Origin of the sequence: Amycolatopsis sp. cmx-11-51 (genome assembly GCF_047608665.1) — a bacterium.
In the GTDB taxonomy this organism is placed as follows: Bacteria; Actinomycetota; Actinomycetes; order Mycobacteriales; family Pseudonocardiaceae; genus Amycolatopsis.
Window position 1 is genome coordinate 169,152 of sequence record NZ_JADNQO010000005.1, and the last position, 112,546, is coordinate 281,697.

Annotated in this window: 113 protein-coding genes and 1 tRNA gene (2 of these 114 only partly in view); 37 read left to right on the plus strand and 77 right to left on the minus strand. The window is 67.8% G+C overall.

The genetic code is table 11. The features are described 5' to 3' along the window. Positions 1–474 carry the start of a trans-sulfuration enzyme family protein gene (locus ACM6LU_RS20360; RefSeq protein ID WP_414939297.1) on the minus strand. The gene continues 645 nt to the left of window position 1, outside the view, so the window shows 474 of its 1,119 coding nt (coding positions 1–474); the start codon lies at positions 472–474; its stop codon lies beyond the left edge, outside the window. Positions 475–532: 58 nt separating this feature from the next. Between ACM6LU_RS20360 and ACM6LU_RS20365 the strand changes: the two genes are divergently transcribed. Then, on the plus strand, positions 533–1,006 hold the full coding sequence (locus tag ACM6LU_RS20365) for an Lrp/AsnC family transcriptional regulator (RefSeq protein ID WP_414939298.1): 474 nt from the start codon (positions 533–535) through the stop codon (positions 1,004–1,006). 197 nt (positions 1,007–1,203) lie between these two features. Here the strand turns inward: ACM6LU_RS20365 and ACM6LU_RS20370 are convergent, their stop codons facing one another. The 11 genes from ACM6LU_RS20370 to nucS form a co-directional block, all read right to left on the minus strand. Further along, positions 1,204–2,037 carry a hypothetical protein gene (locus ACM6LU_RS20370; RefSeq protein WP_414939299.1) on the minus strand — a complete coding sequence of 278 codons (834 nt, stop codon included), beginning with the start codon at positions 2,035–2,037 and terminating at the stop codon, positions 1,204–1,206. A 290-nt stretch (positions 2,038–2,327) separates the two neighbouring features. Continuing rightward, a complete protein-coding gene (locus tag ACM6LU_RS20375; protein WP_414939300.1) occupies positions 2,328–4,103 on the minus strand; it encodes a 3-hydroxyacyl-CoA dehydrogenase family protein in 1,776 nt (591 codons plus the stop codon). Positions 4,104–4,290: 187 nt separating this feature from the next. Next, a complete protein-coding gene (gene dhaM, locus ACM6LU_RS20380; RefSeq protein WP_414939301.1) occupies positions 4,291–4,968 on the minus strand; it encodes a dihydroxyacetone kinase phosphoryl donor subunit DhaM in 678 nt (225 codons plus the stop codon). Continuing rightward, complete coding sequence (gene dhaL / locus ACM6LU_RS20385) at positions 4,965–5,588, minus strand: dihydroxyacetone kinase subunit DhaL (protein ID WP_414939302.1); 624 nt, start codon at positions 5,586–5,588, stop codon at positions 4,965–4,967. Before dhaL ends, dhaM begins: the two co-directional genes overlap by 4 nt. Continuing rightward, positions 5,588–6,589 (minus strand): dihydroxyacetone kinase subunit DhaK, encoded by a 1,002-nt coding sequence (gene dhaK / locus ACM6LU_RS20390; RefSeq protein ID WP_414939303.1) that lies wholly within the window; start codon positions 6,587–6,589, stop codon positions 5,588–5,590. Before dhaK ends, dhaL begins: the two co-directional genes overlap by 1 nt. Positions 6,590–6,657: 68 nt before the next feature. Then, positions 6,658–7,659, minus strand: coding sequence for a DUF3558 domain-containing protein (locus ACM6LU_RS20395; RefSeq protein ID WP_414939304.1), 1,002 nt, complete (start codon positions 7,657–7,659; stop codon positions 6,658–6,660). Positions 7,660–7,706: 47 nt separating this feature from the next. Continuing rightward, positions 7,707–7,973, minus strand: coding sequence for a hypothetical protein (locus tag ACM6LU_RS20400; protein WP_414939305.1), 267 nt, complete (start codon positions 7,971–7,973; stop codon positions 7,707–7,709). Between the two features lie 10 nt (positions 7,974–7,983). Continuing rightward, on the minus strand, positions 7,984–9,681 hold the full coding sequence (locus ACM6LU_RS20405) for a sodium:solute symporter family protein (protein WP_414939552.1): 1,698 nt from the start codon (positions 9,679–9,681) through the stop codon (positions 7,984–7,986). Between the two features lie 399 nt (positions 9,682–10,080). Beyond that, positions 10,081–10,857 carry a hypothetical protein gene (locus ACM6LU_RS20410; protein ID WP_414939306.1) on the minus strand — a complete coding sequence of 259 codons (777 nt, stop codon included), beginning with the start codon at positions 10,855–10,857 and terminating at the stop codon, positions 10,081–10,083. 44 nt (positions 10,858–10,901) lie between these two features. Further along, positions 10,902–11,864, minus strand: a complete 963-nt coding sequence (locus ACM6LU_RS20415) for a patatin-like phospholipase family protein (RefSeq protein ID WP_414939307.1) — start codon at positions 11,862–11,864, stop codon at positions 10,902–10,904. A gap of 327 nt (positions 11,865–12,191) precedes the next feature. Beyond that, positions 12,192–12,851, minus strand: coding sequence for an endonuclease NucS (gene nucS / locus ACM6LU_RS20420; RefSeq protein WP_414939308.1), 660 nt, complete (start codon positions 12,849–12,851; stop codon positions 12,192–12,194). A gap of 37 nt (positions 12,852–12,888) precedes the next feature. Between nucS and ACM6LU_RS20425 the strand changes: the two genes are divergently transcribed. Continuing rightward, positions 12,889–13,428: an NUDIX domain-containing protein gene (locus ACM6LU_RS20425; protein ID WP_414939309.1), complete on the plus strand. Its 540-nt coding sequence runs from the start codon at positions 12,889–12,891 to the stop codon at positions 13,426–13,428. Between the two features lie 97 nt (positions 13,429–13,525). Here the strand turns inward: ACM6LU_RS20425 and ACM6LU_RS20430 are convergent, their stop codons facing one another. Both ACM6LU_RS20430 and ACM6LU_RS20435 read right to left on the minus strand, forming a co-directional pair. Next, positions 13,526–14,299: an enoyl-CoA hydratase-related protein gene (locus ACM6LU_RS20430; RefSeq protein WP_414939310.1), complete on the minus strand. Its 774-nt coding sequence runs from the start codon at positions 14,297–14,299 to the stop codon at positions 13,526–13,528. Further along, positions 14,272–15,258 carry a GlxA family transcriptional regulator gene (locus ACM6LU_RS20435; RefSeq protein WP_414939311.1) on the minus strand — a complete coding sequence of 329 codons (987 nt, stop codon included), beginning with the start codon at positions 15,256–15,258 and terminating at the stop codon, positions 14,272–14,274. The genes ACM6LU_RS20430 and ACM6LU_RS20435 overlap by 28 nt, the downstream gene beginning before the upstream one ends. Positions 15,259–15,329: 71 nt before the next feature. Between ACM6LU_RS20435 and ACM6LU_RS20440 the strand changes: the two genes are divergently transcribed. Next, entirely contained in the window at positions 15,330–15,890 is a 561-nt protein-coding gene (locus ACM6LU_RS20440) for a cysteine hydrolase family protein (RefSeq protein WP_414939312.1), read from the plus strand. Positions 15,891–15,971: 81 nt separating this feature from the next. On the opposite strand, the gene ehuA is transcribed toward ACM6LU_RS20440, so the two are convergent. The 7 genes from ehuA to ACM6LU_RS20475 form a co-directional block, all read right to left on the minus strand. Further along, a complete protein-coding gene (gene ehuA, locus ACM6LU_RS20445; RefSeq protein ID WP_414939553.1) occupies positions 15,972–16,736 on the minus strand; it encodes an ectoine/hydroxyectoine ABC transporter ATP-binding protein EhuA in 765 nt (254 codons plus the stop codon). 7 nt (positions 16,737–16,743) lie between these two features. Next, positions 16,744–17,400 (minus strand): ectoine/hydroxyectoine ABC transporter permease subunit EhuD, encoded by a 657-nt coding sequence (gene ehuD / locus ACM6LU_RS20450; RefSeq protein WP_414939313.1) that lies wholly within the window; start codon positions 17,398–17,400, stop codon positions 16,744–16,746. Beyond that, positions 17,400–18,095 (minus strand): ectoine/hydroxyectoine ABC transporter permease subunit EhuC, encoded by a 696-nt coding sequence (gene ehuC / locus ACM6LU_RS20455; protein WP_414939314.1) that lies wholly within the window; start codon positions 18,093–18,095, stop codon positions 17,400–17,402. Before ehuC ends, ehuD begins: the two co-directional genes overlap by 1 nt. Positions 18,096–18,108: 13 nt before the next feature. Continuing rightward, complete coding sequence (gene ehuB / locus ACM6LU_RS20460; RefSeq protein WP_414939315.1) at positions 18,109–19,002, minus strand: ectoine/hydroxyectoine ABC transporter substrate-binding protein EhuB; 894 nt, start codon at positions 19,000–19,002, stop codon at positions 18,109–18,111. A 117-nt stretch (positions 19,003–19,119) separates the two neighbouring features. Beyond that, entirely contained in the window at positions 19,120–21,141 is a 2,022-nt protein-coding gene (locus ACM6LU_RS20465; RefSeq protein ID WP_414939316.1) for a protein meaA, read from the minus strand. Between the two features lie 81 nt (positions 21,142–21,222). After that, the gene (locus ACM6LU_RS20470) at positions 21,223–21,789 is read right to left on the minus strand and encodes a hypothetical protein (RefSeq protein ID WP_414939317.1); all 567 of its coding nucleotides are present in this window, start codon (positions 21,787–21,789) and stop codon (positions 21,223–21,225) included. A 55-nt stretch (positions 21,790–21,844) separates the two neighbouring features. Further along, complete coding sequence (locus tag ACM6LU_RS20475) at positions 21,845–21,979, minus strand: hypothetical protein (protein ID WP_414939318.1); 135 nt, start codon at positions 21,977–21,979, stop codon at positions 21,845–21,847. Positions 21,980–22,094: 115 nt separating this feature from the next. Here ACM6LU_RS20475 and ACM6LU_RS20480 point away from each other — a divergent pair, with 115 nt between their 5' ends. Continuing rightward, positions 22,095–22,721: a LysE family translocator gene (locus tag ACM6LU_RS20480; protein WP_414939319.1), complete on the plus strand. Its 627-nt coding sequence runs from the start codon at positions 22,095–22,097 to the stop codon at positions 22,719–22,721. Here ACM6LU_RS20480 and murA read toward each other — a convergent pair. After that, positions 22,718–23,992, minus strand: coding sequence for a UDP-N-acetylglucosamine 1-carboxyvinyltransferase (gene murA, locus ACM6LU_RS20485; protein WP_414939320.1), 1,275 nt, complete (start codon positions 23,990–23,992; stop codon positions 22,718–22,720). The genes ACM6LU_RS20480 and murA overlap by 4 nt on opposite strands. A 61-nt stretch (positions 23,993–24,053) precedes the next feature. Between murA and ACM6LU_RS20490 the strand changes: the two genes are divergently transcribed. Beyond that, entirely contained in the window at positions 24,054–24,626 is a 573-nt protein-coding gene (locus ACM6LU_RS20490; protein WP_414939321.1) for a cob(I)yrinic acid a,c-diamide adenosyltransferase, read from the plus strand. 79 nt (positions 24,627–24,705) lie between these two features. Here the strand turns inward: ACM6LU_RS20490 and ACM6LU_RS20495 are convergent, their stop codons facing one another. The 18 genes from ACM6LU_RS20495 to ACM6LU_RS20580 form a co-directional block, all read right to left on the minus strand. Further along, on the minus strand, positions 24,706–24,858 hold the full coding sequence (locus ACM6LU_RS20495; RefSeq protein ID WP_414939322.1) for a hypothetical protein: 153 nt from the start codon (positions 24,856–24,858) through the stop codon (positions 24,706–24,708). A gap of 119 nt (positions 24,859–24,977) precedes the next feature. Further along, positions 24,978–26,213: a 3-phosphoshikimate 1-carboxyvinyltransferase gene (gene aroA / locus ACM6LU_RS20500; protein WP_414939323.1), complete on the minus strand. Its 1,236-nt coding sequence runs from the start codon at positions 26,211–26,213 to the stop codon at positions 24,978–24,980. 83 nt (positions 26,214–26,296) lie between these two features. Continuing rightward, positions 26,297–26,731 carry a DUF2550 domain-containing protein gene (locus tag ACM6LU_RS20505; RefSeq protein WP_414939324.1) on the minus strand — a complete coding sequence of 145 codons (435 nt, stop codon included), beginning with the start codon at positions 26,729–26,731 and terminating at the stop codon, positions 26,297–26,299. A gap of 25 nt (positions 26,732–26,756) precedes the next feature. After that, complete coding sequence (locus ACM6LU_RS20510; protein WP_007028324.1) at positions 26,757–27,122, minus strand: F0F1 ATP synthase subunit epsilon; 366 nt, start codon at positions 27,120–27,122, stop codon at positions 26,757–26,759. A 114-nt stretch (positions 27,123–27,236) separates the two neighbouring features. After that, positions 27,237–28,664: a F0F1 ATP synthase subunit beta gene (atpD, locus tag ACM6LU_RS20515; protein WP_414939325.1), complete on the minus strand. Its 1,428-nt coding sequence runs from the start codon at positions 28,662–28,664 to the stop codon at positions 27,237–27,239. Further along, on the minus strand, positions 28,664–29,602 hold the full coding sequence (locus ACM6LU_RS20520) for a F0F1 ATP synthase subunit gamma (RefSeq protein WP_414939326.1): 939 nt from the start codon (positions 29,600–29,602) through the stop codon (positions 28,664–28,666). The genes atpD and ACM6LU_RS20520 overlap by 1 nt, the downstream gene beginning before the upstream one ends. A gap of 11 nt (positions 29,603–29,613) precedes the next feature. Next, positions 29,614–31,251, minus strand: a complete 1,638-nt coding sequence (gene atpA / locus ACM6LU_RS20525) for a F0F1 ATP synthase subunit alpha (protein ID WP_414939327.1) — start codon at positions 31,249–31,251, stop codon at positions 29,614–29,616. A gap of 53 nt (positions 31,252–31,304) precedes the next feature. Next, entirely contained in the window at positions 31,305–32,126 is an 822-nt protein-coding gene (locus ACM6LU_RS20530; protein WP_414939328.1) for a F0F1 ATP synthase subunit delta, read from the minus strand. A 6-nt stretch (positions 32,127–32,132) separates the two neighbouring features. Beyond that, the gene (locus ACM6LU_RS20535) at positions 32,133–32,690 is read right to left on the minus strand and encodes a F0F1 ATP synthase subunit B (RefSeq protein WP_414939329.1); all 558 of its coding nucleotides are present in this window, start codon (positions 32,688–32,690) and stop codon (positions 32,133–32,135) included. A 33-nt stretch (positions 32,691–32,723) separates the two neighbouring features. Then, positions 32,724–32,978: an ATP F0F1 synthase subunit C gene (locus tag ACM6LU_RS20540; protein WP_414939330.1), complete on the minus strand. Its 255-nt coding sequence runs from the start codon at positions 32,976–32,978 to the stop codon at positions 32,724–32,726. 60 nt (positions 32,979–33,038) lie between these two features. Beyond that, positions 33,039–33,836, minus strand: coding sequence for a F0F1 ATP synthase subunit A (atpB, locus tag ACM6LU_RS20545; protein ID WP_414939331.1), 798 nt, complete (start codon positions 33,834–33,836; stop codon positions 33,039–33,041). A gap of 379 nt (positions 33,837–34,215) precedes the next feature. Then, on the minus strand, positions 34,216–34,671 hold the full coding sequence (locus ACM6LU_RS20550) for a hypothetical protein (protein WP_414939332.1): 456 nt from the start codon (positions 34,669–34,671) through the stop codon (positions 34,216–34,218). Between the two features lie 79 nt (positions 34,672–34,750). After that, positions 34,751–35,902, minus strand: a complete 1,152-nt coding sequence (locus ACM6LU_RS20555; RefSeq protein ID WP_414939333.1) for a glycosyltransferase family 4 protein — start codon at positions 35,900–35,902, stop codon at positions 34,751–34,753. 99 nt (positions 35,903–36,001) lie between these two features. Further along, entirely contained in the window at positions 36,002–36,652 is a 651-nt protein-coding gene (locus ACM6LU_RS20560; protein WP_414939334.1) for an L-threonylcarbamoyladenylate synthase, read from the minus strand. Between the two features lie 187 nt (positions 36,653–36,839). After that, positions 36,840–38,825: a M6 family metalloprotease domain-containing protein gene (locus tag ACM6LU_RS20565; protein ID WP_414939335.1), complete on the minus strand. Its 1,986-nt coding sequence runs from the start codon at positions 38,823–38,825 to the stop codon at positions 36,840–36,842. Positions 38,826–39,021: 196 nt separating this feature from the next. Beyond that, positions 39,022–39,888: a peptide chain release factor N(5)-glutamine methyltransferase gene (prmC, locus tag ACM6LU_RS20570; protein ID WP_076162398.1), complete on the minus strand. Its 867-nt coding sequence runs from the start codon at positions 39,886–39,888 to the stop codon at positions 39,022–39,024. Positions 39,889–39,972: 84 nt separating this feature from the next. Further along, positions 39,973–40,521: an HD domain-containing protein gene (locus ACM6LU_RS20575; RefSeq protein ID WP_414939336.1), complete on the minus strand. Its 549-nt coding sequence runs from the start codon at positions 40,519–40,521 to the stop codon at positions 39,973–39,975. A 9-nt stretch (positions 40,522–40,530) separates the two neighbouring features. Then, positions 40,531–40,674 (minus strand): hypothetical protein, encoded by a 144-nt coding sequence (locus ACM6LU_RS20580; protein ID WP_414939337.1) that lies wholly within the window; start codon positions 40,672–40,674, stop codon positions 40,531–40,533. 385 nt (positions 40,675–41,059) lie between these two features. On the opposite strand from ACM6LU_RS20580, the gene ACM6LU_RS20585 reads away from it, so the two are divergent. The 3 genes from ACM6LU_RS20585 to ACM6LU_RS20595 all read left to right on the plus strand — a co-directional run bounded on the left by ACM6LU_RS20585 (position 41,060) and on the right by ACM6LU_RS20595 (position 44,737). Next, positions 41,060–42,493 carry a hypothetical protein gene (locus tag ACM6LU_RS20585; RefSeq protein WP_414939338.1) on the plus strand — a complete coding sequence of 478 codons (1,434 nt, stop codon included), beginning with the start codon at positions 41,060–41,062 and terminating at the stop codon, positions 42,491–42,493. A 311-nt stretch (positions 42,494–42,804) separates the two neighbouring features. After that, complete coding sequence (locus ACM6LU_RS20590; protein WP_414939339.1) at positions 42,805–43,434, plus strand: hypothetical protein; 630 nt, start codon at positions 42,805–42,807, stop codon at positions 43,432–43,434. Positions 43,435–43,999: 565 nt separating this feature from the next. Continuing rightward, positions 44,000–44,737 (plus strand): hypothetical protein, encoded by a 738-nt coding sequence (locus ACM6LU_RS20595; RefSeq protein WP_414939340.1) that lies wholly within the window; start codon positions 44,000–44,002, stop codon positions 44,735–44,737. 74 nt (positions 44,738–44,811) lie between these two features. Here ACM6LU_RS20595 and ACM6LU_RS20600 read toward each other — a convergent pair whose 3' ends face one another. From ACM6LU_RS20600 to rpmE, 3 genes are all read right to left on the minus strand, one after another. After that, positions 44,812–45,189, minus strand: coding sequence for an SCO4402 family protein (locus ACM6LU_RS20600; protein ID WP_414939341.1), 378 nt, complete (start codon positions 45,187–45,189; stop codon positions 44,812–44,814). A gap of 6 nt (positions 45,190–45,195) precedes the next feature. Beyond that, positions 45,196–46,266, minus strand: a complete 1,071-nt coding sequence (gene prfA, locus ACM6LU_RS20605) for a peptide chain release factor 1 (RefSeq protein WP_414939342.1) — start codon at positions 46,264–46,266, stop codon at positions 45,196–45,198. Between the two features lie 92 nt (positions 46,267–46,358). Beyond that, a complete protein-coding gene (rpmE, locus tag ACM6LU_RS20610) occupies positions 46,359–46,586 on the minus strand; it encodes a 50S ribosomal protein L31 (RefSeq protein ID WP_414939343.1) in 228 nt (75 codons plus the stop codon). 222 nt (positions 46,587–46,808) lie between these two features. Here rpmE and ACM6LU_RS20615 point away from each other — a divergent pair, with 222 nt between their 5' ends. Continuing rightward, positions 46,809–47,354, plus strand: a complete 546-nt coding sequence (locus tag ACM6LU_RS20615; RefSeq protein ID WP_414939344.1) for a CHAP domain-containing protein — start codon at positions 46,809–46,811, stop codon at positions 47,352–47,354. A gap of 81 nt (positions 47,355–47,435) precedes the next feature. Here ACM6LU_RS20615 and ACM6LU_RS20620 read toward each other — a convergent pair whose 3' ends face one another. From ACM6LU_RS20620 to argS, 7 genes are all read right to left on the minus strand, one after another. Next, positions 47,436–47,984 (minus strand): AAA family ATPase, encoded by a 549-nt coding sequence (locus ACM6LU_RS20620; RefSeq protein WP_414939345.1) that lies wholly within the window; start codon positions 47,982–47,984, stop codon positions 47,436–47,438. Between the two features lie 107 nt (positions 47,985–48,091). Then, on the minus strand, positions 48,092–50,122 hold the full coding sequence (gene rho / locus ACM6LU_RS20625; protein WP_414939346.1) for a transcription termination factor Rho: 2,031 nt from the start codon (positions 50,120–50,122) through the stop codon (positions 48,092–48,094). Positions 50,123–50,563: 441 nt separating this feature from the next. Further along, positions 50,564–51,445, minus strand: coding sequence for a homoserine kinase (thrB, locus tag ACM6LU_RS20630; protein ID WP_414939347.1), 882 nt, complete (start codon positions 51,443–51,445; stop codon positions 50,564–50,566). Then, complete coding sequence (gene thrC, locus ACM6LU_RS20635) at positions 51,442–52,503, minus strand: threonine synthase (protein WP_414939348.1); 1,062 nt, start codon at positions 52,501–52,503, stop codon at positions 51,442–51,444. Before thrC ends, thrB begins: the two co-directional genes overlap by 4 nt. After that, positions 52,500–53,810, minus strand: a complete 1,311-nt coding sequence (locus ACM6LU_RS20640) for a homoserine dehydrogenase (RefSeq protein ID WP_414939349.1) — start codon at positions 53,808–53,810, stop codon at positions 52,500–52,502. Before ACM6LU_RS20640 ends, thrC begins: the two co-directional genes overlap by 4 nt. Positions 53,811–53,813: 3 nt before the next feature. Further along, positions 53,814–55,247 carry a diaminopimelate decarboxylase gene (gene lysA / locus ACM6LU_RS20645; RefSeq protein ID WP_414939350.1) on the minus strand — a complete coding sequence of 478 codons (1,434 nt, stop codon included), beginning with the start codon at positions 55,245–55,247 and terminating at the stop codon, positions 53,814–53,816. Between the two features lie 152 nt (positions 55,248–55,399). Then, entirely contained in the window at positions 55,400–57,094 is a 1,695-nt protein-coding gene (gene argS, locus ACM6LU_RS20650) for an arginine--tRNA ligase (RefSeq protein ID WP_414939351.1), read from the minus strand. 203 nt (positions 57,095–57,297) lie between these two features. On the opposite strand from argS, the gene ACM6LU_RS20655 reads away from it, so the two are divergent. Both ACM6LU_RS20655 and ACM6LU_RS20660 read left to right on the plus strand, forming a co-directional pair. Further along, positions 57,298–58,095, plus strand: a complete 798-nt coding sequence (locus tag ACM6LU_RS20655) for a DUF3105 domain-containing protein (RefSeq protein WP_414939554.1) — start codon at positions 57,298–57,300, stop codon at positions 58,093–58,095. Between the two features lie 8 nt (positions 58,096–58,103). Beyond that, on the plus strand, positions 58,104–58,817 hold the full coding sequence (locus tag ACM6LU_RS20660; RefSeq protein ID WP_414939352.1) for a DUF305 domain-containing protein: 714 nt from the start codon (positions 58,104–58,106) through the stop codon (positions 58,815–58,817). Between the two features lie 94 nt (positions 58,818–58,911). Here the strand turns inward: ACM6LU_RS20660 and ACM6LU_RS20665 are convergent, their stop codons facing one another. Together ACM6LU_RS20665 and ACM6LU_RS20670 are read right to left on the minus strand one after the other, a co-directional pair. Then, positions 58,912–59,829, minus strand: coding sequence for a cation diffusion facilitator family transporter (locus ACM6LU_RS20665; protein ID WP_414939353.1), 918 nt, complete (start codon positions 59,827–59,829; stop codon positions 58,912–58,914). 151 nt (positions 59,830–59,980) lie between these two features. Then, on the minus strand, positions 59,981–61,108 hold the full coding sequence (locus ACM6LU_RS20670) for an epoxide hydrolase family protein (protein WP_414939555.1): 1,128 nt from the start codon (positions 61,106–61,108) through the stop codon (positions 59,981–59,983). A gap of 42 nt (positions 61,109–61,150) precedes the next feature. Between ACM6LU_RS20670 and ACM6LU_RS20675 the strand changes: the two genes are divergently transcribed. From ACM6LU_RS20675 to ACM6LU_RS20695, 5 genes are all read left to right on the plus strand, one after another. Next, the gene (locus tag ACM6LU_RS20675; protein WP_414939354.1) at positions 61,151–61,588 is read left to right on the plus strand and encodes a MarR family winged helix-turn-helix transcriptional regulator; all 438 of its coding nucleotides are present in this window, start codon (positions 61,151–61,153) and stop codon (positions 61,586–61,588) included. 66 nt (positions 61,589–61,654) lie between these two features. Further along, a tRNA-Arg gene (locus ACM6LU_RS20680) sits at positions 61,655–61,727 on the plus strand. A 540-nt stretch (positions 61,728–62,267) separates the two neighbouring features. Then, on the plus strand, positions 62,268–62,471 hold the full coding sequence (locus ACM6LU_RS20685; protein ID WP_414939556.1) for a hypothetical protein: 204 nt from the start codon (positions 62,268–62,270) through the stop codon (positions 62,469–62,471). Positions 62,472–62,538: 67 nt separating this feature from the next. Next, positions 62,539–62,973 carry a maleylpyruvate isomerase N-terminal domain-containing protein gene (locus ACM6LU_RS20690; RefSeq protein ID WP_414939355.1) on the plus strand — a complete coding sequence of 145 codons (435 nt, stop codon included), beginning with the start codon at positions 62,539–62,541 and terminating at the stop codon, positions 62,971–62,973. A 112-nt stretch (positions 62,974–63,085) separates the two neighbouring features. Further along, positions 63,086–63,667 carry an adenylate kinase gene (locus ACM6LU_RS20695; protein ID WP_414939356.1) on the plus strand — a complete coding sequence of 194 codons (582 nt, stop codon included), beginning with the start codon at positions 63,086–63,088 and terminating at the stop codon, positions 63,665–63,667. Here ACM6LU_RS20695 and ACM6LU_RS20700 read toward each other — a convergent pair. The 4 genes from ACM6LU_RS20700 to ACM6LU_RS20715 are packed head-to-tail and all read right to left on the minus strand — an operon-like array spanning position 63,664 to position 66,376. Then, the gene (locus tag ACM6LU_RS20700) at positions 63,664–64,155 is read right to left on the minus strand and encodes a GNAT family N-acetyltransferase (RefSeq protein WP_414939357.1); all 492 of its coding nucleotides are present in this window, start codon (positions 64,153–64,155) and stop codon (positions 63,664–63,666) included. The genes ACM6LU_RS20695 and ACM6LU_RS20700 overlap by 4 nt on opposite strands. A 57-nt stretch (positions 64,156–64,212) precedes the next feature. Further along, positions 64,213–65,448 carry a WXG100 family type VII secretion target gene (locus ACM6LU_RS20705; protein ID WP_414939358.1) on the minus strand — a complete coding sequence of 412 codons (1,236 nt, stop codon included), beginning with the start codon at positions 65,446–65,448 and terminating at the stop codon, positions 64,213–64,215. Next, positions 65,445–65,780, minus strand: a complete 336-nt coding sequence (locus ACM6LU_RS20710; protein WP_414939359.1) for a type VII secretion target — start codon at positions 65,778–65,780, stop codon at positions 65,445–65,447. Before ACM6LU_RS20710 ends, ACM6LU_RS20705 begins: the two co-directional genes overlap by 4 nt. After that, positions 65,777–66,376 (minus strand): YbaB/EbfC family nucleoid-associated protein, encoded by a 600-nt coding sequence (locus ACM6LU_RS20715; protein WP_414939360.1) that lies wholly within the window; start codon positions 66,374–66,376, stop codon positions 65,777–65,779. The genes ACM6LU_RS20710 and ACM6LU_RS20715 overlap by 4 nt, the downstream gene beginning before the upstream one ends. Positions 66,377–66,994: 618 nt before the next feature. On the opposite strand from ACM6LU_RS20715, the gene ACM6LU_RS20720 reads away from it, so the two are divergent. Then, entirely contained in the window at positions 66,995–67,372 is a 378-nt protein-coding gene (locus ACM6LU_RS20720; protein WP_414939361.1) for a RidA family protein, read from the plus strand. 344 nt (positions 67,373–67,716) lie between these two features. On the opposite strand, the gene ACM6LU_RS20725 is transcribed toward ACM6LU_RS20720, so the two are convergent. Further along, a complete protein-coding gene (locus ACM6LU_RS20725) occupies positions 67,717–68,421 on the minus strand; it encodes an SDR family NAD(P)-dependent oxidoreductase (RefSeq protein WP_414939362.1) in 705 nt (234 codons plus the stop codon). A 93-nt stretch (positions 68,422–68,514) separates the two neighbouring features. Here ACM6LU_RS20725 and ACM6LU_RS20730 point away from each other — a divergent pair, with 93 nt between their 5' ends. Beyond that, positions 68,515–69,132 carry a TetR/AcrR family transcriptional regulator gene (locus ACM6LU_RS20730; protein WP_414939363.1) on the plus strand — a complete coding sequence of 206 codons (618 nt, stop codon included), beginning with the start codon at positions 68,515–68,517 and terminating at the stop codon, positions 69,130–69,132. A gap of 194 nt (positions 69,133–69,326) precedes the next feature. On the opposite strand, the gene ACM6LU_RS20735 is transcribed toward ACM6LU_RS20730, so the two are convergent. From ACM6LU_RS20735 to ACM6LU_RS20765, 7 genes are all read right to left on the minus strand, one after another. Beyond that, positions 69,327–70,517 (minus strand): ATP-grasp domain-containing protein, encoded by a 1,191-nt coding sequence (locus ACM6LU_RS20735; RefSeq protein WP_414939364.1) that lies wholly within the window; start codon positions 70,515–70,517, stop codon positions 69,327–69,329. Continuing rightward, entirely contained in the window at positions 70,514–71,581 is a 1,068-nt protein-coding gene (locus ACM6LU_RS20740; protein ID WP_414939365.1) for a cysteine synthase family protein, read from the minus strand. Before ACM6LU_RS20740 ends, ACM6LU_RS20735 begins: the two co-directional genes overlap by 4 nt. A gap of 5 nt (positions 71,582–71,586) precedes the next feature. Further along, on the minus strand, positions 71,587–72,570 hold the full coding sequence (locus tag ACM6LU_RS20745; RefSeq protein WP_414939366.1) for an ABC transporter substrate-binding protein: 984 nt from the start codon (positions 72,568–72,570) through the stop codon (positions 71,587–71,589). Beyond that, positions 72,567–73,355: an ABC transporter ATP-binding protein gene (locus ACM6LU_RS20750; protein WP_414939367.1), complete on the minus strand. Its 789-nt coding sequence runs from the start codon at positions 73,353–73,355 to the stop codon at positions 72,567–72,569. The genes ACM6LU_RS20745 and ACM6LU_RS20750 overlap by 4 nt, the downstream gene beginning before the upstream one ends. Further along, positions 73,355–74,449 carry a FecCD family ABC transporter permease gene (locus ACM6LU_RS20755; RefSeq protein ID WP_414939368.1) on the minus strand — a complete coding sequence of 365 codons (1,095 nt, stop codon included), beginning with the start codon at positions 74,447–74,449 and terminating at the stop codon, positions 73,355–73,357. Before ACM6LU_RS20755 ends, ACM6LU_RS20750 begins: the two co-directional genes overlap by 1 nt. After that, complete coding sequence (locus ACM6LU_RS20760) at positions 74,430–75,170, minus strand: class I SAM-dependent methyltransferase (RefSeq protein WP_414939369.1); 741 nt, start codon at positions 75,168–75,170, stop codon at positions 74,430–74,432. Before ACM6LU_RS20760 ends, ACM6LU_RS20755 begins: the two co-directional genes overlap by 20 nt. A 160-nt stretch (positions 75,171–75,330) precedes the next feature. Beyond that, positions 75,331–76,455 carry a helix-turn-helix domain-containing protein gene (locus ACM6LU_RS20765; RefSeq protein ID WP_414939370.1) on the minus strand — a complete coding sequence of 375 codons (1,125 nt, stop codon included), beginning with the start codon at positions 76,453–76,455 and terminating at the stop codon, positions 75,331–75,333. Positions 76,456–76,969: 514 nt separating this feature from the next. Here ACM6LU_RS20765 and ACM6LU_RS20770 point away from each other — a divergent pair. The 6 genes from ACM6LU_RS20770 (at position 76,970) to ACM6LU_RS20795 (ending at position 84,474) form a co-directional block, all read left to right on the plus strand. Next, a complete protein-coding gene (locus ACM6LU_RS20770) occupies positions 76,970–78,409 on the plus strand; it encodes an FAD-binding protein (protein WP_414939371.1) in 1,440 nt (479 codons plus the stop codon). Beyond that, positions 78,387–79,529 (plus strand): hypothetical protein, encoded by a 1,143-nt coding sequence (locus tag ACM6LU_RS20775; RefSeq protein WP_414939372.1) that lies wholly within the window; start codon positions 78,387–78,389, stop codon positions 79,527–79,529. The genes ACM6LU_RS20770 and ACM6LU_RS20775 overlap by 23 nt, the downstream gene beginning before the upstream one ends. Next, positions 79,526–80,716, plus strand: coding sequence for a hypothetical protein (locus ACM6LU_RS20780; protein ID WP_414939373.1), 1,191 nt, complete (start codon positions 79,526–79,528; stop codon positions 80,714–80,716). Before ACM6LU_RS20775 ends, ACM6LU_RS20780 begins: the two co-directional genes overlap by 4 nt. Positions 80,717–80,818: 102 nt before the next feature. Beyond that, positions 80,819–82,165, plus strand: a complete 1,347-nt coding sequence (locus ACM6LU_RS20785; protein WP_414939374.1) for a UDP-glucose dehydrogenase family protein — start codon at positions 80,819–80,821, stop codon at positions 82,163–82,165. A gap of 70 nt (positions 82,166–82,235) precedes the next feature. Next, positions 82,236–83,858 (plus strand): DHA2 family efflux MFS transporter permease subunit, encoded by a 1,623-nt coding sequence (locus tag ACM6LU_RS20790; RefSeq protein ID WP_414939375.1) that lies wholly within the window; start codon positions 82,236–82,238, stop codon positions 83,856–83,858. Beyond that, the gene (locus ACM6LU_RS20795; protein WP_414939376.1) at positions 83,848–84,474 is read left to right on the plus strand and encodes a DinB family protein; all 627 of its coding nucleotides are present in this window, start codon (positions 83,848–83,850) and stop codon (positions 84,472–84,474) included. Before ACM6LU_RS20790 ends, ACM6LU_RS20795 begins: the two co-directional genes overlap by 11 nt. Before the next feature lie 200 nt (positions 84,475–84,674). Here the strand turns inward: ACM6LU_RS20795 and ACM6LU_RS20800 are convergent, their stop codons facing one another. Beyond that, complete coding sequence (locus tag ACM6LU_RS20800) at positions 84,675–85,532, minus strand: DUF11 domain-containing protein (RefSeq protein ID WP_414939377.1); 858 nt, start codon at positions 85,530–85,532, stop codon at positions 84,675–84,677. Positions 85,533–86,401: 869 nt separating this feature from the next. Between ACM6LU_RS20800 and ACM6LU_RS20805 the strand changes: the two genes are divergently transcribed. Both ACM6LU_RS20805 and ACM6LU_RS20810 read left to right on the plus strand, forming a co-directional pair. Beyond that, the gene (locus tag ACM6LU_RS20805; RefSeq protein WP_414939378.1) at positions 86,402–87,055 is read left to right on the plus strand and encodes an NAD(P)-dependent oxidoreductase; all 654 of its coding nucleotides are present in this window, start codon (positions 86,402–86,404) and stop codon (positions 87,053–87,055) included. 73 nt (positions 87,056–87,128) lie between these two features. Further along, complete coding sequence (locus ACM6LU_RS20810; RefSeq protein ID WP_414939379.1) at positions 87,129–88,352, plus strand: hypothetical protein; 1,224 nt, start codon at positions 87,129–87,131, stop codon at positions 88,350–88,352. A gap of 480 nt (positions 88,353–88,832) precedes the next feature. Here the strand turns inward: ACM6LU_RS20810 and ACM6LU_RS20815 are convergent, their stop codons facing one another. Next, complete coding sequence (locus ACM6LU_RS20815) at positions 88,833–89,756, minus strand: proteasome assembly chaperone family protein (RefSeq protein ID WP_414939380.1); 924 nt, start codon at positions 89,754–89,756, stop codon at positions 88,833–88,835. Positions 89,757–89,912: 156 nt separating this feature from the next. Here ACM6LU_RS20815 and ACM6LU_RS20820 point away from each other — a divergent pair, with 156 nt between their 5' ends. Beyond that, positions 89,913–90,425 (plus strand): PH domain-containing protein, encoded by a 513-nt coding sequence (locus ACM6LU_RS20820; RefSeq protein WP_414939381.1) that lies wholly within the window; start codon positions 89,913–89,915, stop codon positions 90,423–90,425. Beyond that, complete coding sequence (locus ACM6LU_RS20825) at positions 90,422–91,945, plus strand: PH domain-containing protein (RefSeq protein ID WP_414939382.1); 1,524 nt, start codon at positions 90,422–90,424, stop codon at positions 91,943–91,945. The genes ACM6LU_RS20820 and ACM6LU_RS20825 overlap by 4 nt, the downstream gene beginning before the upstream one ends. A gap of 200 nt (positions 91,946–92,145) precedes the next feature. Here ACM6LU_RS20825 and ACM6LU_RS20830 read toward each other — a convergent pair whose 3' ends face one another. Then, the gene (locus ACM6LU_RS20830) at positions 92,146–92,376 is read right to left on the minus strand and encodes a hypothetical protein (RefSeq protein WP_414939383.1); all 231 of its coding nucleotides are present in this window, start codon (positions 92,374–92,376) and stop codon (positions 92,146–92,148) included. A gap of 226 nt (positions 92,377–92,602) precedes the next feature. Between ACM6LU_RS20830 and ACM6LU_RS20835 the strand changes: the two genes are divergently transcribed. From ACM6LU_RS20835 to ACM6LU_RS20845, 3 genes are all read left to right on the plus strand, one after another. Then, the gene (locus ACM6LU_RS20835; protein WP_414939557.1) at positions 92,603–93,382 is read left to right on the plus strand and encodes an IclR family transcriptional regulator; all 780 of its coding nucleotides are present in this window, start codon (positions 92,603–92,605) and stop codon (positions 93,380–93,382) included. Between the two features lie 52 nt (positions 93,383–93,434). Next, positions 93,435–93,929: a GNAT family N-acetyltransferase gene (locus tag ACM6LU_RS20840; protein ID WP_414939384.1), complete on the plus strand. Its 495-nt coding sequence runs from the start codon at positions 93,435–93,437 to the stop codon at positions 93,927–93,929. A 110-nt stretch (positions 93,930–94,039) separates the two neighbouring features. Continuing rightward, positions 94,040–94,234 (plus strand): hypothetical protein, encoded by a 195-nt coding sequence (locus tag ACM6LU_RS20845; RefSeq protein ID WP_414939385.1) that lies wholly within the window; start codon positions 94,040–94,042, stop codon positions 94,232–94,234. An 822-nt stretch (positions 94,235–95,056) separates the two neighbouring features. On the opposite strand, the gene ACM6LU_RS20850 is transcribed toward ACM6LU_RS20845, so the two are convergent. The 9 genes from ACM6LU_RS20850 to ACM6LU_RS20890 form a co-directional block, all read right to left on the minus strand. Next, positions 95,057–96,328, minus strand: a complete 1,272-nt coding sequence (locus ACM6LU_RS20850; protein WP_414939386.1) for an aspartate aminotransferase family protein — start codon at positions 96,326–96,328, stop codon at positions 95,057–95,059. 715 nt (positions 96,329–97,043) lie between these two features. Then, on the minus strand, positions 97,044–97,736 hold the full coding sequence (locus ACM6LU_RS20855) for a GntR family transcriptional regulator (protein WP_414939387.1): 693 nt from the start codon (positions 97,734–97,736) through the stop codon (positions 97,044–97,046). Between the two features lie 4 nt (positions 97,737–97,740). Beyond that, positions 97,741–98,526 (minus strand): SDR family NAD(P)-dependent oxidoreductase, encoded by a 786-nt coding sequence (locus ACM6LU_RS20860; RefSeq protein ID WP_414939388.1) that lies wholly within the window; start codon positions 98,524–98,526, stop codon positions 97,741–97,743. Between the two features lie 2 nt (positions 98,527–98,528). Continuing rightward, the gene (locus ACM6LU_RS20865; RefSeq protein ID WP_414939389.1) at positions 98,529–100,226 is read right to left on the minus strand and encodes a hydantoinase B/oxoprolinase family protein; all 1,698 of its coding nucleotides are present in this window, start codon (positions 100,224–100,226) and stop codon (positions 98,529–98,531) included. Then, a complete protein-coding gene (locus ACM6LU_RS20870; protein WP_414939391.1) occupies positions 100,223–102,283 on the minus strand; it encodes a hydantoinase/oxoprolinase family protein in 2,061 nt (686 codons plus the stop codon). The genes ACM6LU_RS20865 and ACM6LU_RS20870 overlap by 4 nt, the downstream gene beginning before the upstream one ends. Then, positions 102,280–103,911: a thiamine pyrophosphate-binding protein gene (locus ACM6LU_RS20875; protein WP_414939392.1), complete on the minus strand. Its 1,632-nt coding sequence runs from the start codon at positions 103,909–103,911 to the stop codon at positions 102,280–102,282. The genes ACM6LU_RS20870 and ACM6LU_RS20875 overlap by 4 nt, the downstream gene beginning before the upstream one ends. A 98-nt stretch (positions 103,912–104,009) precedes the next feature. Then, positions 104,010–104,636 (minus strand): pyridoxamine 5'-phosphate oxidase family protein, encoded by a 627-nt coding sequence (locus ACM6LU_RS20880; protein ID WP_414939393.1) that lies wholly within the window; start codon positions 104,634–104,636, stop codon positions 104,010–104,012. Next, a complete protein-coding gene (locus ACM6LU_RS20885; RefSeq protein WP_414939394.1) occupies positions 104,629–105,786 on the minus strand; it encodes an NAD(P)/FAD-dependent oxidoreductase in 1,158 nt (385 codons plus the stop codon). The genes ACM6LU_RS20880 and ACM6LU_RS20885 overlap by 8 nt, the downstream gene beginning before the upstream one ends. Next, complete coding sequence (locus ACM6LU_RS20890; RefSeq protein ID WP_414939395.1) at positions 105,770–106,822, minus strand: glutathione S-transferase family protein; 1,053 nt, start codon at positions 106,820–106,822, stop codon at positions 105,770–105,772. Before ACM6LU_RS20890 ends, ACM6LU_RS20885 begins: the two co-directional genes overlap by 17 nt. A gap of 95 nt (positions 106,823–106,917) precedes the next feature. Here ACM6LU_RS20890 and ACM6LU_RS20895 point away from each other — a divergent pair, with 95 nt between their 5' ends. Continuing rightward, positions 106,918–108,297, plus strand: a complete 1,380-nt coding sequence (locus tag ACM6LU_RS20895; RefSeq protein WP_414939396.1) for a WS/DGAT/MGAT family O-acyltransferase — start codon at positions 106,918–106,920, stop codon at positions 108,295–108,297. Between the two features lie 92 nt (positions 108,298–108,389). Here the strand turns inward: ACM6LU_RS20895 and ACM6LU_RS20900 are convergent, their stop codons facing one another. Continuing rightward, on the minus strand, positions 108,390–109,376 hold the full coding sequence (locus ACM6LU_RS20900) for a PQQ-dependent sugar dehydrogenase (protein ID WP_414939397.1): 987 nt from the start codon (positions 109,374–109,376) through the stop codon (positions 108,390–108,392). Positions 109,377–109,716: 340 nt separating this feature from the next. Between ACM6LU_RS20900 and pqqA the strand changes: the two genes are divergently transcribed. The 5 genes from pqqA to pqqB form a co-directional block, all read left to right on the plus strand. Further along, complete coding sequence (gene pqqA, locus ACM6LU_RS20905) at positions 109,717–109,812, plus strand: pyrroloquinoline quinone precursor peptide PqqA (RefSeq protein ID WP_076160001.1); 96 nt, start codon at positions 109,717–109,719, stop codon at positions 109,810–109,812. Between the two features lie 104 nt (positions 109,813–109,916). After that, complete coding sequence (gene pqqC, locus ACM6LU_RS20910; protein ID WP_414939558.1) at positions 109,917–110,597, plus strand: pyrroloquinoline-quinone synthase PqqC; 681 nt, start codon at positions 109,917–109,919, stop codon at positions 110,595–110,597. Positions 110,598–110,599: 2 nt separating this feature from the next. Continuing rightward, entirely contained in the window at positions 110,600–110,869 is a 270-nt protein-coding gene (pqqD, locus tag ACM6LU_RS20915; RefSeq protein ID WP_414939398.1) for a pyrroloquinoline quinone biosynthesis peptide chaperone PqqD, read from the plus strand. Then, positions 110,860–111,948 carry a pyrroloquinoline quinone biosynthesis protein PqqE gene (gene pqqE, locus ACM6LU_RS20920; protein WP_414939399.1) on the plus strand — a complete coding sequence of 363 codons (1,089 nt, stop codon included), beginning with the start codon at positions 110,860–110,862 and terminating at the stop codon, positions 111,946–111,948. The genes pqqD and pqqE overlap by 10 nt, the downstream gene beginning before the upstream one ends. Next, positions 111,945–112,546: the 5' portion of a pyrroloquinoline quinone biosynthesis protein PqqB gene (pqqB, locus tag ACM6LU_RS20925; protein WP_414939400.1), read on the plus strand. Its footprint extends 262 nt past the window's final position; 602 of the gene's 864 nt are visible here — the first part of the coding sequence; the start codon lies at positions 111,945–111,947; its stop codon lies beyond the right edge, outside the window. The genes pqqE and pqqB overlap by 4 nt, the downstream gene beginning before the upstream one ends.

Consider the following 112,546-nt stretch of genomic DNA (forward strand, 5'->3'; position numbering starts at 1 on the left):
GTTCGCGGGCGTTTCGAGCAGCACCAGCCCGGTGTCGGGACGCAGCGCCGAGGCGAGCCCTTCCGGATCGGTCCAGGTCACCTCGGTGCCGAGCAGACCGGACGTGAGCATGTGGTCGGTGCAGCCGTAGACCGGCCGGACGGCGACGATGTGCCGCTTGCCCTGTGCGACGGTGGCGAGCAGCGAGGCCGACACCGCGGCCATGCCGGTGGCGAAGGCGACGGCGTCTTCGAAACCTTCGAGTTCGGCCAGGGCCTTCTCGAACCGTTCGACGGTCGGGTTGCTCAGCCGCCCGTAGACCGGGAGTCCGGACAGCGAGCCCGTGGTGGCGAACTCGTCGATGCGACTCGCCTCCTCGACGCTGTCCCGCGACGGGTAGGTCGTGGACAAGTCGAGCGGAGCGGCGTGGACGCCGAGGTCCGTGAGGTCGTCACGGCCGGCGTGGACGGCTCGGGTGCGCAGCGTTGCGGTCATACCGAGATGGTGCGGTTTTCTCCGGATCGGAGGCAATATCCTCGGATATCATTCGCCGATGACGGGTACTGTCGAATTGAGTACGGTAGACCTACGGATTCTACGGCTGCTACAGAACGACGCCCGGATCTCGAACAAGGATCTGGCGGCCGAGGTCGGCATCGCGCCCTCGACCTGCCTCGACCGCGTCAACCGGCTTCGTGCGCTCGGAGTGATCACCGGACAGCGCGCGGACGTGGACGCCGCCAAACTCGGCCGCCCGCTCGAAGCGCTCCTGTTCGTCCAAGTCCGCCCGCACCGGCGGGCACTGGTGGACTCGTTCGTCGAGCACCTGCTGACCCTGTCCGAGGTCCGCTCCGTCTACCACCTGACCGGACCGGACGACTTCCTCGCGCACGTCGCCACCGCTTCGGCGACCGAACTGCAACGCCTGGTGCTCGACGAACTGACCGCCCGCGACGAGGTCGCCCGGGTGCACACGAACCTCGTCTTCCAGCACTGGAGCGGGGGACCTTTGCTACCGCCCGCCTAGTGTCCCGAGTCCGAGCACGCGAATGCGGTACCTGATCACGCCCGGGACGCTAGTGTCGCGTGATCCTGCAGGTCTTACGCGTGATTGGGCGGCGATTTCGGAGATCGCCGTCCAATCACGCGTAACCGCCGTCTGATCACGCGAGATCGCCGTCCGACGAACGAAACCCAACGTCAAGCAAGCAGGATCACGCGACACTAGTCAATCCGGACTTTGAACGGATGCGTGACGTCGGTGGGGCACGTGAAGACGTTCAGCACCCCCTTTCGGGCGAACGACCAGCCGACCGGTTCCGCTTCGGCGACCTCGCACCCGCAGTCGACCTCGTGCTCCTCCGTGGCCAACGCGATCGTCTGCCGCAGCTCGACGCCGCATTCCCGGCAGCCCAGCTCGTGACGATCGGTCTCGTACCAGGCGGTCCAGCCGCCGATCTTCGAGTACTGGTCCAGCTCCGGCCAGCCCTCCGGGTCGTCATGCGCGCCCTCGGGGATGCCGATCGCGGCGCGGGTCTCCGGCGGGAAGTCGCAGAGACGGGGCAGTTCGTCGATCGAGCACGGCTCGAACACGCAGGGCACCGGGAGGAGGGCGGCTTCGGCGTCCTCGGGCGCGGGCGGCGGGTCCGCGATGTCCTCGACTTCGCCGGAAGCGCGCCACACCAGCCGGACCGCGGGCCCTTGGTGATGCAAGCTGTTGTGCTGCATCGGGCAGAACAGGAGCTGCAGGACGTCGGTGCCCTCCGGGAAGGGCAACTCGGGGAAGTCGCCGCGGAAGAACTGCGCGGCACTGATCATCGCCGGAACCGGTTCGTCGAGCGGATGCCCGCCCGCCCACGCGTCGTCGGACGCGTCCGGGTCCGGCGGCCAGGTCACCGGGCATTCCGGCCACGGCTCGTCCGACGGCCAAAGCAACGGGCCGCCCAGATGGCTTTCGTCCGGACGGGGGTCGCCTTGCGCGGGATGCAGGCGGATGGCCGTCCGGACCAGGTCGTTCAAGCCGGGGATCGGCACCCCGTCGTATGTCAGCTGGCGCACCCGGCGAGCTTAGAGGTCCGGCAGCGGATCTTCCGGCTTTACCGCGTCACGCGTTGACGACGGAGACGTACTCGTCGTCGATCTCGCTGAACTCGAACCACGGAGTGGTCGCCGTCTCCACCGGCCCGATCCGCTGGACGCGCACCGCGATGAACACGCTGGGATTGGTGCTGCCGTCGATATCGGCTGGGAACCCGTACTGGATCTCGTCGTCCGGATCGAGGAAACCGGCACGCCGTCCAGACTACTGACCGTTGGCGCAAGTAGTCGCCTACTTGCGCCAACGAGGCCTACCTGGCCGAGTAGTCCTTGAAGCCCTTCCCTGTCTTCCGGCCCAGCCGGCCGGCGGTCACGAGGTGCTCCAGCAGCGGCGCGGGCGCGAAGCCCTCTTCGCGGAACTCGTTGAACAGCGTCCGCTGGATCGCCAGCGAAACGTCCAGCCCGACGACGTCGAGCAGTTCGAACGGGCCCATGGGCAGCCCGCAGCCCACCTTCATCGCGGTGTCGATGTCGTCGGCCTGCGCGTAGTGCGCTTCGAGCATCTTCACCGCGTCGTTGAGGTACGGGAACAGCAAGGCGTTGACGATGAACCCGGCCCGGTCGCCGCAGTGCACCGGGTGTTTGCCCACCGCCGCGCAGAGGGCGTCCACGGTCGCGACCACGTCGGGCCCGGTCGCGATGGTCGAGACGACCTCGACCAGTTTCATCACCGGCGCCGGGTTGAAGAAGTGCACGCCGACCACGTCCGACGGCCGCGAGGTGGCGGCCGCGCATTCGATGACCGGCAGCGAGGACGTGGTCGTCGCCAGCACCGCGCCAGGCTTCACGACGTCGTCGAGGGCGGCGAAAACGGCCTGCTTGACGGCGAGATCCTCGGCCACGGCCTCGATGACGAGGTCGACGTCGGCCAGTTCCTCGAACTCCACCGCGGGTGAGATCCGGCCGAGCGCGGCCGCGGCGTCCTCCTCGGAGAGTTTGCCCTTGACGACGGCTTTGTCCAGGGATTTCTTCACCCGCGCGACCGACGCCGCGGCCTTTTCCGTGCTGCGTGCCCGGAGGATGACCTCGTAACCCCGTTTCGCGAAAACCTCGGCGATGCCGGTCGCCATGGTCCCGGTTCCGACGACACCGACCTTGCGCACCTCGCGCGGCGCCACCGTGTCCACTGTGGACGCCGTGACCGCGTCGGTCACCGTCGGCGAATCGGGCTCGTCGTAGGCGTAGAACCCCTGTCCGGTCTTCCGGCCGAGCAGTCCCGCGGTGATCATCTGCTTCAGCAGCGGCGCCGGCGCGTGGAGCCGGTTGCGCGACTGGTGGTACATCGTGTCGAGGATCTCGTACGCCGTGTCGAGCCCGATGAGGTCGAGCAAAGCCAAGGGCCCCATGGGATATCCGCAGCCGAACCGCATCGCCGCGTCGAGATCCTCACGCGTGGCGTAGCGCTGCTCGTACATCCGCACGGCGTGGTTGAGATAGCCGAACAGCAACGCGTTCGCGATGAACCCGGCGCGGTCGCCGATCACCACCGGGGTCTTGCCGAGGCGTTCGGCGAACGCGACGACGTCGGTGATGACGTCGGGCTCGGTGACGACGGTGCGGACGATCTCGACCAGTTTGAGGATCGGCGCCGGGTTGAAGAAGTGCATCCCGACGACCTTGCCCGGCCGCGCGGTGCGCACGCCGATCTCGGTGATCGACAGCGAGGAGGTGTTGGACACGAAAATCGTGTCCGCGCCGGTGATCTTGTCCAGCGCCGCGAACACGTCGGATTTGGCTTCGAGGTTCTCCGGGATCGCCTCGATCACCAGGTCCACATCGGACAGTTCGGTCAGCGACGTGGTGTACCGGATCCGATCCAGGAGAGCGCTCCGGCCGTCGGCGTCGAGTTTGCCGCCGGACACCGCCCGTTCGGTCGAATGCTCCAGATGACCCCGGCCCCGGCTGACGCCGTCGTCGTCGATCTCCACCGCGACCACGGAGACGCCGCTCCGCGCGAGCACCTCGGCGATCCCGGCACCCATGGTGCCGAGACCGATGACTCCCACACTCGAGATTTCCCGCGCCACAACCGGCCTCCGGAGGTTACTCGCTGGTAGTTTTCTCCGATCGTGCCATGCCGGGGCGCGGAAAGCAGCGGCTGTCACCCTCCGGATCGAGTAAGTGTCACTCGCGGACGAGAGCTGAAGGGGACTTTCCCCGCATGCGATGCAGGAAAAGCGTCCTTCACCGCGTGAGACGAGGGGAAAGTCCCCTTCAGCTCTCGCCGAAGTTCTGCTCGACCAGGTCCTTGACCTTGGCGAGCGCTTCGTCGGCCTGCGTACCTCGCGCGCGGACCTCGATCCGGTCACCCTGACGTGCGCCGAGAGCCATCAGTGCGAGCACGCTGTTGGCGTCCGCGGTCTCCTCGCCGAGCCGCACGGTGACCTCCGCGTCCAGCCCCGCGACGCTCCGGACCAGGACGGCGGCGGGCCGCGCGTGCAGCCCGACGTCGTTCCGCAACGTGAGTTCGACGCTGCTCTCGCCGTCTTGCGCACCGCTGTCGAACGTCAGGTCCGGCGGGGCACCGGCCGAGGCGGCGGCTCCGGCGACGGCCTGGCGGTCCGCCCCGCCCTGCGCAGCGACGGCGGCGGCGATCGCGCCCTCGACGAGCGGCGCGTCCGCGACGACCGCGGCCGACGGGTCGGAGAGCGATTCGACGGCGAGGTCCGCGGTCATCTGCGCGCTGCCGAGGTCGTACAGCAGGACGACGCCCGCCCCCGAATCGGCGCGCTGGGTCGCGGCGACGACCTCGTCGTAGTCCGTTCCGATCCCGCCTTCGGCCAGGCCTCCGGCCGCCAAGATGGTGACGTCCGGCGCCATCTGCGCGGCGAGTTCAGCGAGCCCTTCGGCGAGTTTGGCGCTGTGGGAGACGAGCACGATTCCGACGCTCACCGCGCCGCCTCCGCGAACGCGCGCAGCAGCAGCGCCGTCGAGCGGGCACCGGGATCGACATGCCCCTTCGCGCGCTCACCGAGATAGGACGCCCGGCCCTTGCGCGGTACGAGGTCCACAGTGGACGCGGCGCCCTTGTCCGCAGCATCCGCCGCCGCGGACAGGATCTCCGCGATGTCCGAACCGGCCGCCTCTTCGGCGGCGGAGACCGCGGGGATCAGCGCGTCGACCATGGTCGAGTCTCCGCCGACGGCCTTGCCGCGCGCCTGCACTCCTTCGAGTGCCGCGCGCAGGGCTTCGACGAGCAACGGGCCGTCCACCTCCGCCGCGTCGCCCAGCTTGACCGACGCGCGCAGGAAAGCCGTGCCGTACAACGGGCCAGCCGCACCGCCGACCTTCGAGATCAACGTCGTGGCGGCGAGTTTCGCCACCGCGGCGGGGGTTTCCGGCGTCGAGGTGTCCAAAGCGGACACGATGGCGGCGAACCCCCTGTCCATGTTCTCGCCGTGGTCGGCGTCGCCGATCGCGCGGTCGAGGTCGATCAGCTCGGCGCGATGTTCGGCGATCACCGCGGCCGCCGCCCGCAAGGCGGCGGCGAGCGTCTCGGCGGTGCAGGCCATCAGACTCCCCACCTCAGGGCCGGGGTGTTCACCGGCGCGTCCCACAACTCGGTCAGCTCGTCGTCCAGTTTCAGCAACGTCAGGCTCATCCCCTGCATCTCGAGGCTGGTGATGTACGGCCCCACGAGGCGCCGCTCGACCACGATCCCACGCTCGGCCAGCAGCCGCTCGGCGATGCCGTGTGCCAGGTACAGCTCGACCAGCGGGGTACCGCCCATCGAGTTCGTGAACAGCAGGACCTTGTCGCCGTCGGCGAAGGGCAGGTCCGTGACCACCGCTTCGACCATCCGCGCGACGAGGTCGTCGGCGGACAAGGCCGGTGTCCTTTCGATTCCGGGTTCGCCGTGGATCCCGATGCCGAACTCGATCTCGTCGTCGGCGAGGTCGAAACTCGGCTCGCCCGCGTGCGGCACGGTCGGCGCGCTGAGCGCGACGCCGATCGAGCGGACCTGGCCGATCACCTTGCGCGCCAAGGTCTCCACCGCGTCGAGGGTGTCTCCGCGTTCGGCGGCGGCGCCGGTGATCTTCTCCAGCAACACCGTGCCGCCGACCCCGCGACGACCGGCGGTGTAGGTGGAGTCCTTGACCGCGACGTCGTCGTCGATGACGACGCTGCGCACGTCCAGCCCCTCGGCGGCGGCGAGTTCCGCGGCGGTTTCGAAGTTGAGCACGTCGCCGGTGTAGTTCTTCACGATCAGCAGCGCACCCGCGTCGCCGGTGGTGGCCTTGACCGCGGCCTCGACGGCGTCCGGCGTCGGCGAGGTGAACACCGCGCCCGGGACGGCGGCCGCCAGCATGCCCTGCCCGACGAAGCCGCCGTGCAGTGGTTCGTGGCCGGAGCCGCCGCCGGAGATCACAGCGACCTTGCCAGCCACGGGCGCGTCCACGCGCACCACGACCGCCGGGTCGTCTTCCACGCGCAGGACGTCCGCGTGCGCGACGGCGAGCCCGTGCAGGGATTCCGCGACCACCGTCTTCGGGTCGTTGATGATCTTCTTCATGGCGGTCTCCGACACGTCGGCGGGTGGGATGTCCCCTTCCTACCTCGCCCGGCCGGATGCCGCCAGCGTCAGGGCTTCGGGAGCTTCGAGATCACCGATTTGGCGATCTTGGCCGCCTTCTCGCAGGACGCGGTATCGCCGGACTTCTCGTCGTAGTTCTTGTAGATCACGCTGACGATCTCGACGTCTTCGTCGATCCACGGTTTGTGCTGCCACTCGATCTTGCACTCGGCGTCGCTGCCACTGCCGACCTTCTGGTAGGCGGTGACGCCGCCGATCTCGACCTTCTTGGTCCCGTCGCGTTCCGCCGGCGGCAGGCCGGGGCGGAAGCCGATGGAGATCCGCGGGTTGGAACCCGGCGTCCAGTCACACGAGTGGAAACTCGACAGCGAGGTCGCGCCGTGCGGCACCACCTCGCCGAGGACGGCGGCGTCGGCGGCGGTGCACGGGTCGACAGCGGTAAGCGTACCCGCGCTGGAAGGGAACTTCGCCGGGGACGAGTGCAGGCTCTTCACGCCCTTCGCCGCCACCGCACGGGCCGCCGCGCAGGGGTCACCGCCGTCGTAGGTGACCGAGAAGCTCACCCCGCGCTCAGGCTGGCGCAGCGTCAGGACGCCGACCTCGCAGCTCTTGCCGTCCTTGGCCTTCCGCTCCACCTGCGGCAGGCCCTCCACCGCCGTGACGACGGCACCACCGGTGTTGGACAAGTAGGTCGACGCGCCGATGTCGACGCTGACGGAAAGTTTCTTGCCGCCGGCGTCGAGAACCTTCGCCCGGCAGGCGCCGAACGAGGTCGACCCCGGCACCGGGTCCTCGGGGGTGCCGAGAGCGCTCAGCGCGTCCTTGTTCACCAGCGGACACGGGTCGATCGTGCGCAACACCGCGGGGGTGACGGCCGGGTCGTTGATGTTCCCGCTCGGCACCTCTCCACCGCTGCCCGCTTCGGCGGCGACGGTGGTACGGGCGAAGTTGGACTTGCCGAGGTTCTGACCGCAGGCGGAAAGCACGCCGAGCGCGGCCACCAGGGCCAGCGCGGACGCGATCCGGCGACGTCGAGCGTTGAGCAGCACGAAGTGCACGGTAGCCGCAGCGCCGCGCCGCTGTCCGGACAACCCGGCTATTCGCCGTCCTCGCCGGTTTCGGACGTGGGCGGCACCACGATGGGCCGCAGCTTCGCCCACACCAGGAACAACGCCGCGAACACCAGCATGCCGACGCCCGCCCACAGGTTGATCCGGACGCCGGCGGCCTTGGCCAGCTCCGCCTCGGTGGTGAAGCCGATGCCCATGATCGTGAGCACCAGCCCGTAGACGCCGATGAGCAGGGCGATGATCAGCCGGATGTCGAAAACGCCGGCCTTCTTGGGAGCTTGGGACGCAGCCATCTCCGGCCTCCTAGAAGATGATGTTGAGCACGATGGTCAGGATCAGCACGATGCCCGCGAGCAGGCCCGGCTTGCGGTACCAGCCCGCGTCGTCGCCGGTTTCGTCGTGCTTCAGCGACTCCTTCGGGGTGAGGGAGTAGACGAGTCCGACCAACTGGGCTTCCGGCTTCGGCGCGGTGGCGAGCGAAACCGCGACGCTGACCACGATGTCGACGGCGAACGCCGTACCGGCGGCCACGAAGCTGACGCCCTGCCCGGTGAGGCCGAGAATCCCGGCCTGCGACAGGAGCCACACGGTGATCGCGGACGCGGTACCGGAGACCAGTCCGACCCAGCCCGCCGTCGCCGTCATCCGCTTCCAGAACATGCCGAGGATGAAGGTGGCGAACAGCGGCGCGTTGAAGAAGGAGAACAGGTCCTGCAGATAGGTCAGGATGTTCCCGGAGTTCGACGCGATGAACGCGGTGCCGATCGCCAGCACCGTGCCCGCCGCGGTGACCAGGCGGCCGAGACGGAGGTAGTAGCCGTCGGACTCGTTCTTCTTCACGTACGACTGCCAGATGTCGTAGGTGAAGACGGTGTTGAACGAACTCAGGTTCGCCGCCATACCGGCCATGAAGGACGCGAGGAGACCGGCGATCGCGACGCCGAGCATGCCGTTGGGCAGCAGGTCGCGCATCAGCAGCAGGATCGCGTTGTTCGCGGTGACCCCGCTGGGCGCTTCGCCGCCTTCGAGCAGGATCTGCTTGTCCTGGACGTACTCGGACACGGTGACCGCCGCGATCATGCCGGGAATGATCACGATGAACGGGATGAACATCTTCGGGAACGCGCCGATGATCGGTGTCCGCCGCGCGGCGGACATGCTCTTCGACGCCATGGCACGCTGGACCTCGACGAAGTTCGTGGTCCAGTACCCGAAGGACAGCACGAAACCGAGACCGAAGACGAGACCGAGGATCGAGAGGAAGCTGTTACCGAAGCCGGTGAGGTTGTCACCCGGCCAGGAGGACAGCTGCGCGTCGCCACCGGGGCTGGCGGTGACCTTGTCGACGAGGCCCTGCCAGCCGCCGACCTTCACCAGGCCGACGATGGTCAGCGGCAGCAGCGCCGCGACGATCACGAAGAACTGCAGGACCTCGTTGTAGATCGCGGCGGAGAGGCCGCCGAGCGCGGTGTAGGAGAGCACGACCGCGGCCGCGACGATGATCGACACCCACAGCGGCCAGCCGAGCAGGAGGTTCACGACACTGGCGAGCAGGAACAGGTTCGCGCCGGCGATGAGGATCTGCGCACTCGCGAAGCTGATGCCGTTGACGAGGTGGGCGGGTTTGCCGAACCGGCGGAGCATGAACTCCGGGACACTGCGGACCTTCGAGCCGTAGTAGAACGGCATCATCACGATGCCGAGGAACAGCATCGCCGGGATCGCGCCGATCCAGAAGTAGTGGAAGGTCGGCAGGCCGTAGAGCACGCCGTTGGCCGACATGCCCATGATCTCGACCGCGCCGAGGTTCGCCGAGATGAAGGCGAGGCCGGTGACCCAGGCGGGCAGCGAACGGCCGGAGAGGAAGAAGTCCAGGCTGCTCGAAACCGACCTTCGCGCCATGTACCCGATGCCGAGCACCAGCGCGAAATAGAAGGCGAGCAGGACGTAGTCGACAGGACTCGCGTCGAGCCGCAGGTTCGCATCGGCCAGCACGTGCAACCGACCCACCTCCATACTGAAAATGTCCACGAGAAACGCCGGTAACGCGTCAATCGCGGACCATACTGCATGGATTCAGGAACGGCAGCATGGGCGGCGGGCGACCGCCCTGTAGTGTCTGTTTTGGGGCTGTTCTTGACAATTCCTGTCCGGTGATCGGCAGAACCGCCGTGGTCGATTCCCGTTCCGCGCTTGGCCGACGCGGCCATCGGCGGCGCGTTCAGCTTCCTGTTCACGGTGACTCCGGACCACGTGGACACCGGAGCCGTTGGCGGTGACGCTCCGCGGACCGGGCAGGAATGCGCCGCCGGTTCGGACCGGGATCGCCTCCGACCGGGAGTGCCACCAGAAAAGGGCCGCTCCGGTCAGGAACGACCCTTTCCCGCTACCGGCGGGGGTTTACCGGTCCGTGGGCAGGCCGACTTCGCCGTCCTCCTTGATCAACCGGGCGAGGACGTCATCCGGCATGAACGTGCGGTGCGGGTAGCCGGAACCCCACGAGTTGAGGAACGGCACCGCGCCGAGTTCGTCGGCACGCGGGTTGCCGAGTACCTCGTGCACCTCTTCGACGGTCTTCGCCCAACGGTAGGCCTGGATGCCGTTCTTGACGTCCGGCGTGTAGGCGGCCCGCTTGACGTGGTCGTCGTCGGCATAGCCTTCCGACCACAGGACGTGTCCCAGTTCGAGCAACACCTCGGCCGCCGCGCGGACGGACGTGCCGTTGTTGTCACCGGGATTGGTCTCGCCCCATTCGTCACGCAACTTCGACTGGTCCCACAGCCACCGCGCGCCGTAGAGATCGCCGTTGAACAACGTCATGCAGCGCGACCAGCCGAACCCGACGCAGGCGCCTTCCTTGCCTTGGTCGTAAAAGGCGTACTGGGTGTCGCCGTCGGTCGGTTCGCCGGGTTCGAGGCAGACGCAGTGCCCACCGCGGATACGGGTGAGCGTTTTGGCGCCGCCCTTCGCGACGAAGAACTCACCGGACTTCTCGTCCTTTTCCGGGACGTCGAACTCCTTGTACCAGTTGACACCGATGACGACCGGCGACCTCGTGGGCCGGTCCTCGGTGGCCAGCGCGGTCAGCGGATAGCGCTCGACGTGGCGCCAGTCGTCCGGGACGAACCGGCCGAGGCGGCCGTCCGCGGGTTCACTGCCGATCGGGCGATAACGCATGGGATCCTCCTATCCCTCATCCCACCGGAATACCGCCGGCGAGTTCACTGCGGCACAATCTTTTCCAGAAACCGCCGCGCGGCCTCCCGCCCGTTTTCGAAGAGGTGCTTCTTCTCCTCTTCACCGAGCCCGAAGTCGACGGCGGAGACCCCGGTCGTGTCGACGTACACCGTCCGCCGGTTCACACCTTCCTCGTGCAACCGGTAACGATTCCAGTCCGACATCAGGGTTTCGAGTGAACCGATGGCGATCCGCAACGCGCTCTTCACCGGTTCGTCCCTGCCGCCCACGGGTTCCCCGGAAAGCTTCACGCCCCAGGTCGGCCAGCGCGCGGGTTTCGCATCGGTCCGGTCGAACACGGTGATCGGGAAATTCGACAGCAGACCGCCGTCGACCCAGGTGACGGTGCCCGCCGGGCGGACACCGAACTGCACCGGCCGGAAGTAGAGCGGAATGGACATCGACGCGCGGACGGCGTCGACGATCTTTTCCGCGCCGGGATCGCGGCCGTACTGGGAATAATCCCAGGGCAAGCGGACGAGCGCACGACGGGTCAGGTCGCTGACGTGAACGACCAGGGAATACTGTTGACAAGGAAGCAAAGTACCTTCGGGATCGTTGATGGCGAGATCGGCGAAAGTACGCACACCGACCTCGTCCAGCAACGGCGAGAGCCATTCGGCGAGATAGTCACCGGAGTGCATCCCGTCGTGCAGGATCAAGTCGACGCCGTCGCCGATCACGCCGGTGACCTTGTCGAGCGGGGACTGATCCTGGAACCGGCGGCAGTCCAAGTCGTTCATCACCGCTTCCAGGCCACCGAGATCCTTCCCGGCCTTCTGATAAGCGGCGACCAGCGTCGCGACGATCGCCCCCGCGCTCGTCCCGGCGATCCGCGGGAACGAGTACCCGGCTTCGTGCAACTCCAGCACCGCGCCGAGCAACCCGATACCTTTGACGCCGCCGCCTTCAAGCACCAGATCGACACGCTTTTCGGAATCAGCCATGACCCATCACCCCTGCACCCACGACCACCGGATGTCGGTGGTACCCCTCGCGGAAATCGAGTGTGACACAGCGCGAGACCGAGGAATCCGGCGTTCACCCGAATGACCCATAAATAGCTGGTTCTTTTGCAGGAGGAGCCGAGTTCGTTAATTTCCCGCCGCCCCTTAGGGCATTCTGTGGCGCGGGAAAGAATGCAGATACAAAGCGCGGGACTCGATTGGATATCGGCTGTTCAGTGCGCCCCCACCGCAAGTAGTCCTCTAGTTGCGGTGGTTGCACGCGCAACTACCGCAACTAGAGGACGAATCGCGTGGGAAGGGGGAGGGTCAGAAGAGGCGGAATTCGTCCGACTCGATACCGCGCAGCGCGTCGTAGTCCAGCGTGAGGCACCGGATCCCCCGGTCCTCGGCCAGCACTCGCGCCTGGGGCTTGATGATCTGCGCCGCGAAGACACCCTGCACCGGCGCCAGCAGCGGGTCGCGGTTGAGCAGTTCGAGGTACCGCGTCAACTGCTCGACGCCGTCGATCTCACCGCGCCGTTTGATCTCGACGGCGACACTGCCACCCGAGGAGTCACGCGCCATGATGTCGACCGGCCCGATCGCGGTCGGGAACTCCCGCCGCACCAGGGTGTAGCCCTCACCGAGGGTCTTGATGTGCTCGGCGAGCAGTTCCTGCAGGTGCGCCTCGACGCCGTCCTTCTGCAGGCCCGGTTCCGCGCCGAGTTCCTGAGCGTGGTCGTGGAAGATCTCGTCGATCGTGATGACGAGCTTCTCCCCCTGCTTGTTCTCGACGATCCACAGCTTGCCGTCCTCGATCAGCCAGCACGGCGGGCTCATCCAGTTCAGCGGCTTGTAGGCGCGGTCGTCCGAGTGCACGGACACCGAGCCGTCGGCCTTCACCAGCAACAGGCGGGTGGCCATCGGCAGATGGGCGGTCAGACGGCCGGCGTAGTCGACCTGGCAGCGAGCGATCACTAAGCGCACCCCGCGAGGGTAGGACAAGCATCGCGATACTGGTCGCATGGACCCCATTCAGCGTGTCAGCTCGCGCGAGGTGTACCGGAACAACTGGATGACCGTGCGCGAGGACACCGTGCGGCGGCCCGATGGTTCCGAAGGGATCTACGCCGTCGTCGACAAGCCCACCTGCGCCGTGGTGATCCCCTTCGACGGGGCCAGGTTTCACCTGGTCGAGCAGTTCCGCTATCCGCTCGGCCTCCGGCGCTGGGAGTTCCCGATGGGTACCGCCCCCGACCGCGCCAACGTCCCGCCGCCCGAGCTCGCCGCCCGCGAACTACGCGAGGAGACCGGGCTGGTCGCGGGGTCGATGACCGACCTCGGCCCCACCGACATCGCCGCCGGCATGTCGAGCCAGCGCGGGCGCGTGTTCCTCGCCACGGATCTCACGCAGGGTGAAGCTCAGCGTGAGATCGAAGAGCAGGACATGCGGACGGCGTGGTTCGAGCGGGGCGAGTTCGAGAAGATGATCACTTCGGGTGACATCACCGACGCGCAGACGTTGGCCGCTTACACGCTCCTGCTGCTGCGCGAACGCCACTGAACTCTCTCACCGCCCCTGGGGATCGGGTTTCTGCGGCTGAGCGTCCGTGAAGGGGTCCTTCACGGACTTGCGGACGGCCTTCACTGCACTTCGGCCCTCAGTCGGGCCAGACCGGGGAACGCTTCTCCAGGAAGGCCGCCATTCCCTCGCGCGCCCCGGGCAGCTGCGACGCCGAGGCCATGACCTCCAGCGCCAGCGCGTAGGCGTCGGCCTCGGGCCGGTCCAGCTGCGCGTAGAGGGTCTGCTTCCCCAACGCCTTGCTCGCCCGGCTCCCCCGCGTCGCGCGCGCCAGGAGCGAGGCGACGGCGTCGTCCAGCGAGTCGTCCGGGACCACGCGGTTCACCAGGCCCCAGTCCAGCGCGGTCGCCGCGTCGACGACGTCGCCGGTGAGCGCCAGTTCCATCAGCCGTTTCCGCCCGATCGACCGGGCCACCGGCACCGCGGGGGTGTGACAGAACCAGCCGCCCTTGCCGCCGGGCAGGGCGAATCCGGCGGATTCGGCGGCGACGGCGAGGTCGCAGGTGGCCACCAGCTGACAGCCCGCCGCGGTCGCGAGCCCGTGCACCCGCGCGACGACGACCTGCGGCACTGACTGCATCGTGCCCATCAGGTCCGTGCACACCCGCAGCAGCTCACGCACGCCCGTCAGGTCGCGTGCGGAGACGTCGCCGAAGTCGTGTCCCGCCGAGAACACCGGTCCGGCGCCGGCCAGGACGATCCCGGTGGCGTCGGTCTCCCCTGCCGCGCGGAACGCCGCGAGCAGTTCGGCGAGGTGGTCCGCCGACAGCGAGTTCCGCCGCGCAGCGCGGTTCATGGTGATGGTGACGGTGTCGCCGTCACGTTTCACGAGGATGTGCTCGTACTCGGCCATGCTTCGACGGTAACCGACCGGAACGTCCGGCGATACGAATCGGGCCCGACGCCGACGTCGGCCCGCAGCCGTCGCCGCAGGTTGGCTGCGGTGCCGAGTCCGGAGCGCTGCGCGACCCGCTCGACCGGCAGCTCGGTCGTCTCCAGCAGTCGCCGCGCGAGCCGGACCCGCTGCGCGCGCAGCCACCGCCCCGGCGTCACCCCGGTGGCCGCCGCGAATTCGCGGTGGAAGGTCCGCTCGCTCAGCCCGGCGTGGCCGACGAGGTCGTCGACGCCGATGTCGTCGGCGATCCGCGCCAGCGCCCAGTCCATTGTGGACGAAACACTCGGCCGTGACGGCTTGGGCGGCAACGGGTTGTCGACGTACTGACGTTGTCCACCTTCCCGCGCGGGCGGCATCACGAGACGGCGGGCGAGCGCGGCCGCGACCTCCGCGCCATGATCGCGCCGCACCAGGTGCAGGCACAGGTCGAGGCCGCCGACCACCCCGGCGGACGTCAGCACGTCACCCTCGTCGGTGAACAGGACGTCCCGCTGGACGACGGCGTCGCGAGCGGCGGTTTCGAGATCATCCAGCAGCCGCCAATGCGTGGTGACCGAACGGCCGTCGAGCAGCCCGGCCGCGGCCAGGGTGAAGGCCCCGGAACACAGCGACGCCACGGTGACCCCGGCCCGGTGCGCCTTGCGCAGCGCGGCGACGGCGGCCGCGGGCACCTCGGCATGCGGATCGACCCTGCCGGGCACGAGGACGAGATCGCAGCCTTCGAGGCCGCCGAGCCCGTGAGTCGCCCCGAGCGACCCGAACGGATGACTGGCGACCGGCGTCCGGCCCGGCGAGCACAGGCGGACCTCGAACGGGCCGATGCCGCTGTCGGTCCGGTCCACGCCCCAGACCTCGCCGATCACGCCCAGGTCGAACGCCCGGCTACCCGGCAGAAGGAGAACGCCCACGATGCGCATGGCAGAAAAGTACCGCATCGCGCTTCTTCTGCCACTCCCGTCCGGCCGCGGAACGCAGGAAAATCGAAGCCATGACCACTGAGAACACCAAGGCCCTACTCGTGATCGACGTCCAGCGCGGCTTCGACAAGCCGGTCTGGGGACCGCGCAACAATCCCGGCGCGGAAGCCAACATCAAAGCGCTCGTCGACGCCTACCAGGAGCGCGGGCTGCCGATCGTGCTGGTGCACCACGACTCGGTCAAACCCGGCTCGTCGCTGCAGCCGGGCCAGGAGGGCAACCACTTCAAGCCCGAACTCGACGGCGTGCGCGCGGATCTGGTGTTCGGCAAGAAGGTCAACTCGGCCTTCCACGGCGACATCGACCTCGACGGCTGGCTGAAGACGCGCGGCATCACGTCGTTCGTGCTCGCCGGCATCCAGACGAACTTCTGCTGCGAGACCACCGCGCGTGTCGGCGGGAACCTGGGCTACGACGTCACTTTCGCGCTCGACGCCACGTTCACCTTCGACCTCGCCGGGCCGGACGGGAGCGTCCTCACCGCCGACGAGCTGTCCAGGGCGACCGCGACGAACCTGCACGGCGGCGGGTTCGCCACGGTCACCTCGACCAAGGAGATCCTCGGGAGCTGAAGGGGACTTTCCCCTCGTCCCACGCGGCGAAGGGCGCTTTCCCCGCATGACATGCGGGAAAAGTCCCCTTCAGCTCCCACCTCAAGCGCGGTCGATCACCGCCTTGAGAAATCGCCGGGTCCGGTCGTGATCGGGATCGTTGAACAACTTGTCCGGCGCGGCGTCCTCCAGCACCTGCCCCTGGTCGAACATCATCACCCGATCCGAAACATCGCGCGCGAACTGCATCTCGTGCGTGACGCACAGGATCGTGATGTCGGTCGACGCGGCGATCTCGCGCAGTACCCGCAGGACGTCCGCGACCAGTTCAGGGTCCAGCGCCGAAGTCACCTCGTCCAGCAGCAGCACGTCCGGCCGCATCGCGAGCGCCCGCGCGATCGCGACGCGCTGCTGCTGGCCGCCGGAAAGCCGCGTGGGATGCGCGTCCTTCTTGTCCGAAAGCCCGACCATCTCCAACAGTTCGAGGGCTCGTGCCTCGGCCTCGTCGCGGGCGACGCCGAGTGAATGGATCGGCGCCTCGGTGATGTTGCGCAGCACGTTCATGTTCGGGAACAGGTTGAACTGCTGGAACACCATACCGATCCGCTTGCGCACGGCCCGCAGGTACTTTTCGTCGGCGGGCACCAGCTTCTCGCCGCGCTTCATATGGCTGAGGTAGTCACCGCAGACCTCGATGGTGCCGCCGTCGACCCGCTCCAGGGTCATCAGCAACCGCAGGATCGTCGTCTTCCCGGACCCGCTCGGCCCGATCAGCGAGACGAACTCCCCCGGCGCGACGGTGAAATCGAGGTCCCGCAGCACGACGTGGTCACCGTAGGACTTGACCACCTGCGAGAACCGGATCATCGGGGAATCAACTGAGGGCGGCACGACGCTCCAACCTTCTCACCAGAATCGACGCCGGCAGGCTCACCAGCAGGAACAGCACCCCGGCCAGGGTGTACGGCTCGATGACGCGGAATGTCTCGGCGCCGACCTCTTTCGCCCGGTTGAGCACGTCGAGAACACCGATCCCCAGTAGCAGCGGGGTCTCCTTGAACAGCGAGATCGTGTAATTGCCCAACGCGGGCAGCACCCGAGGGACCGCTTGCGGCAGGACGACCGCCGTCCACACCCGTCGCCGGGGCAGATTCAGCGCGGTCGCGGCCTCCCACTGTCCTTTCGGGACAGCCTCGATCCCGGCGCGGTAGACCTCGGCCGAGTAGGTCGCGTAATGCACGCCGAGTGCCACGACACCGGTGACGAACGGCGACATCGTGAACCCCGTCAGCGGCGGCACCAGGTAGAAGATCGCGAACACCTGGATCAGCAACGGCGTACTGCGGACGAACTCGATGAACATCCACACCGCACGAGACAGCACCGGGATCTCCGCGCGCCGGACCAGGGCGAACACCAGCCCGAGCGCGTACGCGACCACCGAGGCGAGCAGGGTGATCTCGACGGTGACAAGCAAACCCTTCAACAGCAGGGGAATCGAGTCGAACGCCGCTTCCCAGCTCCAGTCCATCAGACACCCCCCGCCGCGGCCGTCATCTTCGACGGCGTCCTGCCGAGACGCCGCGCCGCGACCCGCTCCAGCGCCCGCATCCCACTGGTGATCAGCAGGGCGATCAGGAGGTAGAGCACGAGTTCGGTGCCGTAGATCCAGCCGATCTCGGAACCGAACACCGGTCGCAGCAGTTCACCTTGCCGTGCCATCTCCGGAACCGCGATGAACGAGAGCAGAGCGGTGCTCTTCAGCAACTGGATGAACAGGTTGTTGAACGGCGGCAGCATTTCCGCGAACGCCTGCGGCAGGATCACCCGGCGCATCCGCTGGGCGGGCGACAGGTTGAGTGCGACGGCACCTTCGAACTGCGCCCGCGGGACGGAGTTCACCGCGCCGCGGACGATCTCGGCACCGTAAGCACCGTGGTTCAGGCCGAGCACCAGGATCCCGGCGAACATCGGGACCAGCTGGAAGCCCACCAGCACCGGCAGGACGAAATACAACCAGAACAGTTGGACGACCTCCGAGGTGCCGCGAAAGATCTCCACGTAGACCCGGGAAATCCCCCGCACGACCCTGGACGGCGATCGGAGCGCGAGGCCCGCGATCAACGAGAGCACGACGGTGACCGCGATCCCGCCGAGCGCGGCGGTGACGGTCGCGGTCAGTCCACTGAGGACGGACGTGATGATATGCGATACCGACGACGACATGACGTCAGCCCCGTTACACCGCGCAGAGTTTCTCTGTGGTGACATCGGCCTTCGGCAGGTTGTCCGCCGAGAACCCGAACGGCGTCACGATCCTGGTCCACTCGCCGCTGTCGTGCAGTTTCTTGAGTTCGGCGTTGAACGCCTCGCGCAGCGGGTTGTCGTCCTTGCGGAAGACGAAGGCGCCCGCGGAAACGACCGGCTGCCCGTCCTTGATCGGATCGAAACCGGGCGTGACTTCGGCTGCCGCGCCAGGACTCTTGCTCAGGACGTCCTTGAGGGAGATGTCGGTCAGCGCGGCACAGTAGACGCGACCGTCGGTGACCGCGCGGAGCATGTTGTCCTGCGAATCGAGGGTGACAATCTGGTCTTCCGCGACGCCGGAATCGGTGGCGTAGCCCTTCTCGACGGCGGCCGAGAGCACGGCGACCTTGACCTTCTTCGCGGCGATGTCCTCGAACTTGCGGACCTGCTGCGGATTTCCCTTCGGCACCAGCAAAGCGGTCAGCGCCGAGTAGTCGGGGATCGAGAACGCGGCGGCGTCGCACCGTTCCTTCTTGATGTTCATCCCGGCCGCCACGAGGTCGTACTTCCTGGCGTTGAGGGCGGGAATCAACTGGTCGAAGGAGACCGCTTCGGCTTCCACGTTGTCGATGCCCATGGCCTTGAAGACGGCGCGCGCGACTTCCGGCGCCTCACCGGTGACCTTGCCGGTTTGATCCGTGAAACCGTACGGAGCTTCGTTCGCGATACCGATCTTGATCTTCTTGGAGCTCTTCGCCGCCTCCAGCGCGTTCCCGGAGGACGTCGACGTGCACGCGGACAACAGCACCGGGCCGCCGATCGTCACCGCCCCCAGAACGGCCGACCGCCGGAAGAATTCCCGCCTTGACCACTCGCCGTGCGCCACAGCAGCACCCCTTTTCGATTAATCGGTTCAATCGAAACGTAGGGGGGTACCTTTGCCCAGGCAATGTGAGTGACTCCCTCGCCAGCCGCCGTTACGGTACCGAGATTTACGGTGACTTTACGTGCTCAGGCCGTGGCGCTCCCGCACCAATCCCACGATTCCGTCCATGATGTCGGTGAGTTCGTAGTCCTTCGGCGTGAACACTTTCGCGATCCCGCGCTCCAGCAGGAGTTTCTCGTCGTCGGGCGGGATTATGCCACCGACGATGACCGGGATTTCGCCCGCGCCCGCGGCCCGCATCCCGTCCACGACCTGCGGCACGACCTCGAGATGCGAACCCGAGAGCACCGAAAGCCCGACCACGTGCACGCCCTCCTGGACGGCCGCCGCGACGATCTGTTCCGGCGTGAGCCGGATGCCCTGGTACACCACCTCGAAACCGACGTCGCGCGCTCGCACGGCCACCTGCTCGGCGCCGTTGGAATGCCCGTCGAGACCGGGTTTGCCGACCAGGATCCGCAGCCGCTCGCCGATCTCGGCGCTCGTCGTCTTGACCCGGTCACGCACGCGGCGGATCTCCGCGTTGCCCTCGCCCGCGGCCGCCGACGCGGAAACCCCGGTGGGAGCGCGGTATTCGCCGAACACCTCGCGCAGAGCCCCCGACCATTCGCCGGTGGTGACGCCGGCGCGGGCGCAGTCGATAGTGGCCTCGAACAGGTTCTCCGAGGTCTTCGCGATGGCCTTCAACGTCTTCAGCGACGACTCGGCGGCCGCGTTGTCGCGCTGCGCCCGCCATTCTTCGATCGCCGCGACAGCCTGCTTCTCGACGGCCGGGTCGATCGTTTCGATCGCCTTGGCGCCTTCGGCTTGCAACGGCGAAGGCTCAGTGGTCTCGAACTTGTTGACACCGACCAGGATCCGCTTGCCGTCCTCCATGCCACGCCGCAACTCGGCGAGCGAGGCGACGAGCTGGGACTTCATGTATCCACTCTCGACGGCCGCGACCGCGCCGCCCAGATCCTGCACCCGCGCGATCTCCTCGCGCGCGCCCGCCATGATTTCTTCGACCTTGGCCTGGATGACGTGCGAGCCGTCGAAGATGTCCTCGTACTCCAGCAGATCGGTCTCGAACGCGAGCACCTGCTGCATCCGCAGCGCCCACTGCTGATCCCACGGCCGGGGCAGGCCGAGCGCCTCGTTCCAGGCGGGCAACTGGATCGCGCGGGCCCTGGCGCCACGGGAAAGCGAGACCGCGAGCATCTCCAGCACGATGCGCTGGACGTTGTTCTCCGGCTGCGCCTCGGTCAGCCCCAGCGAGTTGACCTGCACGCCGTAGCGCAGTCGCCGCGCCTTCGGATCCGTTACGCCGTAACGGTCCCGCGTGATCTCGTCCCAGAGCGTGGTGAACGCGCGCATCTTGGACATCTCTTCGACGAAACGCACCCCGGCGTTGACGAAGAAGGAGATCCGCGCGACCACCTTGGCCATGTCGGCCCGCTCGACCTGCCCGGAATCCCGGACGGCGTCGAGGACGGCGATGGCGGTGCACAACGCGTACGCGACCTCTTGCGTCGGCGTCGCACCGGCTTCCTGCAGGTGATAGCTGCAGATGTTGATCGGGTTCCACTTCGGCACGTGGTGCACGGTCCACGCGATCATGTCGGTGATCAGGCGGAGACTGGGGCCCGGCGGGAAGATGTAGGTGCCGCGGGAGAGGTATTCCTTGATGATGTCGTTCTGCGTGGTGCCGGTGAGTTTGGCCAGCACCTCGTCCACGTCTCGCCCTTCGGCTTCGGCCTGCTCGCGCGCCACGGAGACGTAGAGCGCCAGCAGCCACATGGCGGGCGCGTTGATCGTCATCGACGTGTTGGCTTCGGCGAGCGGGATGCCGTCGAAGAGCCGCCGCATGTCGCCGAGATGGGAAACCGGGACGCCGACCTTGCCGACCTCGCCCTTGGACAGTTGGTGGTCCGGGTCGTAGCCGGTCTGCGTCGGCAGGTCGAAGGCGACGGAAAGGCCCGTCTGCCCCTTGGCGAGGTTGCGCCGGTAGAGCTCGTTGGACGCGGCCGCGGACGAGTGGCCCGCGTAGGTCCGCATCACCCAGGGGCGGTCCCGTTCACGGTCCGTGGGATAGGGCACGGTACACCTCCGGCGCTGGACGACCGCTTGAGTGTACCGGCCGGTAACATCACCCGCGTAGTTGAATCGGACACAGTCGGGTCATTCTCCGACGGCCGGTTCCTGGCGCTGTCGTGCCTCGTCAACGGCTTTCGCGAGCTTTTCCCGCACTTTCGCCGCCTCGCTGACACCCACCAGGATGACTGGCGGCTTGCGGTCCTTCCCGGAACCCGCGCCGAAGTTCGCCGACGCCCACACCAGCACGCCGAGCCTGCCGAACGTGATCGTCCCGGTCTTGCCGGGCCCGGGGGTGACGACGGGATCCGCCAGTTCGGCCAGTGCCGCGGACTCCTCCTTGCGGCGCACCAGCGAACTGGTCGCGATGACCCGGCCGTCCGTCACGGCGTAGGTGGTCGAGGCGAGCCTGAGGTACCTGATGAGCGGCCTGCCGACGAGATGGAACACGCCGGCAACGGTGAGCACGACCCACGCGACGGTGAGGAAGGCCGTTTCGTGGTTGTAGAAGAAGAACAAAGTGACGGCGGCCAGCCAGAGCAGGCCGAAAGGGACATTGAAGCAGTCACCGGGGTTGAAGAGGGGCCTGCGCACCGGAGTCCCGGCCCAGATGACCCGTTCGCCCGGCAGGAGGTCGATCTGCCCCTCATGCATGGCACCGCACACTACCCGTCCGGGAGGCGGGCGGCAGTGTCCGTTCGTCGGTTACCTACGGGCCTCGGCGCACCTCTCGCTGCGCCGAGGCGATCAGGTCACGAGCCACGGCCGGATGCTCCATGTCGAGCAGTTCCGGGCACTTCGGATCCAGTTTCACCGGGCACCAGCCCCGTATCCCCAGATACATGAGCGGACGACAAGCCCGCTTCATCCCGCTGACCAGGGTTCGCCGGAATCGTGGCGGGCGACTGTGACCGAAATTCGCGAGACTCGTCCGCGCCCGGCGTCTAGCGTCGGCAACCGTGACGTGGAGTTCGTACAGCAGCTATCTGCTCATCGTCGTCTTGATCGTCCTCGCGCCGGGACCGGACACGATGGTGATGCTCAAGAACTCGCTGTCCGGCGGCACCCGCGGTGGGTTGCTGGCGACGGCCGGGATCTTCGTGGCCAACTCCGTCCAGGGCACCGCCGCCGCGCTCGGCCTCGGCGTCGTCATCGCGCAGTCGCAGCCGGTGTTCGTGACGCTGAAGTGGGTCGGTGCCGCCTACCTGGTCTTCCTCGGTTTCCAGGCGCTGCGCGGCGCGTGGCGGGGCGACTACGCCGGTGTCGCGGCGGCGAAGCACCAACGGGCGAGCGGATTCCGTCGCTTCCGCGAAGGCTTCCTTTCCAACATCACCAATCCGAAGGTCCTCGTGCTGTACCTGTCGGTGCTGCCGCAGTTCCTCGACCCCGTGACGACCTCGGCGTGGGACGCCCTGCTGCTCGCCTACACCGTCGCGGTGCTGGGCGCGATCTGGCTGATGGCGCTGCTGTTGTTCGTGCACCGCGTGCGGACCTGGCTGGAACGACGCGAGGTCCGGCGCGCACTCGACGGCGTCACCGGAACCGCGCTGGTCGGTTTCGGCGCCGCACTCGTGCTCGAAGGCTAGGCCCGGTCGGGTTCGCCCGAGACGCGCTCGATCCGCGCGCCGAGACGGTTCAGGTTCTCCACGAAATGCGGGTAGCCGCGGTCGATGTGGAAGACGTCCCAGACCTCGGTGACGCCGTCCGCGCACAGCCCGGCCAGCACCAGCCCGGCGCCCGCGCGGATGTCCGCTGCCCACACCGGCGCGCTGGAGAGATTCTCCACGCCACGGACGACGGCGTGGTGCCCGTCGGTGCGCGCGTCGCCGGAGAGCCGCATCATCTCTTCGATGAACCGGAATCGGGCCTCGTAGATGTTCTCCGTGATCATCGAGGTGCCTTCGGACACCGCCGACAGCGCCACCGCGAACGGCTGCAGGTCGGTCGCGAAGCCGGGATACGGCAACGTCACCCAGTCGACCGCCTTCGGGCGCTCGGTCTGGACGATGCGGAAACCCTTGTCGCCGAACGTCTCGACCTCGGCACCCGCCAGGCGGAGCTTGTCGAGGACCAGGTCGAGGTAATGCGGGTTGACGCCGCGGACGGTCAGGTCGCCCCGGGTCATCGCGGCGGCGAACGCCCAGGTCGCGCCCACGATCCGGTCACCGATCACGCGGTGCTCGGTCGGGTGCAGCTTCTCGACGCCCTCGACGGTGAGGGTCGAGGTGCCGGCACCTTCGACCTTCGCGCCCATCTCGATCAGCATCGTGCAGATGTCGACGATCTCGGGCTCGCGTGCGGCGTTGTCGATGACCGTGGTGCCCTCGGCGAGCACGGCGGCCATCAGGATGTTCTCGGTGGCGCCGACGCTCGGGAAGTCCAGCCAGATCTGCGCGCCGCGCAGACCGTCGGCCTTCGCCACGACGCAGCCGTGCTCGATGGTGCTGGTGGCGCCCAGCTTGCGCAGGCCGTTCTGGTGCATGTCCAGCGGGCGGGAGCCGATGGCGTCGCCGCCCGGCAGCGCCACGACGGCTCGCTTGAGCCGCCCGACCAGCGGACCCAGCACGCACACCGACGCGCGCAGCTTGCCCATCGCGGCCGAATCGGCCCGGTGCGACAGTTCGGCCGGAGTGGTGATCTTGGCGGTGTCGCCGTCGATGACGACGTCGCAGCCGACACTGCGCAGGACGTCTCCCATCAGCGGGACGTCCAGGATCTGGGGGCAGTTCGTGATGGTCGTCGTACCCTCGGCCAGCAAGGCCGCGGCCATCAGTTTCAGGACGCTGTTCTTCGCCCCGACCACGTCGACCTCGCCGACCAGCCGTGCTCCGCCGTGCACGTCGAAGTGCTCGCTCATGGGCGCCAATCATGCCCTCTCGCCCGGATTTGCCTTACGCCGGGCCGGTAGAGTCGGCTCCATGGTCGTTCGCATCAACCGCGTTTACACGAAGGTCGGCGACAACGGCACCACGGCACTCGGCGACGGCTCCCGCGTGCCGAAGACGTCACCGCGGCTGTCCGCGTACGCCGACGTCGACGAAGCCAACTCCGTCATCGGGCTCGCGCTCGCGATGGGCGGTCTCTCCGGGGAGATCGCCGACGTACTGCGAGGGATACAGAACGATCTCTTCGACGTCGGCGCGGATCTGTGCGCGCCGATCGTGGAGAACCCGCCGTACGAGCCGCTGCGCATCACCGAGCGGTACATCGAGCGGCTGGAAGGCTGGTGCGACGAGTTCAACGAGCGCGTGCCGAAGCTGACGTCGTTCATCTTGCCGGGTGGTACCCCGGGGGCGGCGTTCCTGCACCAGGCCCGCACTGTCGCGCGCCGGGCCGAGCGTTCCGGCTGGGCGCTGTACGAGGCCGAGCGGGCCGCGACCAATCAGCTGGCGATCAAGTACCTGAACCGGCTTTCGGATCTGCTGTTCATCTTGTCGCGGCTGGCGAATCCGGACGGCGACATCCTGTGGCAGCCCGGCGGCGCGAGCTGAAGGACGCTTTCCCCACATAAGACGCAGCGAAGGACGCTTTCCCCACGTAAGACGCGGGGAAGGCGTCCTTCAGCTTCGGTCAGCCCTGTTCCTGTGCCGCCCAATAGCGCTCGAGGTCGACGTCGGGCGTGCCGTCTTTGCCCGGGTCGATCGCCTTCATCGTGATCGTGTCCTCCAGGGACACGGAATCGGGAAGGTGGCTCCAGCGGTTCGCGTCCTCGCTCTGAGTCATACGCCGAGAATAGACGGGGATCACGTTCGCAGCCCGGTAGAAATGCCGGTCGGTGAAGATCTCATGTGCGCGTCGCTTCCGAAGCCGCCCACGTGACCGCAACATTGCGGCAGAGAGGTTCACAGGCCCCAGGAGGCGCGAAGGGAGACGAGAGCGTCGTGGAAGGCCGGGAAGGTCTTCTTAACGCACCCCGGGTCGTCCAGTGTGATCCCCGGCGTACGCAACCCCGTGACACTGAACGCCATCGCGATCCGGTGATCCCGACGGCACTTCACGAGCGCCCCCGCGGGCGACGCAGGCCGAATCTCGATCCAGTCCCGCCCGGTCTCCACCGGAACACCCATCGCGCGCAGGTTCTCCTCGCACGCCGCGAGCCGGTCGCATTCCTTGATCCGCGTGTTGTAGACGTCCTCGATCCGCACCGGCCCGTCCGCGAACGGCGCGATGGCCGCGAGCGTCGGCACGGTGTCGGAGATGTCGCGCATGTTCACCGTGACGCCGCGCAGCCCGCCCGTTCCGGTCACGGTGACGGCGTCCGGGCCGACCTCGACGTCCGCGCCCATCTGCCGCAGGACCTCGACGAAGGCCAGATCCCCTTGCAGCGCGCCGTCGCCAAGGCCCGGCACCGTCACCGACTGCCCGGTCAAGGCCGCCGCCGCGAAGAAGTAGCTCGACGTCGAAGCGTCGGGCTCGATCTCGTAGTGACAGGCCCGGTACGGCGTGGGCGGCACGATGAACGTGTCGCCCTCCCGGATGACCTCGACGCCGAAGCGCCGCATCATCGCGAGGGTGATCTCCACGTAAGGCACCGAAACGAGGTCGGTGACGGTGATCCGCAGCCCCTCCGTGGTCAGCGGGCCGACCAGCAGCAACGCGGTCAGGAACTGCGACGACAGGCCGGCGTCCAGCGTCAGGTCCCCGCCCTTGATCCCGGCGGCCCGCACCATCAGCGGATGGTGGCCCGGCGCGGCTTCGAAGGTGAGGTCGACGCCCAGTTCCATCAGCGCATCGGTGAGCGGTCCCAGCGGACGGGCGCGCATCTGCTCGGAAGCGTCGAACCGGAAGGTGCCGTGACCGGCGGCGGCCAGAGCCGGGAGAAAACGGGCGGTGGTGGCGCCGTCGCGGCAGAAGACGTCGGCGCTGTCGACGGCGGGACCCGCAGGCCTGCCGTCGATCGTCCACTCGTCGGAGGAACGGGAAACCTCATAGCCAAGCTTGAGAAGGCCCTCGGCGAAGCTCTCGGAGTCATCCGAACGCAGCGGCCTGCTCAACACGGTCGTTCCGTGGGCGGCGGCCGCGAGGAACAGGCCTCGGGCGGTGATCGACTTCGAACCGGGGATGTCGACGATGGTCACGGCGCGAGCATACGGCGTGCTCGAAGGGCGAACTCGCGTGATCAGATGGACAAGATCCGTGATCAGACGGAGAACACGCGTGATCAGGAAGCGCGCGGGAGGCGGCGGCCGGGTGGGGCTGACTCGAGCCAGGAGAGGAAGCCGGTGAGGGCGCCGGGGCCCATCGCGATCTCGATCGCCTCCTGCGTGGCGGACTCACACCGCAGGACGATCGAGCCGTCGGGGACGGCGTACGCCTCCGTGCCGGAGGGATCGCGCCGGTCCGCGATCTCCATACTCGCCCGTTGGAACACCCGGTCCGGGCCGTTCCGCATGCTCCACACCCGGAACCAGACGAACTCGTCGCCCTCGTAGCGGCCCAGCCCCAGATGCCAGCTGGACCGCGCCTCGTCCGGACGCCACCGCAGCGCGACGCTCACGCCACCACCGCGGCGCATCCGGACCCACCGCAGCGAATACCAGGCCACGACGACGGCCAGGATGGTCAGGGCCCCGAGAACACCCACGGCGATTTCCACGGCCCGGCCCCTGCCCGTCGCCCGGTCAGACCGACTGACCGGCCGCGCGAAGCTGGGCGGTCGCCCTAGCCCGCTCTTGCTCGTCTTCGCCGCTCAGCGCCTTCTTGGCCGCATCGACGTCGATCTCGTGCGAAAGCTCCGCGCTCTCGGCGAGGATGCTCACGCCGGTCGCGGTGACCGACAGGAACCCGCCGTGCACCGCGGCGGTCACGGTCTCGCCGTCCGTGGTCGTCACCTTCACGACGCCACCCTCGACGAGCTGGCCCAAAACCGGCTCGTGACCGGCCATGATGCCGATCTCGCCCTCGGTGGTCTGGGCCACCACGAACGTGGCGGTACCGGACCAGAGACGGCGCTCGACGGCTACCAGCTCGACAGAAATCTCAGCCACGTAGCTTCCCTTCACCTCAGGTGCTGGCACCGAGTGTAATGGTCGAAGTTCCCTGTATGCGAACGACGGGACCAGCGTCCACAGTAGACACCGATCCCGCCGCTCATCGGAACATCACTTCTTGGTGATTTCCTTGTACTTCTTTTCGAGGTCTTCGAGGCCACCGATACCCAGGAACGCCTGCTCCGGGTAGTGGTCGAAGTCGCCCTTGGTGATGCGGTCGAAGGACTCGATGGTCTCCGACAGCGGCACGGTCGAGCCCGGGATCTGCGTGAACGCCTCGGCGACCAGCATGTTCTGCGACAGGAACCGCTCGATGCGGCGTGCGCGCTGAACGGTGAGCTTGTCCTCTTCCGAGAGCTCGTCCATCCCGAGGATCGCGATGATGTCCTGCAGTTCCTTGTACTTCTGCAGGATCCGGATGACCTCGGAGGCCACGCGGTAGTGGTCCTCACCGACGATGGCCGGGTCGAGGATCGTCGACGTCGACGCCAGCGGGTCCACCGCCGGGAAGATGCCCTTCTGGAACACACCACGCGAAAGCTCGGTGGTGGCGTCCAGGTGGGCGAACGTCGTCGCCGGCGCCGGGTCGGTGTAGTCGTCCGCGGGGACGTAGATCGCCTGCATCGAGGTGATCGAACGACCACGGGTCGAGGTGATCCGCTCCTGGAGCTGACCCATCTCGTCGGCCAGCGTCGGCTGGTAACCCACGGCCGAAGGCATCCGGCCCAGCAGGGTCGACACCTCGGAACCAGCCTGGGTGAACCGGAAGATGTTGTCGATGAAGAGCAGCACGTCCTGGTTCTGCACATCGCGGAAGTACTCCGCCATGGTCAGCGCGGACAGCGCGACGCGCATACGCGTGCCGGGCGGCTCGTCCATCTGGCCGAAGACGAGGGCGGTGTCGTTGATGACGCCGTCCTCGGACATCTCCAGGAAGAGGTCGTTGCCCTCACGGGTGCGCTCGCCGACACCGGCGAACACCGAGGTACCACCGAAGTTCCGGGCGACACGGGTGATCATCTCCTTGATGAGCACCGTCTTGCCGACGCCGGCACCGCCGAACAGGCCGATCTTGCCACCCTCGACGTACGGGGTCAGCAGGTCGACGACCTTGAGGCCGGTCTCCAGCATCGTCGTCTTGCCCTCGAGCTGGTCGAAGGAAGGCGGGTTGCGGTGGATGCCCCAGCGCTCCAGGTCGTCGCCGTAGCCGGGCTCGTCGAGGCACTCGCCGAGCGCGTTGTAGACGTGGCCCTTGACCTTGTCGCCGACCGGCACCGTGATGGGGCCGCCGGTGTTGGTCACCTCGGCACCACGCACCAGGCCGTCCTGCGGCTGGAGCGAAATGGTGCGGACGAGGTTGTCACCGAGGTGGCTGGCGACCTCGAGGGTCACCGTCTTGCGCAGCTGCTCGAACTCGATTTCGACCTTGAGCGCGCTGAACTGGTCGGGAACGGAACCGCGCGGGAATTCGACGTCGACGACCGGGCCGGTCACCGAGACGATGCGCCCCTTGGCACGCGGGGTTTCAGTACTGGTCATCAGTCATCACTTCCTGCTGCGGTCAGCGCGTTCGCGCCACCGACGATTTCGGAGATCTCCTGGGTGATCTGCGCCTGGCGGGCCTGGTTCGCCTCCCGCGTCAGCGAGTTCACCAGATCGTTCGCGTTGTCCGACGCCGCCTTCATCGCGGTACGGCGAGCGGCGAGTTCCGACGCCGCCGACTCGAGCATCGCCGCGAAGATCCGCGTGTTGATGTACTTCGGCAGCAACGCGGAGAGCAGCTTCTCGGCGTTCGGCTCGAACTCGTAGCTCGGGAGCAGACCGGCGGGCTTCTCCTCTTCGTCTTCGGTGTACTCGACCTCGAGCGGCGCGACGCGCTTGGCGACCGGACGCTGGGTGAGCATCGAGACGAACTCGGTGTAGACGACGTGGATCTCGTCGACACCCAGGATGCCGTCGGCGTTGCCTTCCTCGTCGTCGGCGCCGTTGAGGAACGACTCGACGATGAGCTCACCGGCGGTCGAGGCGTTGACATAACCGGGCTGGTCGGAGAACCCCGTCCAGCCTTCGGTCACCTCGCGGCCGCGGAACCGGTAGTAGCTCAGGCCCTTGTTGCCGGTCACGTACAGCACCGGCTCCTTGCCCTGCTTACGAAGCAGCGTGAGGAGTTCCTCGGTCGCCTTCAGCACGTTGGAGTTGTATCCACCGCACTGACCCTTGTCGCTGGTGATCACGAGGACCGCGACGCGCGTGGCGTTCGGCCGCTCGACGAGCAACGGGTGGTCGAGGTTGGACGAAGCGCCGGCCAACGCGGAGAGCACGTTCGTGATCTCGTCCGAGTAGGGCCGCGACGCCGCGACCTTCGCCCGCGCCTTGGTGATGCGCGCGGTGGCGATGAGCTCCATCGCCTTGGTGATCTTGCCGATGGACTTGGTCGCCTTGATACGCGACCTGAGTTCCCGGAGTTGTGCGGCCATGAGCTACCAGCTCACTTCTTCGGTGCGGGCTTGTTGACCTTGACGGTCTCCTGCCCGACCTTCTCGGCGTCCATCGCGTCGGAGACCTCGGTCAGGCTCTTGCCCTCGGCGGTGGTGAATTCCTTCTTGAACTCGTTCACCGCGTCGACCAACCCGGAAGCGGTCTCGTCGGAGAACTTGCCCGACTCGCGGATGTCCTTGAGGAGCTCTCCGTGCTTACGACGCGCGGAGTCGACGAACTCGTCACGGAAGCGGCGTACGTCCTCGGTCGGGACCGAGTCGAAGTGCCCGTTGGTACCGAGGTACACCGTGACGACCTGCTCCTCGACCGGGATCGGCGAGTACTGCGGCTGCTTGAGCACCTCGTACAGGCGGACGCCACGCTCGAGCTGCGCCTTCGACGCGTCGTCGAGGTCCGAAGCGAAGGCCGCGAAGGCCTCCAGCTCGCGGTACTGCGACAGGTCGATCCGGAGCGAACCCGAAACCTGCTTCATCGCCTTGACCTGCGCGGCACCACCCACGCGGGAAACCGAGATACCCACGTCGATGGCCGGGCGCTGACCGGCGTTGAACAGGTCCGACTGGAAGAAGCACTGACCGTCGGTGATCGAGATGACGTTGGTCGGGATGTAGGCCGACACGTCGTTCGCCTTGGTCTCGATGATCGGGAGACCGGTCAGCGAGCCCGCGCCCAGCTCGTCCGAGAGCTTCGCGCAACGCTCGAGGAGACGGGAGTGCAAGTAGAAGACGTCGCCGGGGAAGGCTTCGCGGCCCGGCGGGCGACGCAGCAGCAGCGAGATCGCGCGGTACGCGTCGGCCTGCTTGGTCAGGTCGTCGAACACGATGAGGACGTGCTTGCCCTCGTACATCCAGTGCTGGCCGATGGCCGAGCCGGTGTACGGCGCGATCCACTTGAAGCCGGCGGAGTCCGACGCGGGGGCCGCGACGATGGTGGTGTACTCCATCGCGCCGGCGTCCTCGAGGGACTTCTTCACGGCGGCGATCGTGGAGCCCTTCTGGCCGACCGCGACGTAGATGCAGCGAACCTGCTTCTTCGGGTCGCCGGTCTCCCAGTTGGCCTTCTGGTTGATGATCGTGTCCACCGCGACGGCCGTCTTACCGGTCTTGCGGTCACCGATGATCAGCTGGCGCTGTCCACGGCCGATCGGGGTCATCGCGTCGATCGCGGTGATACCGGTCTGCAGCGGCTCGGCCACCGGCTGGCGCTCGACCACCGAAGCGGCCTTGACCTCCAGCGGGCGACGCTCGCTGGTCTCGATCTCGCCGAGCCCGTCGATCGGGGCGCCCAGCGGGTTCACCACGCGGCCGAGGTAGCCCTCGCCGACCGGGACCGAGAGGACCTGGCCGGTGCGCTTGACCTGCTGGCCTTCGACGACGGTCTCGAAGTCACCGAGGATCGCGGCACCGATGGAGCGCGCGTCCAGGTTCAGCGCGACGCCGAGGACCCCGCCGGGGAACTCGAGCAGCTCGTTGGCCATGGCCGAGGGAAGGCCCTCTACGTGGGCGATACCGTCACCGGCGTCGATGACGACGCCAACCTCTTCCCGGCTCACGTCCGGGGCGTAACTCGAGACGTAGTTCTCGATCGCGCTACGGATCTCATCCGAGGAGATCGTCAGCTCCGCCATTTCAATCCCGCTCTCGCTTCGTTCGTGCCAGTGTGCAAAGTCGTTGATGTGGGTCAGCCAGCCAACCGGCGACGCAGGGCGTCGATGCGCCCCGCGGTGCTGCCGTCGATGACCTCGTCGCCGACGCGGACGACGAGTCCGCCGCCCAGTGACGGGTCGACCTCGACGTGCAGCGCGAGCTGCCGCCCGTAAAGGGCGTTGAGCTTCTCGCTCAGCCGAGCCTGCTGCTCGTCGGACAGCGCGCTCGCGCTGGTCACCTGGGCGACCGAGCGTTCACGGCGTTCCGCGGCCAGCTGGACCAGCCGCTCGAGGGCGTTGGCGACCCCGCGGCCCTTGGCGCGCAGGACGACCTGCTCGACGAGGGTCTCGGTGACCACGTCCACCTTGTCGGCGAACAGGTTGCGGACGAGGGTCCGCTTCGCCTCGGCGGGGGCGGCCAGGTCGGACAGTGCCCGTTCGAGCTCCGGGGCGCCCGCAACGATACGGGTGACCCGGAACAGCTGGTCTTCGACAGTGTCGATGTTCCCGGACTTCTCCGCACTGGTGAGCAGCGCCGAGCGGCCGAGGGCCTCGAGCCCGTCGGTCAGTTCGCGCGGGCTCGACCAGCGGCTGCCCGCCACGGAGTCGAGCACCTGCAGGGCCGGTTCGGAAACCTTGCCCGCGAGAATCCCGCGGGCGAGGCCGATCCGGGCTTCGGGCGAAGCCGAACCGTCGGCGACGGCCCGGCGCAGGCCGATCTCCCGGCCCAGCAGGGTGACGACCGAAAGCAACTCGTCGCCGACCGTCGCCGGGTCCGTACCCGCGGCGGCCAGAACCTCGCCGAGACGATTCTCGGCGAGGTCGAGCGCTTCACGGCTCGCAGCATGCAGCGTCATTCTGGTCTACTTCCCCGCTCCGCCTGCGGCACTCGCGGTCTCCAGCTCGGCAAGGAACCGGTCCACGGTGCCGTGACGGCGCGCGTCGTCCGCGAGCGACTCGCCGACGATGCGGCTGGCCAGCTCGATGGAGTTACGGCCGAGTTCGGCGCGCAGCTCGGCGATGATCTGCGCCTTCTGGGCCTGCAGCTGAGCCTGGCCCTGTGCGACGATGCGCTGGGACTCGGACTCCGCCTCGGCCCGCAGCTCCGCCTTGATCTGCTCGGCTTCGAGCCGGGCGTCATCGCGGATCTTCGCGGCCTCGGAACGGGCTTCCGCCAGCTGCGCCTTGTACTGCGCAAGGTTTTCTTCGGCTTCGGCCTGCGCCTTCTCGGCCCGCTCGATGCCACCCTCGATCAGCTTGGTCCGCTCCTCGTATGCCGTCTCGAAACGCGGGACGACGTACTTCTTCAGAACGAACAGCAGCAGAAGGAAGGCGATGAAACCGAGGATGAGCTCGGGAATGTGCGGCACGATCGGGTTGGGCGCCTCTTCGGCGGCCAACACCAACTCGGTCTTCAGCACAACGTCTCCTTAAGCGATGAGCGGAACTCAGCCCTAGGCGGAGGCGAGGAAGTAGATAACAATACCGATCAGCGCGAGCACCTCGGTCAGCACGAAGGTCGAGAAGGCGATGCTCTGCAGCTTGCCCTGGGCCTCCGGCTGACGAGCGGTGCCGTTGATGACGGCGGCGAAGATCAGACCCACACCGATACCGGGGCCGATCGCGCCGAGGCCGTAACCGATGGCCGCGAGACCCTTGTTGAGGTTGATAGCCTCGGTGGCGGCCTGCGCAAGAACGATGTTGCTCACGTGCGTTTCCCTTCAAACTCGGTCCGCGCGACTCACGCGGATCGGGGGCTTTGGTGTTTCTCAGTGCTCCGACGCCAGCGCGGCGCCGATGTACCCTGCGGACAGCAGTGCGAAAATGAATGCCTGCAGGACCTGGATGAATGCCTCCAGGAAGGTCATCGCGATGGCGAAGAGGAACGCCACCGGCGACGCGACCTTCACGATGCCTTCGCCCTCGGTCAGCAGGAAGCTCCCGCCGAGCGTGAAGACCATGATGATCAGGTGCCCGGCGAACATCGCGGCGAAGACTCGGATGGCCAGCGTGGCCGGGGCGATGAAGAACTTCTGCGCGAACTCGATGGTGGAGTACAGCGGCAGAACGAACCCGGGAATGCCCGCCGGTGCCAGTTCTTTCTTCAGGTAACCCTTGAAGCCGTGCCGTTTGAAACCGACGTAGTGGTACACCGGGTAAACGACAAGGAACGCCAGTGCGACCGGGAAGCCGATACGCGCCATCGTCGGGAACTGGAAGAACGGGATGATCCCGAAGAGGTTGTTCACCAGAATGAAGCTGAACAGCCCCAGGATCAGCGGGATGAACGGCTTGAAGTCGGCAGAGCCGATCTGTTCCCGCGCGATGTTGTTGCGGCCGAAGTTGTAAATCGACTCGGCGATGAACTGTCCCTTACCGGGGACGACCTTCAACCGGCGCGACGACACCATGAAGTAGGTGATGAGGATGATCAGGGAGATGACCACCAGCAGCATCGGCTTGGTGAAGCTCAACCAATAGCCGGAGCCGAACAACGGCGGTAGGTTGAAGTCTTTGACGCCTGGCGGCGTGAACTCCGCACCCTCGGCTAGTACCAGCGCGCCCACTGGGCTCCTTCCGGTTCTCCCGGCCGGCGTTCACTCCGCCGGGGGAATCGTCACGATCTGGACTTAACGTACCCGACACGTATCGGGCCGTCGGAGGCGGCCACCCCACGATGTGCTGAACATGGTTTCACGTTCCGCACACGAGGATTCTCGATGCTGCGCCCCGGGAGACAGACGCCTGCCAGCGGGTACGAGGGGACGATTCGACACCGTCGCCACACTGCTGTTCGGGGTTCGTCATCGGGGAGCCGGCAGCCGAGGCCGCCGCCCATACGCGGACCATATCAGCAGGTCCGGACGGGCCGTACAGGCGTACTACATTGCCCCCGATCGGCCGAGGACCTAGGTCCCGTCCCAGGTCAGGACCTAGGTCCCCCGATCAGCGGGAAGCGGGGATGATCGTCGGGATCTTGGTCTTGCGGAACGCCGCGAACTCCACGGCGGCGGCCACGAGGATCGCGACGATCATGGTGACGCCGAGCGCCATCGGGTAAATCGCGGTCACGCCGCGAAGCAGGCTCAGCGCCGCGAAAAGGAGGATGAGCTTGAGCACGTAACCACCGAGAGCGATCACCATCACGAACATCGGGTCCATACCCGCGCTGAAGCGCATGAGGCCCAGCGTCGCGATAGCGGACCCGAGGGCGAGCACACCGCCGATGACCGAGCCGAGCAGGCCAGGGAGTCCATTGAGGATGGTGAACACCACGACGCAGATCAGCACCGCGGGCGGAACCAGCTTCAGGGAAGCCTTCATCATCGCGTTGGCCGCCTGCAGAACCACCTTGGCGTGGGGGTTCTCCTCCGCCTCGACGGTCTTCTCGGTCTCGCTCACAGAAAGCTCCCTGGTCGTCTCAGCCGAGAAGTGTAGGCCCGCGCCGATCCCGTCTTTCAGGCAGTCTGCTTTCCGCCGTTCAGGCGGTCCGGTTCCGCGACCGCAGCCTGGGGACGACCGACACCAGGGTCGCCAGCAGGAAACCGAATCCGACGATCCAGAAAACCGCGGCGTCGTCGAACAACGTCACCGAGACGGCGCCGAACGCGAGCAGACCCGCCCACAAGTAGATGAGCAGCACCGCGCGGCGCTGCGAGTGGCCGATCTCCAGCAGGCGGTGGTGCAGGTGCATCTTGTCCGCGGCGAACGGGCTTTCGCCGCGGCGGGTGCGGCGGATGACCGCCATGATCAAGTCGAGCAGCGGCACGAACAGCACCGCGGCGACCACCACGAGCGGGGACAGCAGCGCGAGCGCGTCCTTACCACTGAACTGCGGGTACGGCACCCGGCCCGACGCGGACGTCGTCGCACCGGCCAGCATGAGGCCGATCATCATCGAGCCCGAGTCGCCCATGAAGATCTTCGCGGGCTGGAAGTTGTACGGCAGGAAGCCAAGACAGGCCCCGGCGAGCGTGGCCGCGATGAGGGCGGGCGGGTACGCGCCGACGTCGCCACCCGAGGAGTCGAGCAGGCCGAGGGAGAACGAGCAGGTCGCCGCGGCGGCGATGAAGCCGAGGCCGCCGGCGAGCCCGTCGAGGCCGTCGACGAAGTTCATCGCGTTGACCATCACGACCACCAGGACGACGGTCAGCAGCGCGCCCTGGTTCTTGTCCAGCACCAGGACCTGGCCGAAGGAATCGCTCCCGCCGCCCCACGGCACCCAGAACGACACCCATTGCACGCCGAAGATCACCAGGATCCCGGCGCACATGACCTGACCGGCCAGCTTCGTCCAGGCGTCCAGTTCGAACCGGTCGTCGAGCGCGCCGATCAGGGAGATCACGCCCGCGGCGAGCAGGACGCCCAGCGAGTCGAAGGAGAAGTCGAAGCCGCGGCTCAGCGCGGGCAGCTGGTGCGCGAGCCCCATCGCCGCTGCGACGCCCAGGAAGATGCCGATGCCGCCCATGCGCGGGATCGGCGTGACGTGGACGTCGCGGGCCCGCGGGTTCGCGATCGCGCCGATCCGGATGGCGAACCGCCGCACGACTCCGGTGAGCAGGAAGGTAACGGCCGCCGCGGTGAGGGCGACGAGGATGTACTCCCGGATCGGGAGGCCTTGCGTAGGAGGCATGGTGCGTTACGCCGCCGAGGTCCAAGTCACTCGAACACGCTACCGCGCCAGGGGGATACGGCGGCGGACGGTACTAGGACTCGGGGATCAGGCCGTGTCCTAAGCGAGTGACTCCGCGGGCACTCCCAGTACTTCCGCGATCGCGGCGCGGCTGACCGCGCCCTCCCGCAGGATGACCGGGTCGTCGCCGGTGAGATCGACCATCGAGGACGGAACGGGGTCGCCTGTGGACCCGCCGTCGAGGTAGACCGCGACGCTGTCGCCCAATTGGTCGACGGCTTCCTGTGCGTTCGACGCCGGTGGCTGACCGGAGACGTTGGCACTGGAGACGGCCATCGGGCCGACGTCACGCAGCAGTTCCAGCGCGACCGGGTGCAGCGGCATGCGCAGCATCACCGTTCCGCGTGACTGGCCCAGGTCCCACTGCAGGCTCGGCGCGTGCGGCAGGACGATGGAGAGATCGCCGGGCCAGAAGGCCTCGATGAGCGCGCGAGCCGCCGGCGGCGTGCCGAGCACCAGCCCGTCCACAGTGGACCAGGAGCCGACGAGGACACCGACCGGCATGTCCGGGCCGCGGTTCTTGGCCCGCAGGAGTGACTGGACGGCGCCGCTGTCGAAGGCGTCCGCGCCGATGCCGTAGACCGTGTCGGTCGGCAGGACGACGAGACGGCTGGAGCGGACCGCGCTCGCCGCCGCGGCGAGCCCGTCGGCCCGTGATTCACGCTTGCTGCAGTCGTACACCGCGCTCATGGCAGATGAGCGTAGTCCTGCGCTATTCGGGGGCTCGCGAAGGTGCGCTAGACGCACGAAAAGAGGCCTTCGCGTCTCGCAGGTCAGTTGAGTCGTTAGAGGCGGCTGAAGGGAGCTTTCCCCGCATGGCATGCGGGGAAAGCTCCCTTCACCGCGTGAGATGCGGGGAAAGTCCCCTTCAGCCCCTCTAGAAGGCGAAAGCGGTACAGAACGACGTCGCCGTCTTGCCCGGATCGGCGATCGACGTCGCGGTCAGCTTGATCTGCGCGACGTGGTCACCGCCCCCGGCCCGTTTGGCGTGCGCCGTCGCCGACGACCGCCCGCCGAACGGGACGGTGGACAGCTCGTTCGGCAGCCGGACCTCCCAGCCCTTCGCCGTGGTGGACGCGCTCAGGCGGTAGGTGTCGGTGTTGTACGGCGCGGCCGAGCCCTTCGCGTTGCCCGTGTTGAACACCGGGAACGAGCAGGTCGCGATCCCCTGCTTGGCGAACGCCGGGATCGACGGCCACAGCGAAACGCCCCTGGCCTGCGAGCCGGCGCCGTCGAGCGAGGCCACCGTGACGACGTAGGACAGCACGCCCTTGCGGTCGCGCTCGACGTCCGAGACCAGGAACTTCAGCCGGTTCGCCTCGTCGGTGTACTCGTACTTGCTCGCCGAGCCGGTGCCCGCCTTGAACGCGGCGTCGTTGAGCTGGCGGTAGTCGCCGATGGGGATCGGGACCGGGGTGCCGTCCGGCTTCTTGTAGTCGGTCATGCCGATGTCGGCCGGATGCGCGTCGACGATCCATTCGAACGGCGCGTTGTCCTGGTTCTTCGTCTTCGCGATGAGAACGCCGGAATCGGGAGCGAAGGAATCACTGCCCATCCGATCGACGACCTCGACGGTGTAGTTGTGGTAGCCGCCGCCGTCGCAGAAGGGATCCTTCGAGCGATCGCATTTCGGCGAAAGGTCCCCGCCGCTGAGCGCGATGTTGATTCCGCTGTAGGCGCCCTGTCCCGGCAGGACCGAACGCGCCGTGATCCGCGTCGAGACCGGGCCGGTCTTGGCGAGCTGGTTCCGGTCGAGTTTGAGCACGTCTTCGGGGTCGATGATGTCGAGCTTCATCTTGGTGCGCAGCATGTGGTGCGATCCCATCGAGCCGCCCTGCGTCGCCGGGATCTGCCAGCGGGTGTGCGGTCCGCCGGGGCCGTTGAAGCTGCCGCGCGACATCATCTCCCACGGACCGGTGTAGGTCCTGGACGGCGGAGTGCCGAACGGGTTGTTGTAGTTGTCGCCGATGCCGAGGATGTGGCTCAATTCGTGCGCGTAAACCGCCTGACCCGAGCTTTCCGCCTGGGTCGAGGAACCGGTGACCGCGTTCGGCCAGATGCTCGCCGCGGATTTCCACGAAGTCCACGGGACGTAGCGGGTGGATGCGGCGTTCGGCATTCCCGCGACACCGGGACCGAACTCGTCGGGCACGTTCCCCGGCTCACCGAATTTCATCACGCCGAATTCCTGCCAGGTCGCGCTCTCGTCCTGGCCCGCGGAAAGATAGAAGATGAAGTCGAACTGCTTGGAGACGTCACCCACGTCCGCCCGCCAGGCGGCGCCCGCGTCGGCGCGCAGGTCACGCTTGCAGTTCGCGGCAGGCGGACACGCGTCCGGCTGGAACTCCATGCCGTATTCGAAGGACTTGCCGGGCAGCCGGTACGGTCCGAACGCGGTCAGTTCGACGCCCATCCTGCCGCCGGAGTCCTCCATCCAGTACTCGTTGATCGTATGCCCCTGGTTGAGCGCCTGGGGCTTGTTGAGGAAGTCCTGGTAGAACTTCGCCACGTTCGCGCGGGGGATGTTGCTGGCGGCGGGGCCGGGGTTGCCGAACACCGTCGAATGCGGGGCCTGCGTGACGGCGAACTCCTGGTCCGGGTAGTCCGCGAGCACCACGGCGCCCTTGAACGTCCGCTTGGTCGGCTTCAGCGCGGGATCGGCCCAGTTGGTGCCGGGCGGCTTGCGGTAGTCGTCCCACGTCATGTGGTCCTGGTTCTCCCAGGTCGACCCGTCGATGGGGGCGGGCCAGCCCTTCACCGGCACCGCGGCGGACGCGGGCTGGGCGACCAAAGCGGGCAACAGGGTGACGGCGGCGAGGACGGCGAGTGTTTTGAGTGGAGCTCGTCGGAGAGACGATCGCATCGGGGTACCTCCCAGTCGGACCGCCGATGAGGCGGCCGTGATCGACGGTAGGAGGTGGGCTTTGCCCTGGGCACCGCCGGAAGTCGTGAGTCCCGCTAACCATCCGGCGGCCCCTCTCCCGCGTTTAGTCCTCTAGTTGCGGTACTTGCACGTGCAACTACCGCAACTAGAGGACTAACCGCGGGAGAGACGGGTGTCAGGAGACGCGCAGGGCGGTGACGAAACGCGGGCGACCGGCGAGGTCGAGGTGCCCCCGGACGTCGGTCAGCACCCGGCGCGCCCGCACCAGCGCCGGGACGGCGGAGCCGTGCGTGTCGTCGTGCTCGATCGCCATCCCGCCGGTGGGCCGCAGCAGCCGCGCGGCGGCGGCGATCGCGTGCCGGATCACCGCCAGGCCGCTCTCCTCCGCGAACACCGCCCGCGCCGGGTCGTGCTCGGCGACCTCGGCGGGCACCGGCGTGCCTTCGGGCACGTACGGCGGGTTGCACAGGACCAGGTCGACGAGCCCGTCGAGTTCGGCGAACATCGTGCTGTCGGCGACGTCGCCGGAGTACAGCCGGATGGGTGTGTCCCCCGCGTCGGCGTGGACGTCGGCGTTGTGCCGGGCCCAGGCGAGCGCCTGCGCGTCGATGTCGACGGCGTAGACGACGGCGTCCGGCCGCGCGTGCTGCACGGCCAGCGCCAGCGCGCCCGAGCCGGTGCACAGGTCGACCACCACCGGGTACTCGCGTCCGTGCAGCAGTTTGAGACCCCATTCCAGGAGCAGTTCGGTCTCCGGCCGCGGGACGAACACCCCGGCGCCGACGTTGACCGTGATGTCGCCGAGCGCGGCCCAGCCGGTGAGGTACTGCAGCGGGATCCGCTTGGCCCGCTGGTTCACGAGCTGGCCGATCGCGTCGATGACCGGCGGGTCCACCAGCGGCACCATCGGCAGGCGGCCACGTTCGACGCCGAGGACATGGGAGGCGATGATCTCCGCGTCCGAGCGGGGTGACGCCACCCCGGCCTCGGTGAGAATGCGGGTCGCTTCCATGATGGCGAGGCGCAACGGCTGCCGGTTCACTGGTGTTCCTTCACAGGGTCAAGCCTGACATACGAGGCACGCGTGCCGCGGTCGATACACGCGGGCTCAGGGTATCGATTCCTTTCAGCGCACCCGCCACGAGAGTGACGACAACGTCAGCGCCGCTTCGGCCACTCGCCGCGCGAGGTCGGTCTGAAGGCTCTTCGTCGCCGAAGCGATCCACTCGTCGACGTTCTGTACGCCGATATCGCGGTACTCGACGGCCTGGAGCAGCATCTCGAGTTTGTCCGCGTCGCGTGCGTAGAGCGCCTCCGGGCTCTTCGCGGTCTCGTATTCGTCGACGGCCTCGCGCACCGAGTCGCGCGCGGCGCCGGGAAGTGCCGACGTCTGCGCGGCGGTGATCGCCCGCGGGTCCGGCTTCTCGACGAAACCCTTGATCGTATGCGGGAGGTCCCCGGTCCGCGTCTCCTGCGTGTCGTGCCAGAGCGCGAGGTACGCCGCCTTCGCCGGGTCGGCGCCGCCCTCGGCCGCCAGCAGGCCTGCCAGCTGCGCGACCCGCGTGGTGTGCTCGGCGACCGATTCGGGATCACGGACCCCCGCCTGCCACCACCCGGCCCGCCGGATCCGTTTGAGCACACCCAGTTCGAACCCGAACCTGGCCAGGGCTTCCACGCTGCTCCCCTACGCGTCGACGGTGAGATATCCGGCCAGTGTCCCGCGACGCCGCCTGAGCGTGTCGATGTGGTCGTCCATCTCGGCCAGTTCGCGCCGGATCTCCGCCACGACCGTCGGGCACAGGTCGAGTTGCGGCAGTTCGCCGTTCACGCACGGCGCACCATGACGATGACCTGCGTGGCCAGCCCGGCCGCGAGCAGCGCGCGGATCTGCCTCACGGTGATGACCGCGTCGTCGTGAAGGTGCGGTGTGCTTGACCTTCACCCTCGATGGCCTCGCCCGCACCCGGCACCGGAGCCGCAGTTCGCGCCGCGACCCGGCACCCCGGGTTCACGAAACCGGACAACCGGCTCTCGCTGGGCGGCGTCCGGCGGCTGTTGGCGAAGTTCCTCACCTTCGCCGCCACTGGTGAGAAGCAACGGCATCGGCGTCGAGGCCCGCGACGGATGGCTCGGCGTGATCCAGAAGTTCCTCTCCTCAAGCGTTGGAGAGGGCACGAACTGATCACCCTCCGGAATCTTCTAAGGTGACGCGGGTGAAGACCTGGGAAATCCGACTGACCTCAGGCGTATTTCTAGCCGCACTCGGGGTCCTACTCGTCCGTTTCCTGGTTCCGCGCCCGATCGGCATGGCGGACAACGGCGACGGCTGGCGCATCCTGTGCCAGCTCGGCGCCCGCGAGCTGAACCGGCCTTCGGAATACTTCGTCCGCTTCTCCTACGGCCCCGCCCCGGCCTGCAACAGCGATTACATCTCCAGCCAGAGCTGGATCGACAAGATCGCCAGCGAGGTCGGGCAGCTGCTCGGCTCGTCGGCGATCCTGAACCTGCTGGTGCTGGGCGTGCTGGGCTGTCTGCTGGTCGCGGGCGGGATCGCCGCGATCGTCGTCGGCCTGCGCCTCTCGGTCCGGAACAGCGTCATCGCCACGGCCGCGCTGCTGCTGGTCGCCGCGGACTCGGCCTTCTTCGGGTACTTCGCCTCCGTGCTGAGCGAGGGCGCCGCGTTCGTCGGGATGCTCCTGCTCGCCGGCGGGCTCCTGCTGATGCACCGCACCGGGCCGTGGCGCTACACCGGCGCCGCGGTCACCGTGCTCGGCGCGATGATCGGCATCAACGCGAAGTCGCAGACGCTGCTGCTGATCCCGCTGTTCGCGCTCGCGCTGCTGTTCGTCCGCCCGGCGGGCAGCCGCGGTCTCGCCCGGTGGGCGTTGCCGCTGGCCGTGCTCGCCGTCGTCGGCACGGGTACCGCGCTGGTGCAGGGCGCGGGCGACTCGGCCAACGCTGAGTACCGCGAGGCCAATATGTACCACGTCGTGTTCAACGGGATCGTGGACGGAAACCACGACACCACCGCTGACCTCGCCGCGCTGGGCCTCCCGCCGGAGTTCGCCCGGTACGTCGGCACAGGCTGGTGGAGCGCGAACGCAGCGTGGCGCGACCCCGACTACGCCCAGTACCGCGACAAGATCAGCCGCCGCAACGTCGCCCAGTACTACCTCGATCACCCGGGACGGGTGGTCGAGATGCTGCACAGGTCCGCGCAGGAGACGCTGACCGCACGGGTGCCGAACCTCGGCAGCTTCGGCGAGCACGCCGGGCAGCCACCGCTCGCCAAGGAGTACCGGATCCCGGTGCTGTCCGGGATCACCGGCTCGATCGCGCCGCTGGGGCTGTTCGCCCTGCTGCCGATCTGGCTGCTCATCGGCTGGGCCGGGCTGCGAGCCTTCCGTAATCGCGCCGGGCGCCGCGACGTCGGCATCGTGGTGCTCATGTTCCTGCTCTTCGCGATGGGCCAGCTCCTGGTCTCCGGTCTCGCGGAAGGCATCGAGAACGTCAAGCACCAGCAGCTGACGATCTACCCGACCCTGCTCGCCGCCGCCTTCGCCGCACTCTCGTTCCTGCCTCGGCGCCAGGAAGAGGTGCCGGTCGCCGAGGAACACGAGCCGGAGACGGCGTCCATCTCCGGCTGACGCTCATCCGCAGGTTTGTGCGTTCTCGGGGTTCCGGTCGTATCGCAGTCCACTTCGACCGACTGAGTGGACGAGGTTGTCCCAGACGGTTCAACAAGGACGATGGCGACTACTTGGATCCCATTCCGAACAGCGGACGTACGGGGAGGCCGTTTGCTGGAGCATCGACTCAGCCAAGAAAACAAGACCTACATCGGCCGCAGGGAAGGGGACTTTCGCGGCAACCGCCAGAACCCACTCGCTGAGCGCAGCATGCCGGAGTATGAAGGCCACGAGGCGCGGCTCAAGCAGCTGCGAGGCGGGAGCTGCCCGTGAACCCGCCGCTGGCAGCGAACGATCTGCGAGCCGCCCTGGAGTCACTGGATCATGTCTTCGAGGCGTTCGCCGAAGAGATGGACGGAGAACCGACACTCGGAGAATTCCTCGAAATCCTGAGTATGTCGGTTCAGCCAGGAGACAGCACTCTTGCTGATGCTTCCTTTCCGCTTCTGATGAAGGCGAAGAAGAAGGACGACAGTTGGTACAAAGCTGAGCCTTCAGACAGGGTCGCTTCGCTCAACGACAACACCTTCAGCGTGGCAAGCGCGTTCCTGACACTTCTCATCGACCGGAGTTGTGCAGGTAGCCCCCAGACGATGTCGACCGAAAACCTCGCGAGCCGCATCCTCGAGGTGCTTGAGGCCAGTAACCGTCCCTTCGCCGACATCGCGGGTCGAGAACATTCAGGCTTTGTCCTTAACCTGCGACGAAGAACGCACAGCCGCAGGTCGGCGACGTCGTCGCGATCCCCGCGGAGCCGCGAGGGCATCACTTGGCGGTTGCACTCGGGGCTGACACCATGGGCCTTGCCGTCGGGCTACTGGCAGGCGTCTCCTCTCGACCGCAGGTCGGCGACGTCGGTGCCATCGCGCTCGACACATTCCGATCTACACTGGCCATAGGTTGATCAGGAACAGTACTCGGCCGATTGTCGGAAACTACCCGGCGCTCCTCGAATCGTTCCCTGATCCACCCTAGGTCTATTGGAATGCCGTGACGGGCTCGGGCCATCGGTTCGGTGAGTACGGCGGTGCAGGACCTCTCGAAGGACCATTTCGCCTTCTTGGCAAGGCCGAAGCGAAGGCTGTCGGCCTCCTGGACGGAACCTATCGGGCGACTTATATGGACGAGTACTTCCAGAAGCAACTCAACGAAGGGCGCTTCGACAACGGTCCGGCGCCGAGGTCCTGGCTCTGACCAGTAGGTGTCATGCCGGGCCTACGTTCGCCTAAGACCCGACTTCGCGGCGCCGACGTCGGCCGGCAGATGCTCGACGCGCATCTGCCGGCCGACGTATTGATTTCTGCGAAAGTTTCACCGCTGGAGAAAACCTCGCGACCACATATGACGCCACGCCACAAAACGCGTGTCCTCGAGCACCCTCACAGGACGGGTGTCGTTCCACCCGACGTGCAGTCCGCGTAGGCTTGGCACACCCGCACTCGCCGAAGGGCCAGCGAAATAGTCATGGATCTCCGGGAAACGGAAGTCGTCACGCGGATATCCGCGAATATCGAAACCGGCGATTTCGCCGCCGCCACCGCGCTGGGCGAACGTCTCATCGGTGAGTTCGAAGCCACCGAGCTGGAGATTTGCCGTGCGGACCCCGAAGGCGACTGGAAGGGCTACTCAGTCTCCGTCGGCTATCGCACGCCTCCGGCGAACGGCGAGGAACCCGCCGAGACGCTGCACCGGGCCGCGGTACCGGCGCTTTTCCACTTCGGCCTGAATGCGGAATTCTTCGAAATCCGCGGCACGCCGGAGACCGGCCATTACGGAAGCTACGACGCCTACGACACCCAAGCCGACGGATACACGCTTTATTCACTGATGGCGGCCGTCGGCGGCACCGATCCGCGCGAACCGGCGTACGTCCCCCGGCACGATTTCACCCCGCGTGAGGAAACAGATGTCATTTCGCGGGTGCATCTTTACGTCCCCACCGGCGACCTACGGCTGGCCGTGGACCTGTGCGGCGGGCCCGCGACCGACCTTTCGGCGTCGCTGGTCCGGATCAGCACGGACGCGGGGCCCTGCGAAGCGGTGCTGCTGTCGGCTTTCCCTGCCGTCGCCGGGGAAAGTGGCGAAGAGGCGCTCCGCCGGGTCACGAACGAGGTGACCGAGCGGCTCTCCCACGTGGGCATGTCCGTCCGGGCCATCCACACCGGACTGGAGGACGACCCGTTCGCCACCGAACCGGGCTAGCTGTGCCGTGATCGTGCCTGCCTGGCGCCATCCTTCGGCAGGCAACACCCGGTCACGCGACACCAGCCGTCCGGCTACCTGGTTTCCGAGAGGACCGCCAAGGCGGCCTTGGCCGCGGCCACCACCTGAGGCCATTCGGCCGAATTCAGGTATTCCTCGTCCGACAGCTTCGTGCCCAGCTTGCCGAACAGGTTCTCGAAAGCGTCGCTCAGCGGACCGAAGACCGCCACCTCACGCTCGTCACGCAAAATGTCGCCGATGGTGTTTTCCGGCGCTTCGAGCATTTGGACATCGTCCAGTGCGTTCAGCTGCGTCGTGAAGTTGTCCAGGCGCGCGGGCCGGCTCTCTCCCCGGACCCACTCTCGCCCTTGGTAATCGACATCCGAGAACGCCTCGACGGCCCTCGCGACCATCTCCCGCATCGCCGGGTACGCGACACTGTCGTCCGACACTGGCCGTCAGCCCGCGTGTTCGGCCAGTCGCTCTTCGCGGTCCGCGGTGATGAGCGCGTCCAGCACGCCGTCGAGGTCGCCGTCGAGGACCTGGTCCAGGTTGTACGCCTTGTAGTTCACCCGGTGGTCGGCGATGCGGTTCTCGGCGAAGTTGTAGGTGCGGACCCGCTCGGAGCGGTCGACGGTGCGGATCTGCGAGCGGCGGGCGTCCGATGCCTTCGTGGCGGCCTCTTCCTCGGCGATCGCCTGGAGGCGGGCCTGCAGCACCTGCAGGGCGCGGGCGCGGTTCTGGATCTGCGACTTCTCGTTCTGACACGAGACGACCACGCCGGTCGGGAGGTGCGTGATGCGCACGGCCGAGTCGGTCGTGTTCACGCTCTGGCCGCCGGGGCCGGACGAGCGGTAGACGTCGATCCGCAGGTCGTTCGGGTCGATCTCGACCTCGACGTCCTCGGGTTCGGGGTAGATGAGCACGCCGGACGCGGAAGTGTGGATGCGGCCCTGCGATTCGGTGGCCGGCACGCGCTGCACGCGGTGCACCCCGCCCTCGAACTTCAACCGCGCCCAAACGCCGTCGATGGCGGCCGAACGGCTCTTGATGGACACGGTGACGTCCTTGAAGCCGCCGAGGTCCGAGTCGACAGAGTCGAGCACTTCGGCCTTCCAGCCGTGACGCTCGGCGTAGCGCAGGTACATGCGCAGCAGGTCGCCGGCGAACAGCGCCGACTCCTCGCCACCTTCACCCGATTTGATCTCCATGACCACGTCGGAGCCGTCGTACGGGTCGCGCGGCAGGAGCAGTTCGGTGAGCTTGGCCTCGAGCACGGGGATCTTGGCGGAGATCTCCTCAGCCTCGGCCGCGAAGGTCGCGTCTTCCGACACCAGCTCCTTCGCCGTCTCGAGGTCGTCGCGGGCGGCGTCGAGCTCTCGGACCGTCTTGACGACCGGGCTCAGCTCCGCATATCGGCGGCCGAGCTTGCGCGCGCGTGTCTGATCGGCGTGCACGGACGGATCGGCCAGCTGCTCTTCCAGCTGGGCGTGCTCTTCGAGCAGACCCCTTAGTGAACTCGAATCCACCACTCCACCTCTCAACTGCCCGGGCCAACCAAGGCTGCAACACCACGAAAACGGCGCCTACCCGGACATGCGGGTAGGCGCCGTCGTTCAAGCTACTTGGCGTCTTCGGCCTTTTTGCGCTTGCCGTAGCGAGCCTCGAAGCGCGCGACGCGGCCGCCGGTGTCCATGAGCTTCTGCTTGCCGGTGTAGAACGGGTGGCAGTTGGAGCAGATCTCGACGTGGAGGTTGCCGGAGGTCTTGGTGCTGCGCGTGGTGAAGGTGTTACCGCAGTCGCAGTTCACGTCCGTGACCACGTACTCGGGGTGAATACCGCTTTTCATGGTGTCCTCTCTCGTTGGCCCCGGGTCCCCGAGCGGGGTGAACCGGTGCCGGACTTCAGCGGATGAGTTTGCCAGATGCGCTGGCAGTGGGGTTAACGCACCCCTCCCCCGGCATATTCCGACACGTGGAGTAGTCAACCATCGACACCGAGTTGTACGAAATTTGTACTCGTTCACGAGACCGTCCCCCTGTTGGAAAATACTCCACGGGAGGTTTGCATCATGCGCACTATCCTCGCCAAGGTGGCGAAGCCCGCGTCCGTCGCGGCGCTGGCCATCGCGGCTTTCGCCATGGCTCCGGTCGCCGCGGCCGCTCCGGCCGCCCCCGAAGCGGGCGCCACCATCACCGCCGCCGACATCAACCCCGCGGCGGGCACGTTCACCACGGTGCCCGAGGGAGACCTCACGATCCAGGGCGCCGGAGACGGCACGCCCGCCGGTGCCGTCCAGTGGTTCAAGAACAAAGCCGGCTCCACCGCGTACCAGGGCCTCTGCGAGAAGGCCGTCGAGAACGCGTACGGGACCACTGGCGTCTGGGCCTCGGCCAACGCCCACTGGAACGGCGCGAGCCCGAAGCACACGACCGGAACGCCGCCGAAGGGCTCCTTCGTGTACTGGAACATCAGCCAGTGGGGGCACGTCGGCATCGCCGACGGTTCCGGCGGGATCTACGCCTCCAGCATCGGCGGCAAGATCGGCCACGCGTCGAGCGTGCACTACTTCAACAACTACCGCGGCTGGACTCCTGCCGCCGTCCCGCACCGCTGAGCACCTGATCTCGTGAGTCGTGTAGTGCCCCCGATGTGGCATTGGGGACGTTGAGGGTCTCCAATGCCACATTGGGGGGCACTACACGATCCGCGTTTCAACGGCGGCCGCGGCGTCCAGCCAACGCCTTGTCGCGCGCGGCGAGGTCAGCCGCACCACCGGCACTCCGGGATCCGCGTCCCAGTCGCGGAGGGTCCGCCGTTTGCGGGCGAAGGACCGGAAGTGCCACACGATGATCGAGTCGCCGGAGAACATCCCCCGCAGCGTTTCGACGTTGCCGTTGCAGACCGGGCGACGGGTGACGCAGCGCACCACCGTCCGGCGCACCAGACGGCTCAGCGAAACCCAGCGCGGATAGTCCAGCGCCACGATCAGCTCGGCCCTGGGCAGTGCGATGTCACGCCATTTGGCGAACATGCCATCGATGACCCAGCGGTCCTCGGCGACCAACCGCGCGATCCGGCGCCGCTGTTCCTCGTCGGCCACGGCGATCCAGCCCGGTTCCCAGGCGAGATCGTCATCCACCGAATGCCACGGCAGACCCGTGCGCTCGGCCAGCCGCCGGGCCAGGGTCGTCTTCCCCGAACCGGTGACGCCGTAGACGACGATCCGCTCTGGTAGCGAGCCCATAACGCCCCTGTCTGGCTGCGATCTCGCCGCATCTCAAGTACAGGAAGGCCCCCTTCCTTGCGCCTGGCGCAAGGAAGGGGGCCTTCCTGTACTTCGAGACCGAAAGATCAGTCGTCGTCGTTCGAGCCGAGGGCCGTCTTCGAGACCTGCATGAGGAACTCGAGGTTGGTCTTCGTCTTGCGCAGACGCGAGATCAGCAGGTCGATGGCCTGCTGCGAGTCCAGCGCGTGCAGCACCCGGTGCAGCTTGTGGATGACCGCGAGCTCGTCCGGTGAAAGCAGCAGATCTTCCTTGCGGGTACCGGACGGAGCGATGTCCACCGCGGGGAACACCCGCCGCTCGGCGATCTTCCGGTCGAGCTTGAGGTCCGCGTTCGCGGTGCCCTTGAACTCCTCGAAGATGACCGTGTCACCGGTGGACCCGGTCTCGACCATCGTCGTGGCGAAGATCGTCAGCGAGCCGCCGTTCTCGATGTTGCGTGCCGCGCCGAGGAAACGCTTCGGCGGGAACAACGCCGTCGAGTCGACACCACCCGAGAGGATCCGGCCGGATGCCGGAGCCGCCAGGTTGTACGCACGACCCAGACGAGTGATCGAGTCGAGCAGCACGACGACGTCGTGTCCCATCTCGACCAGGCGCTTCGCCCGCTCGATGGCCAGCTCCGCGACCGAGGTGTGGTCGGACGGCGGACGGTCGAAGGTGGAGGCGATGACCTCACCCTTCACCGACCGCTGCATGTCGGTGACCTCTTCCGGACGCTCGTCGACGAGGACGACCATCAGGTGGCACTCGGGGTTGTTCGTGGAGATCGCGTTCGCGATGTCCTGCATGATCGTGGTCTTACCCGCCTTCGGCGGAGACACGATCAGGGCACGCTGCCCCTTGCCGACCGGCATCACCAGGTCGATGACGCGGGTGGTGAGCTTGTGCGACTCGGTCTCGAGGCGCAGCCGCTCGTTCGGGTACAGCGGGGTCAGCTTGGTGAACTCGGGACGCCGCTTCGCCTCGTCCGGCTCCAGGCCGTTGATCGAGTCGACGCGCACCAGCGGGTTGAACTTCTGCCGCTGCTGCTCGCCGTCCCGCGGCTGGCGCACGACACCGGTGATGGCGTCACCGCGGCGCAGGCCGTACCTGCGGACCAGCGAAAGCGAAACGTACACGTCGTTCGGCCCGGCGAGGTAGCCCGAGGTACGCACGAACGCGTAGTTGTCGAGCACGTCCAGGATGCCCGCGACGGGCAGCAGGACGTCGTCCTCGCGGATCTCGGTGTCGGGCGAACCGGCCTGTTCACGGCCACCGCCGGCACCCCGGCGGCGACGGTCGCGGAAGCGACGGCCACGACGGCCGCCTTCCTCGTCGTCGTCGGCCTGCTGACCTTGGCCCTGACGCTGGCTGTTGTCCTGGCCACCGCCCTGCTGGTTGCGCTGGCGGTTGTCCTGGCCGCGGTTGTCGCGGTTGCCGTCACGGTTGCCCTGGCGGTTGCCGCCCTGCTCACCACGATCGCCGCGCTCGTTGCGGTCGCCACGGTCGCCGCGTTCGTTCCGCTCGCCGCGCTCACGCTGCTCGCCGCGCTCACGCTGCTCACCACGGTCACGCTGCTGGCCACCCTGCTCGGGTGAACCCGCGGCGCGGTTGGAGCCGCGGCGACGACGGCTACGGCCGCCCTCTTCCTGCTGCGACTGGCCGTCCTGCTGGTTCTCCTGCTGCGCGGGCCGCTCGGCGGCGGGCGCGGAGCCGTTCTCCGAGACCTTTTCGGCCTTCTCGGCGCGTGGGGCTTCGGCCGGGGCGGCTTCCGCCTTCGGCGCTTCGGCCTTCGGGGCCTCCTGCTTCGGGGCCTCCGCCTTGGGTGCTTCGGCCTTGGGGGCCTTCCGTGGCGCGTCGATCCCCTCGAGCGGAAGCGTTTCGCTCGCCGCGGCGGGGGACTTGCGCTTGGTCTTGCCCTGGCGCTCGCGGATAGCCGCGATCAGGTCACCCTTACGCATACCCGTGGTCTCGCCGATGCCAAGGTCCCCAGCGATCGAGCGCAGTTCGGCGACGGTCTTGCCGGTCAATCCGCCGACCGTGCGCTTGGGAGCGACGACGCCGTTCGACTCGGCGGCGCCACCTTCGACGTCGCTCAAAAGATCGGTGTTGCTCACAAATGTCCTTCCTGACCGATCCACGCCTCCAGGTGGATCAGCGGACCGCCGTTCGCGTCCGATTGCGAAACGGCGTATCTGGCCCCCGATACGGGCGATCAGCTCCTCAGCCGTATTGAACACAGCAGAGCTGTTCCAACAGGACCAAGAAAAGGCCTCCAGCACAGGGGTTTGCGTCCTCCAAACGGAGGAAGCGGAATTCGGCACCGCCGGAACCGGGAACCCGCCTGCGTCCCTCCGCCACTCCCGCTTGCCAGGCGGTGTACGGAACTGGCGGATCAACGAAGGATGCGGGCCAAGGATGACACTGTCCACCTGGACCGGCACCGGGTGCGGAAACGCACGGTGATCGAACGCCCCCGAGGGTAGACCGCACCACGGCCCGGTGCAACAACCACCCCCCGCGTGGCGGGACGTGGGGCGTCGCCTGTGACCGAGGCTTTACTGAGCCGCAACCTGAACTCCACCCGGATCGATCGGCAGCTCGGTGACGTCGAAGGATGTGACGTCGACACCCGTCGGGAGTATTCCTTCGGTGGTCAGCGCCAGCACGCTCGGACCGGCCCCGGAAATGGCCGCGGCCACCCCTTCGGCCCTCAAGGCGCGCACGAGTTCGCTGCTCGCCGGGTACGCGGGCGCCCGGTAATGCTGATGGAGCCGATCTTCGGTAGCGGAGAGCAACAGGTCGGGGCGCGCGGTGAGCGCGTGCACCGCGAGCGCCGCACGGCCGGCCGTGAACGCCGCGTCGGCGTGCGGGACCTGGGCGGGAAGCAGTCCGCGCGTCGCGTCGGTCGAGGACCGCAACGCCGGGATCGCGACCACGGGCCGGATGTCGTGGTGCGGCTGGAGACGTTCGGCGCGGAACCGCTCGCCCTCGTTCCAGGCCACCACGAAGCCGCCCAGCAGGCTCGCCGCGGCGTTGTCGGCGTGCCCTTCGAACTCGGCCGCCAGTTGCAGCGCGTCGTCGTCCAGGGCCTTCTCAGCCAGCGCGTACGCCGCCGCGACACCGGTCACGACGGCGGCCGCGGACGAGCCGAGGCCGCGGGAGTGCGGGATGGCGTTGAAGCAGCGCAGGTGCAGGCCCGGCGGCCGGAGGCCGAGGTGCTCGCAGCCGCGCCGGAAAGCACGGACGACCAGGTGCGATTCGCCGGTCGGGACGTCGTCCACGTCGCCCGCGCCGACGTCGATCACCTCGATCTTGAGCCCCGCGTCGGTGATCTGGAATTCGACCCGGTCGTAGAGCGCCAGCGCCAGTCCCAGCGTGTCGAACCCCGGGCCGAGGTTCGCCGAAGACGCCGGGACCTTGACCTCGATCAGCGTCATCGCAGGTCCAGCGCGGCGGCGACGGCGGTGGGGTCGACGGCGAGCGGTTCGACCTCGACGTTGCCTTCCAGCGCCGTGGCCGGGTCCTTCAGGCCGTGTCCGGTGACGGTGCACACAACGGTCGAGCCCTTCGGCAGGCGTCCGTCGGCGGCCGTCGCGAGCAGGCCCGCGACGCTGGTCGCCGAAGCGGGCTCGACGAACACGCCCTCCTTGCGGGCGAGCAGCCGATACGCCTCGAGGATCTTCTCGTCGGTGATCGCCTCGAACAGCCCGGAAGAGGCGTTCTTCGCCTTCATCGCGCCGTCCCAGGACGCGGGGCTGCCGATGCGGATCGCGGTCGCGATGGTGTCCGGATCGGCCACCGGCTCGCCGTGCACGAGCGGCGCGGCACCGGCCGCCTGGAAACCGAACATGCGCGGGGTGTTCTTCACCACACCGTCCCCGGCGTACTCGGAATATCCCGCCCAGTAAGCGGTGATGTTGCCCGCGTTGCCCACCGGCAGACAGTGGATGTCCGGCGCCTTGCCGAGTACGTCGCAGATCTCGAACGCGGCCGACTTCTGACCGGCGATACGCACCGGGTTGACCGAGTTGACCAAGGTCACCGGGTAATCGATCGCGGTCTTCTGCGCCAGTTCGAGGCAGTCGTCGAAGTTGCCGTCCACCTGCAGGATCCGCGCGCCGTGCTGCACGGCCTGAGCGAGTTTGCCCATCGCGATCTTGCCCTGGGGCACCAGCACCGCGCAGGTGAGCCCGGCACGGGCCGCGTAGGCGGCGGCCGACGCCGACGTGTTGCCGGTGGAGGCGCAGATGACCGCCTGCAGCCCGCTGGCGAGCGCGTGCGTGATGGCGACGGTCATCCCGCGGTCCTTGAACGACCCGGTCGGGTTCACGCCTTCGACCTTGAGGTAGACCTCGCAGCCGGTCAGTTCCGAGAGGTGCGCCGCGGGCAGCAACGGGGTGTTGCCCTCGCCGAGGGTGATCACCTTCGCGCCGGGCGGGACCGGGATCCGGTCGGGATAGGCCTGGATGATTCCTGGCCATGGTTGGGGAATCACTGGTCTTCGCCTTCCACACGCATCACACTGACGACCTGGTTGACCACGTCGAGCTTCGCAATGTCGTCCACAGTGGACCGCAGAGCGGCGTCCGGCGCCAGGTGGGTGACGACGACCAGGCTGGCCGTGTCGTTGGCGTCCCGCTGCCGCACCGCGGCGATGCTGACACCGTGCCCGGCGAACGCCTGGGCCACCTGGGCGAGCACGCCCGCTCGATCGGCCACGTCGAGACTGACGTGGTAGCGCGTCGGCGTCTGGCCCATCGGCCTGACCGGGAGCGCGGCGTGCGCGGATTCGCGCGGGCCACGGCCGCCGACGACCCGGTTTCGAGCCACCGCGACGAGGTCGCCGAGCACGGCACTCGCGGTCGGCGCGCCACCGGCGCCCTGACCGTAGAACATCAGCTCACCGGCGGCGTCGGCCTCGACGTAGACGGCGTTGTACGCCCCGCCGACCCCGGCGAGCTGGTGGCCGCGCGGGATCATCACCGGATGCACCCGCGCCGAAACGGATTCGGCGCCGTCGTCGGAGGTGACGCGCTCGCAGATCGCGAGCAGTTTCACCGTGCGGCCCAGCACGTTCGCCGCGGCGAGGTCCGACGCGGTGACGTCGGCGATGCCCTCGCGATGCACGTCGGAGGCCGTGACACGGGTGTGGAACGCGAGCGAGGCGAGGATCGCGGCCTTGGACGCGGCGTCGTAGCCGTCGACGTCGGCCGTCGGGTCCGCCTCGGCGTATCCGAGCCTGCTGGCCTCTTCCAGCGTTTCCGCGTAGCCCGCGCCGGTCTGGTCCATCGCGGAGAGGATGAAGTTGGTGGTGCCGTTGACGATGCCCATCACTCGGGTGATGCGGTCGCCCGCCAGCGATTCGCGCAGCGGGCGCAGCAACGGGATCGCCCCGGCGACGGCGGCCTCGAAGTACAGGTCCACGCCGGACGCGTCGGCGGCCTCGAACAGCTCCGCGGCATGCTCGGCCATCAGCGCTTTATTGGCCGTGACAACGGATTTTCCGGCCTTGAGCGCGTCGACCAGCCACTGCCGCACCGGCTCGATCCCGCCGACCAGCTCGACGACCACGTCGACGTCGTCGGAGGTGACGAGCTTCGTCACGTCGGAGGTCACCAGCTCCGGTGGCAGCTCGGGGTGCTTGTCGGGGCGCCGCACCGCGATGCCTGCCAGCTCCACCCTGGCGCCGGCCCTGGCGGCGAGCTCATCGGCCTGCTCGGTGAGCAGCCGGACGACCTCACCGCCGACCGTCCCACAGCCGAGCAGGGCGACCCTGATCACGCGTCCGTCCACAGTAGACACTTGCTAGACCTCCAGGCGCAGCATGTCGTCCGTCGTCTCCCGCCGCAGCAGCACGCGGGCGCTGCCGTTGCGCACGGCCACCACCGCGGGCCGCGGCTGCCGGTTGTATCCGCTGGCCATCGAGTAGCAATACGCCCCGGTGGCCGCCACGGCGAGCAGGTCGCCGGGAGCAAGAGTGTCGGGGAGCCAGCAGTCCCGGACGACGATGTCGCCGGACTCACAGTGTTTTCCCACGACCCGGGACAGCGCGGCGGCGGCCTGGCCGTCCCCGTCGTCGTCGGCGGAGCGGGAAACGAGACGGCAGTCGTACACCGCGTCGTAGAGCGCGGTGCGGATGTTGTCGCTCATCCCGCCGTCGACGCTGACGTAACGCCGGGCGGCCTTGTCGCCGAGCGAGACGTCCTTGATGGTGCCGACCTCGTACAGCGTGATCGTGCCGGGGCCGGCGATGGCGCGGCCGGGCTCACCGGCGATCTTCGGCACCGGAAGGCCCGCGTACTCGCATTCCTTGCGGACGATCTCGCGGATCTGCGTGATCATCTGCGCGGGCGGGGGCGGGTTGTCCTTGTCGGTGTAGGCGATGCCGAAACCGCCACCGAGGTCGACGATCGACAACTGGTCGAGCAGGTCGGTGCCGTGCTCCTTGGCGAGTTCGGCCAGCAGGCCGACCACGCGGCGGGCGGCGACCTCGAAACCGTCGGCGTCGAAGATCTGCGAACCGATGTGGCTGTGCAGGCCGATCAGGTTGAGCGACGGCGCGTTGAGCACCCGGCGCACGGCCTCCGCCGCGTCACCGGAGGCCAGCGAGAAACCGAACTTCTGGTCCTCGTGGGCGGTCGCGATGAATTCGTGGGTGTGCGCCTCGACGCCGACCGTGACCCGGATCAGCACGTTCTGCGTGACGTCGTGCCGGACGGCGACATCGGCCAGCCGCGCGATCTCGTAATACGAGTCGACCACGACCGTGCCGACGCCTGCCTCGACGGCCGCTTCGAGTTCGTCGAGCGATTTGTTGTTGCCGTGGAAGGTGATCCGCTCGGCCGGGAAGTTCGCGCGCTGCGCGACGACGAGTTCGCCGCCGCTGCAGACGTCCAGGCTCAACCCCTGCTCGGCCACCCAGCGGGCGATCTCGATGGACAGGAACGCCTTGGACGCGTAATGCACGAGAGCCGGGTCGTCGAACGCCTCGGCGTAGTCGGCGCAGCGCGACTTGAAGTCGGCCTCGTCGACGACGAACAGCGGCGTGCCGTACTGCTCGGCGAGTTCGCGGACGTCGACGCCCGCGATGCGCACGACGCCGTCCCCTCCGCGGAAGGTGTTGCGGGGCCAGACCTTCGGATACAGCCTGTCGAGTTCCGCTGGACTCGACGGCGGGAAACCGGAGGCGTCGGCGTGGGGGTAGACGTCGGCGTGGCGGGGGCCGGCGGGGTGAGCCATTCTGCGTTACTCCGCTCGATCAAGGCCGCGCGAACGCGTAGCCAGGGCGTCAGGTAGGTCGAAAAAGTTACGTCGCGCTCGTAGGACGCCCTGCCTCCGTGTTAGCGAGCCCTTCGGGTGGAGCGCGGGCGTCGTTTCGGCGCCGTGTCCCATCACATCCGCTCCGGAGCGGAGACACCGAGCACGGTGAGGCCGTTCGCCAGCACCTGGCGAGTCGCTTCACAGAGCGCGAGCCGGGAGAACGTGAGGGGGGTGGTCTCCTCGTCGCCCTTCGGGAGAACCCGGCCGACGGCGTTCCACTTGTGGTAGGCGCCGGCGAGTTCTTCGAGGTACCGGGCGACGCGGTGCGGTTCACGCAGCTGCGCCGCTCGGCGGAGGACGGTCGGGAATTCGCCGAGTGTGCGGATCAGATCGCCCTCGGCGGGCAGCGTAAGCAAACCGAAGTCGACATCGCCATCGGTCTGTGTTGATGAGCCCTCGGCGGGAATACGTACTTCGGGCTTGAGACCGAGGTCGGAAGCGTTGCGCTGCAAGGAGGCCAGCCGCGCGTGGGCGTACTGGACGTAGTAGACCGGGTTGTCGTTGGAGTGCTTGCGCAACAGGTCGAGGTCGATGTCCAAAGTGGAGTCGACCGAGTAGCGGATCAGCTCGTAGCGGGCCGCGTCCACACCGACGGTGCCGACGAGGTCCTCCATGGTGATCACGGTTCCGGCGCGTTTGCTCATCCGGACGGGTTTGCCGTCGGCGACCAGGTTGACCATCTGGCCGATCAGCACCTCGACCACGGCCGGGTCGTCGCCGAACGCGGCGGCGGCGGCCTTGAGCCGGGCGATGTACCCGTGGTGGTCGGCACCGAGCATGTAGATGCAGAGGTCGAAACCGCGCTTGCGCTTGTCCTGGAAGTAGGCGAGGTCACCGGCGATGTAGGCCGGGTTGCCGTCCTTCTTGATGACGACGCGGTCCTTGTCGTCGCCGTGTTCCTTGGACTTCAGCCACCAGGCGCCGTCCTCGAAGTACAGGTTCCCGGAGTCCTTCAGCTTCTGCACCGACGACGCGACGGCGCCGGACTCGTGCAGCGAGTTCTCGTGGAAGTAGACGTCGAAATCGGTGCCGAAATCGTGCAGGCTCTGCCTGATCTCGGTGAACATCAGCTCGATGCCGACCCGGCGGAAGGTCTCGGCGCGCTGGTCGTCGGGCAGCGACAACGCACTCGGCTCCTGGCGGAGGACCTCGGCGGCGATGTCGTTGATGTAGCCGCCCGCGTACCCGTCCTCCGGGGCGGGCTCGCCCTTGGCGGCCGCGATCAGGGACCGGACGAAGCGGTCGATCTGCGCGCCGTGGTCGTTGAAGTAGTACTCGCGGGTGACCAGACCGCCCTGTGCGGACAGCACCCGGCCCAGCGCGTCGCCGACCGCGGCCCAGCGAGTGCCGCCGAGGTGGATCGGGCCAGTGGGGTTCGCCGAGACGAACTCGAGATTGATCTTGACCCCGGCCAGCTCGTCGCCGAGACCGTACTTGTCCCCGGCGTCGAGGACCTGCTGGACGATCTGCCCCTGCGCGTCGGCGGCGAGCCGCAGGTTGAGGAAGCCCGGCCCGGCGACCTCGGCCGAGTCGATGCCGTCGGCCGCGGCGAGGGCCTCGGCCAGCGCGTCGGCGAAGTCGCGGGGTTTCATCCCCGCCTTCTTGGCCACCTGCAGTGCCAGGTTGGTCGCGTAATCGCCGTGCTCGGGGTTGCGGGGACGTTCGATCGTCACCTTCTCCGGCAGCACGGAATCGTCGAGGCCGCGCGCGGTGAGAACCTGCACGGCTGAGTTACGGACCAGGTCGGCGAGAGCTGCGGGAGTCACTCGCGGAATTCTAGGTGTCAGCTGGTCGGGGCTTCGCAGCGACCGCCGGAAGGTGTGAGCCAAGCCGGTGATCATCCGATGCGTTCACGGTGATCAGACGTGCGGTCTCTACACTGGCCCGCGCAGGGACCACCCCTTCGGAGAACGCAGGAGCCATGGCTAACGGGACAACCAGAAAAAAGGGCGCGTCGTCGAAGGACGCCATGAAGGCCGCCCGTAGTTCCGTCGTGTCCAAGAAGGGCACGCCCTGGGGCACGATCATCGCGGTCGTCGCGATCGTCGCTCTGGCGGCCTCGGTGGTCACCTACTACATGGTCGCCTCAGCACCGAAGCGCGAGCAGAAGACCCGTGAAGAGACCGCGGCCGCCTTCGCGCCTTCGCAGCAGGACCCGGATCCCTCCAAGCGGATCTCCGGGGTCGTCACCGCTGAGTACCCGGGCCAGGCACACGTCACGGCCGCCGAGCGCGTCGCCTACGACAAGCTCCCGCCCTTCGGTGGCCCGCACGACCAGGCCTGGGCCGCGTGCAACGGCGTCGTCTACCCGAACGCCGTCCGCAACGAGAACATGGTCCACGGTCTCGAGCACGGCGCGATCTGGATCGCCTACAACCCGCAGCAGGTCACCGGCGAGGCGCTGGATCTGCTGAAGGTCCGCGTCGAGGGCAAGCCGTACACGGTGATGTCGCCGTACCCGAACCTGGACAAGCCGATCTCGCTGCAGTCCTGGGGCCACCAGCTGAAGCTGGACAGCGCCTCCGACGAACGGATCGACCAGTTCATCGCGGCGCTGCGCACCAACCCGTACGGCGCGTACCCCGAGCGTGACGCCACCTGCGACGCGCAGATCGAGCCGGGCGAGTTCGACCCGACCCCGCCGGGGCCGGACGCGAAGCCGATGGACTACAAGGGCACCGCGGGCACCCAGCAGGACGGGCAGCCCAGCGCCGGTCAGCCGTCGCAGCCCCCGGCCACCCAGCCCTCGGCGCCCGCGAGCAAGTAGTGAGCCAGATGGACCCCGATCTCCAGTACATCGACGAACCGGACGACACTTCGCGGTCGGCGGCGAGCCGGTGGCTGGTGATCGGGGCGGCCCTGGTCGTCATGCTGATCCTCGGCTTCGGCCTCGGCGCCTTGACGACCAGGTTGCTCGACTCAGGCCCGGAGTCGACGACCCCGGGGGCGGGGTCGATCGAGGTCGGTTTCGCGCAGGACATGTCGGTGCACCACCTCCAGGCCGTCACCATGGCGGGCTGGGCGCGGGACCACACGGCCGATCCGGCGATCAAGACCCTCGCGTTCGACATCGAGCGCACGCAGACCGGCCAGGTCGGCCGGATGAAGGGCTGGCTGGGCCTGTGGGGCCAGCCCGAGCAGACGACCGGCGCGTACATGACCTGGATGACCGAACCGATGTCCGGGCACGCCGGGCACGGTGGCGCCGACCCGAAGCCGTCGAACGGCGCGCCGATGCCGGGCATGGCGACGTCGGCCGAATTGGCCAAACTGCGGTCGCTGACCGGCAAGGAGATGGACGTCTTCTTCCTCCAGCTGATGCTGCGGCACCACATGGGCGGTACGGCGATGGCGCAGTACGGCAACGATCACACCTCCGTGGCGGACGTGAAGTCGCTGACGCGGAGCATGCTCGTTTCGCAGGGTGCCGAGATCACCCTGATGAAGGGCCTACTCCAGGAGCGGGGCGCCGCCCCCCTCCCCGACTGACACCCTCCCCCTTCACGCAATTCGTCCTCTAGTTGCGGTAGTTCGTCTTGCCAACTACCGCAACTAGAGGACGAATTGCGTGAAGGGGGTGGAGCTACCAGGAGAGTTCCCGGCAGCGTCGCGCGCACTGGGGCACTTCTATCTGCAGCGTCGCGTGCTCGATCGAGTAGCGGTTCGCCAGGAGGTTCTGCGCCTCGGTCAGCACCGTGGCCTGTTCGACGGTCGGCGCGATGGTGAGGTGCACCGAGGCGACCTCCATGCCCGAAGTCAGCGTCCAGACGTGCAGGTCGTGGACGTCCTCGACGCCCTTCAGCGCGCCCAGTTCGGCTTGGATCCCGGCGACGTCGACCCCCTTCGGCGCGTGCTGGAACAGGATCCGCAGCGCGCGGCGGGCGAGGGCGTAGGTGCGGGGCAGGACGAACAGGCCGATCGCGACGCCGATGATCGGGTCGGCGTAGCGCCAACCGGTCATCAGCGTGATCGCACCGCTCAGCAGTACGCCGACGGAGCCGATCAGGTCGGCGAGGACCTCGAGGTAAGCGCCCCGGACGTTGATGCTCTCCTCCGCGCCCTTGCGCAGGATCAGGAAGGAGACGATGTTCGCGACCAAACCCGCGGCCGCCGCCAGCAGCACGGGCAGGCCGGGCACGACAGGCGGGTCGCTGATCCGGCCGATGGCCTCGATCAGGACGTAGCCCGCTACGCCGAACAGCAGGATGGCGTTGCCCAGCGCCGCGAGCACTTCGGCCCGGTAGAACCCGAAAGTGCGGGTGAGTGTCGGGCCGCTGCGCCGGGCCAGCATGATCGCCGCCAGCGCCATGCCGACACCGAGGACGTCGGTGAACATGTGCGCGGCGTCGGAGATCAGCGCGAGCGAGCCCGTGGCGAACCCGACGATGAACTCCATGACCATGAAGCCGGCGCCGATGACCAGGACGATCGTCAGGCTTTTGAGGTAGCGGCCTGACGCGCTCGACGGCGACGCTGTCCCGTGCCCGTGCCCGTGACCCATTGCTCCGCCTCTCGTGAAGTCGACAGGCCGAATATATTGTCACATGCGCATATGTGCAATACAGGTGAGCCTAAGTTCACCATGTCCTAAGCCACACAAGGAAGCCATCCCCCAGGAGGGCCTTCCCAGCACCTGAAACCGACACGCACCGCTACCGAAGCGACCGGAAGAACCCCCGCAACTGGCCGACGAAGACCTCAGGCTGCTCGAACGCCGCGAAGTGACCGCCCTTGGCCAACACCTCGTACCAGCGAAGATCGGTGTAACGCAGCTCCGCCCAACGCCGGGACGGCCGGATGATCTCGCGCGGGAAGATCGAGATACCCGAAGGAACCTCAATCGCGGAAACGTCCCGCTCCTTGTTCTCCCAGTAGATCCGCGCCGACGAAGCAGCCGTTCCGGTGAACCAGTAGACGGAGATCGCGTCGAGCATCTGCCGCCAGGACAGCGCGGTCTCCGGTGAGCCGTCGTTGTCGGTCCACTCCCAGAACTTCTCGGCGATCCAAGCGGCCTGCGCCACCGGCGAATCGGTGAGCCCGTAGCCGACCGTCTGCGGGCGGGTGCCCTGCTGCTGCGAGTACGCGGACCCGACCGTGCGGAACCGGGCCAGATCGCCGATCGCCGCCTTCTCCTCCGCTGTCGGTTCACCCAGCTTGGCCTCGTCGTACGGGACGCCCGCCATGTTCACGTGGACGGCGATCAACCGCTCCGGCGCGACCTTGGCGAGCATGTTCGTCACTCCGGCGCCCCAGTCGCCGCCCTGCGCCGCGTAGCGCTCATAGCCGAGCAGGCCCATCAGCTCGTCCCACGCCCGCGCGATGCGCTCGACGTTCCACCCCGTCGACGACGGCTTGTCGCTCCAGCCGAACCCCGGCAGCGACGGCGCGACGACGTGGAACGCGTCCGCGGGGTCACCTCCGTGCGCGGCGGGATCGGTCAGCGGGCCGAGCACGTCGAGGAACTCGACGACCGAACCCGGCCAGCCGTGCGTGAGTACGAGCGGGGTCGCGTCCGGCTCCGGCGAACGGACGTGCAGGAAATGGATACCCAGACCGTCCACAGTGGTCTTGAACCCCGGGAAAGCGTTGACCCGCGCGGCCAAATCGAAGTCGTAGTCCTCGGCCCAGTAGCGGCACAGCTCCCGCGCGAACTCCAGCGGGACACCCTGCGTCCAATCGTCCACAGTGGCAGGCTCGGGCCAGCGAGTGGCACGCAGCCGGGCTCGCAGGTCGGCGATGGCGGCTTCGGGGATCCGCACCTCGAACGGCTCGATCACGATATTCTCCCAGTCCGTTGGTGTCACCAACGCTACGCTGTCCCGATGAGCACCGCACCCGTCCGGCTTCGCGGCAAGGCCAGCTGGCTGGTCAACCAGGCCGCCACCGTGGCCCACCGGCTCGCGATGGACGAGTTCGCCCGCAGCGGAGCCCGCCGGTACCACTACGGGATTCTCGCGGCCATCGACGAGAACGGCCCGTCCAGCCAGGCCGCCTTGAGCCGCTCCACCGGCATCGACCGCAGCGACGTCGTCGCCGTCATCAACGAACTCACCGGCGCGGGCCACGTCGAGCGCGCCCCCGACCCCGCCGACGGCAGACGCAACCTGATCACCCTCACCGGCACCGGCGTCCAGCGGCTCCAGCACCTCGAAGACCTGGTCAGCGAGACCCAAGACGCCTTCCTCGCGCCACTGGAACCCGCCGAGCGAGAGCAGCTGACCCGGCTCCTCGCCCGCCTCGTGGACCATCACCACGGTTAACGGCCACCGCCTGCGAGGACGCCGGACGGGATGCGCTAAGCTTTCCGAAGTCGCTCAGGCGGCTACGCCCTCGTAGCTCAGGGGATAGAGCACTGCCCTCCGGAGGCAGGTGTCGCAGGTTCGAATCCTGCCGAGGGCACGCCGCACAACGAACCGCGCTAAGGACAATTCAGCGCGGTTTTTGGCATTCTCCGGCAGAACGACGTGCCCGGGCGGGGTCTGAGACGGCGCGCCCTTCGGGGTCCGTCTGGTCAGAGCCGTCGAGCACTCGCCTCGGGTTCGCCGCGCGGCCCGGCATTCACTCTCCGCCTGACAGACGGCCGACCGAATACATCGAGGCGCATAATTCCGCTAACCGTGAACCACCGCGCTCGATATCTCGAACCACGGCAAGAATGCAAAGCCTTTCACTGAATCGGCGTGTTCGACCGTTTCATGAAGATCTCTTGGACCGACGAGATGATCGAAGCCAGGACTGTGTCCTAACTTCCTCCTTCGGCCAGGCCGCGCGGATGGCGTAATTACCGCCGGAGACCGGCTTTACCGGACCGGGGACATCGTCCGCCACAACGCGAACGGCGACATCGAGTACCTCGGGCGCCTCGATGACCAGGTCAAGATCCGCGGCTACCGCAGCGAGCCCCGAGAGGTCGAAGCCGCCCTTCTGGCGCATCCGGGCATCTCGCAGGCCGCCGTCGTCGCACGCGAAGACGCTCCCGGTCAGAAGAGGCTCGTCGCCTATCTCAAGTGCCCGGACGGTCTCGACGACGCCGCTCTGCAGGCCGGACGGCACCGTCATCCCGTACGACCTCGCGCTCGACCAGGAATTGATTCTGGTCCCGAACAACTGACAAAGGCCATCAGGGCGACTTTGAAGTTGTAAAAGGGAGAACAATGGAGACCAACGAAACCCTGGATCGCTACCAGCGGGCCAGGACGCCTTCGACGCCGTGCTCGACGCCGTCCCGGCGGAACAGGGGAACAAGGCGTCGGCGTGCGAACTCTGGACGGTGCGTGACGTGGTGGGTCACGTCATCTGGGGGCGGGAAGTGCTGCGCCATCACGCGGCGGGCCAGGAGTACACGGTACGAAACGGCCCGGCGGGTTCCGAGAATCCCGGCGAACTCGCCGGCGACGACCCGCTGGCCGGATGGCGCGCGACCCGCGACGCGACCGCCGCCGTCGTCACCGATGACCTACTCGACCGGCCCGCCCCGTCGTGGTACGTGGCCAACCGCCCCGATGCGACGGTCACCGACCACCTGGCGCTACTGACCTTCGACACTCGGCGTGAAGGTGCGCATGGAGCTGATCTCGTCGCGCCGTCGTTCTCCCTCGCCCGGTTGATCATCAGCCGCACGCCGGGCACCTTCGGGCCAAGCTGAAACCGGCACCGGACGTCGACCAGCAGACTCGGTTCCTGGCCTTCCTCGGGCGGGTCTCGTAGCGGGTAAAAACGGATAACCGTCCTTACCGCTCAGTCCCTATGCTCCCGTCATGGAAATCATCGGGCCGGACGATGCCCTTCCCGAACGACGGATCCGGCGGGTCGCGGTGGCTGGCCCCGCCGGATCCGGCAAGTCGACGCTGGCACGAATTCTGTGCGAACGCCTGGGGTTGCCGTTCGTCGAGTTCGAGTCCTTCTTCCACGGACCGAATTGGACGGTGCGGGAGACCTGGCAGGCCGACGTCCTGAAGTTCCTCGACGGCGACGAGTGGGCCATCGAATGGCAGGGCGAAGAGGTTCGGGAGCGGATGACCGAACGGCTCGACGCGCTGGTCTGGCTCGATCATCCGCGCGCCGTGACCGTGACCCGCGCGGTCATCCGGACGCTGAAACGCCGTGTCGGGCGCGGCTCGAAGATCGCCGGTGGCAACGTCGAGGGTCCGTTGCACACCTTCTTCACCGATCCCGACCACATCGTCAAGCTCGCCTGGCGCTACCACCCGATGATCCGGGCACGCGTGCACAAGGTCATCGAGGAGAACCGGCATCCGGACCTCGTCGTCGTCCGCCTGCGTGGTCAGCGTGAGGTCGACCGCTGGCTCGACGGCCCCTTCGCCCGGAATCTCGGCTAGCGGAGGTTGCGGACACGCCAGACCACGCCGAGACCGGGGTCCTCCGTGGAACTCGGTTCGATCCGCTCCACCGTGAAACCTTCGCGCTCGTAGAAGGCACCCGCACGCTCGTTGGCCACGAAGTGCTCGATGTACAGCCGATCGGTGTCCGAGGGCAACTGTCCGATGAGGGCATCGAGCAACCGCGGGCCCAGCCCGCCGCCACGATGCCCAGGGTGCACGTAAAGCTTGTAGATCACGTGGTCATCGCCGTCGAGACCGCGCTGCCCGACGCCGATCACGTTCCCGTCGACCGCGACCACCACCGAGTCGCGGGCGACGGCCCCGCCGATGTTCGTCTCGTGCCACCATTTCCGGATCTGCTCGTCCGCGGCTTCCGCACCGATCAGCGGGGCGTAATGGGCTCGGACGTGCTCTTCGCCGAAGTGACAGATGGCCATGACGTCGTCCCGGTGGGCGGCCCGCACGACCGGCCTGTTTCCTGACACGTATCCCCCTCATGACCGGAGCCTCGCACCTCGATCGGTGCGGGGCTCCGGTGGCCGTCATTCCTCCGGCGGTTTTTCGTTCGCCGCGGGTGGGATGCCTTTCGTCAACTCGACGATGGTCTTCCCTGCCATACCCGAGGCACCGTAGGTCGGATCGCTCAGGATCTTGGTGACCTTTTCGATGTTTTCCGCCGCGGTCTTGCCGATCCTCTTGGTCAATTCGGGCATCGGCCAGCTGGTCCAGTAGTCGAACCGTTCCATCAGCTTCTTCATCGCGCCCTCGGACAGCTCGCCCTTGGCCCGCAGTTCCTTCAACAGCTTTTCCCGCACGATCCACCCGGCCTGGTCGCCGAGCTTGTCCGGTTTGGGTTTGGCCAGGGGGTCGGGTTTCACGTCCTCGATCCGCGGCGCCCCGGGCGGGGCGGCCTGCGGCGGCGGCTTCTTGCCGCCTCCCACCGGGACCTTGATCTTGTCGATGTTGCCGCTGAGCTTCATCTTGACGACGTCGTCGGCCGCCCCGCGCGTCTTGGCCAGGGCCTTGAGCATCTCGGCGAGCCGCTTGGCGATGTCGGCGATCTGCTTGGCGATCTTCGCGATCGCCACGCCGACCGTGACCATGATGGAGGTGATCGCCGCGATGATCGAGGCGCCGAAGGTGACGGGCGCCAGCGCGACCGCCACGATCGCGGCCTTGAGGATGCCGGCCAGGGTCATGGCGATGATGTCGCGGACGATGCCGCGGACGGCGCCGATGATCGCGCCCGCGATGCCCATCTGCTTGCCGGCGAGATTGACGTAGCCGGCGAGCGCGTCGAGCTGCTCGGCGACACCTTCCATGTCGGACCGGAACGCTTCGGCGGCGTCACCTTTCCAGGTCTCCAAGAGGTCTTTGGTGGACTTCTTGTGGTCTTCCGACCACTGCTTCACCGTCTTGCCCTCTTCGTAGATCGCCTCTTTGGCGGCCTCAATGCCCTTCGGGTCTCCCAGCAGGAAGTCCAGCGGCCAGCGGAAGATGACGATGTGCTCCATCAGCCAGCCGATTCCGGCGGTGAGCAACGACCCGATCGGGTCGAGGACCATGCCGAGGATCTCGATCCCCATCCCGATCGAGGCCATCGTGATGGAGAGGGCGTCGCCTTCGTTGGTCGCCCGTTTCAGCGCGAACGCCGAATCGAAGAAGCCCGCGCCCGCGGTGTCACCACTGCCCGCGAGGAAGTCGTTCTTCTCGTCTTTGAAGTCGTCGGCGCTGACGCCGCTATTGCTCCCGAAATCGTTCCGGTGGTACTCGCTCACTTGACCTTCACCTCGTCGATCCCGTCGCCGGCGGCGGTGATCAGCTTCTCCGAGTCCTGCTCGTTGGACTCGTACAGCTTCGCGGCCTCGTGCATCTTGTCGGAGAACTTCTGCATGTTCTCCGCGTACTCGTTCAGCTGGTCGCGTGCCTTGCCACAGTGCATGCTCGCGCCCGCGCCGTAGGCCTGGCCGCCGAAGATGCCGAAAAGGCCGGGGTCGGCGACACAGCTGCCCACCATGTCGGCGCTCTTCTGCAGCGATTCCTCGAGCCGGTCGAGGTGCTTGGCGAATTCCCTCAGCGCCTCTGTCGTGACCTCGCGTCCACCGCTCACCACGGGCTCATTTCGTCGTCGTCGGGGCTGGACGGCCGCCGGGTGCGCGGCGGCGCCGGCGGGTTCGGGGGCCGCACGGGGCGGCCCGGCTGCGGCGGCATCGGGGGACCAGCCTGCGGCCGGGCGCCACCCGGCTGCGGCGGCGGCATCCACCGGCCCGGCTGCGGCGGCCGGTCCTCGTTGTGCGCCTCCGGCGTCCACTTGTCCTGTTCGGGGCTCTCTTGCGCGCCGCCCTCTTCGTCCTCGACCTTCGGCATGAAGGTGCGGACCAGTTCCGCGGCCTCGTCGTTGCCGTTGATCTCGGTGTAGGACTCCGTGACCTTCTCGACGGTCCTGCGCTGGGCCTCGCGCACGGTCTGCATGACGAGTGAGGAGAGTCTGGCCGCCCCCAGCGTGAGCGCCCGGTTGCTGAACTCGATGGAGCTCAGCGAGCCGTTGGCCTCGACCTTCACCGTCACCGAGCCGTCCGCCGACTGCGCGGTGGAGGCGGACGCGGCGAACGCGGCGGTCAGCGCGCTGGCTCTTTCCTCGAGTTTCTTGGCTTCCCGCTCCAGGAGGAGGGCGAAATCCTCACCGGCGTCGAAGTTGGGTTGCATGGGCCGCCTTGCTCGGTCTGGTCAGGGTCACCACGGGGCACGGCTCGACGACGCGGACGGCCGGCAGGCCGTTCACCACGCCTCAAGCCGAAAAAGAGCACAAAACACTGTTCCTGCAAAAGGCATCCTAGGCAGGATCGCGGATCCCCCGTGGCACCGGGCAGTGAGGCTTGCCCGTACGAACAAGCCTCACTGCCCGAGAACGCAATCCGGCCGCTCAGCGCCGGACCCGGCGGCGTGCGCACCGCGGCATCCGCCGCGTCGTCGGGCGCCAGGAGTGGTGGAGGTGACCGCGTTGCTTGCCGTGCCGGCGAAGCAGCTTTCGGTCGGCGCGACCGAGCCACTCGTGGCCTTCACGTCGCCGTTGCAGGTCGCTCCACTGAGGACACCGGCCAGGTAGTCGGCCACGGCGGCGTCAGTGTGCAGGTGACCTTGCCGCCTGGGGCGGCACTGTGCGACGACCACGAAGAGCCTCCCGGTGACGAGCGAACTCAGCCCGATGCTACGAGCCCTATCACCACACTCGACTCGAAAGTCGGGGCACCACCTGAACTTGACTGATCGAGGGTGAGGCGAATCCGGTTCCGCTCCGGCCGCCGGTGTGGTTTCGTTCGGATCGTGACTGAGCGGGTGAACATCTCCTCCGGTGGGGACTTCGAGCAGATTTTTGGTTACAGCCGGGCGGTGCGCGTCGGCGAGCACATCCACGTGTCCGGGACGACGGCGCGCGAGCCGTTCCGGTCAGGTGACGCGTACGAGCAGGCGGCGGCCGTGCTTTCGATCATCGAGACCGCTTTGCGGGAGGCCGATTCGAGCCTGTCCGCGGTGGTCAGGACGGTCACCTACGTGACCGACATCAAGGACGCCGACCTGGTGGCGCGGGCCCACCGCGAAGCCTTCGGCGACGTGCTGCCCGCGGCCACGATGGTCGAGGTCTCGGCGTTGCTCGACCCGAAGATGAAGGTCGAGATCGAGGCCTACGCCATCGAGCAGTAGCTGGGGTACGGCATCGGTCACTGTGGTCGTGACTGTCGCCGGCGCCTTGGTCACCTGAGGTACATGAAGGCCCCTTCGTTGCGTCTAGTGTCGCGTGATCCTGCAGGTCTTACCCGTGATCAGACGGCGATCTCCGGAGATCGCCGTCTGATCACGCGTAACCGCCGTCTGATCACGCGAGATCGCCGTCCGAGGAACGAAACCCAACGTCAAGCAAGCAGGATCACGCGACACTGGCGCAGGGAAGGAGGCCTTCACGGACCTTCGATCCCGACCTATCCGCCGGTAGGTACCTGGACCGGGCGGCCCTATCCCGAATCGCCACTCAAGACCACCTCGGTTAACTACTTCCCGAGCGAACCGACCAGCACTTCGGCAGCCTCACGCGTCGCGTAGAGCTTCCAGAACGCGTCGGCGAAGACGTCCGGGTGGATCACCTCGGGTTCGAAGTCCAGCGGCCCCGAGGTGAGCACCTGGTGCGGAACGCTGCCCTCGATCAGCGCGCCGATGTTGACCGCTCCGGCGTAGACGCCCTTCTCGGCGAGCACGGAGTTCAGGTTGTGGAAGTAGTTCCGCAACGCCGCCTGTGCCATCCCCACGTTGCCGAGGAACGGCACCGGGTGCAGGCCGGATTGACCGGCGGTGAACAGGATCGCGCCGTCGCCGCGCTCGGTCATGTCCGGCAGCACGGCTCGCACCAGTGCCACCGCGGACACCAGGAACCGGTCCAGGATGAGCCTCAGGTTCTCCGGATCGACGTCGAGTACCGGCGCGATGCCCTCCCCCCTGTTCCCGCCGCCGGGGTTGAACGCGACCGCGTCGATCCGGCCGATGGCGGTGACGGCGGCCGCGATCCGGGCCGGTTCATAGACGTCGGCGGCGAACCCGCTCGCCTCGATGCCGTCACCGTGGAGTTCGGCGACGAGGGCGTCGAGGTTCTCGGTGGTGCGCGCGACGAGGGCGACGCGGAAACCTTCGCGGCCGAAGCGGCGGGCGAGTGACAGTCCCAGCACCGGCCCGGCGCCGAAGATCGCGAACGTTTTGGTCATATGTCCTCCCAGAAACTAAAGTTGAGGGTCTCCTCAACTTCTTCGAAGGTACACACAACTTGAGGCCAGCTTCAACTTGGCTACGATGCGGGCGTGACCAAACCCCTCCGGAAGGACGCCCAGCGCAACCGCCACCTGCTGGTCGAGGCCGCCAGGGGGCTCTACGCGGTGCGAGGACTCGACGTCGCGCTCGAAGAGATCGCCAAGACCGCCGGTGTCAGCATCGGCACGCTGTACAACCACTTCCCTCAGCGCACGGATCTGGTCGACGCCGCGTTCGCCGACCGGACCGAGACTGTCGCGGCCATCGCCGAACACGCGCTGGCCTTCGACGACGCCTGGGCCGGGTTGACGTCCTTCATCGAACGGATCTGCGAACTGCAGGCCGCCGATCGCGGCTACAACGAGCTGGCCTCGACACGGCCGCCGCAGACCGAGGACCTCGAACGCGGGTACGGCCTCATGACCCGTGTCATCGAGCGCGCCAAGGAGAGCGGGGCCCTCCGCGGCGACTTCACCCTCGAGGACATGGCCTTCGTGACCTGGGGGATCGCGCGCACCGTGGAGGCGACCGCGGCCGTCCGGCCGGAGGCCTGGCGCCGCCATCTCGCCCTGCTGTTCGACGGGATGCGTGCCACGGCCGCGAGCCCGCTGCCGGAACCGCCGCTGCTGCCCGACGAGCTGGCGCGGCTCCTGGGCGGCTGCGGCTGAACTCCTCAGGCAACCCATCTCCCCTCCGGAACGTGTTCACGCCGGGACGTGGCAGCTGGACTCCTCCCAGAGCCAGACCGCACTGGAGCCGCTCATGGAGACCACCGACCCCTTCGCGTCGGTCAAAAGGAAACGCCGGATCTACTGGCCGCCGTCGCCGCCGCGAAGAAATGCGTGCCCGCTCCTTGAGACCCTCAAGAAGCGATCTCCGGCGTGATCCCACCCGCCGCGGCGAGCGCGCGATGCAGCGCGAGTTCGGCCGTCGCCCCCTCGGCCAGCACGATTCCCGTACAGGACCGCTGATCCGCGAGGTGCCGGATCTCGTCACCGGGGCTCGCCGTCGGATACCACTCCGGCGCGCCGGGCAGACCGGGTAGCCGATCGAGCCCTGACCAGCCCGTCAGCACGCCTTCCTCGGCCGGATAGGCCAGGACGAACCCGACACCCGGTCCTTCGCTGAACCTTTGGGTGAGCAAATCGGGCTCCTCGCCCAGCGCCATGGAGATCATCGCGGAATAGACGTTGGTGGCCAAAGAGCGGCACAGTGCCTCGCCGAGCATCGCCCCGCCGATCCGGATGTTGATCTCGACGACCTCCGGCCCGTCGGCGGTGAGGACGAATTCGGTGTGCGCGAAGCCCTGTTCGTGCCCGGCGGCCTTGAGTACCTGACCGATCCACTCGGCCAGTCCGGCGTGCTCGGCGTCGGGGAAGGCCACCGGGAACGCGGCGGCTTCCTCGCGACGCACGGGCTCGGGCGACAGCTGACGGGAGAGTACTCCGAGCAGCCGGGTTCTTTCTTGCCAAGTAACGGTTTCCGCGCTGTAGAGTGGCCCGGCGAAGTACGGTTCGGCGATCAGATGCCCCTTGAGTGGCGTGTCTTTCGCCTCCAGCCTCGCTCGCTCGAGTTCGGCGGCGTCGCGGACGAGCCACACTCCTCGTGACGACGTCCCCGACGAATCCTTGACCACCAAGGGAAACCCGAGTTCTTCGGCGACCATGACGGGTACCGGGCGCCCACGGGTGAGCCCGTGTTCGTACAGCAGATCGCGCACCGCACCCTTGTCCCGCAGCACGCGGACGGCCGCCGCGTCCGGGCCGGGAAGGCCGAGCCGGGCGGTGAGTTCCGCGCCCGGCAGCGCCCAGGTGTCGGTCGAGTTGATGATCCCGGCGAGATCCGGGATGGCACGCAACGCGGTTTCGCAGGCCGCGATGTCGGCGGTGTCGATGTCGACGACCTCGAGCCTGTCCGGTCCGAGCGTGCCGAGTTCGTAACGGTAGATATCGCGGTTTCCGGTGAACAGCACCAGTTTTCGCCCGGCTTCCGCCGCCGCGTCGGCCAGCCTGCCGAGGCCGAAGGTGAGTGCTTCCAGCAGGACGACGGTCACGATGCCCGATCCTTCCGGTACGACTGCTGGGAAGGCAGCGAAGGTTCCCCGAATCGGCGGCGTCGCCAGTCCATCACCGCCCACGGCAGGGCGAGGTCGTCCAGCGAAGCGATCTCGCGTGGCGCGAGACCCGCCGGGTCGACGGCCTCGCGGTGCCGCGCGAAGACCTTTGCCGTGTAACGATGTCCGGTGTCGGCGCCGATCACGACGTGCGTCCGGTCCGGGTTCCGCGCCGCCTCCCAGCCCGCCGCCAGATACGCGGCACCGGTGGAAAGCCCGGCGAAGACGGCGTGATCACGCATCAGGCCGATGGTCGCGGCCATGGCGTGCACGAAGTCCAGCCAGTGGATCCGGTCGTACAGTTCGTGATCGACATTCTCGAACGGGATGGCGCTGCCGATGCCCGCGATGATCGCGTCCGGATCGGTGAACCGTTCACTGCCGAAGGTGACGCTGCCGAACGGCTGGACCCCGGTCAGGCGGACGTCCGGATCGCGTTCGCGCAGCGACCGCGCGATCCCGCCGGTCGACGCGCCGGTGCCAACACTGCCGACGACGGTCAGCGGCCCGGCAGGCAGCGCACGGGCTACCAGGTCGGCGACCTCTCGGTAACCCAGGTAGTGCACGGGATCGTGGTATTGGCGCATCCAGTGCATGTCCGGATGGAACTCCAGCAGTTCGTGCACGCGCGTGACCCGGCGCCGCTGGTCGAGGCGGAGGTCCTCCGAAGGCGGCATCTGGTCCACGGTCGCGCCCAGGATCTCCAGCTGCGAACGCATGGTGAGATCGACGGTGGTGGACGCGACGATGTGGCAGCGCAGACCGTAGCGGTGACAGGCCATCGCCAGCGCGAGGGCGTAGATCCCGCTGGAGCTGTCGATCAGCGTCTGTCCTTTTCGGACGACACCGTCGGCGAGCAAGGACCGGACCGCGCCGAGCGCCGCGTAGACCTTGAGAGTTTCGAACCGGATCAGCACGACGTTCGGCGCGAGCCGGATCAGCGCCGGTGTCTTGATCGCGTCCGTGACGTGCTCGTGCACCAAGGATTCCATCTCGACGGGCATCGCGTTCACCGGCCGACCGACCGCAGGTAGGCGGCCAGCGACTCGGCCCCCGCGGCGTTGCGCGGGCCGCTCACGAGGTCTCCGTAGGAAACGACGTGGAACCGGTTGTCGCGCACGGCGGGTGTGTTCGTCAGCTGTGGCGCGGATTTGATGAACGCGATCTTGTCCTGGGCGGGCTGGTCCGCGTAGTCCACCACGACGATCACCTCGGGTTCGGCCTTCACCACCGCTTCCCAGCCGACGCTGCCCCAGCCGTCCTGGAGTTCGCGGAAGACGTTAGTGCCACCTGCGGCGTCGATGATGTCGTTGGGAGCGGCGTGTTTCCCGGAGGTGAAGGGCTGGTCGGTGCCGGAGTCGTAGACGAACACCTTGGCGGGTGGGGTCTTAGGCGCTCCGGAGCGGACCTTGTCGAAGCGCCCCTTGAGTTCCGCGACCAGCTCGTCGGCCCGCTGGCGGACTCCGAAGATGTCGCCCAGGTTGCGCAGGTCGGTGTAGAGCGCCTCCAACGGCGTCACCTCGGCCTTCGCGGTGGGATATTCCCAGCAGGTCTCGGTGTGCAGGTAGCTGCGGATGCCGACCTGGTCCAGCAGCTTCGGGGTGATCCCGCGCTCCTCGCTGAACCCGGAGTTCCACCCGGCGATCACCCAGTCCGCTTTGGCGTTGACCAGGATCTCGCGCGTGACCCGCGAAGTGCCGAGGCGTTCGACCTTCGCGTAGTCGTCCTTCCACGGCGAACTCGCGATCGACGGATCACCGAGGGAGTTCATCACGTAGCCGCGCATCCGGCCGGCGAGTCCGAGCGCGAACATCTTCTCGGCACCGGAAACGTCGTAGGCCACCGGACGTTGCGGCGCCGGGAAGGTGACTTGCGCACCACAGTTGGTCACCGTGGCCTGTGCCGGCGCGGCCGGTCCGGCCTCGACCTGGGCACCGCAGGCACTCAGGAGCAGTGCCGCGGCGAAGAGCGCGGCCACCCTGGACGGCTTCATCGTGAGATCCCCTCGGTTTCTTCGGCGGGAAGGTCGTAAAGCAGTTGGAGCGCACCGGTCACGGGATGGGTCACCTGGGTGACCTCGACGCCGAAGACAGCGCGGACCGTTTCGGGCGTGAGCACTTCGGCCGGTGTCCCGCAGGCGGCGAGGGATCCACCACGCAGCAAAGCGATCCGGTGACAGATCGCGGCGGCGAGGTTCAGGTCGTGCAGCGCGACCAGGACGGTGAGCCCGCAGTCGCGCAGGAACTTCAGCAGTTCCACCTGGTGCCGGACGTCAAGATGGTTGGTCGGCTCGTCGAGGACCAGGACCTCGGGCTCCTGGACGAGTGCCCGCGCCACCAGGACGCGCTGGCGTTCACCACCCGAAAGCGTCAGCACACTGCGCTGCGCGAGATGTGTGATGTCCAGGCGCCGCAACGCTTCCCGGCACAGCGCGCGTTCGCGGGCCGACAACCGGAGATTGCCGCGCTGATGCGGCGACCGGCCGAGCGCGATGACCTCCTCGACGGTGAAATCCAGATCCGCGCGGCTGTCCTGGGTGAGCGCGGCGATCCGGCGGGCGGTGTCGCGCAGGCCCTGCTCCGCGAGGTCGGTGCCGTCGAGGAGGACCGCGCCGCCGGACGGTGTCAGCGCCCGATAGACGCAGCGCAACGCCGTCGACTTGCCGCTGCCGTTGGGGCCGAGGAGACCGACGACCTCGCCCGCGCCGACGTCCAGGCACAGCTCGCGGAGCAACGCCGAACCGGCCACCTCGACGGAAAGTTCGGTCAGGGACAACATCAGCGACCCCCGAACGCGTAACCGCGCCGCCGCATCACCACGAGGAACACCGGGACGCCGATCAGCGCGGTGATCACGCCGAGCGGCAGTTCCTCCGGCGCGACGAGGGTGCGGGCGAGCAGGTCGACCCAGACCAGGAAGACCGCGCCCACCAGCGGCGCGAGTGCCAGCACGCGACGGTGTCCCGAACCGGCGACCATCCGCACCACATGCGGCAGGACCAGCCCGACGAACCCGATCGAGCCGCTCACCGCCACCAGCAGGCCGGTGACGACCGCGGTGAGCAGGAAGAGCCAGCGGCGCAACGCGGCCGAGTCCGTGCCGAGGCTCATCGCGGTCTCGTCGCCCATGGACAGGACGTCGAGCGCGGTGCCGTACCGCAGCAGGACCACGATCGCGACGGCCACCCCGAGCGCGGCCAGCGGCAGGGACGCCCAGGTCGCCGACCCGAGACTGCCGAGCAGCCAGAACAGCACGGTCTGCGCGGCCTGGCCGTTCGGCGAGAGGTAGACGAGCACGCTCATCACGGCCTGGAAGGCATAGGTGAGCGCGACCCCGGTGAGCACGAGACGCAACGGCGTCAGGCCGAATTTGCTGCGGGCGGCCAGGTAGACCAGCGCCGTCGCGCCCAGCGCGCCGAGGAACGCGGCCGTCGACAGCGCCAGCACACCGAGCCCGGCGAAGAGGCCGAACACCACGACGGCGGCGGCGCCGACCGAGGCGCCCGAGGAGATCCCGAGCACGAACGGATCGGCGAGGGCGTTGCGGACCAGGCCCTGCACGGCGACCCCGACCACCGCGAGCCCCGCGCCGACCACTGCCGCGAGCAGCACCCGCGGGGTCCGGACCTGCCACACGATCGAGTACCCGGCGACCTCGTCTCCGGTGATGGTGCCGCCGACGATCGCCTTTCCCAGGTAGCGCAAAACATCCGGGAGGGCGACGGCGGTCGGGCCGAGCGCGATGCCCGCGATCAGCGAGATCAGGAGCGCCGCCGACAACAGGACCACCGGACCGGTGAGCCGGAGCGGGCGGGCGGTCTCGTCGTCGGGCTCCGCGAACAGGCGAAGCGTTTCAGCCGGCACGTTCACCACGCACGATCAGGCGGCGCGCGTGGTTGTCGTAAGGCGAGCCGTCGAAGTCGCCGAAGCACTCGACGTCCGTGAAGCCCACCGTCTCGAACAGCGCCTTCAGTTCCGCGGCGCTGTAAAGGAAGGACAGGATCGACGCCTGCTTCGCCACACCCTCGCGGACCAGGGTCCAATCGGTCTTGAGCCGGGTCCAGTCGTCGAGAATCGTGTCGCGCATGAACACCGTCCCGCCGTCGACGTCGACCGCTTTCGGGCGGCCGACCCAGCCGGCGAGCACCTCCTTGCCGAGCACGTCGATCAACAGCCTGCCGCCGGGCGCGAGGCTGGCGTAGGCGTTTCGCAGCACGGTGAGGTTGTCGCCGGGCTCGGTGAAGTAACCGAACGAGGTGTACATGTTGATGATCAGGTCGTACGCGCCGGGCTCGACGTATTCGAGCATGTCGGCCTCGATCAGCTTCGCGGCGACTCCCGCGCTTTCACAGGCCTCACGCGCGCGTTCGAGCATGGCCGGGCTGAGGTCGACGCCGGTCACGTCGGCGCCTTTCCTCGCCAGCGGCACGACGTGGATCGCCGGGCCGCAGGCCAGGTCCAGCACCTTCGTGTCTTCCGTGACCGCGAGCAGCGGCGACGTGGCCGTCAGGCGTTCGGCCTCTTCGGCCCGGCCGCACGGGAACATCACGTCCGCGAAGCCGACCCACAGGTCGTCGTCCTCGTACCAGTGCATCTCTCTCCGCTCGCCGGGCCGCACGACTCAGCCCCACAAGTCGTCGGGAGGTCGTCCTCGGTTCCCGGTGTTCCGACCTTTCTCGTGGAGTGATCACGGGCGCGCGGATCGGCACGCTGAGTTAGGGCGCAATTGGTCTGGACCGGTCAAGGTCCCGCTCTCAAGGAGGCGGGATCAGATCGATGAGGAACATCTGGTCGGGCGCGCCGGAGCAGCGTTCCCGGACGACCTCGGTACCCGCGTCGGTGTCCAGGTCACGCAGGCCGAGGCACTGGCTGGTCCCGACGGGACTGATGACGTAGTACGCGGCCTCGGGCGGGCCCGCCGCGGCGATGGTGAACAACTGGTCCGCACTGTCGTCGCCACAGTCGTCGCGGGGCTCGACCAGGTCGTGTCCCATTCCTTCGTTCACGACCGTGAGGCAGCCGACCCCGGTGTCCGGATGGTGCCACTGGATCTGCACGGCGTTCACCTCCCCGATCGGGTCGATGAACACGCGGGGCGAGGCGGCTTCCCCGCAGGGTTGCTGGGCGACGATGGTGCCGGAGTAGAGCTGGGTCCGGTCCTTCCCCTCGGCGAGGCAGAGCTCGGGAGAGCGGGCCGGCCGGATCTGCGCCCAGCTGCCGATCTCCCGGAGGGCGAGCCCGGGCATCAGGGCCTCGGCGACCTTGTTCTCCGAGGGCGTGTCGAAGGGCGAGATCAGATATCCCAGCGTGCCGACGAGGACGACGAGGACGACGACCACGATCAACGGCGCGCGCCAGCGCTGCCAGCGCCGCGGTGCCGGCTCCGGCCGCGCGACGGCGTTCACCCTCTCGTCGTCGGCGGCCCGTTCCTCGGCCCGCGACGGGCTTCCCATCGCGATGCGCGTCCTGGCCTCGAGCCACCGCCGCACCTGCTCGTCACCGAGTCCGCACGCGCGCGTGAAGGCTTCGACGAATGACTCGCGAGGCAAGGTGGTGCGGCCGAGAGTGGTCGCGATGGTGCTCGCCGGAAGTGCTCCCCCGAGTTCCGCGGCCCTTCCGGACAACTGCCGATAAGTCAGTCCGGACCATGTTCTCAATACACGCAGTGCCGCTGTGAACTCAGCCGGTGAACCGGCCGAGTCCGGTGGCAGGCCTTCCGTCGGCGACTCCCCATCATCGCCCCCCTCTTCAACGATCATCGCTCTAGATTGACTGAGGCCATCTCGGCGGCGATACCGCCAATCAGCGGCGCCGGAATCTGCTGTTCGGGCGCGCTCGAACGGTTTCGTACAAGCCCGAACTGGCCGGAGGTTGCCCATGCGCTGGCCAGGAAGTCAGGCTGATCAGTGTTGGTCCCACATCAACCGCACCGGGGGAGGCGCGGAAATGCCTGGGCTCCGGAAGTGAGCAATCGAAAAGAACCGGCGGGATCATCGTCAGTGGCGACGGGAAACTCGACGGAAACACCAGGGTTACCTCGGAAGGCATCCACTGAAATTCTGTTCTGAAGATCGGGCGGCGCTCGTCGCCGCCCGCATTGGGGAAGCGATCAGGCCTGCTCGGAGGGGTGAATGAGCAGCCGTCCGCTTGATACCGGGGAGCACCCTCGCGCGCCGCGACTCTGAGCACACGCGAGAAGAGAGCTGTGATCCCGGCAGCGGACCGACAGTTCGCGAACGAACGGTTTCCTGATAACCGAATCGACTCAGTGATCGTGAGTTGATAACGGCAGGCGCCGTTACCCCGAATGCCTGCCGACCGCCCGGCCACGCGGCCTGGCTCGAACTCGGTCAATCAGAAATGGCGAACACCGGATTACGTGGAGCGTTGTTGATGCGCAGTGGGCAAAGTGATGTCGCCGAGCGGCAGGTCGTCATTGTCGGGGCGGGGAATGCGGGTCTCTGTGCGGGTATAGCCGCACTGCAGGCGGGCGCGACCTCCGTCGCCGTCCTCGAAGCCGCGCCGAAGGAACTTCGCGGCGGGAACAGTTCCTTGACCAGGACCATGCGTTTCTCCTGGCAAGGAAGATCATTCATCGCGGGCCTGCTCCGGGAGGCTGACGAACACCGGGCCGAAGAGATACTGGCCGGCCGATCGGAATACACGGACGAACAGTATCTCAGCGACTGGTTGAAGGTGTCCGGAAGTCAGGTGGATGTCGCCCTGATCGAATCGATCATTCGCCGTTCGACGGACACGATCACCTGGATGCGCGATTTCGGCCAGCGGTGGGCACCGAGGCCGACCCCGCTTCCCGGCGATGTGCCGATCGTTCTCGACGGCGGCGGCCAGAGTCTGCAGGACCGGAATTTCGCCCGGTTCGAGGGGCTCGGTGGAGCGGTCTTCTACGACAGCGCGGTCACCGATTTCGAAAAGGCCGCCGACGACCGGTATCTGCTCCACGGTTCGGGGCCCGCGTTCCCGGTGCTCGCCGACGCGCTGGTACTGGCATCGGCCGGCTTCGAGGCGAACACGCGACTGCGTGAACTCCACCTCGGAGAGGACTGGCGGAACGTCAAGCTGCGAGGCGTCCCGTTCAACGAAGGCGCGCCGCTGACGGCCGCCGTCGAGATCGGCGCCGACGTCGCGGGCAACTGGGAAAAGTGCCACACCACGCCGCAGGGCGTGAAGTTGCCCGACTACATGCTGCCGGGCCAGATGCACAAATCCCACGGCCTGGCCAGGTACGCCTATCCGCTGGGCATCGTGGTCAACCGGCAGGGGCGTCGCTTCTTCGACGAATCCGGCTACAGCAACCTCAACTACGTCACACTGGGACAGAAGATCCAGGAACAGCCCGGAAAGATCGCCTTCCAGATCTTCGACGACAAGGTCGTCTCGGCCGGCACACTCCCGGACGGCTACCTCGGCGACCCGGCGGCGGTGATCGTCTCCTCGGTCGAGGAAGGCGCACGACGGCTCGGTATCGACGCCGAGCACCTGACAGCCGAAGTCCGGCGCCTGAATTCCGGGCAAGGACAGAAACGCCTCGACACACCTCCGTTCCTGTTCGTTCCGGTGGTCTGCGGCCTGACCTTCACCTACGGCGGGCTGTCCGTGACCGCCGACGCCGAAGTGCGCGGCGGCGGCGAACCGATCAGCGGCCTCTACGCGGCGGGCGTGATCGTCGGCGGCCTTTACGACCAGGGATATCCGGGTGGCACCGGGCTGATGGCGGGATCCGTACTGGGCCGGGCGGCCGGAACGTCCGCCGCCGGCCACGCCCTTCGGACGCGGGGAGGGAAGGCTCATGCCGTCACCATCGCCGAATGAGCTGAAGATCGTGATCGTCGGGCTCGGCAAGATCGGGTCGCTCTATGCCACGTGCTACGGCGAGGCGGGTCACCGGATCCGCACCGTGGACACCGGGAACAACGCCGACTGGGACCGCGTCGACCACGTTCCCGATCCCTCGGGTGTCGACGCCTGGGTGGTCGCCACGCCGACGGCCACGCATCTTTCCGTCGTCGGCGAAATTCTCCTGATTCAGCCGGATGCCCGCGTCCTGCTCGAGAAACCTGCTTGCTACCCGGAAGACCTCGCCGCTCTCCAGCGAACGATCCGACGGAATCCCCGCGCCCGGATCATCGTCAACGACGTGTACTCCCGCAGTGAGGCCGTGCGGCACTTCGCGGAGTCCGTGCGGCAGGTCGGTGCATCCGGTCCGATCAAGAAGATCACCGTGGAATTCACCAAAAACCGGGAACTCGACGTCGCGAACGGCAGGTTCGTCGACACCCAGTACGGCGAAGCCGGCTACGAGGGTTTCCACATGCTGAGCATTCTGCGCGCGATCCTTCCCACCGAGCAGTATCGGACGTATCTGCGCACGATGCCGGAGTCGGTGACCGCGGAAATGCGGGTGCGGACCTCGGCCGCGGGACTGCCGGACGTCGAGCTCTACACGTCGTCGACCGGCGCCATCGCCTTCGCGGGCTTGGCGGAGTTCGCGTTCTCCGAAGGCGTTTCACGGAACTACCTCGACCCCTCCGAAATTCCCTACGGGTCCGAATTCCGGTATCGGTTCGCCGACGTGGAGTTCGATTCCGGCGAACACGTCACCTTGGTCTTCGAGCCGTTCTTCGACTCGGACCTCGACTACAAGAACCTGCACGTCGTCCACCTCCGGAACGCGACGTGTCCTCCGGACGCGGCATCGGCACGCCGTTCCGTGATCGCCGTCAACCATTTCAAGGAGGCGCTTCTGACCCAGCTGGAACTCCTGCACCGCATCGACGAGGGCACCACGGTGATACGGCCGGCCGAGCACCGGTTCCTGGCGGCGCTGGGTTCGGCCATGTTCACCGGGACCTTCCCCAGCACAACGGAATCCGATCACCTCGACCACCGGGTAACCGACGAGAAGTTCACACGAATTGGGAGCGAAGCATGACGCTGATCATTGAAGACCTTTCGACACTGCTGAGGCCGGCCAAGGACATGCTGGCCGAAGTCTCCGACAAGGAAGCTGCTTTGGCGCAGGTGACGAGCCAGATCAAGAACGACGCCGCCGCCCGCGCGTTGTTCGCGCAGGCGTGCCGCTTCGAGGCTCCCTTCACCGCGAGCTGGGTCCACGGTCCCGGTGACAATTCCCCATACCTGTCCTTGGAACTGGCCGCGTCGTCCCTCGACGACGACCGGTATCGCGCCCAGCTCGCCGACATCGTGCTGTCGACGTCGACGTCCATTCCCTTCGACTACCGGGCGCTGGCCGCGGAGAAGCTCGCCCAGCTCGGGACGGGCGAGTTCGCCGGGGCTCTCAAGGAGGTCGTGGACTCCTACGAACCGCTGCCTGTCCGCGGCCTGCAGGCGAAGATCGCCGTCCCCACCGACGGCATCGACCACCTTTTCGACATCCCGGACACGGTGACCGGCAGGCTCAACATCCTGATCGCGGCCAGCAGGGCGAAAACCCTGGAGAGCCGGTACCTGCTCGCCGGGCGGCTCCTCGGGAACGGGGTCCAGGTGACGGAGCCGGCGGGTGAGCCGGAGCGGCTGATCCTCGAGGACGTCGGGACGACCATGGTGTCCCCGTCGGACTACCTGGTGCCATGGGACCAGGAGTTCCCCGGTGAGAACGGCAGCAACCTCACCCTCGCGGAGTTGATGCGCATCACGCTGATGTGCGGGGAATTCCAGCTCCCGGACACGACCGTGCGGCCGATCCTGGTCGACTTCTACCGATCGGTGCTGCGGACCGGCGGCCGCTCGATCATCGGCCTCGCGGCCGGCGTTTTCCATGTGGAGCACGGCACCCTCGCCACGCCCTCCTACTACTACCAGGGCCGCGACGCGATCCTCGGCAAGGGCTGCGTGATCGACTGCGTCGGCGGGGCCGTCCTGCAGGCGGGTTCGTTCCTCGGCGGGGGCTACATGCCCATTCTGATCCACACCCACAAGCACATTCGCAAGAGCAACCAGGCAGCCGCCTCGGAGCGGAAGCAGATCCTTCCCTGCATCTTCGCGGCGGAGGCGGGCGCTCGCTACCCGATGGACGCGATCGGGCTGTTCGAGACGGTGGACTACCTCGGCAGGGAAACCCCCTACGAAGGAATCCGGGCGATCCCGCACGCGAAGTAACGCACGGCTTGTTCACCTGAACACGGAATTCGCATCTCGATGCCGCCGGGCGGGACGGCTTCGCCCCGCCCGGCGGCATCGAAAACAGGAGGGTCAAGGGAAATGAATGCAACGTTCGGGACCAAGGTCGCCGTGATCGGCGCGGGCTATGTCGGGTTGACCACGGCCGCCTGCCTTTCGTCACTGGGACACCAGGTCGTGTGCGCGGACGTCGACCGGGACAAGGTCGACGCCTTGAGCCGAGGTGAGGCGACCATCCGGGAGCCGGGGATCTGCGAACTGGTGGTGGACGGGCTGGCGTCCGGCAGGCTGGGCTTCGTCCTCGGCGCGAGCGCGGCGGTGGCCGACGCGAGCATCGTGATCCTTTGCGTGCCGACGCCGATGAGCGCCACCGGCGCGGCGGATCTGACGACGCTGGAGTTCGTGGTGGCCGAGTTGCGGGAACTCCTGCAGCCCGGATGCGTCGTGGTGAACAAGTCGACGGTGCCGGTCGGCACGGCGGCCCGCGTCGCGGAACTGATCGATCGAACGGACGTGGCGGTCGTGTCCAATCCCGAGTTCCTCCGTGAAGGGTCCGCGGTCCACGACTTCCTGAATCCCGACCGGATCGTGGTCGGCTCGGCCGATCGTGACCCGGTCTCCGCCCAGCGCGTCGCCGACCTGTACGGGAAGCTCGACACTTCCGTCCTGGTGACCGATTCCGCGAGCGCCGAGATGATCAAGTACGCGTCCAACTGCTATCTCGCGACACGTCTGTCCTTTGTGAACACCGTCGCCGAACTGTGCGAGTACCTCGACGCGAGTATCGACGACGTGACGCTGGGAATGGGTTACGACGCACGGATCGGCAAGTCGTTCCTGCGACCCGGCCCCGGCTGGGGTGGTTCCTGCCTGCCGAAGGACACCTTCGCCCTGCTGCACATCGCGGAGTCGGCCGGCAGCGACTTTTCCCTGCTGCGAGCGGCGATCGAAACCAACCTGAAGCAGCAGGAACTGGTGGTCGACAAGGTGCGCAAGGCCGTCGGCGGCGACCTGGCCGGCGTCCGGATCGGCCTGCTCGGCTTGACGTTCAAGGCCGGGACGGACGATTTGCGGGACTCCCCGGCGCTGGCTGTCGCCGGACGGCTGGCCGCCGAAGGCGCGGAACTGTTCGGCTACGACCCCAGCGTCCACGCCCCGGTGCCGGGGGTGACGGACGGGGTGCGGATCACGGGAACCGCCTATCACGCGGCGAACGGCGCGGCGGCGATCGTGCTGCTGACGGAATGGCCGGAGTTTCGCGCTCTCGACTGGGCGCGGATCGCCGACCGGCTCGACGGCCGGTCCGTCATCGACACCCGGAACCTCCTCGATCCGCTCACCGTGGCCACGACGGGCCTTTCCTATCAGGGCATCGGCCGTCCGTCGGCCCTGCCGCGCACCGGCGACATGGTCCGGCAGGCAGGCTGACCGGGGGTGGACGGCGAGTGGTTTCCGGGCCTCACTCGTCGTCCCCTCGCCGTCGAGGACGGGAAGAACGATGACGAAGCGAGTCAAACCCTGGTCCGCGCTTTTCGCGCTGTGCCTGGGTTTCTTCATGGTCATGCTGGACATGACCATCGTGAACACCGCGGTGCCTTCGATGGTGCGCGAACTCGGCACCGAACTGACCGCGGTGATCTGGGTGACCAGCGTGTACCTGCTCGCCTACGCCGTTCCGATCCTGCCCGCCAGCAGGCTGGGTGACCGGTTCGGGCCGAAGCGCGTCTTCGTCGCCGGGCTCGTGGTGTTCACCGGGGCGTCACTGTGGTGCGGGCTTTCCGGAAGTGTGGAGACACTGATCGTCGCCCGCGCGGTGCAGGGTCTCGGCGCGGCGCTGATGACCCCGCAAACGACGGCCTTCATCACGCATTTGTTCCCGCCGGACAAGCGCGGTCCGGCGCTGGGCGCCTGGGGCAGTGTCGCGGGCGTCGCCATGATCACCGGGCCGGTGCTCGGCGGTGTGCTCGTCGACAGGCTCGGCTGGGAGTGGATCTTCTTCGCGAACGTGCCGATCGGGCTGGTCGCCTTGGCGCTCACGGCCGTCCGGGTGCCCGACTGGCGACCGGGGAACTCGCACCGCTTCGACGTTCCCGGCATCCTGCTCTTCGGCGCGGGTCTCGTCTGTGTCGTCTTCGGAATCCAAAATGGACAGACTTACGGCTGGGGGACCGTCGGCGCGGGGATCGCGATCTTCGACATCGTCGGGGCGGGAGTGCTGCTGCTCGGGGGTTTCGTCCTGTGGCAACGGGTCAACCGCCGCGAACCCCTGCTGCCGTTGCGGATCTTCCGCAACCGCGACTTCTCCCTCGGCGCCGCGTCCGCGGTGATGGTCGGGTTCGCGATGACCAGCACGCTCTTGCTGCTGGCCATCTACCTCCAGTCGGTACTCGGCCTGTCCCCGACCGATGCCGGCCTGCTCACCGCGCCACTCGCCCTGATGTCCGGCGCCGTCGCGCCGTTCGCGGGGCGGTTGTCGGACCGGATGAACCCCAAGTACCCGCTGATGTTCGGGTTGTTCTCGCTGTGCGGCGGCCTGTGCGTCCTCGCACTGGTGGTCATCCCGGCGAGTTCACCGCTGTCCCTGATCCCCGGACTGCTGTGGTGCGGTCTCGGGGTCGGGTTCATCTTCTCCCCGATGGGCAACGTGACCCTCAACTCGGTCGAGCGTTCGCTGGTCGGCAGCGCGTCGGGCATCTTCAACACGGCGCGGCAGATCGGCGGGGTCCTCGGCGGGGCGGCCGTCGGTGTGGTGCTGCAGGCGCAGACCGGTGCCTCGATGGTCGGCAGGGCGAACGAAGCCGCGGCCGCGTTGCCCGCCGAATTCCGGCAACGCTTCGTCAGCGGCTTCACCGGAGAGGCCGGAGCGGCGGGCGCCGCCGCCGAGTTCGGCGGGGAGGCACCCGTGCTCCCGGCGGACCTGCCACCGGAGATCGCCGTCCAGGCAGGGGAACTCGCCCTGCGGATCACCGACGCCGCGCTCACGGACGCGGTCAAGACCGCCTTCCTGCTCCCGATAGGCATGCTGGTCCTCGGGCTGGCGTGCTCGGTCGCCCTGCGCGCCACGCGGCGCCGTTCCCTGGTGGAACCCGCCTTCGTGCATGCTCGTGGTCATGATCGATGACTTCGCGAAGAAGTACCTGCACGGCGACCTGCGAGAGCTCCGTGAGGCGATGCTCCGGAAGCTCGACGGGCTGTCCGAGTACGACATCCGCCGTCCGCTGACCTCGACCGGGACCAACCTGCTCGGCCTGGTCAAGCACCTGTCGGTGTGGGAGTCCCGGTACTTCGGCGAGGTCTTCGGCCGGCCGTTCCCCGAGCCCGTCCCCCGGTGGAACGACCCCGGCCCGCGCGGCACCGACTTGTGGGCGACCGAGCACGAGACCCGCGAGGAGATCACCGGTCGCTACCGGCGCGTCTGGGAACACGCCGACGCGACCATCGCCGCTCTCCCCCTCGATTCGCCCGGCCACGTTCCCTGGTGGCCGCGTCCCGACGTGATGCTGTTCAACGTCCTGGTCCACATCCTCACGGAGACCAGCCGTCACGCCGGGCACGCCGACATCCTGCGCGAGCAACTGGACGGCGAGGTCGAGGTGGCTGCCCGGCGGGGGCAGGACAAGGCCTTCTGGGAGAACCGGCTGGCGGAAATCGAGCGGGCGGCCAAAGTCGCCGATCGGTCCCCGGCTGAGGGAGAATCCCTTCGAAAAGGTCCGGACTCGATGTCCGGTCTCGCCTGACGGCTCCGCGCGCATCTGTTCGAGATGGCCGGAGATGTCGTCAGGGCCGTCGAGTCCTATGTGGAGGCCGCACGGCGCGCGACGAGCCTGCCGCACCAGCGTTATCTTCACGCACGGGCCGTCCGCCTGCGCTGACCCCCGCACGGGATTCGGCACCTGATCGCGAAGTTCTCGCGATCAGGTGCCGAAGGGCGAGGGTGTTAGCAGATGAGCAGGAGCCCGGTGATCGCGGTGCAGGTCGACGACGCGGTGTTGTTGGCCGCGTTCGGGTCGGCGACGGAACTCTGCGTGATCTTCGCGGTCGTCTTGACCGGCCCGAGGGCCAGCAGTCCGGCGGCCACCGAGAACTTGGCCGTGGCGCTGGTTCCGGACGCGAGCGACGAGACGTCGCAGTTGACGACGTTCGTGCCGCCCGGGTTCGAGCAGGTGGACGAGCCGGTGAACCGCAGCCCGTTGCCGGGGGTCGACGCCACCCGGATCCCGGACGCCGTGCCCGGTCCGGAGTTCGTGACCTTGACCGTGTACTCGATCGTCGACGTCAGGATCCCGCGTGGGGACGCGGTCAGCGTGACACCGAGATCGGCGGCGCTCTGCGCGCCGGTGATGGTCAGCACGGGGCCGTCGAGGATCTCGAAGCTGTAGTTGTCACCGACGAACTGGTGCTGCAGGGTGACACTGCCCAGTGGGGCGTCATCCTTGACCCGGAAGGTGAACAGCACGGTCTTGCTCTGGCCGGGCGTCACGGTGCCGACTCCGCCGCGGATGCTGCCGCCGAGCATGTCGCAGGCGAACGCGCCGGGACACGACACCAGGTCGACGATCCCCGGCAGGGAGGATTCCTTGCCGTAGAGCGTCGCCTTGCCACCTTCGATGGTCGACGTCGCGTCGGCGTTGTAGACGGTCTGCTCGACGGTGAACGTCTGTCCACGTTGGACGGTGGTCGGCGAGACCTCCACCGCGCTGGTCGGCGGGGCCGCGAGGGCGGAGGACGGCGCAACGAGCATGATCGCGGCCACGGCGGCCACGAGAGACAGAAGTGAGGCTCTTCGAAGCTTCATCGGTTCTCACTATTCCGGTCGGGGGCGTCGCGCCGATCGGTGCGGACAACGATCAGTCGCCCAGGAACGGACATTCGTTACCGTCGTCTCCTTCCAGCGGCCTGAGGTTCTCACCCGCTCGGAGTAACCCTGCCGTATATTCCCAGGTCCGGAGCACGCGCCTTCGGCCAGTGGTTCCCAAGCTGTGACAAAAGCAGCCGCTCAGGGCGACATCGCGCCGTCCTCGCGGAGCGCCGGGAGCAGATTCGCCTCTTCGTAGCTCTCCCTTACCCCGCAACAAGTCGTCAAGGGTCGAGCAGCGCGCGAGCCACGGTTTCGCGCTCCGCACGCAGCCGGTTCAACGCCGACGCGAGTCCGGGATGAGCCTCTGGATCGCGTTGAACGAACTGGCCGAACGGCTCGAGGTCGCCCCGGGCCGCGGTGAGCCTGATGGTGGGCGACCTGACCAAAAAGGACGTTCTCGCCCGGATGCGGCTCGCGATCGACGGCTGGTTCGCACCTCCTGACGGGCTGAGGGAAGCGCGTACGCGAGAGTCTCTTGTGGACGTGCGAAGCAGCGCTCCCCTTGCCGGACGATCTCCGCGCGCAGTTCCGTGGCGACCAGGTTCAGTTCCTCGGTACAAGGATCATGGAATCGCCGGGCGAACCGGTACAGGCCCTGCCGAGGGCGCCTCGGGCCGATCGGCCCGAGGTCTTCGTCGCTGAACGGGGTACCGGGTGACGCATTCCGGGACGCTACACCAGCACCATTCGAGTGAACGGGGCCAGAACACCCGAGGGGTCGGTTTCGTTGCGGTAACCGAGGGGTCCGCTCCTACCATCGCGTTCGTCGCCGGTGACCCGAGTACCGGCACGAAAAAGGGAGCGCAATGAGCAGGATCGTCATCTTCGGGGCAGGCGGACGTGGCGGACGCCGTGCCGTCGCCGAAGCCGTGAGCCGGGGCCACCTGGTGACCGCCGCCGTCCGGGATCCCCGCCGTCACGCGGATCTCGCCGGGGACAACGTCACCTTGATCGCCGCCGACGTCACGGTCGCCGACGACGTCGCGAAGGCCGCCGCCGGGCACGACGCCGCGATCAGTTCCGTCTACCGCGCGGATCTGCCGTCACAGGAGTACTACCCCGCCGCCGCGCACGCGCTGATCGACGGCCTCGGCCGGGCCGGCGTCACGCGGCTGGTCGTCGTCGGCGTCGGATCGGCGCTGGAGATCGCACCGGGCGTCGCTTTCCACGACCAGCCGGGCTGGCCGTCGGCGCACCGCGAGTTCTCGCTCGGGCACACGGCGCAACTGGAGGTCCTCCGTGCGTCCGGCGGCGGGCTGGACTGGGTGATCGTCGCGCCACCGCCCGCGATGATCGACGAACATGCCGAACGCACGGGCGGATACCGCAGCGGGGACCACCGGGTACTGCCGCGCGCGGAGGACGCCGGACCGTTCTCCTACGCGGATCTCGCGGTCGCGCTGGTCGACGAGATCGAACGGCCGAAGCATTCGAGGGAAATGGTCGCCATCGACCACTGACCGGGGCAACCTTCCGGGCGGGTGGTTCGTAAGGAGTTCACCTGCACTCCCGCGACAACTGGAAGGGTCCCAGATGCAAGGCGTAGCAAGACGATCCGCGCTGACCGTGTCCGGCCTGGTCCTCGGCCTGTCCGGCCTGCTCACGAGTACGGCGTCGGCGAGCGAGGGCTGGCGGCTCGAACAACCGCTGGACAGCACGGTGAACCGGATCTACTACGGCGTCGCGGCCACCGGCACGAACGACGCCTGGACCGTCGGCAGCACCTGGACCGGCAGCGCCGAGGTCCCGGTCGCGGTCCGGTGGGACGGCACGACCTGGGCCGACACCACCCCGGCCCCGGTCACCGGCACCAGCGCCCGGTTCACCAAGGTCTCCGCCTCGGCACCGGACAACGTCTGGGCCGCCGGTGACCGCACGGTCGAAATGGGCACCCGGCAGGTCGCGGATCCCCGGCGTCCGCGGCCTGCCCGTCCGGCTGCGGCCGGCTCGTCGACGCTGGTCCAACGGTGGGACGGCCGAGCGTGGACCGACATCGAACGCCCGAAACCACCATCGGGCATGGAAGGCTTCACCAGCGACATCGCCGCGTTCTCGCCGAAATCGGTGTGGCTGATCACCTACGACTACGACTTCAAGACGAACAAGTCCGTGGACCACTTCGAACACTGGACCGGCACGGCTTGGGAGCAGGTCGAGATCCCGCAGATCGGCGCCCGTCCCCTGCGACCGACCCGCGTCAGCGGCACGGGTGACGACGACCTCTGGGTGTCCGCGACGTCCGTGGCGGCAGACGGCAAGGAGACCCCGTTCCTGCTGCACTGGAACGGCAAGGGCTGGCGGCAGGTCGAGGTGCCCGTTCCGGCGGACTACCGCACCGGCTGGCTGGTCAACCACGTCGTGCCCGACGGCCGCGGCTCGGCCTACGTCGTCGGCCGGGTGAACGAATGGAACGCGACCGGCATCCCGGCGTTCGTCACGCGCTGGGACGGGCAGAAGTGGAGCCCGCTGCCCGCCGTCCCGTTCGACGAGGTCAACGCCGCCGCGCTCGACGGCGCCGGGAAGCTGTGGACCGCGGGCTGGGTACCCGGTGACGGTCACATCCTGATGGCGGTGTGGAACGGGACCGAATGGCGGAAGGACGCTCTTCCGCCGGAGGTGGCGAAGGCGGCTGACGGGAGCTCGATCCTCGGGTTCGCCGCTGTTCCCGGTACGCCTGGGATGGTGACGGCCGGGCTGGGCAGTTCGAGTGGGCTGCAGAGCACTTGGGGTGTGATCGCCTCGCTCGGCTGGCACTGACGCTTCCCCAAGTACATGAAGGCCCCTTTCTTGTACCTAGGCGCAGGGTCCCGGCAGAGTCGCAGAGCTGGTCAAGCGCGTCGTGAGTGGCGATTCGGTTTCTGCCCGACCTGTCTTTGCCTACTGGCTGAAAACGGTGTCATCCTCCCCACTCGACCGAGTTGACCATGATCAACGGAGGATCGGGGACGTCGAGTGTCCCCCATCCTCCGTTGATCAAGGCCCGAGGCCCCGCGCCCGTCGGGCTGATTCACGTGGGCAAGCAACTACCGATCCGCCCCCACCCGACTTACCCACCCCCGACCAAACGTGACTCAGACGTCAAGCGCGGCCGCCCCCCCGGTGTCGCGAAAGCCACTTTCGCGACACCAGAGGTCCCGAAAGTGGCTTTCGCGACACCGAAACGGCAATTGCGCGACTTTGCCGGAGCCCTGCCCTGAAAGTAGGGAAGGAGGCCTTCATGTACTTCAGGCGAGGCGATCAGCGCTCCGGCGTGTCGCCACCGTTCTGCTGCTCGGCCAGGAACCGCTCGAACTGTGTCCCCAGTTCCTCCGCGGTCGGCATGTGCTCGACCGACTCCGCGAGCAGGCTCTCCTTGTCGGACGCCTCCATGAACGTGTCGTACTGCTGCTCCAGCGCACGCACGATGTCGGCGACCTTCTCCGATCCGGCGACCTGGCGGGCGATCTCGGCTTCGGCCTCTTGCGAGGCTTCCCGCAGATCACCGTCCGGCAGGTTCAGCCCGGTCGCCTCGGCGACGGCCCCGAGCAGGTGCAGTGCCGCACTCGGGTACGTCGAGTCCTCCAGGTACGGCGGCACGTGCGCGGCGAACCCGGACGCGTCGTGCCCCCACTCACCGAACCGGAACTCCAGCAGCCCGGCGACGCTGCCCGGCACCTGAAGCCGGTTGGGCAGCGGGCGGTGCTCGCCGACCAGTTCGTTCCGCGTCGCGTGCGCGGTCAAGCCGAGTGGGCGGGTGTGCGGCGCGCCCATCGGGATGCCGTGGAAGCCGGTGGTGAGCCGGACGTCCCAGCGTTCGACGAGCGCTCGCACGGCCGCGCAGAACCGCTCCCAGTCGTGGTCCGGTTCCGGCCCGGTGAGCAGCAGGAACGGCACGCCATCGGCGTCGTGCAGCAGGTGGACGACCAGTTCGGGGGCGTCGTAGGCCGCCCAGTGGTCGACGGAGTAGGTCATCCTCGGTCGGCGCGAGCGGTAGTCGATGAGCCGGTCGACGTCGAAGCGCGCGATCACGCGGTGCTCGGACGAGTTCAGGAGGTGCTCGGCGACGAGTCTGCCCGCCGAACCCGCGTCCATGAACCCGTCGAAGTAGTGCAGGAGCACGGCCCCGCCGAGGTCAGGGACGTCCGAGTCCACCTCGTACAGGTCTTCCGGGTCCAGCGCCACCAGATCCTCCAGGTTTCGTGCGTACACCTCTACGGGTGGCAACGCCCCGACAGGGGGCATCCATTCCGCCGATGGTGGCCGAGATCCTATCCAAGCGTGACGGTTGTCGTGGGCGGTCGGTGCCGGGGTGGTGCCGGGGTGGTGCAGGCTGAAGGGGTGACAGAGGAGACAGCACCGGCGGAACGGCTCAGCCTGCGCCCGCCGGCCAACCGGGTCAGCCGCCGCGCCATCGGGTACTGGACGGTGTGGGCCGCGGTCGGCTGGGCGGTGCTCGCCGGCGTGCAGGCGGTGTTCGTGGTCACGAGCGACGGCCCGCCGACGTGGCTCACGGTGACACTGACGATCTCGTGCGTGCTCGCGCCGCTGCATCTGCTGGTCATGCCGCAGTGGCGCTACCGGATCCACCGCTGGGAGGTCACCGGCGAGGCCGTGTACACCCAGGAAGGCTGGCTCAAACAGGACTGGCGGATCGCGCCGATCTCGCGGATCCAGACCGTCGACATCGAACGAGACCCGGTCGAGCAGCTGTTCAAGCTGGCTAAGATCACCGTGACGACGGCGTCGGCCGCGGGCCCGGTGAAGATCGCCGGGCTCGACCACGCCGACGCGCTGGCGCTGGCCGCGGAACTCACGAAGACCACGCAGGCCACCCCCGGTGACGCGACATGAGCACCGAAGCTCCGCCGGACGCCGCCGTCGACCAGTGGTACCGCCTCGACCGCCGGATGCTGCTGATCCGGCCGGTGCTCGACGTCGTCAAATCGCTGCCGGTGCTGATCGGGACGGTGCTCCTCGGCCGGGGCAACGGCTGGGAGTGGATCGGGCTGGGCATCACCGCGCTGACCGTGCTCGTCGGCATCTCGCACGTGCTCACGTCGCGCTATCGCATCGCCGGCGGCCAGGTGGAATGGACCACCGGACTGTTGCTGCGCAAGCATCGTGCCATTCCGCTCGACCGTGTCCGCACGGTCGACGTCACCTCGGAACCGAAGCACCGCCTGTTCTCCCTCAGCGCCGTGCGCATCGGCACCGGACGGCATTCGGCAGGCCAGGGCGCGGGCGGCGACCAGCTGGTGCTCGACGCCGTCAGCGCGACCGAAGCACACCGGCTGCGCACGGTGCTCCTGCACCGTAAGGAAGTCGTCACCGAAGCCGAGTCCGCGCCGCCGCCGGAGCAGGTCGTGGCGGAGGTCGACCGGAAGTGGGTGCGGTACGCGCCGTTCACGCTGTCCGGGCTCGCCGTGGTGGGCGCGATGTTCGCCGCGGTCTGGCATTTCGCGCACCAGTTGAACATCGACCCGGAGAACGTCGGGCCGCTGCGGGATCTCCTGGACGATCTGGCGAACACCGCGGTGTGGCTGATCGTCGTGATCGCGGCCGTCGCCCTGCTGGTGGTCGTCTCGCTGCTTTCCGTCGGCGGCTACGTGCTGTCGTTCTGGAACTTCAAGCTCACCCGGGAGGCCGAAGGCACCCTGCACGTCCGGCGCGGACTGATCACGACGCGTTCGGTGTCCATCGAAGAGGACCGGCTTCGCGGCGTCGAGGTGAAGGAACCGCTGCCGCTGCGGATCGCGGGCGGGGCGCGGCTCACCGCGATCGCCGGCGGGCTGCGCGAGGGCAAAGGCGGGGACAAGGGCGGGGGTCTCCTGCTGCCGCCCGCGCCCGTCGGCCGGGTCCACGAGGTCGCGGCCGAGGTGCTGCGGGAGAACTTCGACCCGGCGACCGTGCCGCTGAACCGGCATCCGCGACGGGCGCTGACCCGGCGGCTGACCCGGGCGATCGGTGGCGTGCTGATCCTGGCGGCGGCGCTGTTCAGCCTCGCGTGGATCGATTTCCTGCCGGACTGGATGTGGCAGGTCGCGCTCGGGCTGGTGCCGTTCGCCGCGCTCGTGGGCTGGGACCGCTACCGTAACCTCGGCCACGCGATCGTCGGGCGGTACCTGGTCAGCCGCTCCGGTTCGCTGGCGCGGGCGACGGTGGCGGTCCGGCGCGAGGGGGTCACCGGGATCGTCGTCAGCCGCTCGTTCTTCCAGCGCCGCGGCGGGTTGATCACCGTGACCGCCCCGATCGCGGCGGGCCGGGGCGGCTATCACGTGGTCGACGTCGGCGAATCGGCCGGGCTGGCGATGGCGGAGCGGGCCGCGCCGGGCCTGCTCACGCCGTTCCTGCGGCGGACGCCTCAGCGGTAGCCGGTGGCGTCCGCCGGCTTGCCGGGATCCTGGACGGTGAAACCGTGTCACCGGCCAGCGCCGTGACCGCCCCGCCGACGAAGGCCGGGCTTCCAAGAATGGCGAAAAGCGGCTGGATCTTCGTCGCGTCCCGCCAATTCTCTCGGTCACCCGATAAGCGTCGAGTATCGCTTCGGAACGCGACCAACCTGGCGTGACCGTCACCGCGGTACCGCCATGCGGTTCCAATCGTGGGCGTTCCGCGAGTTGCACTCGGTGACCAGCGCGCCCGGATTCCTGATCATGAGCGGGAGCGAGATGGCGAGCCGCAACGTCCGCAACCCGGTGTCCAAAGTGGACCCACAGACCGTCTTATTCCCTTGGATGGGCGCGCCGTAAATGTCGTTGACCAGGATGTTCGGCGCGCCCTCCTCGGCGTCGACCCGGGCCACCAGCTCACGGTGCTGCGACCGGTCACGTAAACGGTCGCACCAGCGGTATTCCCCGCCCGGCCCCGCGAGTCGCTCCGGCGACCAGGGCGATATTGCCCGCCAACGACTTTCCATGGTCCGAACCCGGCAGGAAGTCCGCTTGTTCGTGGACCAAAGACCCTGGTCCGCAATTCACACAATGTGCTACTTTCTTGACTCTTTGTGATTGCCCCGGCGAGAGGTCGAGATGACGCCTGCCGCACGATCCCTGGACTCCACCGCTCCCCCGAAACGCACCCCCGGCGCCAGCAGCTCACGGAAAGTACTGCAGCTGCTGCTCTCCTTTTCCGAACGGCGCTGGGACGCGAGCGTCGCCGAACTGGCCGCGAGGATCGGTACCCCGGTCGCCACGACGTACCGCTATGTCGCACTACTGAAGGAACTACAGCTTTTGGAGGAGGGCAGGACCGGGCGCTATCACGTGACGAGCCAGGTGATGCCGCTCGCGCGGGCCGCCCAGCTGGCCAACGATCTCGCCAGGCTGGCGCGTCCGGCGATGGAGGAGGCCGCACGCGACCTCGGCGAGACCGTCCTGCTGTTCCAGCATTTCGGTGACGCGGCGGTCTGCGCGGACCGGGTCGAATGCGAACGCGCGATGCGCTTCACCTTCCAGCCCGGCCATTCCGTCCCGCTCGGCGCGGGCGCGTCGGGCAAGATGCTGCTCGCCATGCTGCCGGAAGGCGAACGCGAAAGGCGGCTTTCGTCGATCGTCCAGCGTCGCGGGCCGACCGTGCGGGAAGAGGTCAAACGCGCTCATCTCAACCGGTATTCGGTCAGCTGGGGCGAACTGGACGACGGCGTCTGGTCGTGTTCGGTGCCGATCCCGAGCACCGGGCATCGGCCCGCGGTGCTGAGCCTGGCCGCCCCCGCGACGCGGATCAGCGACGACGCGAAACGGGCCGCCATCGTCACCCTTCAGTCGTACGCGGGCAGGATCCATCGGGCCGTTTCGTCGTTTTCCCTCTGAAGCGGCGGAAATTCGCGCGCGATCACTCTCGCGGCGGGGTAGAACTCGATCCGTGATCCGACTCGCCGTGCCCGAAGACCTGCCCGTGCTCCAGGACATCGAACGCGCCGCGGGCGAACCGTTCCGCGCGCTCGGCATGGCCGCGATCGCCGACGACGACCCGCCCTCGCTCGCGGACCTCGCGGCCTACCGGAGCGCGGGGCGCGCCTGGGTCCTCGACGACGGGAACGGCCCGGTGGCGTACCTGCTCGCCGAGGTCGTCGACAGCTACGGCCACATCGAGCAGGTGTCCGTCCATCCGGACCACGCGCGACAGGGTCTCGGGCGGCGACTGATCGAGCACGCCTCGGAGTGGGCCTCGCGCGAAGGACTCGCGGGGCTGACGCTGACGACGTACGCCGAGGTGCCGTGGAACGCGCCGTACTACGCCCGGCTCGGCTTCGTGACGCTCGGCGAGGAGGCTCTCACCGAGGGGCTGCGAGCCATCCGAAGCCACGAAATCGCCCGCGGGCTGGACGCGTGGCCGAGAGTGACCATGCGGCGATGACCCGTGCGGGGGGTTCGGTTGGCCACGTCTATCGAACGTGTGTTCTACTGTCCGCGCCGGCCCCGGAGGGGGAAGCTCCGCGGGCCGGCACCGGAGCAGAGGAGACACGGATGGCGGTCAAGATCACCCATCTCACCAATGGCCAGCAGGTGCGCTTCGCCAACGCGGACGGCGCCCGGCGCTACGCCGAGATCATGGGCGGCGGGGTCGACAAGTGGCGGTTCACCGTGGTCAGCGGGTATGAACTCCCGGAATTGTCGGGGCGGGTGGTTAATGTGCCGGTATGGCGTATGACTTCCAGGTAGTACCGAGGCCGTCCGCGTGGTTCACCATCGCGGACCCCGAGGGCACCGAACTCCGCCTCTGCTGAGGCGGGCCCACGCGGGCCCGTCGCACTGGGGGTGTCATGAAGGGACCTGGTCCCGTCGGCTGCGCCCTTCATGACCGAGCGCGAGGCCCTCGTGCGCGTCACACTCCGCGTCCCTGATCGCGGAGGTGATGCCATGAAGGGGCCTTCCATAGCGAAATTCGCCGTGAAAGGCCCCTTCATTGCGTTTTGCATCCGTAGGAGGTGGCGCACAAGGGGGCACTGTGTGGATTTTGGGACGTCAGAGGTCCCAAAATCCACACGGTCACGATGCTCGCCGGGGTTCCGAGGCTCGCGAGGTGGTGAAGGCCTCCTTCACGGACTTGGAAGTCAGGGTCCGGCAAAGTCGAGATTTTGCAGGTCAGACGGCTCTTCGTCGCTGTGTGAGGCTGACGATGTAGGAGTTGGGATGTTGAGTGTCCCCATTCCTCTCGTCGCGGGGGTCACACCGGTTGCGGAGCTTGATCGACAGAGTTTCCGGGACATGCCCCCTCCGGCACCCACTCGGCCCTTGCGGGCACCAGAAACGTCAAGCCCGGACTACCGCCAGCAACCCTGCGACATAGCCGGGACCCTGACTGTGTTACCCAGCGTCTTTCCCAAGCGCAGAGCCTGCTGGAATCGACCGACCTCCCGGTGGGGAGGATCGCGAAGCTCAGCGGCCTTGGCACCACTTCCTCAAACAGGCCGGCGTCTCGCCCGGCGCCTACCGGAACGCGTTCCGGTAGGCGGCCACAGGTGACCGCCGTCGCCGGGTGACTCAGCCGAGGCGGTCCAGCGCACGCGGCAAGGCCGAAGCGAGCAGGCCCAGTTCGGCCTCTCCGGCGATCAATGGCGGCGAGACCGCGATCCCCTTGGCCAGGTTCCGCACCAGGACGCCTTCCTCCCGCGCGATCCGCTGCAACCGGTTCGGCGCAGCGGCGTCGGACGCCAGGAAGTCGGCCTTCAGTTCCACCGCGCCGAGGAAACCCAGCCCGGCCCGCACCTGGCCGACCAACGGGTGTGACGCCAGCCCGGAAAGCGCGTCCGCCAGCGGTTTCTCCAGTTCCCGCCCGCGCGGAATGAGCCCGTCACGCTCGTAGATGTCCAGCGTCGCGTTCCCCGCCGCGCAGGCGACCGGATGCCCCGCGTAGGTCGCGCCGTGCCGCAACACCGGCGCACCCGGCTTGCCGGTGAAGAAGGGCTCGGCCACCTTCGGCGAGACGATCAGCGCGCCCAACGGGATCGTCCCGCCGGTGATGCCCTTCGCCGTGGTGATCATGTCCGGTTTCACCGGCCACCGGTCGATCCCGAACCAGGTCCCCAGGCGCCCGAACGCGGCGATCACGCAGTCCGCGACGAACAGCACGCCGTGCTGGCGGCAGATCTCGGCGACCGTCTCGAGGTAACCCTCCGGCGGCAGCAGGACCCCACCCGCGCCGATCACCGGTTCACAGAAGAACGCCGCGACCCGCTCCGGGCCCACCCGCTGGATCTCCGCTTCGAGCGCTTCGGCGCTGTCGTACGGCACGTGCGAGATGTCGCCCGGCAGCGGCCCGAAGCCCACGGCGTTGGCCGCGATGCCTCCGACGGCCGTGCCGAAACCGTGCGTGCCGTGGTAACCCTGCACTCGCCCGATGACGTGCACCTTCTCCGGGCGCCCGGTATGCGCGAAATACGATCGTGCGATCTTGACCGCGGTGTCGATGACGTCACCGCCGCCCGAGCCGAAGAACACCTTCGAACCCGGTTCCGGTGCGAGCGCGGAGACCCGCTCGGCGAGTTTCAGCGCGGGCTCGTTGGCGTTGTAGCCGAACAGGTTGTACGAATCGAGCGTCCGCAGCTGGTCCGCGACGGCCTGCGCGATCTCCTCGCGCCCGTGCCCGAAATTCGCGTACCAGAGCGACGCGGTCGCGTCGAAATAGCGCTTCCCCTCGTCGTCCCAGACGTAGGAACCCTCACCGCGGGTGATGACCAGCCGGTCGCCATCGACCGCCCCCATGTCCGCGAAGGGATGCCACAGCGGATTGTGCGCGGACGCCGACGACACCATGATCTTCCTCCTTGTGCTCGTGCCCCCATCCTCACCCGGATCCGGCCGCGGCGCGAACACTCCATCGTGCACAGTTCACCGCGCGGACCTGTCCGGTATGTCAGCGCGACCGTCGGCGGATTCCGACCCCATCCCCCGGCCCTTGACCCGCGCCCGTCGATCCTGTTGTTTGATGCGTGAGTTTGTTCAGAGTTGAGCATTCTGAACGAACTATGCGTCGTCTCGCTGGCGCGCTCGTCGCCGCCTGGCCAGAGGGCTGAAACGCCCCGGGACTGGGCTGGCGAGTGACGCGCGTGCGATGTGCTTTTCACCCTGGGTAAGGAGCAGTTGTGGCGATCCGCCCCCCACGCAGCGACGGAGACTGCTCCCCGAGCCTTCCATCCGTGCGGCGCCCGAAGGACTCTCAAGGCAGTGAAGGCCTCCTTTCCCTACCTTGAGAGCAGGGTTTCGGCAAAGTCGCGCAACTGCAGTTCAGTGCCGCTCTTGGCGATCCGGGCCTGGACTCGTCAAGTGTCCGGAATGGGTTGGGTCGGGGTGGTCGCGAGTGGCGATTCGTGCCAGAGCCATGAGTGTCTTGGGTAGCTACTGTCACTTTCGGGACGTCTGATGTCGCGAAAGTGGCTTCCGCGACACCGGGGGGCGGCCGCGCTTGACCACCATCTCGACTTTGCCGGGGCCCTGCCTTGAGAGTAGGGAAGGAGGCTTTCACGGACGCTCAGCCTCGACGGTCGTAAAAGGCCAGAAGCTGCTTCTCCGCATCCCGCAGGTACTTCTCCAACGCCGCCTCCGCGGGCCCGAAACGCCCTCGCTCCAGATCTCGCAGGATCCGCTCGTGCCGCTCCAGGAACGGTTCGAAGAACGTACGCGTGTTCTCCGCCAGCACGAAGAAGAGCCGCGTCTCCGCCAGCACCTGGCGCATCGTCGTGCTGACCCGCTCACTGCCCGCCAGGTCGCCGATCGCCTGATGGAACGCGATGCTCGCGGTCCCGACCACCTGCCAGTCACCTTCGTCCGCCGCGGCGAGACCTTCCTCCACCGCGCGGGCGATGCCCGAAAGATCCACAGTGGACAGTTCGGACGCACGCCGCAGCGCACCGCATTCGGTGACCCGCCGCATGACGTAGAGGTCCGAGATGTCCTGCGCGGTCAGCTCCCGGACGAACACGCCACGGTTGAGTTCGTGCACCGCGAGCCGTTCGTGCGCCAGCAACTGGAACGACTCGCGCAGGGTGTTGCGCGACACGCCGAGCGCGGCGCTGATCGACGGCTCGGAAAGCCTCGACCCCGGCGGGAAAACACCTTCGGTGATGCGCTGGCGCAGGATCCCGGCGACCCGTTCCGCCGTCCCGCTCCGTTCGAGCAGGGGCCGGTCGCCGGCCAGTGTCTCCTCGGCGGCAGGAGTGGACATGGCGCTACCTGACGCCGAGTTCGAAGTCGAGACTGTACCGGTTGCCGGGCATGGCGCCGGCGGCCTTGGCACCGTCGATCGGGAGCGCGACCCCGTTGATGAACCGGGATTCGTCGCTCGCCAGGAAGACGACGGCCTTCGCGACTTCCCACGCTTCGCCGACCCGTCCGGCGGGTGTGCTCGCGGTCAGTTGGTGTTGCTCGGTCTCGAATTCCTCCGGGGAGGCGAGCGTGCCGCGCAACATGTCGGTGTCGATCGCGCCCGGGTTGACCGTGTTCGCCCGGATCCCCTGGTGTGCGTGCGCGACGGCGATCGATTTCATCATGCCGACCAGCGCGTGCTTGGTGGCGTTGTACACCGGGTCGCCGGGGCGGCCCATCACGCCGCCGTTGGACGACGTCGTGATGATGCTGCCCGCCTTGTTCGCGATCATGTGCGGCAGGACGGCTCGCGTGCCGAGGAAGGCGGCCCGCACGTTCAGCGCGAAGATGTTGTCGAACTCCGCCGGCGTGGTGTCCGTCAGCGGCTTTCCGAGGTGGATGCCGACGTTGTTGAACAGCACGTCGACCCGGCCGGTTTCGGCCAGCACCCCGCGCACGAACTCATCGACCGGCACCTCGTCGGTGGCGTCCACAAGGGAGTGTCGGGCACCGTCGACGAATTCCGCGGGTTCGCGGATGTCACTGGAGAACACAGTCGCGCCCTCGGCTACGAACTCCTTCACAGTGGCGAGACCGATACCCCTCGCGCCGCCGAAGACCACCGCGACCTTGCCGGCCAGCCGCCCCATGCTCATCTCTTCCCTCTGTAGTCTTCCGGAAGCCGCACCAGCGCCCCGGGTTCTCCGTGATAGGTGACCTCGACGCCGTACAGTTCGCGCGCTGCTTCCACCGAGACGTAGCCATCGACGACGTCGGCGAGCACGGCCTCCGGCTCCCGGTCGAACGGATCGCCGTATCCGCCACCGCCGGGCAGGATCACGTCCACGACGTCGTCCGGCCGCAGGTTCACCCGGCTCTTCGACGGCAGGTCTGTCCCACCGCAGAGCCCGAACCGGCCGACGGCGCCGTCATGCCCCGAGTCCACACCGGACGCCGGTCGAAGCACTCGATCGACGTTCCCGTTGACACTCCACGAGATCTCGCCGCGTGGCGCAATCGACGTGCGCTGGCCGAGGCCGCCGCGTCGTCGTCCGGCGCCGCCGGAATCCGCTCTCAGCACGCGTTCGCACTGGATCAGCGGCGCCATCGTCTCGATGATCTCGGTCGGAGTGGACCGCAGTCCACTCGGGAACCCGGTGGTGCTGAGACCGTCCTTCGTGGCCCGTGCGCCGATCCCGCCGGTCTGGAAGACGTTGAGCATGAACTCGTCGCCCGCCGCGTCGGCGCCGCGCCAGATCGTCATCCACAACGCGTCCGCGCTGTGCGCCAACGCGTTGCCCGGTAACGCTTCATGGAGCGCGGTGATCAACAGCGACGGCAGGAAGTGCCCGATCAGGTGCCGGGACGCGACCGGCGCGGGCGGCGTGCAGTTGAGCACCGATCCCTCCGGGGCGGTGACGTGCACCGGCCGGAACGAACCCGCGTTGTGCGGCACTTCCGGGGAAATGGCCGCCTTGACCGCGAACGAGGCGTACGCCCGCGTGTAGTTGAGGACGACGTTGATCCCGCGACGGCTCTGCGGCGACGACCCGCCGAAGTCGAGGCGGATCTCGTCGCCGTCGATGGTCACGGTGATCTTGAGGACGACCTCTTCGTCGTCGAACCCGTCGGTCACCAGTTCGCTGGTGTGGGTGCCGTCCGGCAGTTTCGCCAGCGCTTCCCGCAAGGCGCGCTCGGAGCGGTTCATGATCTCGGCGGCGACGTCGTCGAGCGACTCCAGTTCGAATTCCTCCAGCAACCGAACCAGACTCGCGGCGCCGACCTCGTTCCCCGTGACCTGGGCGTACAGGTCGCCGATGGTCCCTTCCGGGGTGCGGACGTTCGCGCGGATCAGCAGTTCGAGATCCGCGTTGACCTCGCCCGCGCGGAAGAACTTCATGATCGGCAGGCGCAAACCCTCTTCGAAGACCTCGTTGGCTTCGGCCGAAACGAGCCGGCCACCGATATCCGGCGCGTGGCAACAGGAAGCGAACCACGCGACCAGTCGTCCACGCAGGAACACCGGCGTGGCGACGGTGATGTCGTTGATCTGCCCCGCCGTCTGCCACGGATCGTTGGTGAGCAGGACATCGCCGGGCACCAGGGTGTCCGGCGGATACGCGGTGACGAAGTGGTGCATCCCGGTCGCCATCGCGTTGATGTGGCCGGGAGTCCCACCGACGGACTGGCCGATCATCTCGCCGCGCGAGTCGAATACCGCGCAGGCGAGATCGAGCGACTCCCGCACCACGGAGGAGAAGGCCGTGTTGACGGGGGCGTTCTGCTGCTCGGCCAGAATCGAGTGCAGGCGGTTTCCCAGCACACCCACGAGGATCGGGTCGACGCTCACACCGTCACCACCAGACTGGCGTCTCCGCCGACCACGCACCGAGCGCCCGGAGGAATGACCACGGTGGACTCGCGCTCCTCGACGATGGCCGGACCCTCGACGCGATCACCTGGCTCGAGCCGGTATCGATCGAACACAGCCGTGTCGACAAATCCACCCTCGGCGGGGAAGTACGCCGGACGGCTGCCCTTGCGCGCGTCACCTTCGGCCGTGGCGACCGCGAGTCTCAGGGTGACCTCGGGTACCGGACCGCTCGACACGACACGCCAGTTGAGCACCTCGATGGCGACGTCCGGCCCGGTCCGCCGATACAGCGTCCGATAGGTCTCGGTGAACGCGTCGACCAGCGACTCCGGCCGGTTCCCCGGCTCGACCGGCACGCGGATCTCGTAACCCTGCCCGGAATACCGCATCTCGGCGATCCGACGGTGCGTCACCCGCGCACCGTCCACACCGGACTTCCCCAGCAGTTCCCTGCCCTCGGCCTCCATCTCGGCGAACAGCGCGCCGACCTGCTCCCCGGAGAGATCGAGTACCGCCGAACGCGCCGAGCGCACGAAGTCGAAGGCCAGCGGCGCGGTGAGGAATCCCGCCGCACTCAGTACTCCAGCCGCCGGAGGGGCGACCACCTTGGGTGCGCCGAGCGCCCGCGCCACGCCGACGCCGTGCACCGGCCCGGCGCCGCCGAAAGTGAACATCGGCAGCTTCCCCGGATCCTTGCCACGTTCGACGGCGTGGACGCGGGCGGCGTTGGCCATGTCCTCGTTGACGCTGGTGTGGATACCCCAGGAGGCCTCTTCGACACTGACGCCGAGCGGTCCGGCGATCTTCGAGCGGATCGCCTCTCGCGCGCCTTCGGCGTCCAAAGTCATTCCGCCACCGAGGAAATACGCGGGATCCAGGTAGCCGAGCACGAGATCCGCGTCGGTCACGGTGGGTTCGGTGCCGCCCCGCCCGTAGCAGACCGGGCCGGGCTCGGAACCGGCTGAATCCGGGCCGACGGTGAGCAGGCCGAGCGCGTCGATGCGGGCGATCGAGCCGCCGCCGACGCCGATCTCGATCATGTCGGTGACCGGCACCTTGACCGGCAGCCCGGATCCCGGCAGCAGCCGGTACTTCCGGTCTACTTCGAACTCGTGCGTCACCAGCGGGGCACCGCCGGCGATCAGGCACAGTTTCGCCGTCGTGCCACCCATGTCGAAGGACAGTAGATCCTCGACACCGGCGCCCGCCCCGATCGCGGAGGCGGCCAGTGCCCCGCCCGCCGGGCCGGATTCGAGGATGCGGATCGGGTAGCGCGCGGCCGTGTCGACGGTCGCGATCCCGCCGTTGGACAGCATGATGTGCGGCGACGGCCGGACCCCGGCCTTGTGCGAGCGCCGTTCCAGGTCGCGCAGGTAGCGTTCGGTGAGGTCCTGGACGTAGACATTGGCGACCGTGGTCGACGCACGTTCGAACTCGCGGATCTCCGGGACGACCTCGCTGGACAACGCGACCCGCAGCCGCGGCGCGACCTCCTCGAGCACTTCGGCCGCCCGCCGTTCATGTGCGGGATTCGTGAAGGCGTGCAGGAAACAGATCGCCACCGCGTCGATCCCGCGGGCGTCGAGTTCACGGCCGAGACGAGCGACGTAGTCCTCGTCCAGTCCGGTGTGGACGGTCCCGTCGGCGAGGATCCGCTCGGGGACGTCGAACCGCAGGTGGCGCGGAACCAGCGGGGCGGGGAGTTCGATGAGCAGGTCGTAAAGTTCGTACCGGTGCTCACGCCGCATCTCCAGCACGTCGCGGAATCCGGCGGTCGCCAGCAGCGCGGTGCGCGATCCCTTGCGTTCGATCAGCGCGTTCGTGACCAGCGTGGTGCCGTGCACGAACTGCTCGACGTCGGCCGCGTCCAGCCCAGCGTCGGCGAGTGTCCTTTTGAGACCTTCCTCGACCGCGCGGGCGGGCTCGTCGTGCGTCGTCAACACCTTGCCGACAGCGATGACACCGGTCTCGTCGAGCACGCAGAGATCGGTGAACGTGCCGCCGATGTCCACACCGACGCGGAGGCCGGTCACGAAGAACCCTTGCGGTACCAGCGCGGCGAGGTGTTGAGCGGCGGTGCCATCTTCGCGCGCACGACCAGCACGTTCGGCTCGTCGGACTCGACGAACTCGCCGAGCAACCGCCGGAACGCGCGCCCGAACCCGGAGACGCGACCCGCGTGCACCCCGAAAGACCGTGCGAGGCCGACGAAATCGGGGCTGTCCCAGTCGACGCCGCGGCGCGGCACCCCGGCGCGGTCCTGGTCGTACCGGAGCATCCCGTAGCCGCCGTCGTCGACGATGATCACCGTGACCGGCAGCTGTTCCTGCGCCAGCGTGGCGAGATCGCCGCAGCCGAACAGGAAACCGCCGTCACCGCTGATACAGATCGCGCGCCCGACGTCCGCCGCACCGGCGCCGAGCGCGGCCGGGAAGCCGTAGCCGAGTGTGCCCCAGCCCATCGGGTACGCGAGTTTGCGCGGGGCGCGGACGCGATGGAACCCGCCGATCCAGTACCCGGCCACGCACATGTCCGCGACCACGACGGCGTCCTGGGGCAGCACTTCGTCCAAAGTGGACAGCAGGTCCGCTGCCTGCGGCTCCTCTTCCTTGATCCGCTGCCGGACCCGCGCGGAGACCTTGGCGAGCCTGCCGACGAGCGCCGCGATCCCTGGCCGTTCCTCCACTTTCAGCGCCTCGGTGAGCACGCGGGCGTCACCGACCAGCGTGATGTCCGGCTGGTAGTTCTTGGCCGCGTCGTCCGGGTCGACGTTGATCGCGATGAGCTTCTTCGGCGGCGGCATCAGCCAGTTCTGCGTCATCAGCCCGTCGAAGTCGGTGCCGATGGCGAGGACGACGTCGGCCTCGTCCCACAGCGCGCCGACTTCGGGCGCGTGCACCGGGTTCGGGGCGAGACAGGGGTGGTCGGCCGACAGGAGCCCTCGGGCGCCGAAAGTCGTGAGCACCGGGGCGGCCAGCCGTTCGGCGAGTTTCCCGATCGCCTCACCCGCCGCGGCGCGCAGCGCGCCGCCGCCCGCCCAGATCACCGGCCGCTCGGCGGTGGCCAGCAGCGCTTCGGCCTCGGAGAGGTCGGGGATCTCGAACGGCCGGGCGTGCGACCTCGGCGGACGACGGGCAGGCGTCCGCTCCGACAGGAAGTCGGTGGGGATGCCGAGGTAGACCGGCCCGCTCTGCGGCTGAAGCGCGAGCCGGGCCGCGCGGTGCAGGGTGGCGGCGACCTGGTCGGCGCTCTGGACGGTGAACCCGGCCTTGGTGACCGGCGCGAACATCGCCTGCTGGTCCGACGTCTCGTGCAGGACACCGCGGACCACGCCCGGGCGCCGCAGCGTGGACGGGATGTCGGTCGCGATGACCAGCATCGGCGCGGCCGAGGCCATCGCCTCGCCGACGGCGGCGAGCGTGTTCGCCGCGCCGGGCCCCGTGGTCACCATGGCGATGCCGAGTTTCCCGGTCGCGCGGGCATAACCGTCGGCGGCGTACCCGGCCGTCTGCTCGTGCCGGACCCCGATGAGCCGGATTTCCGTATCGGCCAGCGCCTCCCATAACGGCAGGTTGTGCACCCCGGGGAGACCGAAGACGACTTCGGTCCCCAGAGCGGTCAGCGCGTCGGCCAGATGCTGGGCTCCGGTGGGTGAAGGCACCCCGCCGATAGTGCCAGATCGTTCAACGATCCAGCAACCGTGACCTACTGCCTCGTAAGTGGCAGGGATGGTTAGAACCGTCCTTACCGATCACGAGGTCAGTACAGACCGGCCGAATACCTGCTTGGCTCGTAATACGCCTCCAGGTCGGCCACACTGTCCTCCGGCCGCTCGAAGGTCTTGGAGATGACCGCCCTGGACGGCAACGCGCCGGGCGTCCAGGTCTCGGGCGACCAGAGCTTCGACCGCATGAACGCCTTCTGGCAATGATGGAAGATCTCGTCGATGTCGACCACCAGCGCGAGCTTCGGCCTGCTTCCCTGCACGATCATGTCGTCGAAGAACGGCGCCTCCCGCACCAGCCGCGCGCGGCCGTTGATCCGCAGCGTGTCGCCGCGGCCCGGGATCAGGTAGATCAGCCCGACGTGCGGGTTCGACAGCACGTTGCGGAACCCGTCGGCGCGGCGGTTGCCGGGACGCTCCGGGATCGCGATCCGCGTGTCATCCACTACCAGCGTGAACCCGGCGGGATCGCCCTTCGGCGAGACGTCGCAGGTGCCGTCCGCCGACGACGTCGCGATCAGCACGAACGGCGACTCCGCCAGCCACCGCCGGTCCATCTCGTGCAGCTTGGGCCGTGCCTTGTTCGCCGTCCGTTCCAGCGGCGGCGGCAGGATCTCCCGCAGCTCCGCCTCGGTGGTGACCTCGATGAACCCGTCAGACAATGTTGTGCTCCTTCGTCGAGGCCCGGTCGCCGGTGAAGCGGCGCACGTCGAGGCCGGTGATGTCGATGGCCGGGACCCGCCCCAGGTAGAGGTCCCGCACGAGCTCTCCCACGGCCGGGCCCATCTGGAACCCGTGTCCCGAAAACCCCGTCGCGTAGAAGAACCGTGACAGGTGGACGCTTTCCCCCACGATCTGGTTGCGGTCAGGGGTGACTTCGTACAGCCCGGCCCAGCCGCCGCGGATCCCCGCGCCGAGCACGGCGGGCACCCGCCGCGCGGCGATCTCGGCGAGTTTCGGCAGCCAGTCGCCCGGCTGGTATCGGGTGTCGAACCCGGGATCGCCGTCACCGTCGCAGAAGGACATCGCCAGGCCGAGGCCCTCACGGTGGAAGTAGAACGCCGACGGCATCTCGATGGTCAGCGGCACGGATTCGGGCAGGCCTGCGACCGGGCCGGTGAACACGACCTGACGGCGGAACGGCCGCACCGGGAGGTCGACACCGGCGAGTTCGCCGACCCGCCCCGACCACGCCCCCGCCGCGCAGACCACCGCCCCCGTCGACGCGATGCCTTCGCTGGTCCGGACGCCGGTGATCTCGTCGCCGTCGCGTTCGATCCCGACGACTTCGACACCGGTCTTCAACATCGCGCCGTGCGCGCGGGCCGCCCGCGCGTAGCCCTGGACCGCGGAGTCCGGGGTGGCCTTGGCGTCGTCCGGCGACCACAGCGCCGCGACCACACCTTCGGTGTCGATCAGCGGGGAGAGCCGCCGCGCTTCGGCCGGTTCGACGAGCCGGCTGCGCACACCGTAGGAGTTCTGCAGTTCGGCACAGCGCTCGAACTCCGGCAGGTCCGCGGGGTCGGTGACCAGGTACAGGTAGCCGTCGCGGCGAAAGTCGATCTCCGCCCCGTACGTCTCGGTGAAGGAGGCGTACTCGGCCAGGCCGCGCAGCCCGATCTCGATGTTGACCCTGGTGGTGAACGACGACCGGATCCCGCCGGCCGCCTTCCCCGTCGAGCCAGCGCCCAGGCTGTCGCGTTCGAGCAGCAGCACCGAGACACCGGCGGCGGCGAGCCGGTACGCGCAGCTGACCCCGATGATGCCGCCGCCGATCACGACGACGTCGGTGCGTTCAGGAAGTGGCTCCATCCGGTTCCCCGATCCGTTCGTCCTCGGGCGGCGGCCCCGGCGGTGTGCCGTCGCCGAACGGGCGCCCGCCCAGCCGCTCCCGGTGATGCGGCGCCGCCCAGCCGGACAGCTCCGGTCCGAGTGGGACGATCCGCGTCGGGTTCACCTGCTCGTGCACCGCGTGGTAGTGCCGCTTGATGTGGTCGAAGTCGACGGTGTCACCGAAGCCCGGCGTTTGGAAGAGGTCGCGGGCATAGGCCCACAGCACCGGCATTTCGGCCAGTTTGTTCCGGTTGCACTTGAAATGCCCGTGATAGACCGGATCGAAGCGGACGAGCGTGGTGAACAACCGGATGTCCGCCTCGGTGATCGTGTCACCGACGAGGTAGCGCTGGTGTTCCAGCCGCTCGGAAAGCACGTCCAGCATGGCGAAGAGCCGGGTGTACGCGTCTTCGTACGCGGCCTGCCCGGTCGCGAAACCGGCCTGGTAGACGGCGGCGTTGACATCGGCGAAGACCCCCACGTTGACGGCGTCGATCTCGTCGCGCAGCCGCTCGGGATAGAGGTCGGGCGCGCCGGGCCGGTGAAGGCTGGTCCATTCGGTGGAGAAATCGAGCGTGATCCGCGGATAGTCGTTGCTCACGAGCCGCTTGCTCGGAATGTCCACAATGGCCGGAACGCTGATCCCGCCCATGTAGTGCGGATCCGCGGCGTGATAGGCCTCGGCCAGGTACTTGATGCCCAAGACCGGGTCCCGGTCATCGGGATCGAGGGTGAACCGCCAGCTCTTGTCGTCCTGGATCGGGTCGGCGACGGCGACGCCCAGCGCGGGCTCGAGACCGAGGAGCCGCCGGACGATCAGCCCCCGGCTCGCCCAGGGACAGGCCCGGCTCACCACCAGCCGGTGTCTTCCCGCCTCCACCGGCCAGCCTTCGCGGCCGTCGGCGGTGACGCGCGCGTCGAAATGGTTGGCGGACCGACGGAACTCTCCTGTGGGGTTCTCGGCGGGAAAACGTGCCTCGAACCTGCCCGTCTTCGGATCGGTCGGGATCGTCATGTCAGTCACGCTAAAGCGTGAGAAGGTGGTTGCGGTGTGCGTAGACTCTCGCACCCGGCGTGCTCGCACGCCGCCGCGCGGAAGGTGGTCCGACGATGCCGTTCATGCCCGTGACCGACTCGATGTTCCTTCTCGTGGAGACGCGCGAACATCCCATGCACGTCGGCGGGCTGCAGCTGTTCAAGAAACCCGAGGACGCCGGACCCGACTACCTGCGTGACGTCCGCCGGAAGCTGCTCGATTCCGACAACATGCGCTCGGTGTTCCGGCGTCGTCCCGCCCGGCCGGTCAACACCGCCGGGCACATCGCCTGGGCGACGGATGTCGATCTCGAACTCGACTACCACTTCCGGCATTCGGCGCTGCCCCAGCCCGGCCGGATCCGCGAACTGCTGGAACTGACCGGACGCTGGCACAGCACCCTGCTCGACAGGCACCGCCCGCTGTGGGAGATCCACCTGGTGGAGGGCCTGCAGGACGGCCGGTTCGCGCTCTACAGCAAGATCCACCACGCGCTGATGGACGGCGTCTCGGCGCTGCGGCATCTGCAGGGCACGCTGTCGGACGACCCGAACGACCTGGACTGTCCGCCGCCGTGGGGCCGACGGCCCAAACCGGACGGCGGCCACAACGGCAAGGCGCCCCCCTCCCTGTTCCAGACCATGGGCAAGACGGTCAACCAGCTCGCCGGCATCGCCCCCGCCGCGCTGAAGGTGGCGCGGGAGGCGTACCAGGAACACAAGCTCACGCTGCCGTCACAGGCGCCGAAGACGATGCTGAACGTGCCGATCGGCGGGGCCCGGCGGTTCGCCGCACAGTCGTGGTCGCTGGACCGGGTGCGCAAGGTGGCGACCGCCGCCGGGGTATCGCGCAACGACGTCGTCCTCGCGATGTGCTCGGGCGCGCTGCGGGACTACCTGATCGAACAGAACGCCCTTCCCGACGCGCCACTGACCGCGATGGTTCCGGTTTCCCTGCGACGCAAGGACAGTGGTGACGCGGCGGGCAACAACATCGGCGCGCTGCTGTGCAACCTCGCCACCCATCTCACCGATCCGGCCGCGCGGCTCGCGGCGATCAACGCGTCCATGCGCAACGGGAAGAAGCTCTTCTCGGAGCTGACCCCGCTGCAGACGCTGCTGCTGTCGGGGATCAACGTCGCCCAGCTCGGCGTGTCACCGATCCCTGGCTTCGTGAACAACACGAAACCGCCGTTCAACCTGGTGATCTCCAACGTGCCGGGGCCGCGCAAGCAGATGTACTGGAACGGCGCGTCGCTCGACGGCATCTACCCGGCGTCGGTCCTGCTCGACGGGCAGGCGCTGAACATCACGCTGACCAGCAACGGGGACAACCTGGACTTCGGCATCACCGGCTGCCGCCGGAGCGTCCCGCATCTGCAGCGCATCCTGACCCATCTGGACACCGCGCTCGCCGAACTCGAACACGCGGTCTCCGCCTCCTCCCGCAATTAGTCCTCTAGTTGCGGTCCTTGCACACGCAACTACCGCAACCAGTCCTCTACTTGCGGCGGTGAACCGCAAGTAGAGGACTAATTGCGCGGGGGTCAGCTCCCGTCGGAGACGTAGAGGGCGCCAGGGGTGATCGTGTACAGCTGGCCGTCGGGACCGGCGACGGCGTCACGCGTGCGGCCGAGGTTGGTCCAGAGCTTGCCGCCGTTGCCGTTCAGGTCGAGCTTGTACGTGCCGCCCTTGAGCGAGGCCATGTACAGCGAGCCCTTGTAGGCCGCCAGCCCGCTCGGCGTCGCCGAAGACGTCGGCCAGGCCTTGACCGGGTTGGTCATGCCCGCCGTGGTGCACGGGCCCTCGCAGGTCGGCCAGCCGTAGTTCTTTCCCGGGTCGATCTTGTTCAGCTCGTCGAGCTTGTTGGCACCGATGTCGGAGACGTACAGCTGTCCGTTCGCCCAGGTCAGACCCTGGACGTTGCGGTGGCCGTAGGAGTAGACGCGGCTGTTGAACGGGTTGCCGGGAGCGGCCGCGCCGTCGGTGGTGACACGCAGGACCTTGCCGCCGAGGGAGTTCTTGTTCTGCGCGTTGGCGCCGTTCTGGCCGTCGCCGGTGCCCGCGTAGAGGTAGCCGTCGGGGCCGAACCTGATCCGCCCGCCGTGGTGGTACTGCGAACCACGCGGGATGCCGGTGACGATCGGCGTCGGCGGCTGCCCCAGCTTCAGCTTGGCGATGCGGTTGTCGGAGCTGGTCGTGTAGTAGATGAAGACCGTCTCGTCGGTGGCGTACTTCGGCGAGACGGCGATGCCGAGCAAGCCCGCCTCCGCCGTGACGCTCACTCCGGGGATGGTCTGGACCGTGGTGACCTTGCCCGCCTTGTCGATCCTGCTGATCGTCTTGGCGTCCTTCTGGGTGAAGAGACCGGTGCCGTCGGGCAGGAAATCGATCGACCAGGCCTGCTTGAGGCCACTGGCGAGCTGTCTGATCGCCTGGATGGACGGCGCTTCGGCGGCGGCCGCCGGAACGGCCGCGATCGACACGGCCGTCGCGGCGGCGAACGTGACGGCGAGAGCACGACGTAAGGACATGGGACGCCTCCTTCAGCTACACCCCTGGAGCTCGGATGGCGGCGGAAGACGGGCGGCCGGGGTTCGCCCGTCAAGTTGGATACAAACACACCATGGGATGAAACGGACACCACTGGTCGGGGTAAGGAAAGCGCTTGCCGTTAACCGTTGTGTGCGCCGAGCGTGACCGATGTGACGACTCGATCCCCCATAGGTAGGAAACTTTACAAAACACCGCTCGAACTTGCACCTTACGTCTGGTCAGAATCGGCGACGCGCTTCTAGGGTGACGGTGCTCGGCCCGGTTCGTTCCCATGTGGACGTTCCGGGGATGAACGTCAGCGATCCGAGGAGTACGAAAATGATCGAACCCATCGAGGTATGGACCACGCCCGACTTCGTCGAGTACGAAACTCCCATGGAAGTCACCGCATACGCGGCCCGCATGGAGGACTGAATTCCCACCCGGTGGTGGGGGCCGTCCCCCACCACCGGGCCGCCGTCCCGATCAGCGAGCCGCTGGAGTGCTGCACCGTGTCTCTTCCCCTTTCCGCCGCGCCGATGTCACCGCCGGAATTCGTCGCGGCCTTGCGCGGGCTTTCCCACCGCTATTGGGGTACGCACCCGTTCCACCACCGGATGCACGGCGGCGACCTGTCCGAGTACGAGCTGAAGGTCTGGGCCGCGAACCGCTGGTACTACCAGTGCGTGCTCCCGCAGAAGGACGCGGCGATCATCAGCAACTGCCCGGTGCCGGAAATCCGCCGGGAATGGCTGGACCGCATCGTCTATCACGACGGGATGAAAGCCGGAGACGGCGGAATCGAGCGGTGGCTCCGTTTGTGCACCGCGGTCGGGCTCGACCGCGAAGAGGTTCTCGATCAGCGGCACGTCGCTCCCGGCGTGCGATTCGCCGTCGACGCCTACGTGAATTTCGCCCGCACGAAGCCCTGGCTCGAAGCGGTCGCTTCGGGGCTGACCGAAATGTTCGCCGGCCATCTCATGCAACGTCGGGTCGCCGGCATGCTGGCCAACTACCCATGGATCGCGCGGGAAGACCTCGCCTACTTCACCAATCGCATCGACAAGGTCTCCGGTGAGGGCGAGGGGACACTCGACATCGTCGTGCGGCACGCCGTCACCCGTGAACAGCAGGAGAAGGCGATCGCCGCGCTTTCGTTCAAGACCGACGTGCTCTGGTCCATGCTCGACGCCATCGAGCGCGCCGCGGCCAAGGAGTAGCGATGACACCCGAGATCGGCTCGGTACCGCGTCTGCGGCGAGGTGTCCGGCTGAGTTATGACCAGACCAGGGAAACGCACGTCCTTCTGTTCCCCGAAGGCGTACTCGTCCCGAATCCGACCGCGGCGGCCGTTCTCTCACTCTGCGACGGGGTCGGAGACGTCGCGGCGATCGCTTCGGCCTTACGCGAGCGCTATTCCGGCGTACGAGAGGAAGAGATCCTGGACGTCCTGTCCCGGCTGGGAGATCGGCGGATCGTCGAATGGACCTGAACACCTCCACCGCGGCGGCGCCACTGGGGATGCTGGCCGAACTGACCCATCGCTGTCCGCTGCACTGTCCGTACTGCTCGAATCCGGTGGAACTGATCACCCGTGCCGGCGAACTGTCCACAGAGGAATGGCTGTCGGTGCTATCGCAGGCTCGGGAACTGGGCGTGCTCCAAGTGCACATGTCCGGCGGCGAACCACTCGCCAGGCCGGATCTTCCCGTGCTGGTCGAGCACGCCACGAAACTGGGTTGTTACGTCAACCTGGTGACGTCCGGGCTTGGACTGACCGAGTCCAGATTGGACGATCTCGTCGAACGCGGCATCGCGCATATCCAGCTGTCCGTCCAAGGCGCGACCGCCGAGCGCGCGGACCGGCTCGCGGGTGCCCGGGCCCACGACCGGAAACTGGTCGTCGCCGAACTGATCAAGAAGACCGGGCTGCCGCTTTCGGTGAACGTCGTCCTGCACCGGCAGAACCACGACCAGCTCGCCGGGATCATCGGCCTGGCGGAGAAAATGGGCGCGGACCGCCTCGAACTGGCCAACACGCAGTACTACGGCTGGGCGTGGGAGAACCGCGACGCCCTGATGCCGACCAGGCGGCAACTCGACGAGGCCGAGCCGATCGTGCGCGCGGCCACCGAACGGCTGCGCGGCACCATGCAGATCATCTACGTCGTCGCCGACTACTACGAGCGGTACCCGAAACCGTGCATGTACGGCTGGGGCGCGCGGCAACTGACCGTGGCGCCCGACGGGAACGTGCTGCCGTGCCCCGCGTCGACCGCGATCGAGACACTGAAGTTCGACAATGTGCGGGACTCGCCGCTGGCCTGGATCTGGTACGAATCCAGTTCCTTCAACGCGTACCGCGGTGAGGACTGGATGCCGGACACCTGCGGCACCTGCGACCGGCGTTCGATCGACTTCGGCGGCTGCCGGTGCCAGGCGTTCCAGCTGACCGGCGACGCCGCGGCGACGGATCCGGTGTGCTCTCGATCGCCGCGGCGCGACGTCGTCGATCTCATCCTCGCCACACCCCCGAAAACAGACGAACTCGTGATGCGGGCGCCGCGATGAGGGTGATCGTGCTCGGCACCGCGGCGGGCGGCGGCTTCCCGCAATGGAACTGTGCCTGCGCCCTGTGCGCTTCGGGCGCACCGCCTCGGACACAAGACTGCGTCGCGGTGAGCGCGGACGGCGCGGGCTGGTACCTGCTCAACGCGTCACCGGACATCCGCACGCAGATCCTCGCCACCCCACCGCTCCGGGCCGGGCCGGGGCCGAGGGAGATCCCGCTGCGCGGGGTGCTGCTCACCGATGCCGAACTCGACCATTCACTGGGCCTGCTGCTGTTGCGGGAAGCCGGCGGACTCCCGGTATGGGCACCGGACGCGGTCCTGCACGCGCTGTCCGAGCAGTTCCCCGCACGGTCGATCATCGACGGTTACGGTGGCTGGGATTGGCTTCCGGCGTCGGAAATCGCCATCGACGGGCTCCGGGTGAGCTCGCTTCCCGTGAGCGACAAACGTCCGAAGTACGCGCGTTCGTCCACTGAGGACGGCCCGTGGGTGGTGGCGTACCGGATCGAGGACGTCCGGACCGGTGGCGTCTTCGTGTACGCGCCCTGTCTGAAGAGCTGGCCGGACGGGTTCGACTCCTTTACCGACGGCGCGGA

Coding starts and splice junctions, on each gene's coding strand:
- ACM6LU_RS20750 (WP_414939367.1), bottom strand. CDS start 73,355: ATGTTGTCCCTGACCGAACTTTCCGTCGAGGTGGCCGGTTCGGCGTTG.
- ACM6LU_RS20520 (WP_414939326.1), bottom strand. CDS start 29,602: ATGGCCGCACAACTCCGGGAACTCAGGTCGCGTATCAAGGCGACCAAG.
- ACM6LU_RS20675 (WP_414939354.1), top strand. CDS start 61,151: ATGAGCACCGCACCCGTCCGGCTTCGCGGCAAGGCCAGCTGGCTGGTC.
- ACM6LU_RS20895 (WP_414939396.1), top strand. CDS start 106,918: ATGCCGTTCATGCCCGTGACCGACTCGATGTTCCTTCTCGTGGAGACG.
- ACM6LU_RS20715 (WP_414939360.1), bottom strand. CDS start 66,376: ATGCAACCCAACTTCGACGCCGGTGAGGATTTCGCCCTCCTCCTGGAG.
- pqqE (WP_414939399.1), top strand. CDS start 110,860: ATGGACCTGAACACCTCCACCGCGGCGGCGCCACTGGGGATGCTGGCC.
- ACM6LU_RS20565 (WP_414939335.1), bottom strand. CDS start 38,825: ATGCGATCGTCTCTCCGACGAGCTCCACTCAAAACACTCGCCGTCCTC.
- ACM6LU_RS20765 (WP_414939370.1), bottom strand. CDS start 76,455: ATGGGCAACCTCCGGCCAGTTCGGGCTTGTACGAAACCGTTCGAGCGC.
- atpD (WP_414939325.1), bottom strand. CDS start 28,664: ATGACCAGTACTGAAACCCCGCGTGCCAAGGGGCGCATCGTCTCGGTG.
- ACM6LU_RS20835 (WP_414939557.1), top strand. CDS start 92,603: ATGACGCCTGCCGCACGATCCCTGGACTCCACCGCTCCCCCGAAACGC.
- ACM6LU_RS20795 (WP_414939376.1), top strand. CDS start 83,848: ATGATCGATGACTTCGCGAAGAAGTACCTGCACGGCGACCTGCGAGAG.
- ACM6LU_RS20495 (WP_414939322.1), bottom strand. CDS start 24,858: ATGACTCAGAGCGAGGACGCGAACCGCTGGAGCCACCTTCCCGATTCC.
- ACM6LU_RS20825 (WP_414939382.1), top strand. CDS start 90,422: ATGAGCACCGAAGCTCCGCCGGACGCCGCCGTCGACCAGTGGTACCGC.
- ACM6LU_RS20790 (WP_414939375.1), top strand. CDS start 82,236: ATGACGAAGCGAGTCAAACCCTGGTCCGCGCTTTTCGCGCTGTGCCTG.
- ACM6LU_RS20655 (WP_414939554.1), top strand. CDS start 57,298: ATGAAGGCCGCCCGTAGTTCCGTCGTGTCCAAGAAGGGCACGCCCTGG.
- ACM6LU_RS20365 (WP_414939298.1), top strand. CDS start 533: ATGACGGGTACTGTCGAATTGAGTACGGTAGACCTACGGATTCTACGG.
- ACM6LU_RS20665 (WP_414939353.1), bottom strand. CDS start 59,829: ATGGGTCACGGGCACGGGCACGGGACAGCGTCGCCGTCGAGCGCGTCA.
- ACM6LU_RS20845 (WP_414939385.1), top strand. CDS start 94,040: ATGGCGGTCAAGATCACCCATCTCACCAATGGCCAGCAGGTGCGCTTC.
- pqqA (WP_076160001.1), top strand. CDS start 109,717: ATGATCGAACCCATCGAGGTATGGACCACGCCCGACTTCGTCGAGTAC.
- rpmE (WP_414939343.1), bottom strand. CDS start 46,586: ATGAAAAGCGGTATTCACCCCGAGTACGTGGTCACGGACGTGAACTGC.
- pqqC (WP_414939558.1), top strand. CDS start 109,917: ATGTCACCGCCGGAATTCGTCGCGGCCTTGCGCGGGCTTTCCCACCGC.
- ACM6LU_RS20740 (WP_414939365.1), bottom strand. CDS start 71,581: ATGCCCGTCGAGATGGAATCCTTGGTGCACGAGCACGTCACGGACGCG.
- ehuD (WP_414939313.1), bottom strand. CDS start 17,400: ATGGACTGGAGCTGGGAAGCGGCGTTCGACTCGATTCCCCTGCTGTTG.
- atpA (WP_414939327.1), bottom strand. CDS start 31,251: ATGGCGGAGCTGACGATCTCCTCGGATGAGATCCGTAGCGCGATCGAG.
- ACM6LU_RS20785 (WP_414939374.1), top strand. CDS start 80,819: ATGAATGCAACGTTCGGGACCAAGGTCGCCGTGATCGGCGCGGGCTAT.
- ACM6LU_RS20490 (WP_414939321.1), top strand. CDS start 24,054: ATGGTCGTTCGCATCAACCGCGTTTACACGAAGGTCGGCGACAACGGC.
- ACM6LU_RS20725 (WP_414939362.1), bottom strand. CDS start 68,421: ATGACCAAAACGTTCGCGATCTTCGGCGCCGGGCCGGTGCTGGGACTG.
- ACM6LU_RS20415 (WP_414939307.1), bottom strand. CDS start 11,864: ATGGCTGATTCCGAAAAGCGTGTCGATCTGGTGCTTGAAGGCGGCGGC.
- ACM6LU_RS20900 (WP_414939397.1), bottom strand. CDS start 109,376: ATGTCCTTACGTCGTGCTCTCGCCGTCACGTTCGCCGCCGCGACGGCC.
- thrB (WP_414939347.1), bottom strand. CDS start 51,445: ATGACGCTGATCGAGGTCAAGGTCCCGGCGTCTTCGGCGAACCTCGGC.
- ACM6LU_RS20470 (WP_414939317.1), bottom strand. CDS start 21,789: ATGCATGAGGGGCAGATCGACCTCCTGCCGGGCGAACGGGTCATCTGG.
- ACM6LU_RS20770 (WP_414939371.1), top strand. CDS start 76,970: ATGCGCAGTGGGCAAAGTGATGTCGCCGAGCGGCAGGTCGTCATTGTC.
- ACM6LU_RS20555 (WP_414939333.1), bottom strand. CDS start 35,902: ATGCCTCCTACGCAAGGCCTCCCGATCCGGGAGTACATCCTCGTCGCC.
- ACM6LU_RS20410 (WP_414939306.1), bottom strand. CDS start 10,857: ATGCGTTATCGCCCGATCGGCAGTGAACCCGCGGACGGCCGCCTCGGC.
- ehuC (WP_414939314.1), bottom strand. CDS start 18,095: ATGTCGTCGTCGGTATCGCATATCATCACGTCCGTCCTCAGTGGACTG.
- ACM6LU_RS20850 (WP_414939386.1), bottom strand. CDS start 96,328: ATGGTGTCGTCGGCGTCCGCGCACAATCCGCTGTGGCATCCCTTCGCG.
- ACM6LU_RS20530 (WP_414939328.1), bottom strand. CDS start 32,126: ATGACGCTGCATGCTGCGAGCCGTGAAGCGCTCGACCTCGCCGAGAAT.
- ACM6LU_RS20780 (WP_414939373.1), top strand. CDS start 79,526: ATGACGCTGATCATTGAAGACCTTTCGACACTGCTGAGGCCGGCCAAG.
- ACM6LU_RS20660 (WP_414939352.1), top strand. CDS start 58,104: ATGGACCCCGATCTCCAGTACATCGACGAACCGGACGACACTTCGCGG.
- ACM6LU_RS20595 (WP_414939340.1), top strand. CDS start 44,000: ATGGATCTCCGGGAAACGGAAGTCGTCACGCGGATATCCGCGAATATC.
- ACM6LU_RS20805 (WP_414939378.1), top strand. CDS start 86,402: ATGAGCAGGATCGTCATCTTCGGGGCAGGCGGACGTGGCGGACGCCGT.
- ACM6LU_RS20810 (WP_414939379.1), top strand. CDS start 87,129: ATGCAAGGCGTAGCAAGACGATCCGCGCTGACCGTGTCCGGCCTGGTC.
- ACM6LU_RS20775 (WP_414939372.1), top strand. CDS start 78,387: ATGCCGTCACCATCGCCGAATGAGCTGAAGATCGTGATCGTCGGGCTC.
- dhaL (WP_414939302.1), bottom strand. CDS start 5,588: ATGGCCTGCACCGCCGAGACGCTCGCCGCCGCCTTGCGGGCGGCGGCC.
- dhaK (WP_414939303.1), bottom strand. CDS start 6,589: ATGAAGAAGATCATCAACGACCCGAAGACGGTGGTCGCGGAATCCCTG.
- ACM6LU_RS20620 (WP_414939345.1), bottom strand. CDS start 47,984: ATGGGCTCGCTACCAGAGCGGATCGTCGTCTACGGCGTCACCGGTTCG.
- ACM6LU_RS20430 (WP_414939310.1), bottom strand. CDS start 14,299: ATGGCCGAGTACGAGCACATCCTCGTGAAACGTGACGGCGACACCGTC.
- ACM6LU_RS20435 (WP_414939311.1), bottom strand. CDS start 15,258: ATGCGCATCGTGGGCGTTCTCCTTCTGCCGGGTAGCCGGGCGTTCGAC.
- ACM6LU_RS20425 (WP_414939309.1), top strand. CDS start 12,889: ATGGACCCCATTCAGCGTGTCAGCTCGCGCGAGGTGTACCGGAACAAC.
- ACM6LU_RS20695 (WP_414939356.1), top strand. CDS start 63,086: ATGGAAATCATCGGGCCGGACGATGCCCTTCCCGAACGACGGATCCGG.
- lysA (WP_414939350.1), bottom strand. CDS start 55,247: ATGGCTCACCCCGCCGGCCCCCGCCACGCCGACGTCTACCCCCACGCC.
- ACM6LU_RS20400 (WP_414939305.1), bottom strand. CDS start 7,973: ATGGCTGCGTCCCAAGCTCCCAAGAAGGCCGGCGTTTTCGACATCCGG.
- ACM6LU_RS20560 (WP_414939334.1), bottom strand. CDS start 36,652: ATGAGCGCGGTGTACGACTGCAGCAAGCGTGAATCACGGGCCGACGGG.
- murA (WP_414939320.1), bottom strand. CDS start 23,992: ATGAGCGAGCACTTCGACGTGCACGGCGGAGCACGGCTGGTCGGCGAG.
- ACM6LU_RS20855 (WP_414939387.1), bottom strand. CDS start 97,736: ATGTCCACTCCTGCCGCCGAGGAGACACTGGCCGGCGACCGGCCCCTG.
- ACM6LU_RS20615 (WP_414939344.1), top strand. CDS start 46,809: ATGCGCACTATCCTCGCCAAGGTGGCGAAGCCCGCGTCCGTCGCGGCG.
- pqqD (WP_414939398.1), top strand. CDS start 110,600: ATGACACCCGAGATCGGCTCGGTACCGCGTCTGCGGCGAGGTGTCCGG.
- ACM6LU_RS20800 (WP_414939377.1), bottom strand. CDS start 85,532: ATGAAGCTTCGAAGAGCCTCACTTCTGTCTCTCGTGGCCGCCGTGGCC.
- ACM6LU_RS20885 (WP_414939394.1), bottom strand. CDS start 105,786: ATGGAGCCACTTCCTGAACGCACCGACGTCGTCGTGATCGGCGGCGGC.
- ehuA (WP_414939553.1), bottom strand. CDS start 16,736: ATGATCCGGTTCTCGCAGGTGGTCAAGTCCTACGGTGACCACGTCGTG.
- ACM6LU_RS20475 (WP_414939318.1), bottom strand. CDS start 21,979: ATGTATCTGGGGATACGGGGCTGGTGCCCGGTGAAACTGGATCCGAAG.
- ACM6LU_RS20890 (WP_414939395.1), bottom strand. CDS start 106,822: ATGACGATCCCGACCGATCCGAAGACGGGCAGGTTCGAGGCACGTTTT.
- ACM6LU_RS20745 (WP_414939366.1), bottom strand. CDS start 72,570: ATGAAGCCGTCCAGGGTGGCCGCGCTCTTCGCCGCGGCACTGCTCCTG.
- ACM6LU_RS20440 (WP_414939312.1), top strand. CDS start 15,330: ATGACCACTGAGAACACCAAGGCCCTACTCGTGATCGACGTCCAGCGC.
- ACM6LU_RS20760 (WP_414939369.1), bottom strand. CDS start 75,170: ATGCACTGGTACGAGGACGACGACCTGTGGGTCGGCTTCGCGGACGTG.
- ACM6LU_RS20860 (WP_414939388.1), bottom strand. CDS start 98,526: ATGGGGCGGCTGGCCGGCAAGGTCGCGGTGGTCTTCGGCGGCGCGAGG.